Here is a 113,489-nt window from a genome sequence, read left to right on the forward strand (position 1 = left end):
GCAGGGGCGACTCCGGACAGAATGTTTCCGCAGGTGGGTTTGAAATCGACCAGTTTCTCCTCAACCGAAACCTGCGCGAAGAAATAGTCGATATCAGCCCAGTCATCCTCGCTGACTGACAGCATCGCGACCTTGGTCGTCACCGCTGTACCGCCTCCGATTCCGTCGATGTTAATCGCTTGCCCGGCCCCAAGGGCGGCGACCAACACGTCCGCCAACGTCTCTAAATCCTCAGGCAGATCAGAGCGACGAAAGTATGGCCCACGAGAAGTGCCGCCGCGCATGAAAATATACGGGATTGCTGTCTGGGTCATCTCGAACCCTCCTTTACAAACCGTGTCAGATTTTTTGTGAATTCAAGCCGGGCATTGGTGGACCACCTATTTCAGCGGCCATGGCAAGCTGACCATGTCCTGCAACAATCCCGGCGGGAAATCCCGGTTCAGAGCACCAGCCATGAAGCACATGAAACCGATGCCGCAGGCTGTCAGGAGCAGCGTCATCTGCCAGCTGGACCCGGCGCGGATGCGGAAGAATGCGATCAGGAACCCGATCAGGGCGAGGATGAACCCCACAACCCAGGTGGCCGCGATCAGACCTGCAAACCACGCGAGCGTTGACCAAAGTCCATGTGGCGCGCTCGCATCCTCGCCGGCAATTTCCTTGTCGGCAAAGATTGCATCCCCCTCGGGTCGCCGCATCATCTGGATCAACAGAATGACGCAGCAGAACAGCGACACGCTGCCGATCACCAGCGGGATGATCTTGTCGGTTATGTTGTAGTCAGGGATCATGTTGGCATTGACCAAAGCCACGATCAGATAGGCCATGATCACCAGCAGAAAGATCAGCGGCGCGCGCTTGCTGCCGGATTTGACCTCACCTTCGGCCATGATCATCTTCGCTTGACGAATGCCTAGAATGACCGAAACCACGGTGACCGCGATCAGTATGATAACGATCGGGCTGAAGACATACTCCATGCCTTCGCCAAAGCTTTTACGGAAGCGGAAAGACGCGATCTGAAACGCCTGGTTGGTGAACTTTTCAACCGGGTTCGACAAAACGAACCCGATCAGAAAGGCCGGGCGCGACCAGTCGAAACGGCGCAGGAAAATGCCGATCAGACCAATGACGAACAGGGCCAGCAGGTCTTCGAAGTTTTGACCGGACTGGAATGCCGCAAAGCTGATCAGCATGAACAGAAACGGCGCCAGATAGGTGAAGCGGATTGTCGTCAGTTTGGCGATCCCGCCCGAGGCGGCGATACATAGGATGGTGCCCACCACGTTGGCGAGAGCCAGCAACCAGACAATTGAATAGGTAATGTCGAGATTGTCTTTGAGCATGCTAGGACCGACCTCGATATCGCCGGATCCCAGCAGTGCAACGGCGCCGATAAAGATCGCCATCGAACCCGAGCCGGGGATACCAAACAGCAGCGTTGGGACAAGCCCCCCGCCCTCCTTGGCGTTGTTCGAGCTTTCCGGCCCGATGACGCCACGCACTTCGCCTTTGCCGAAGTTGCTTTTGTCTTTGGTCGATTGAACCGAATGGCCATAAGCGATCCAGTCGACGACCGAGCCACCAAGGCCAGGAATGACACCGACAACCACGCCAATGATCGAACAGCGGACCGACAACCAGATGTTCGCAGCCCAGTCTTTAACGCCATCCAGCCAACCAGCCCCTAGCGAAGCGCCCTTGGCAATGGATCGGTCTTGACGCAGCAGCGAGACGATTTCCGGCACCGCAAAGATACCCAAGCCAACGATGACCAATTTCAGACCGTCGGACAGGTAAGGAATGTCATAAGTGGCCATACGAAGTGAGCCGCCTGCATCCGCCTCGCCAATCGTGCCAACCATCAGGCCCAGCCCTGCAGCGGCGACACCCTTCAACGGGATACGTCCGGCGAGAATTGCGACCATCGACAAGCCAAGAATGGTGATCATCAGCATCTCGGGCAGACCGAATGCCAGAACGATGGGCCGCGCGACCAGGATAAACATGGTCAGAAATGTTGCGCCGACCAAACCGCCAAAAAGCGATGAAGCAAAGGCCGCTGACAATGCCCGCGCGGCTTCGCCCTTTTTTGCCATCGGGAAACCGTCCAACACCGTCGCCTGTGAGGCGGAACTGCCGGGGATGCCCATAAGAACCGATGCAAAGGTGTCAGAGGTCGGAACAACGGCAACCATCCCGATCATCAGCGCCAACCCAAGGATAGGGTCCATGCCGAACATGAAAGGCAGCAGCAAGGACAGACCAGCAATACCGCCAAGCCCCGGGAAAACTCCTACTGCCAGCCCCATAACGACGCCGAGAACAAGATACCCCAGAACAATAGGTTGCAGGATCAAACCCCACGCGTCGCTGAGCGCAGGAAGAGCCGTGGCGAAAACCTCCATAGCGGCCGCCTTTCATAAATTGTCTTGTGTTTGGAAAAGCGCGCGCCCGACATTGGGGCACGCGCAGTGGTGTTTGGGCTTAGTTCAGCTCGACACCATAGGCTTCTTTGAGCCAGTTCAGGACATAGGCCTTGGCGTTGTCGTCGACGTTTGTCGCAGTTTGCAGCGCCGACTTGGAGCCGTCACCAACAAACACCGGGTACTTGCCCACGCGCTTCGAGGAGATGTCGGCAAAGTCGCCGCGCTCGGTCACAGCCTGGAACGCTGCTGTGTATGCGTCGACCACTTCCTGAGGCGTGTCACCCGGCAGGAAGGCCAGCTTCTGAACCGGGAAACCGGCCACAAAGAACGCTTTCCACGCATCCCACGCCTCACCGCTGGTTTCACAGCCATCGGTGGCTTCGCAAACTTCTTTGAATGTCGGGATATCCGGGAAGGTCGGGTCACGGACGATGTTGCCGTCTGCATCCAGAGCACCCCAGGTCATCATCGGCACAGCCTGACCGGATTCAACCAACGGGGCCGAACCACCCAAGTAGCCGGACGAGGTCTGATAATCGATATTAGCTTCGCCACGTTCGAACATCAGACGACCATCGCCACGGCCTTTGATGCCAAAAACAGGCTCAACATTCATGCCGAGCATTTGCCATGCCAACAGCGGCACAAGATCGAGGCGTGTCGCGCCCTGCGAACCATAAATGAAGTTGGTGTCTTTCAGCGCATTCGCCGAGCCATCAAACTTCGCGCCATCTTCTGCGTTCAGGTAGGCAACACCACCGGTTCCGGATGCCATGACTGGAATCCAGTCATTGTATTCATAGCGCACCCGCGGATCACTTAGTAGATAGGGGAACTGGGTCGAGCCTGAAGTGCCAAACAGCAGCGTGCCATCGTCATGGCTTTGCTCCTGGAACCAGTTCGCGCCCTTGGTCGAACCAGCGCCTGGCATAAATTTCACGACCACGGTCGGTTGACCCGGCAGAGCTTCGGACAGAAGCGGTGCAAAGAAGTTGGCCCATTTGGCAGACCCGCCGGTTTCCGAGAACGGGATGACCCATTCAATGGTCTTGCCCGAGAAATCGACCTCGGCCGTGGCAGGTGCGGCGATACCGGCGGCGGCGATCAGCCCCACGACGGCGCGACGGGTGAAGTTGGAAATGGCCATTGGTTCCTCCCTATTGACCAGACAACCACGTCGGCGCCCTCTGCGCCACCGTGATCGCAAATAGAACTGTGGGGTTGATTCCCCCTCCCATCTGGCAATCATGGAGCGCCAACCTTGCGCGAAACTTGCAGGAGACCCGATGCGGATCGTCATCGTCGAAGACAACGAGACCCTCGCCAACGCTATTGCTTATCGTCTGCGTGACCGTGGGCATGCAGCAGAAGTGCTTGCTGATGGTGATGAGGCTGATTTGTATCTTGCGCAAGAGGGCGCCGACTTAGTTGTGCTGGATATCAATCTGCCGGGACAGTCAGGGCTGGAGATCCTGAAATCTCTTCGCAACCGTGGTGACGGGGTACCAGTGATCCTGCTTACCGCGCGCGCCGAAACAAGCGACCGGGTTTCGGGGTTGGACATGGGTGCCGATGATTACCTGGTTAAGCCATTCGAAATGGACGAGTTGGAAGCACGCATCCGAGCGCTTTCTCGACGCAAAGAGCTCGACTACGGAGCAAAAGAGAGCATCGGCGGCCTGGAATTCGACCGCGCTGCACGTCAGGTTAGTGTACAGGGCGAGGTAATGGATATTCCTCGGCGGGAAATTGCGGTGCTTGAATGCCTGTTGGAACGACGGGGCAGAATTGTTCCCAAAGGCCAACTTACAGACTATGTCTATGGCGTAGGGGCCGATGTCGAGGCCTCAGCCGTCGAGCCTCATGTATCGCGGCTGAGAAAGCGTCTCCAAAATCTGGGAATTAGAATAAAAACAGCCCGTGGTCTGGGATATCTGCTTGAGGTGCAGAAGTGATCAAGCACGGCTCCCTCAGGCTACGGCTTTTCATTCTTATCCTGACACCCTTGGTGCTACTTGCGATTCTGCTTGGGCTTTGGCGCTTTATGATCGCGCAGAAAACAGCCCAGGAGTTGTTTGACGACAGTTTGCTATCTGCTGGTCTCGCGATTTCGCGAGATGTCGCGATCTCAGGCGGTGACGCTCTGTCGCCCACCACACGCAGCTTGATCCGTGACGCGTCCGGCGGAGAGATTTTCTATCATGTAACGGGTCCCGGTGGCATCTACGTGACAGGCTATGCGTATCCTCCTGCGTCCTCGACCCCGTCTATCCAAGACGCGTACGAGCCGTTTTTTTTCGAGGCGCTCTACCGTGAGGAACCGGTACGCGTTCTCAAAATGACAGAACGAGTGACTTTAGAGCATCTTATCGGAGATGCGACGGTCACAGTTTGGCAACGAATGGCGGATCGCAACGCATTTGCCAATGAACTGTCAATCCGTGCGGGAATTCTGATGGGTATTCTGCTTGCGACCCTGGCCTTTGTGGTATGGTTCGGTGTCGCCCGCGGCCTGAGGCCCTTGCTGGACTTGCAGGACGCGATCGACCTGCGCTCACCGGATGACCTGAGCGAGATCAAGCGCCCTGTCCCGGCCGAAGTTCAAGGTGTTGTCAAAACACTGAACCGACTCTTTGGTCAGGTAGAGAACAGTATCAACGCCCATCAAGTGTTTATATCCGAAGCAGCACATCAGCTGCGGAATCCGGCGGCCGCCGTGCAGTCGATGGCCGAAGCGCTGCAGGATGCGAAAACAGATGATGATCGAGAAAAACGTATCTCAGAGCTTGTGGCGGCTGCAAAAAACTCAGCAACAGTGGCCGAGCAATTGTTGTCGCTTGAAAGGCTCAGGCAGCCGACGCACCAAGATCAAATGGCTGAAATTGATTTCCGCTCGGTTGTGGAAGAGGCCTGCACGGAGATGGGAGTTCACATTCTTGCAAAAGGTATCGAGTTTGATGTCACGATGCCTGAAACGGCGGTCATGGTATCCGGTGATAGGGTGTTTCTAGTTGAGGCTCTCAAGAACCTGTTGGACAACGCAGTCAAACACGGTGGTACTAAGTTGAGCCATATTTCAGTTGTGCTGGGCAGTGACGGCGAATACCTGAATTTAACTGTGGCCGATGACGGTGCTGGCCTTTCGCCTGAGCAAAGCGAAGCAGCTTTCAGCCGGTTTTCACAGTTGGAATATTCCGAAGGCAGCGGATTGGGATTGTCTATCGTCTCAGCAGTGGCACAGCGCCACGGCGGAACAGTCTCAATCAACCGCGTCGAAAGAGGAGCGAGCGTTACGCTTGAGCTTCCGATAGCCCATTAAATCGTCGCTATGACGAAACCGTGTCCTCGGCTGCGCCTGCGGACCACACCACTATTGTCGAATAGCATTGCCTCGTCCACACGGCACAAGACGTGGCATTTGTTGCTGCCTCCGATACATTTCAAGCGGCACAGAATCGCGTGTTCAATGAGCAGCGTTGCTATATCGCGATGACGTTTCGGCCGTAGATATCGATGGCGGAAGCGAAGTGGGCTGAGACTCTCTCAAGCTTGTTTGGAAAACTGCCGCGGAAGTGTTTGAAGCTGGGACAGTTGGAATGACTGATCGTGTCATTTTAACATCTGGCAACTTTGCCTACGACGTTGGGTTGGAGAAAAGAGCCTTTCTTCCTAGGGCGAAACAGGTTGGAGCTGCGCATAATGTTATAAACGGTTTTTTTTGCAGTGCCGAACGTTGTTGAAGGACTGTCCAGCACCACACTGATTAATCAGATGGCAAAATCGCAGTTATTGCGAGCTTGGGATCTTAGACCCAATATTCTTAAGGCGATTGGGAGCCGAGGCAATTCACCGCCTTTTGTCAAATGAGCGGTCAAGTTGCCCGACCAAACAGTTCAATATCCACGGGTAGGTCGTGGTGACGTAGTATCCATACTCACCATCCACAGTCATGCCATTGCACTCATCCAGATCGCCAGTACCGGTGAATTCGTAGTCGTCTATATATGTCCCATCTGGAGTACCCCCCGGCCCTGCAGGCGGAACGGGTCGTGGCGTGGTTTTGAGCTCATAGCCAGAGATCGCAGGTCTAATTTTGCCTTCGTTGTCTTTGAAAATCGTTCCGTAGATCGGAAAGCCGTCAGCTGCAAAACCTATCACCGGCGATGGCTTATCAAGGTCGTGGTCCAAAAACAGAGCATTTGGATTGGAATGGTAGTGATACCTTCCGTCGGGCTGGGCGTGGGCATTGTGAAGATCCACACCAAAATACTGATCGTAGGACGGAGGATCGAGCAGCCATGGATCCGTGTCTCGACACCCCGCCAAGACATTGCCGTTTTTATCCGCGCGCGGCCCGCTTGGGCGATAACACCCGGCCGAGAGCAAATCGACCGGCACACCATTCAGCAGAATGGCGTCATAGCTACGTTGTGACAGTGCTGTTTGGCTTCCGGTATTCTTCGGGTTTCTAGGAATTCGAAAAGTGCCGGGCAGTTCCCGCACATCGTTGGCGAAGTTGGCTGTCGGACCGTTAAAATCATGGTTAGGAATGCCGTTGGTCTTGAGGGTGCAATACTGGCTATCTGCAGAGATTTCGATTTCGGAGTTAAAACGTTGCTGGCGGGTGACGTCTTCCACTGAAGCGGAATACACGCCCGCATAGTCCGCACAGTCGGCAGACCGGTTGCTGAGCAAAAGATCGGTGATGTCCTGAGCTGCGTTCTGCGCAGGAGCCTGAACTGCCGTAAATCCTGTCAGAAGCGCGCTGAAGGTCAAAATCTTCACTCGCATGGCTCAGTCTCCTCGGTGTTTCGAAATTTTCAAACAAACAAGTCGCTCGATATGAGTTGATGCCTGTTACCCTATCCTCAGAATGCGACGCGGTCTCCTCCTTTCAAATCCAGAATTTCTCTCGCTTCGTCGGGAGTTGCGACCTTACTGCCCAAATCTTCTACAATACGTCGAATTTTGGCGACTTGCTGAGCGTTGCTTTCGGCCAGTTTTCCACGAGAGATGAACAGGCTGTCTTCAAGACCTACGCGAATGTTGCCACCCATCTGGCTTGCCGTCGTGGCAAGGGACATCTGTGCTCCACCTGCGCCCAAGACCGACCACCGATAGTCGTCACCGAACAGCCTGTCGGCAGTACGTTTCATGAAGATCAGATTGTCGACTTCGGGTCCGATGCCGCCGAGGATGCCAAAGATGAACTGAATGAAAATGGGTGCCTTGAACAACCCGATATCCATGCAGAATTTCAGGTTGTACAAATGCCCGACATCATAGCATTCATGCTCGAACTTGATGTCATGCGGCGCGAGTGTTTCCGCCGCCTCGCGAATGTCCCGGAACGTATTGCGAAAGATGTTCTGATCGGAGTTTGCGACATAGTCTTTCTCCCAATCAAACTTCCAATCGTCGTCGCCATACCGGTTGGCCAATGGGTGAAACGAGAAGTTCATCGAACCCATATTCATCGAGCACATTTCGGGGCTGAAAGTCTTGGCCGGGTTTATCCGGTCCTGAATAGACAGAGTCAGCGATCCTCCGGTCGATAGGTTCACAACGGAGTCTGTAGCCTGTTTTATGCGGGGTAGGAAAGGCGCAAAGTCATTCGGATCAACGGATGGCGATCCGTTCTCGGGATTGCGGGCATGCAGGTGCAGGATTGACGCCCCGGCCTCTGCTGCGTCGATCGCCTGCCGCGCGATGTCATCATAGCTGTACGGAAGTGCATCCGACATGGTGGGCGTGTGAATAGCCCCTGTTATGGCGCATGTGATGATGGTTTTTTTCTGACGGGCCATGAGTTCAGTTTTCCTTGGATTGTCCGATGTGCTGTACGCGATAGCCCAGCGGGAATAGTTGCAGGTCATAACGGCTACGGATCACGCCCCAGATGCCTTTCGGTGCCTTGAGCATGACGACAATCGCAACGACGCCGAGTACGATCAGGTAAGTTGTTCCGAGGTCGGCCAGCGTTTCGCGCAGCGCAAAAAAAACGAGTGTGCCGATGATCGGTCCTTCGATGGTACCGATGCCGCCGATTACGACGATGAAGATGACGAAGGCGGTCCAGTCATTGACGCTGAACGCCGCATCCGGCGATATGCGCAACTTTTGTAGGAAGATGAGAGCGCCGATCATTGCCGTGAACGCCGACGTGACGACGTATACAATGAACTTCGTGCGCCAGATATCGATGCCGAGGCTACCGGCGGCCAGTTCATTGTCACGAATTGCCGTCAGCGCCAACCCTTGGCGTGAGCGCAGGAAGAGATACGCGGCAGTCACCACCAGCACAGCGGCTCCGAGCGCCAGCCAATAACTGAGCGCCTCTCGCATCGCGCGCCCGGACGCCAGAGATTTGACGATGGCAACGGGCAGCGAAGATCCTGAGCCTCCGCCCAGCGCGGAGATTTGCGCGAAGCTCAGCCGAAAGACCTCTGCGATGACCCAGGTGCCAATGGCAAAATATGCGCCCCGAAGCCTGAAGATCAGAACAGCCACCGGGATCGAGATCAAAGCCCCCAGCACGCCTGCAGCTGCGATAGCAACCAATGGGTTCAGCCCACCCAGCATCGTAAGTGCAAAGAGCATGTAGCCGCCAAAGCCCACATAGGCCTGCTGACCAACAGAGACGAGGCCGGCATAACCCGCCATGAGGTTCCAAAGAGTTGCGAGGGACAGGTAAAGAAACAGCTCTCCCATCAGGCGCATGTCGGCGCGGCCTGCCCACCAAGGCGCAGCAATCAGAACAAGCAAACCGATTGCGGCAAGGATCGCGGCAACTCGTGCTGCTTTAGACGATCGAGAAACAGAGTAGTCCTGCAGGTTCATCCGGAAACCCTCGGGAAGAGGCCGTTCGGACGAACGGCAAGAATGACAAGGAAAGCGATATGTCCGGCAAGCACTTGCCAGCCCGGATCAATCTTGGCTCCGATGGTTTGCGCGACGCCAAGTATAACGCCGCCAATTAATGTACCCCAAAGGTTGCCAAGCCCACCGATGATAACGGCCTCAAAGCCAAAGATCAGGCGACCTCCACCGATTGAAGGATCAAAGCTTGTCCGAATGCCAAGCAGGATACCGGCGATTGCTGTCACTCCGAGGGCCAGCGCCATGGCCAGACCAAAGATGTGCCGACGATTGAGGCCCATCAGCTGGGCGATGTCTTGATTGTCGGAAACAGCCCGAAATGCTCGACCAAGTGCGGTGTGATAAAAGGTCCATTGCAGCCCCCAGATCACAGCGATGGCGATCCCGAAGGTCAGCAGCGGTAAGATCCCAAGGGTCACACCGCCTACTGCAACGCTGGCTGTTTCCAGCGCACCGGCATTCAGTGTTTGGGGGTCGGCCGTGTAGACCTCCAGCAATCCGTTCTGGATAATTACACTCAGCCCGAAGGTCACAAGCAGCGGCGGAAGAATATCGTCGCCCAGAGTTTGGTTCAGTAGGCCGCGTTGAAGGGCATACCCAATCAGCGCCATAGCGGGAACGACAATCACCAACGCGGCCATTGGGTGCATCCCGGTCGCGGTCGTCACGGTCAGTCCGAGATATGCGGCCAACACAATCAGATCGCCATGGGCAATATTGACGAGCCGCATGACCCCAAAGATTAACGACAGACCTGCGGCAAACAGCGCGTATAGCCCACCCAGCAAAGTTCCCTGCACGATAGCATTCAGCCATTCCATATTATTCGATCCCGAAATACGCGCGTGAAATGTCTTCACGCGAAACGGTGTCAGACGCGCTTTCCAGCGAAACGCGCCCCTCCTGCAGGCAGTAGACCCGGCTCGAGACCGACAGTGCCTTGGTTATGTCCTGCTCGACGATGATCGCACTCATGCCCTCACCGATGATGCCGGGCAGAGCCTCGTAGATGTCTTTAATGATGATCGGCGCGAGCCCGAGGCTGATTTCATCGAAGAGGATCAGATCGGGATTGGCCATCAATGCGCGCCCGATGGCGACCATCTGCTGTTGACCGCCCGACAGCGATGTAGAGGCCTGATCTTTTCGCTCTTCAAGGATCGGAAATAGATCATAGACAGCTTTCAGATCCCAAGGACCTGCGCGACCAACTTGGGCCCCGATCATCAGGTTTTCTTTGACCGACAAAGACGGGAACAATTGACGACCTTCCGGAACCATGGCGAGGCCAAGTTCTGCAACCTCGTCTGCGCGAAGCCGGCTGATATCCTGACCTCGGTAGTGAATCTGAGCCTCTCCGTTCGTCAGCAACCCGGTGATAGACCGCATCAGGGTCGTCTTGCCTGCACCGTTCGCACCGATGATGGCAAGAACTTCGCCTTCGCCAACCTCCAATTCGACATCGTAGAGCGCTTGGAAATCACCGTAGTAAGAATTTAAGCCGCGTGTTTGAAGAATGGGATCAGGCATCGGCTTCGATCCCCAGATAGATTTCTTTGACTTCCGCGCTTTCCATGATTGCCTGCGGCTCGCCCTCGGCGATCTTCTTTCCGAAGTCGATGACGATCAGACGATCCACGACAGCCAGCAAGGCGTGCACAACATGTTCGATCCAGATGATGGTGACACCAGACGCGTGAATGTCCTTGATGGTTTGAACCAGTGATTTGCACTCAGCTTCGGTCAAACCACCAGCAATCTCATCCAACAGCAGCAGTTTGGGCTTGGCGCAGAGCGCACGTGTCAGTTCCAGGCGTTTGCGTTCCAACAAAGTCAGGCTGCCCGCTAGAACGTTTGCCTTGGGCAACAGCTCCGTTTGGTCCAGAATCTCCAGACAAAAGCGCTCAGCCTGATGCCCATGCAAGCCGGCCGATTGCGTGGCGGCGATCATTGCGTTTTCGAAAACGGTCATTCCCGAAAACGGCTGCGGGACCTGAAAAGAACGCGCGATGCCTGCATGGCTACGCCTTGCGGCGCTCCACTTTGTAACGTTCTGCCCATTGAATTCTATCATCCCGGAATTCGATTTGAGCGTCCCAGTGATCAGATTGAACATCGAGGTTTTGCCGGCGCCGTTGGGGCCGATTACCCCGAGTGCTTCGCCTTGCTGGACCTCATAGCTCATAGCATCGGCTACAGTGACTGCGCCAAATGCCTTACTCAGGTCTTGGAGTCTCAAGATTGTCGTCATGCTTCTCTCGGATAGAGGGTTCGGCGCCAAGATCGGCGCCGAACGTCTAGTCAGCCCAGCAGCTTCATATCCGCCGTGACCGGAACTTCGGGCGCGGTGCTGTTTGCAACGATTTGCAACTCATACCCATCGCCGGACTTCTGCCACTGACCGCCGACCAGCGGCGTTTTGGTGACATTGTTCATCGGCCCATCACCCCAGTTCACCGGTCCGACGATTGTGTTTAGGTTCGTGGACGTGATTGCGGAAATGATCGAAGACGGGTCTTCCAGATCATCCGCCCGTTTGATGACATCCGCGACGACCTCGAACAGTGCGTGTTTGAAGCCGAGCGGTTGTGTCCAAGGACGGCCCGACTCTGCCGTATAACCTTCGGCAAGGTCTTTCGAAGAAATGCCGGTGAGTGAGGACGAGAAAGGATGATGCGGTGACCACCAGACCTCGGTCGACAACCCGTCACCACGGTCGCCCAGCGATTCAATGACCGATGGGAACAGCAATGCTTTACCAATGGTAACGACCTTCGGGTTGAACCCTTGCTGGGCAGCCTGGCTCCAGAACGTAGCAAAATCGGGTGGGATCATGTTGCCAGTGACGATTTCGCAACCAGCAGCCTTGAACGCAGCGATCTGGTTTGAGAAGTCGTCGGACAGAGGCTGATAGCGACCGGGATCGGTCAACGTGTAGCCAGCTGCGGCGAGCGGTTTAGGCAGGCCCAGTTCCGCATCGCCCCAAGCATTACCGTCGGCATCGTTGGGGAAAAGACCACCCACTGTCTTGGTCACGCCAGTTTTGTCCCACATATCAAGGAACGCCGCGATCACATCTTCTAGGCCCCAGAAGAAGTGATAGGTCGTTTCAAAGCCCTCACCCGGAACACCATTGCGGCCAAAGAAGTAAGGCTGCCACGGGCAGTCGGTCGTGATGCAGGGAACTTCGTTTATCTCTGCCTGATCGGCGACCGGGTTCACTGTGTCCGGAGTTGACGCTGCCACGATGATATCAACTTCATCACCCAAGATCAGATCTGCCGCGACCTCGGCTGCTCGGTTCGGGTTGGACTGGCTGTCTTTCGAGATGATCTCGACATTCCAGGTCTTGCCATTGTTATCCAACCCAGCCGAAAAGACCTGCTGGATGGCTTGAAGCACATACTCATCAGCCTCAGCGAAACCAGCCAATGGACCGGTACGCGGGCTGACGTTACCAATCCTTAAAGTCGGGTTTGCGGCATAAGCACGCGTTGCCCGGAGGATGGCCGGAGCCGCGATTGCTGCAGTGGCTCCGGCTAGGAAACTGCGCCTTGTGGCCGTCTTAAAAGTCCTTGTCATTGCGTCCTCCCTTCACCGGCCTCCCGCCAGTGTTTGATTGATCTTACAAAGTCTTCTCGAGATTTTTCAGATGTGTCGCGACGCGCTGGCGAATCTGATCCGCCTCGCCCTCGGCCCATTTCCTGAACCCTTCGCCGGATTTCATGCCCAGCTTACCCGCTTCGACAAGCGACTTTAGGTAAGATGAAGGGCCCTTTTGCGCCTCAAGATCGTGCAGCACGTTTTCGTGGATATCGAGCGTCAGATCGGTGCCAACCAGATCCGCGTTTTCCAACGGACCGAGAACCGCCAATCGCCGCCCAAAGCTGGACTTGATCACAGTATCAACCGCTTCCGCGTCACAGATCCCGTTTTCCACCAGGCTGACCGCTTCGCGCCACAACGCGTGTTGGAGTCGATTGCCGATAAAGCCGGGCACGTCTTTCTCGACCATCACCGGAGTTTTCCCGGCATCCTTCAACAAATCGAACATCGTCTGTGCAATCTCAGGGTCTGTCCATTCCGTCTTGATGACTTCAACCAACGGGATCATGTGTGGCGGGTTCCACCAGTGTGTTCCGAGGGCCCGGTTTTTCAGCCGCAGCCCAGACATGATCTGAGTGATTGGCATGACCGAAGTATTCGACGCGAGAATGCAGGTCTCTGGTGCGTGCGCTTCAATCTCAGCAAAAATCGCTTGCTTAAGCTCCAGCTTTTCCGGTGCCGCTTCGAATACAGCGTCAGCATTTTGAACGGCACCTTCAGTCGTCGCAAAGATCTCAATCATCTTGAGGGTCTTTGTGATTGTGACTTCGTCATCCCCCATCGCGGCCATGCTGGCGCGAATGCGCTCTGATACCGTATCTCGGGCTTCTAGCACCGGTTCTGTGATGGCGACATACTGGCCCGCTCTTGCCAAAGTCAGGGCAATGCCGTGCCCCATAAGCCCCGCGCCAATTACCGCTATCTGCTGCTTCTTGCGCACCATCCTTTAACCCGCCGTGTATCCGCCATCGGCATGAAGGATATGCCCGGTGTAAAAATCAGATGCCCGCGACGCGAGAAAAAGGAGCGGACCAGCTAGGTCTTCTGGCTCACCTAGTCGTCCTTTGGGAACCCGGGTCAGGAAGCCATCGCGCACCGCCTTCGCTTCGTCGGTTTCTTCGAACATCCAAGCCGTCAAAGGCGAACGGAATACCGTCGGCGCGATCGCATTAACGGTAATCCCTGTTGGACCCAGCTCACATCCCAAGGCTTTGGTTATCCCGTTCACGGCAGCCTTTGACGCGCAATACGCCGTGTAACCGGCTGGGTGGCCCAAGATACTACGAGCGGAACTGACGAAAATGATCTTGCCATATTCGCTTTGCTTCATGTGTGCGGCCGCCGCGCGCGCCAACAACCAGCTCTGGTTAACGTTGGCATCCATCACTGCGTCAAAGGTTTCCGGCGCCATTTCGTTGATCGGCGCAACTTTGTTCATACCGGACGCGACAACGAGAATGTCGAGTTTACCAAAGTTGTTGATGGCTTCGTCGACCAAGGCCGCACATGACGCTTCATCAGTCGGTCGTGTGTTTATTGCAACGACCGTTGCACCAAGTGCCTCGCACTCTTTGGCAATCTCATCGAGCGCATCTTGGTTGCCTGCAGCCAGTACCAGATTGCAACCAGCCCCGGCGAGGACACGCGCGGCCACCATCCCGAAGGCACCCGAGGCTCCGGTAATCAGCGCGACGTTTCCCTTAACGTCAAACATCTTGAGTGGATCAGACATTCTTTTAGTCCTCAGCTTTCTGGCGGATACGGAATGACCACCAGCATTTTGCAGGTGTGGTTGGTGCGGTTTTTAATTTTGCGTATTTCGCCCGGCGCGATCGTGCAGCTATCCATGGGCCCAAGAATGGCTTCTATGCCGTCAACGATGACGGTCAGTTCACCTTCCAGAACGACGTAGACTTTTTCAAAAGGGGTAGAGTCCGGCCCTGCGCCACCGCCCGGTAGGAACTGGCTGAAGCCGATCCACTGATTTGTCGGCCCGCCTTCCTCAAACCCCTGCAAGCGAAGCCCATAACATCCAAAATGGTTCGGGGCTTCGTAGGGTTGGGCGTCTTGAAAACGCTTCAGATGCATGTCCATCTCCGCTCAGGATTAATGGCGGCCGCCGGCGAACCAGCGACCGGTCCGTGAGTGTTCAGAAGTCTTCGCCAGCTTCAATGCGGTAGGATTGGTTCTTGTCGATCATCGCGACCAAGCGGATGATGCAACCGTCGCCACGGTCCCAATTCCACGGGAAGAACGCGAAGGTGCAACGCTTGCCGGTCACTGCATCCAGATCGCCGCCGACGTTTTCGATGCCGAGAATACCTTTAGAGAACAGCATGTTGTGCACCGGCTCCCACTCGGGGAAGTCAACCTCCCAGGGGGTGCCGCCTGACCATTCAAGGTACTCTTTCTCAAGGTACGGCAGAATCGGACCGTTACGCTGCGGGCCAATGGCAGTTGCCAGCGGGTGATCGTTCGCCTGAGTATCGTGGCCAACGACTTTCACACCTTTTTCGATCATCCACTCGGCAGCGGAAGGAACGAGACCCGGGCAATAAGCAAAGTAGTCACCGTCTTCGTATTGCTTATGCCAACCGGTGTTGATGATCAGAACGTCACCCTTGCGGATTGCATGACCACAGGCCTTCTCTAGATCATCTCCCGTGATTTGCTCCCACTTCTTCTTGGGAACCGAGACGACCAAACCCGAACCGAAGAAATGCGGCAGCGGCACCTCGTCGATGAATGGCGTTCCCTGAACAACATGCGCTGGAGCATCAATATGTGTTGTCACGTGCATCGTTGTGGTAATCGTCTGCGACAGCACACCGGACTTGGCCATATAGTGTTTCCGGTCAATCTGAACATCTTTGAAATAGGGCCAATTCGGACACTGAAACCCGTATCTGTGGCTCAGGTTGTAAAACTCGAGCCCCATGTCATTGTCGGTGTTTGCCTGAAACTCAATGCCGCGGATTTCAACCATTGGGCATATCTCCTCTGTTCGCCGGTGATGCGGCGTTTTCTGCATTTCCAATTGTCTGGGTGGCCTCCCCACTTGTCCCGAATGATGATGCATGCGCACCGCATCGCGGTCAACTATAAACTCACTATACGGTTGACTTGCATCGCATAGTGGTACACCTTGCGAAGGTGTTTGTTACCCGGAACGGCGTCGTCAAGAAACGATAGGGAAGTGCAAATGTCTGATAAAAATGACAAAGGTGGCATTCAAGTCATTTCGAGAGCAGCTTCAATTCTGCGTGTTTTGAAGGAAAGCCAATCTGGGATGAGCCTGGGGAAAATTGCCGAACGCGTTGGCCTGCCCCGCTCTACGGTACAAAGAATCACAAGCGCCCTCGCGGAAGAGAAGTTTGTTATTGCCGACGCGAATGGCGGTGGGTTACGGCTTGGCCCTGAATTGAGCGTCCTCGCAGGTGCGGCTCACTACAACATTGTCGAACACTGCCGGCTTCTGCTGACAGAGCTGACGCAAAAGACCGGAGAAACGACAGACCTCGCGGTTATGCGTGGCATCGGTATGGTTTTTCTGGATCAGGTTCCCGGTGTTTATCGTTTGACGACGGTCTCGCAAGTTGGAGAAGTTTTTCCATTGACCACCACGGCGAATGGTAAAGCGTGCCTCGCGCAGCTCGATAAAGAGGATGCGATCAAGCTGGTTCGAAATGAATGGGACCGGAATGGTGTACAGAGGAACTTGGATGAGTTCTTGTCCGAGCTGGACGTGATCCGGGAAAACGGCCTCGCTTATGATTTGGACGAACATTCTGCCGGAGTGTCGGCAATAGGGTTCTCTTTCGTCGATTGGGTCGGGGATCTGCACGCGATCTCGATACCGGTACCAACGACGCGGTTCTCAAGGCAAAGAGACACGATCGAACAAGCGCTGCTAGAGACAGCCGCCAATATACATCAAACATTTCAATAAGACTGGTGCTAAGGCGAGCTCGACAGTGTTCCAAGAAATGCAACTAAGTCTGCAATCTCCTGCTCAGACAAATTAAGTTCGGCAAGTACGGCTTCGCCATCGGCGTGCAACCTTTCCGTATCGATCTCGCTGTAGTGCCTGATGACGGCCTCCAAATCGACCAGACTGCCGTCATGCATGTAAGGCGCAGTTTCAGCCACTCCACGCAGGCTGGGCGTACGAAAAGTTCCAAAATCAGAATGGCTTCTGCGCACGCTGCGAACCGCCCACGCGCCTTGCTTATCTGGATCATCGTTCCATACGCCGTCTAAGGTATACGGGCTGGATAGTAAAAAGTTCAGCCCACGGAACCGCCCTTCGTCGACTTTGGTTTCGTTCAAAAAATAGGGCACGCCGGCGTCGTGGAACTCGTTGTTGGAAAATCTCGGACCGTTGTGGCAAAACACACAATTCCCGCGCCCTAGAAAGAGCTGCAAACCTCGCTGGGCGGCTTCGGGATAGTTCGACGCCGCCGCCAGATCACGTTGTTCCAGGGCATCACGAAAGTCGTCAAACTGTGTCCGGTCGGTAACTAACGTTTCCAGGTAGGCTGACAGAGTTTTAGCAGTATTGACCAGCACAAGTTCTGGTTCTTGGTTCTGTATACCACCGAAAATGGCCTCAAAATCATCAATATAGGCACTCACAGAAATAGCCGATTTTAAACTCTCTTTACTGTGCGCCATCTCTTGTTCTTGGATGATCGGATGCAAACTGGCTGCCCAAAGGTTGTCGCTCTTGCCGCCCCATCCGTACCAGCGGAGACCGGCAAGGTTCCGCAGAGATGGTGAATTCCTATCTAACAGGACACGACCAAGCGCCCGGGCCTCGGACGTGGTAAATGCCTGCCCAGGATCGTGACAGCTCGCGCAGGCAAATGCTCCGTCGACGGACAACACCGGATCATTGAACAATGCCTCTCCGAGCGCGATCGCTCTGACATCGTTTGAAACCCTGTTGCTTGGATCCGAGGAGGCGGATGGTGGCCATGGCCCGAAGGACAGCGTTTGTTGAATTTCGTCTTCAGACAACAGGACTTCTGCGTGCACTGAACCCGTCAGGACTATTAGCGCAGCTGTCAGCAACACCTTCATTTCAACTCAACTTTGGACGTGTACGATACCGGTCCCCCACCGAAGCCAACATCAACTTGCAGCTCCCATAAACCTGGCATGTGAAACAGCATGTCATCGACACGGAACAACCCGTCGCCTAACTCTGTGACTTTGGGGACGTAGTTCATCCCGTGTTGGTGAGCAGGCATGGTTGCATCGACACGAAGCGTGTCGATGGCAATTTCATCGCAGACTGAAATCAGAATGGAAAATGGCTGGGCCAAAGGGACTTCATCCACGACCATATGCACTTCGGGTGCGTCTAGAACTTCGGAACTCAAACGCTGCCCTGTCGCTTCACAAGCAACAGCCATGCCCGAAGATATTAGAAACAAGGCAACCCAGCGGATCATTCTGATGCCAGCATACGTTCCGCATTGGCATACGCAATGTTGTCCGCGATCTGGTCCGGAAGCAAATCCAGCCATTCACGGGAAAAATCGGCATGAGGACCTACGTAATACCAACGTTCCGGCGCGAACGTATCGGTGCCGACCATGAACCGATCAGGATGAGCTTCGAACGCAGCTTTCCAATTCGGGTCGATACTGCCTCGTGAGACCATGTCCGAACGAAATGCCAGATCGGCCCAAAGCTTGGGATAGGTATCTAGAGCATCGACAACACTAGCTGGGTCGTCAAAGCCAGAATGGGCCCACAAAACCCGCGCCTCTGGCCAGGTTTCGAAGATCAAGTCGACGGCCTCGCGATCACCGTGGTGGTGCAGGATTAGGTTCCTCTCCTTTGCAAGTGCGATCATGCGTTGGATAACCGGCGTTTTGATGTCGTCTCCATAGGCGTGGAATTCACCGATGGCTTGGTATTCGTTCTTGGACAGATTTGCTTCCAGATAGTCGATTACAGTTTCATCGTGCATCCAGGTGTTGATTTCACCGCGACGACGATAGGGACGCAGTGCTGGAACAACGATATCTGGTGCTGCGGCCAACAACAGTTGAGTACCATTGTCGTCTGAACTGGAAACCAAGGCTTTACGGACGCCCGCGTCCCGAAGGATTTTGGCCACCTGTTCAGGAGGAACTTGTTTGACGGCATCGTGGCTGTAATGAATATGCGCGTCGAAGATCGGTCGCTCGTCTGCGATGGCAGTACTGGAAAACAGCACGGCACCTAAAATGAAGATATGTTTCAGCACCTCAAGCCTCCTCAATATCGTTCAATCTCTGGCAAGCTTCACATCAAACTTTACGTGCAAGAAAGGCTCGGTGATCTTACCGGAAAGTTCCATGCCATCGGGAAACTCTGAAGCCGGCCGTTCAACATAAGTCATTACAAGATCATCTCGAACACCAAACACCGTATCTTGATCCAGATAAGGATCATCGTCGGGGAAAATCTCGGTCACCAGAGATCGGTACCCCGGAGCCTTGACGATGTAGTGCAGGTGTGACGGTCGCCAGGGATGGCGGCCGCAGGCGCGCAGGATGTCCCCGACAGGCCCATCTGACGGTACCGTGTATTCAACTGGCTTGACGGTCGTGAATGCATACTTACCGTCGTCACCGGCAGTCATCAGGCCGTGAAAAGAATAGGTATCCTGCTCTTCATCCTGACTTGCATACATTCCATTTGGCGCAGTTTGCCAGATGTCGAGCTCTGCTCCGGCAATGGGATTGCCTTCAACGTCTCGGATTACGCCTTCGGCGAGCAACACCGGCCCACCATAGTGGCGCTTCATATCCCCACCGACTGGCAGCGCGGGCGCGCCGGATACGTGAAAAGGTCCAAGTACAGATGAACTTGTTGCTTCCGGACTGGATTGTAGCATGTCCACCAATGAGGACAGGCCCAACACGTCCGAGGCCAACACGAACTCATGCCTATCCTCGGATTCCACGGCGGCACATCCCTCCAGAAACGCAATCCCAGCGCGCCACTCGTCATGCGTCAGATTGGTTTCCCGCGCGAAGTCGTGGAGGTGTTTAACCAACGAGCTCATGATTTCACGTATCCGCGGATCGGTGTCCTTGGACAAGTACCCCATGAACACGTCGGTGATATTGTCTTTAGTGACAGAGCGCATCTTGGCCTCCTTAAATCAGGGCAAGGCTGAGGATCGGGAACTCGATCAGAATGAACAGGACGATCAGCATCACAAATGCAAACGGAAGCGCGCCCATGAACACGTCCTTGAGTGATATCCGATCATCGTTGATCGTGGATTTGATAACAAAGCAGGATATGCCCAAAGGCGGGGTCAACAGTCCGATTTCGGCTCCGACCACGGTGATGATCCCGAACCAGATCAGCGACATATCAAGGGCCTCGGCCATGGGCAGAAACAGCGGGACGACGATCAGGATGATTGATGCCGTGTCGAGCAATGTTCCCAGGAAAAGCATCAGCAAGACATAGAGCAGCATGATCGACCAGAAAGACGCGGAATTCCCGGCAAGCAAATCCTGCAACTGGTTGGGCAGACCGGCCAAACCAAGCATGCGGCTATAGATCGACGCCGCAGTGATCAGGAACAGGATTGCCGCTGTGATATGTCCGGTTTCCAACAACGCGTCCCAGAACGCGCGAGGTGACATCGACTTGCGGGCAACAGCAATGACCAGCGCAACAAAGGCTCCTGCGGCCCCTGCCTCGACCGCCGTCAGCCAGCCTGTATAGATACCACCTAGCACAACCGTGATGATAAACAGTGTCGGCAGTGTCTTGGAGGCGATCTCGCGCCCTGACATCCACTCCGTGTCTTCGACAACACGGCCACCGACGAAAGCTGGGGTGAAGCGCCCCATGACCCAAATCGCCCCGACATAAGCGATTGCCAGCATAATCCCCGGGATGACCCCCGCCAGGAACATGTCCCCGACGGATTGTTCGGCGACGAAGGAATAGATTATCAGCATCGCCGATGGTGGAATGATCATGCCCAGCACCGAAGACCCGGCCACCACGCCAACAGCAAAACGCGGATTGTAAGCCTGCGCCATCATCTGCGGAACCGAGACTTTGGTAAACACGGATGCAGATGCAATCGACGAACCGGTCACGGCGGCAAAGACGGCGTTGGCTCCGACAGTTGCCATTCCGATACCGCCTTTGACCTTGCGGAACCGCATGGTCATGACTTCGTAGATATCCCTGCCTAACCCGGCCTTTGACACGATGAGACCCATGAAGGTAAAGAGCGGGATGGTCGCGAAACTATATTCCATCGCGCTGTCGCCGACCGCCACTTTCAGCAGGTTCAGCGCCAGCGTGAAATTGTCCCGCATCAGCCAGATCGACACGAACGAAACCACGCCGAGGGCAATAGGAATATAGACGCCAGCGTAGATCAGAAAGACGATGGCAATGACCGAGATCAGGCCAATTTCAATCGGCGTCATTCGGCGGCCTCGTCATGTTCAGGGGTGCGCACAAGATGCGGGCGGTCCTGCGCCGTGACGACCTTGAGCAGGAAGATCACGCAGGCAAGCGCAGTACCGCACGCGATGACCAGTTTGACTGGCCACCAAGGCAATGTGAAAAGACCTGGCACACCGAAGTAGTCCTGCGTCTCCCACATGTGCAGGAATTCCGGGAAGGTCACATAGGCAATTAGGCCCATGAAGATGGCCGAAATCGCGTTGATAATCCGCCTCAGATTCGCGGTCAGCCCCGGGCGTCGATGGTGCAGCAGGTTCAGAAACCCGTCCGAGCGCGTCAACCGATCCACTCTGACCACGTCTGCCAATTGCAGAAAGACGATCATCACGACCGAGAATTGCACCATCTCATATGTTCCGCGCAGCGGAGCCGAAAAAAGACCGCGCGCAATCACGTCAATGTTCAGAATGACCACCAATGCAAGGACGACAAGTGTTCCCAATGCGTTGGCGGCGATTGCGAGCGAATTGGCGACCCGCGACAAGCCAGCAACTGCGGTCTTCAGCATAAATGGCCCCTTTCGTGGATCGCCGGCCGGTTATTCAGCCGTCCAGTCACGCACACCGGTGAAACCGGCATCTTGAAGCTTACCGAGATAGGCAGCCAGCATTTCTGCTCCCTGCTCACCGTTGTCGTTCAGCGTCGCAGCCCATTCCTGTGCGACATTCGGCATGGCGTTTGCCCAGGCGGCACGGTCTTCGTCTGAAACTTCGACGATGGTTCCACCCGCTTCAACGTATGCGTCCCGCGAAGCAGCAGCCCGGTCCATTGCGATACCTGCGACGTGGTCCCGGTAATCAATGGCGACGGCCTTCAACACGTCTTTGACTTCGTCCGGCAGGCCTGCCCAGTAGTCGGCATTGACGGTGATGGTCTTGGAATTCACGGCCCCCAGATCAGCCTTGAGCATGTATGGGGCCACTTCCGCGATCTTGAACGTCTTTGCAGCTTCGGGCCAAAGCATACCGCAATCGACCAGACCGGTCTGAAGCATGTTGTAGAAATCGGTCAGACCTCCGCGCACGCCTGCCGCATCCTTTATACCCTCAAGGTAACGCAGGTTAAGACCTGCACCGGCGATCTTACGGCCTTCAAGATCGGTAACCGAAGAGACCGGCTCTGTGCAGAAAATCTGATACGTGTCGAGAACAACACCAGTCGCCAGATAGACTTGGTTCTGAGCCGCAAACTCATTCTGCATCGCAGGATACTCGCGTGCAATTTCATCTACTGCCTTGGCCACGGCACGGGAGTCCGAGGCCACGAAGGGTGTCGAGCCCGAAATGCCCTGACTGGGCAGTTTCGAAGAATGGAAGATGGTTGTGACGATACCTATGTCACCAAGGCCAAGCTGGATCCCTTCCAGAACGCCTTTCGGCTTTACGATCGAACCGCCGTAGTTCTCTTGCCAGTTCATCTTGTAGTTGCCGGACTCGGCCAGCCGCTTGTCCACTTCTGGAATGAAAAAGTTGCTGAATTCCTTCACCCACAACGCCCGGTCTGGGTAACCATCGATCACTACTGCGGAAATGGTCTCCTCCGCCGCCAGAGGCATCGCTATGACGCCTGCCAGAGCAGCTGCCACAAGGCCGCGTTTGGTCCAGTTTTTCATTTCTCTCCTCCCAGAAAGTCGGGTCTTTTTGTCTTTTATTGGTTTGTTTTGACCCAGTTGACGGTCAGGTCCGTGCCTGCCGCTTCGAACAGTTTTGCGATGGCGCAATACTTGGCTGTCTCCTCGCCCACGCGCGTCAGATCCTCCTGACTGGCGGGCGTCTCACAATTCACGGTGAGTTCGATTTCCGGAAACGGAACATCGATCTCCTCCTCCATCAGAACACCGCGCCGGTCCAACCTGCACTTCGCATCGATCGTCACTGTGCCAAGATCAATTCCCAAGCGATGCGCGTTCTTGTGCCCGATGACGTTTGTACAGGCGATCAGGGCTGCCATTGCGGTTTCGGTCGGGGACGGGCCAAGATTTGTTCCACCCCGTTCGACAGGCTCGTCGACAATCACATCCAGATCGCGAATTGGTATTTCAGTCCGCGCATGAGTCGGGCACTGAGCTGTCGTGCGGTAAGTCACGACGGGTTTCACTTTCATAGCCACAGCGTCACCTCCTCATGCATAAGAGCAAACCTTTTCGAATGGAAAGCGCGGCAGCTTCTGGAACAATCCGGTCTCGTCCGCATAGCCCAGATTGCAAAGAAAATTGGACTTGCGCGTCGTGCCCGCGAAGAATTCCTCATCGACGATCTTGTTCGAAAAACCTGACATGGCGCCGACGTCCAACCCGACCGCCCGGGCCGCAATCATGAAGTAAGCGCCCTGAAGCGTGCCATTGCGAAAGGCCGTGTCTGCCACGTAGTCGGGCTTGTTTTCGAACAATGGCCGACGGTCTTCGTGCGGGAAAAGGAATGGCAGTTCCTTCCAGAAGTCCATGTCATAGGCAATGATCGCCGTGACCGGAGCATCCATCATCTTTGGCACATTCTTCGGCTTTAAAGACTTTGCAAGCCGCTCTTTCGCTTCGGGACTTTTCACGAAAACGAAGCGCGCGGGCAACGTATTCATGCTGGTCGCGCCGTTGATCGTGATGTCGTAGATCTCTTCAAGTATGTCGTCAGAAACAGGCTTGTTGGTCCACGCATAGTGCGATCTGGATTCGCGCAGGATCAAGGCGATCGCGTCATCCGACAAGCGTGGAATGCGCTCACGCAGATCGCGATGATCTTGCTGCGCCTTGGCGCGAAGTGCCTCCAGCTCTGCTCCGGTTGGTGCGCTCATGCTGCGGCCACCTTGGACTTGGCGTCTTTTTCGTCAATGATTGGGCTGGCGCAAATTCCGATGCCTTCAATCTCGACCTCAACGGTTTCGCCGGGCTTCAACCATCGGGGATTGGGCTTTTTGGCGTGTCCGACACCGGGTGGCGTACCCAGCGCAATAAGATCCCCCGTCTCCAGAGTAGTATATTCCGAGATCGTCGCGATGACCTGACGAACGCCCCAGATCATATTGGCCGTGTTCGAGCTTTGCAGGATTTCGTCACCCACACGGCTTTCGATCTTCAGACCTGATGCTCCTACGGGCAGTTCGTCTGGCGTTACAGTGAATGGACCGATCGCACCTGTGTCATCAAAGTTTTTGCCGGGCGTCCATTGAACGGTTTTGCGCTGATAATCTCGCAGTGACCCGTCATTGAACACGGTGTAGCCAAAAACATAGTCCAACGCAGCCTCTTCCGAGATATGGCGGCCGCGTTTTCCAACGATCAGCATAAGTTCGGCTTCGTAGTCGAGCTTCTCGGAACAGGCAGGCCGCACCATAGGTTGCCCTGCCGCCATGATCGAGTTCTTCCCGCGCATGAACAGCGTCGGATATTCCGGGATGTCATACCCGCCTTCCTTGATGTGGTCCGTGTAGTTCAACCCCATGCAAATGATCGTTCCGGGAGCGGCAATGGGCAATGCCGGAGTGATGGAAGACACGGGCACAGTGTCTGCGGCGTCAATTTTGCTGGCAAGTGAGTCGGCCAGTTCGGGCTTGGCTATCAAACCCATCAAATCCGAACCGACAGCAGGGTCCAAAGCCGTTAGATTCACTGCGTTTTCGCCGTTTACAGCAAAAACCGCTGTGCCTTCCGAAGTCTCTCCCACCAGGTATTTCATTTTCACCATCCATCTCAGTTCACTTGATTTTTGCCGACTATTCTGCATTATGTCAAATAATATCGATATTTTTGGAGAGTGCCGATGGTCGCCTGGTCAGACTATAAATCAGAAGCAAAAAACCGTGGCGCACTTGCTTTGGAGCTTTACGTTGCACAGAGCACACCGGCCAAAGCCCCGGAAGATGTAAAAGCTTCGCTTGCAGATCACTTGGCATATCAGACGCAGCTTGAGCGTTCGGGGCAACTGGCTTTTGCCGGACCTATGTCGGATGAAACCGGGGAACATATGCAAGGCATGGGCTTGATCATCTATCGCGCAGACAATCTTGAAGCCGCCCGAAAGCTGGCCGAGGACGACCCCATGCACAAAAGCGGAGCGCGCAGCTTTGTACTTCGACGTTGGATGATCAACGAAGGCTCACTGAACGTTTCAATTGGCCTATCGACTGGAACGAGTGCCCTCAGTTAAGAGCACCCAAGAGTTTGCGCTGGTTAAAAGGAACAGCCGGATATGGATCCCATGCTTGATACAGAGGGCAAAGAAACATCAGCCACTCATGGTGCGTATCGTAGGCTGCGCGAGATGATCCTGACCGGCGAGCTACCTCCTGGACAAAAGCTCAAGATCGAGCAGCTTCGCGGGTTACTGGATACCGGCGCAAGCCCGGTTCGCGAAGCACTTAGCCTTTTGACTTCGGACATGTTGGTCGAGCGGATTGATCAGCGCGGATTTCGGGCAGCGCCAGTCAGCAAGAGTAACTTCGAAGAAATCCTGCTGTTGCGATGCAACCTTGAGGAAACTGCGCTTCGCGCCTCCATCGCCAAAGCGGATGCGGCCTGGGAAGATCGGCTTGTCCTGCGTCACCACCATATGAAAAAAGCTGGCCAGAACGAGGCGCACGATTTTGAAGATGCTCACAAGGCCTTTCATATGGCCTTGTTGTCCAATTCAAAACTGCCGCTACTGCTAAGGTATTGTTCGCAGCTTTACGACCTGAACATTCGCTACCGCTATCTGGCGGCCGGCGGTTCGAGCTACAAAAAGCGAGACATCGCCGCCGAACACCAGCAAATCCTGGACGCGGCATTAAATCACGACGCAGATAGCGCAACTCAGCACTTGATCGATCACTATCGTAGAACAGGTGAGTATCTGAGTAGTCAGATGAATTCTTAATGTGCGACGAAGTTGGTTTCTGAGCGATCTGTTGAACCAATTGTTTGACCGCCCTAGCCACAGGCCTGGACTAGACGACAAACGACCAATTGAAGAGCTTTGCGAAGGGCTATGTGCGGCCGAAGGTGAAGTATCGGGCTTCCTGCTCGCTTCCACGGTTCTTGGTGGTTACCAGACCTTGAGCGACCCGGTGAAACTAGATTTTTTAGCTATTTGATTACTCAACGCGCGTAGATGCCTTCATTGGCAGTTTGACGTCCATTGGGTGTATGTCGACGTTGCAACGAACGACAAAAAATCTCTGAAGGGGTGTAATGTGAAGCGCTCTTTGATTGAGTGCATCCCTAATCTGCAGATCAATTGAACCATCATTTCACCCCGTCAAATAACCGACAATACTCCTGCATGCAGAGAACGTCGATTTCGATCCCAATATGGACATTGACGAGCGGCTATGCGCACCTTGAAACATGTCGCTCACGGAAGACCTGGACCTAATATTAGAAACTGCCCTGCCAACCGATCCCAGCTTTCGGCAGATCGAAAGGGCCGTGATAGACAACTGTATTAGTGAAACCCGGCGATACGCTTCGGAGGGCTCTATCGAAGCCTTTCTGATGTCCGCGATGCGCCTATTGGCGCTTCCCCAAAATGGACACACACGGCTGATCCCGAATGATGCGATCTCGGTGCTACCGCTGCGGTTCGTGAGTGTGGGGCGTTCAGTTCAAGTTATTGGGGCGGCACCAGGGATAACTGCACCGCGAGGAGAACTAATCGCAGTCAATGGTGCGACTTTGAGCCAAATCCAAGCTACTGCGGAGAAACTTTTGGCGGGAACGTGCCAAAGGAAACGGGTTATCGGACCGATACTTCTGGCTTGGCCCTACGCTCTGACACGTTTGGGTTTTTCGTCAAACGGCGGCACGACCGAGTATCGTGTGCAGGGCGAAAATGGGCAGATTACCAACCTGAAAGTGGAAAATGGAAATACTGTCCCTGGATCGATGCTCTATCCAAGAAACGAGCACGGCAAGGCTGATCCGGCCTGGGAACCCGAAACCTTTGTAGAGATTAAGGACTGGCAAGATCTCGGGTTATCAATAGCATTGCCAAGTTTCTTTGATCCGAGCGAAACTGCGCTGCCTAAAGCCATCTCAGATGCAGCGGACCGCGTGCGCGTCTGCTCGGACAAAACCCTATTAATTGACGTTCGCGGAAACACCGGGGGCGATTTTCTTCTAACGATGCCCCTAGTCGACGCGATCTCGCAACGCGCAAGCCAGCAGGTTGTTGTGCTTGTCGATAAATTCACGTTTTCCGCAGCGATCGTGTTCGTAGCCATCCTTAAACATCGTTTGGGAAACAGGCTCAAACTCATTGGGGAGGAAATGGGCGACGGGTTGACGTTCTTTGCCGAGGGCGGGTTGCTCAATTTGCCGGTGAGTGGAGCGGTCGTTCGATACTCATCAGCCTTTCACGACTGGAAGAACGGAACGTCTGACGAAACCACACCAGCCGATATCGCGCAACAAATCGTACCCGCAGGAGAACTGAATTTGGACCGGAAATGGGTCGCAAGGCCTGCAGTTGAGGATGCACATGGCGCGTTCTACCAACGAATTCTCAAAGGCATGAATGGTTAGGTGTAGAGAAGATCTACAATAATGTCGGTGTATCGAATGCTGCGCGGGGTACGAACGACAATAGTGCGCATTCTATCGGCTTCCATCAGTTCAGTTTTGCGAGATGCTGTTGCAAATTCAGTGTTGGCTTGACTGAGGTCGAGCCTATTTCAGGAGCCGTCGCAAACCAGCGTTAGCTTGATATCTTTCCACAAAAGCTTGACGTGTCAGCGCAATAAATCTGAACCGCAGATTGCCAGATTGGTCTCACACACAGCGTATCAACCACGCTCAACTGAAGGGGACCAAGAAATGAAGAAGACACTGATTACATCCGTCGTCGCGCTCACCATTGCTCTGAGTGCTGGAATGTCCATGGCCGGTCCGCTGCGTGACCACAGCCAACGCAGTTTTACGGGGGAAGCTTTCAAAACCGCTGCAAAAAGAAACAGCAAATACAAGAAGGCAGATATGTACTATGAAGCCTTTACATCATCCACATTGTCTGGCGCGAACTGGAGCTCGGAACTGCCTTATGTTGTAGTCATTCCGGTTGAGGACAATGGCAACTACACTTGGATTTTTGGCAAGACGACGGGTTCCGACCTGTCTGATCAGCTGATCTGGATGAACTACCGGTAGCCGAATGTTGATCCTGGCAGATTTGCCCTAAAAAGCGACGTGTCGCTACATAACTCCGGGCCCCGGTCTTTCACTCCGGGGCTCGGCTGCGCTTGTCAACGTCAACCTATTCAGGTTCGAGGGGGGCGTAACCTCATCTACCCGACAGCGACCGTCCCACTGCGAAAAATGCGAGCGGGCGCTAGATTGATGCCTTTTCTCAAAGCCTTGACGTGCCAGCGCAATCAATCTGAGCCGCAGATTGCCAGATTGATTGCACACACAGCCTATCAAACAGGTTTAGCGTAAAGGCACTGAGAGATGAAAAACGTCATGATCACATCCGCTATGACACTCGCCATTGTCATGAGTGCCGGAATGTCCATGGCCGGTCCGTCTCGCGACAGCCTAAGCGGGTTTGCACAGGGTATTCGTCCATCAGAGAACAGCATCAAGCAGTTCCGCACCGCGACGCAAAGTAACGGTTCCAAAATCTTCACCGCCGGCCAGGCGCTGCCTGAGTTGTCGACAACCCCGGGACTAACGTTCTGGGTTGAGACCAATGGTGAACGTGACAACTATGATGTCGGTGCAGGAGAGATGACGACGAACAGCGGCAGCCTGCGTTATGGTGCGAATTTGCCTTTAGGTGAGGTCGCAGGCGGACAGGTGTTCGGCGGGTTGGAGTTCGGGATCAGCAGCCTGTCATCGGACGTTGGCACCAACTTTGCCAACGCCGATATCTCGGCCGACGCTTACGATGCAACGCTTAGCGCGCTTTGGGTAGCGGATAGTCAGTTCTATGTCGAAGGGCAGCTTCGCTATGGGTATTTCGACGGCGAGATACGTCCCAACGGCGGGGCAGCCGTGGATGCCGACGGCAGTGGGTATGAGATATCTGTTGAAGTGGGTAAGCCCTTCAAGCTGCAGAGCGAATGGACGCTCATCCCTCAAGTGCAGGTCATGTACAGCGATATCGACATGGACGATGTCCCTGATCGGGTCGAGAGTGGTCGGATCGGATCCCTGGTGGAAGGCGACACGTTAACAGCCCGGGTCGGACTGCGCGCTGAACGTGCCATAGCAAACAACTCAATGCTCTACGGTCAAATCGATTTCTACCATACGTTCAACAACACGACTTCGGTGGTATTTGGGCAAAATACAGTATTCACCGAGCGCGGTCAGGACACAGCGGTCCTGACCTTAGGCAGCAATGTCCCTCTGTCGGATCGCTCGCAGTTCTATGCTGATATCACCGGTGAAAGCGGATTGGGGAGCAGCTCGGATGACTACAGCTTCGGCTGGAACATCGGCTTTGAGGTCCAGTTCTAAAGCGAAATGGTGTTCAGGCGTCAGCTTGATGTCTTCTCTCAAAACCTTGACGTGTCAGCGCAATAAATCCGGGCCGCAGATTGCCAGACTGGTTTCACACACAGCGTATCAAGCACGCTCAATCAAAAGGGACCAAGAAAATGAGAAAGACTCTGATTACATCCGTCACCGCATTCGCCATTATTCTGAGTGCTGGAATGTGCATGGCTGGACCGTTGCGTGACCACAGCCAACGGAGCAATGCACATGATGTTCGCTCGGCAGTTTCACAAACCCGCACGCACGGTGACACAAAACCCAAATATCACCAGACCATCAAAAAACCTGCCCGTGGTTACGGTTCGACCTCAGAAAACTCGATTGATGAAGATTGCGTTGATGCATGCACTGATGCCTTGTCATAAGCACACAGAGGTCTTTCCAGCGGATGCTTGAAGTTGCGTTTCATTCACAAGCATCCGCGCAAAAATCGTATAACTTGGTGATGAAGTTACCACCTGAGATCATTTCGCGATCATCTTGGCAGGCATACAGGGACCATCCGGCTCCCACCTTTGTTGGATTTATAGATATTGAGATCACCCAAAGCCGTTCGAACACTGCCTGAAGAGTTGCCTGTCCAAACTCGAAGCCAACGCATCGAAACCGCAGCAAGTGCCAGGCTCACCACGGTTTCGATCGTGACACGATCCACTTAAACCTCGACTTCAACCTTGCCTATAGCGTTGGAACAGCAGGCCAGAATGTAACCCGCCTCGATGTCGTCTTCCGAGATTCCGCCATTGTGGACCATGTGAACATCGCCAGAGGTTTTCTTGACCTTGCAAGTACCGCACACTCCGAAAGTACATCCCGACGGAATGTTCAAACCAACCGAGCGCGCGGCGGCGAGAATTGTGTCGGTCTCGGCTACTTTGGCAGTCACACCCGAGGTCGCGAACAGGATCTCTGCACTGCTGTCATCGTCGAGTACAACGTCATCCAACTCAGGTAGATCTGCCTCAGTTTCCACTGGTGCGCCAAAGCTCTCCTGATGGTATTTGTCCATATCAAAGCCAAGACCAGCCAGAGCGTCCCGCACCGCCTGCATGAAGGGCTCAGGGCCACAACAATAGACCTCGCGCTCAAGGTAATCAGGCGCCATCAGACCCAGCATCAACTGGTTGAACTGACCCTGATATCCCGTCCACGGACGGTAGCGATCCGGCTCTTCAACAACGAATTTCAGATCCAAACCATCAGTACGGCTGGCCATCTGCTCTAACCGCTGCCGAAAGATGATCTCGGACGGTCGTTTGGCGCAATTGATGAAAACGACATCCAAATCACGACCTTCATCCCACATACAGGTGGTCATCGACATCATCGGGGTGATGCCGGAGCCAGCCGAGATAAACAGGTACTTTCCTGCCTGGCTTTGGGCGTTGGTAAACAGCCCCCCAGGCCCAATGGCTTTGAGACGCATACCGGGTTGAAGGTTGTCCAGCATCCAGCGCGTGCCGATACTGTCGGCTTGAGCTTTGGCAGTGATGGTTATCGACCGTGGCCGCGACGGCGATGATGAGATCGTATAGGTGCGATGCACGACCCCTCCGGGTTGACTCGGAGCTGGGATTTCGAGCGTCAAGAACTGACCTGGATGATAGGCGAACTGCGCCCCAGACGGGGCACGGAATGAAAAACTGGCGGTGTTCGGCATCTCGGGCACGACAGAGACGCATTCCAGCATTTCGCCATCCTGCCAGATGGCCGAAGAGAGCGTGTTCAGATCTTTCATCAGCCTTACTCCGCCGCCATCGTGTCCGGCGCCAAGCGAGCCGACAGCGTGTTGCAATACCAATCCACGAACTGCAGCACGCCGGATTCCTGAATGGGTGAATACGGACCAGGTACATAGGCCGGACTGTTGATACCCTGCTGGTTGTCCTCAACCACCTGCCGGTCTTCGTCATTCGTGGCGACCCAGACTTCGGTCAGACGTTTCACGTCGTAGTCAACGCCTTCAACCGCGTCCTTGTTGACCAACCATTTGGTAGTGACCTCAGTCTCTGTCGGGCTGATCGGAGTGACTCGGAAAACAAGCGAGTGATCGGCAAGGAAGTGGTTCCACGTGGTCGGATAGTGGAACTTCAAAAGCGATCCCGCATCGGCAAAGGGCGACCGACCCAACCAGCGGCGCACGGCAGACTTTCCGTCCATCGTATAGCTCTCAGCGCCTTCTTTCAGCGGCATACGCGCCAGACGGTATTGACCGTCGTCATTCAGGTAGAACTGCGAAGGCATGCCCGCAGCCTGACACCGGTCGAAATGGGTCTGCATGTAGGCTGGTGTCTCACCACCTTCGATCCCTGTAACGCCCGGATCGTCGGGAAAAGTCCGGCACAGAGCACGATGGTTTCCGCCGCAGTGATAGCACTCGCGGTTGTTTTCCCAAACCAGCTTCCAGTTGCCGTTCTCGATGATTGAGCTTTCAAAGGCGACCTTTGCATTCCCCAGATCGTGCGGCTCAAGATAGGGGCGCGCGATATTGGCGAACGTATCGAAATCCGGGGCGTCATCCGCCAAACAGATATATACTAACCCGGCGAGCTCACGGCAGTGAACTGTCTTCAATCCATGCTGTTTGGGATCGAAGTCCGGCCCCATGTCACGGGCCCATAGCAATGAGCCGTCAAGTTCGTAGGTCCACTGATGATACGGGCAAACCAGCTTCGGCGCATTGCCTTTTGCTGCCTTGCAGATGATCGAACCGCGATGACGGCACGTGTTGTGAAACGCTCGTATCTGGTTATCGGAGCCGCGCACAATAATCACTCGGTAGGCGCCTACATTGTACGTAACGTAGTCGCCCGATTTCACCAACTCACACGCGGGAATGGCAAACAGCCAGTCGCGATAATGGATGGTTTCAAGGTCGGTCTGAAAAATCTCGGGATCGGTATAAAACGCCTGTTCCAGAGCATAACCCGGGTTTCGACGCGCCAACAGGCCTTGGATATTGTTCATTTCTGGCTCTCCTGCCGCGCCCCGCGGCATTGCTTGGGCAGATGACAAGGAGGAACCGTCCGGAGGCGCGCGAGGATCGCGTCCGAAACCCGTGCCCCCACCGCCACCCGCGGTTTGACATATCTGAGAGGCTGGTTTCCGGACTTGAAAGGGACTTGCGCCCGGTTGCGACACCTTCCCGGGATCCTCGTCCCAGTGGTTGATTGTCGAACCTGACCTTCCTTACCGTTGCGGGGGCAGTGCCGGACTTACACCGGCTTCCCAATTCTCCGCTGCCTGAGAATCAAACAGCGGCACCTCACGAATACCAAGTTATTTCAGTCGCTTTTAACCGCTGAAATACTTGCGACATTCGCGGACGCAAAACAGACATCGGATTCCTCGCACGCAAATCAATACGTTCTATTGTTCTCCTCAATCCAATCTTCAAATGGTTTGGCCCAGTTAGGGCAGCTTCTCGTCGACGCTACGACAAAAGCCTCTAATGAGCCCAACAGCATCTTGGACTTTTTCGCAGCTTGTAGCCGGAAAAACGGTCATTCGAGCGGCGTGCAGATCTACTGGCAATTTCTTTTTATAAGTTGCCGGACTTTTTTGCCGATTAATAGGCAGATACAAAACTGTGCTCGACTGCGGTTTCCCGTCGGAACACTGATGGTAAATTACCGAGGATCAACAACCCAACAAGTTAGCAAGTTTTACTCGGTCAACTTTGGAATTGTGGCGTTTGTCCATTGGTATTTTTCTCACGTGGATCACTTTGGCAATACCCAGTTCCCGCGCCAGACTACTCCAGTTTGATAGCCGACCCGCGTCACCTTCAATGCATAAAGCGGGGCTTTCTTCGAAGTTCATAAGCGCACTGTTCGTCACGCCTGGCCATTGCCGGGCTGCTATTTCGATTGCGAAAGGAAAGGTGCGGCCAGTTGGGGTTCTTACATCGCTCCCCAGTCTACCCAGCAGCCACAAACGCCCCCGTTCATCCAAGTGACCCGCGTCGCCTGTTCGATGCCATATCGTGGTGCCGTCTTTGATTTTGTTTTCCTTGGAGTGCGAGGGATCAAGATAGCCATCATTTACATGATCGCCCGCGACCTGAACTTCATCGTTTCGAATTCGGAGTTTGATTTGCGAAACCGGAATCCCGACAAGAAGCCCCTTGCCTGCGGCCATTTCACGTTGGTCAACTTCGGAGATGTCACGCACATCAAGATGCGCAATCGGTTCAGCTTCGGTTGACCCGTAGACGCAGACCACGTCCAGACCAGTATTGGCGAGCAGCCTCTCAACCAGGTCAGGAAACACCGGGCCGCCGCCGGTGAAAACCGTGTGCAGTTGGCCGGTATCTTTACACTGCGCAAGTTTTTCGCACAAAGACGGTGGGATCAGAAGCCGTGTAACTTGCTGCTTCGATATCCAGCCCGCTAACTGCTCGCGAGATAGTCGATCCAGATTGCTCATTTTCCAATTCGGCAAAACAGTCGTACGCCCGGCCGCAAGGTTTATCAGGGTGAAAACCGGGAACGCAACCAGATCCCGTTCAACTGCATCACTGTCTAGAAGCGGCGCAATGGCATCATGTTGCGCCATCAGAAACGCGTGGCTGCGGGGTATGGCCTTGGCTTGACCTGTGGTGCCGGAAGTGAAGGAAATGAGCGCTGTGTCACTGTCATGAACAGCCGCGACTCCGGGGTCACTGCCGGCATTGCCTGGTAGTAAAAGACGCAGCTTAAACAGTTCCGGCACAACGAACTTCAGCAACGCAAAATAACCTGATGCGCAAAAGGCCTTGGATCGGGTCGTTCTCGCCGCGTGACGCAACCCCGCGAGCCCCATTGCCGGTTCAGGCAAAACCACCGTCGCGCCCAATGACCATAAGGCCGCAAGGCTAGCGTAAAGATCAGCGTTTACCGGCATCGCCAGCAGAACGTGATCGCCATGGCCAACCCCCTTGCGTTTCCACTTACTGACCAATTTCTGTGCTCGCATCTGCACTTCGCTAAAGGTGACCTCGCGACCGTTGCCCTCAACAATGGCCGTCCGGTCCGGGTGTCGATCAACCGCAATGGCAAAATGGTCCAGCAGGTTAGCCATCCAGACGCAGCCCAAACAGGTTGTACCGCCTGAATACCGTTGCCCCTTCGACAACGCTGCGATTGGCGGATTGGTTGTCATCATGGATCAACGCGTGGATGGCGGACTCATAGCCAAGCTTCAGGGCTGACATATGGAATTGACTGGCCAAATGGCGACCTGCGCCACGTTCAAGGCTTGCATAGGTCTTTAAGATTGCCGCTGTCGGGTTTGGGCCTTCTGCATAGTTCGGAATGCCAAACAGAAAGCCCGCCAATGAGCCGTCCGGACGCCGGGCAAAAAAGATAAGCTCGCGCTTCAGCGTCGGAACGACAGGCATGTACATAGAAAGAAAATCACACTCAGAGATAGGCTTATAGAAAGCGTTTCGGGAAAAAGCCTCGACAGATAGATGATACACTTGCCGGAATAATTCTTCGGGGTTGGTTCCGTCCCAGGGCTCGACATTAAATGCGTCGGTTGCAGCAGGAGAAGAGCTGGCCGTTTTTGCCAATGACACACGTGCCGAGAAATACTTGCTGATGGTGATAAATCCCGCCGCCTTAAACACGTCGGGCTCATGTGATTTGTTCGTCGGCTCCATCAAAAAGGGTGCTGAACCGTCACTGTACGATACAAACCGATAGCTGTGCCAAGTATCTCCGGACATCGGACCAATGATCCGATCAACCCCGGCATGCCGGACACGTTCAATTGCCATTTGCAGAGCTTCCAAGCCGGCCTCTGGGGTCTCACACGAGAAGTCGCCGATTGTTGCAGCTGGAACACCAGCCCAATCGGGGCCCTGCAGATAAACAGACAGTTTGGCGCCGTCAGTCTGAATGCTCTCTTTCGTCATGATACAACTCCGGTGACAAACCCGTCGCCAATAGACCCTGCTATGAACCAAATGTAGTAGGCAAGCGGGGGCAGAGCCGCCAAAAGCGTGAGCCTCGAAACACGGTTCTTTTGGAGTAATTGCGGAAAAAACAGGGGCACAATCGCCATAATTACGAGTGATACAAGCGAGAGTGCTGTCAGGGGTTCAGCCCAGTTCGATTGGTCAGAATTCAGGGAAACCGCCCAGATACGAATTAGAAACAGGACCGCGGCAACCAGCGGTATCGCAATAGGAATAGTGCGCAGCGCCACAGCAGTGAGCCCCATGGCCAACCCCATCGCACTGACCCCAAAAAAGGATATCGCATCCCATCCCGTTGCATTTCCCGCCGCAAGCCAACCGAACCCCAGAAGCCCCAAGGCGGCTACGATGTCCAGATCGGGATACTTACTGTCACAAGGAGAAGCAGTACGCGCCCAGCCGTGTGCGGCAAGAACCATGATAGGCAGTACTGTGTTCTGCAATTTTGCGGCTGCCAGCAGCAGAAAAACCGCAACAACATAGACACGGGTCGTATGTTTGGTGAAACCCAGCTTTGTTCCCACCACGCCGAAACTGACCAGAGCAGCAAAGAACAAAATGGTTAGCACGGCCAGCTCTGCCAGGGAGCTAAAATAATGGGCTTTCAGAAAAATCAACAAGCCGAGCGGCAAGAACAGATTGTCAAAGCCCCGCCAGCTTTGTGCCTCGACCAATGTGCCAAAGGCCGCAACCATAAGGGACAGCATCATGATGTTGGACGGCGGGAGTTTCGACAAAAACAAAAAGCAGATGATGGAAACCAACAGCGTTACGACAAAAAATACCACTGACCCTTCCAGGCTCTTGTCGCCATCTTCAACCACGTAGCGCTTGGTTCCATATGTCGTTCCGGCAAGCGCAGCCGCAGCATCCGCCAGTGTCAAAACGGCGATCGGAAGCACGTAATACAGAGTGTTTTCCCCGGCCAGCAAAAAACAAAGCCCAACGGAAATCGCCAACAGGAAATCACCATAAGAGGTGCGTTCAACGCTGTGCAAAGCTGCACCCAGACCGTTTGAGAACCGGGGCAAACGTAAGATCGCCATTACAATCATCGTTACCCCGATCAGCATGTAGACCGGCCAGCGATCCGGGAAAATCCACGGCAGAACCAGCGTGAACAGCCCGGTTCCGACATGCATTAGTTTACGTTGTACTTCTGCGTTCAAGCCAACCTTTTGCGCCAGCCGTCGGACAACTGCCATCAATCCCAACAGGGCCAGAACAGAAGCCAAGGCCAGCAGGATCTGGACCATGACACTCACGCGAGCACCTCTTCCACGACAAAGTCTGAATAGAAAAAGGCCATGTCCCGTGCTTTTAGACGGTCCTCAATCTCGCGTTGTGTTTCAACTTCGCCTCTAAATGAAGGGGGCAAACGGCGCGGTGCCATCATGTTCCAATAAACAAGACGAGCCTTTGGCGCGGCAGCTGACAGGATTGATCCATAGACCTGCGCAAACACTTCAGGCGACATGTATTCGAAAATGTCAGACAGGTTGAACCCGCTGGCCTTTTCACCGGTTGAAACAAAGGCCTCTAAAGATCCGGGTCTGATATCGAGACGATCGAGGCGAGCGCGGATGGTATCATAATGCTCAGGCCGCCAGGCCATCGGCAGCGCGTCGCCATGCGTACCTTTCAGGATCCAGTGCAAATATGGATTTTGCGACGGATCAGTATCAACGCCTGCGTGGCGAATGCGACGCGCCACATGCTGAGCAGGGCTGCCTTCAACGTGATCGAAGAACGCCTTGTCACGTCCCATGCGCCCCATCACAAAGCGAGAAAAGAATACACTCAGTAACAGCCGCCATCTGAAGGTATTAAAGCGCGTATCGAAGAAAACCTCGCGCGCGTCCTGCGATCGGGGTGCAAAGACTTCATCAATCGTACGTCTGGAATGTACAAACGGCAAAAGCCGTGTGCGGAAAATACGAAAGTACCGCTCGAACTTGCCGACCCCGCCTATCCCGTAACGCTCCACATCTGGGGCAAGACCGGCCCAGAAGGCGCTTGTTTCAGGATCAGTGGCCTTCAAAGCCTTCGTCAGCAGCTCTGCTCGCCTCTTGCTGGGCCGCGATCCTGTCAGTTCCAGAAATTCGGGGTGTGTCAAAGATCGGAAAGCACCGATCCTTAACTTTAGACAGGCAATCTGCGCCGGTGAAAGATCGACAACCACAACTTTCGCTGGGTCCAGCGTTAGCATAGCCAGCGCGTTATCCCCTGCCGAACAAATGGACACCAGCGTGCCCCCCGCGCAATCGCCCAGCGCGTCGGTCAGAACGTCCGCATCCTCCCACAACTGGGCATATCGGATATGGTCGAAATCTGCCTTGCTCTCGATTTCACTATACCCCATCGCACCGTTCCACTTTACCACTTGCCCCGTCGACCGACAGGGTTTCACCATCCTTGATCCATTGCGTGGCCCCTTTCAGGCCAACAACACAAGGGATGCCCAATTCGCGCGCCACAATTGCGGAATGCGACAAAAGCGACCCCCGTTCCACAACAATGGCCGAAGCGTTCGAAAACACCGCGATCCAGCCCGGATCGGTGTGACGCGCCACAAGGATGTCGCCGGGTTGCAGCGCCTCAGTCCGCGGATCACGGATCACACGGGCTTTTGCAGTTACTTGCCCGGCTGAACAACCCGTGCCAGTTTTAACGCGCTCCGGATCGCTGTCGACCTCTTCCATATCCGCCCAGATCGGAGAAATGGCGGGACCTCGGATTTCGATACGTTCCGGCGGGTCCGGACGCTGGGACGCTGCAGCATCTTCGCGTTGGCGTTGCGCAACTATGGTTTTCAGATCAGGCGAAAGACTGAACCCTTCTACGGCTCCCAAGACCTCATACGTCGTCAGATGAAACACGTCGCGGGGCTCGGCAAGCAACCCCCTTGCAGAAAACTCTCGACCGATGCCAAGAAAAACACGCCGGGCATAGCCGAAGATACGGGTACGTTCAAAGCGCAGGTTCTCTCGGTCACGAACGCGGGCCTTGGCCCAGCCTATGATCCATTTGGACAGGTAGCGTTTCAGCGGATTGGCAGGAAACAGGGTTTTCCAGTCCGGCTCAGTGCTGGTGTGTCGCTTACCCTCGGGACGGGCTGCACTGGCTGCGATGGCCATCAACAGGCTGGCGGGATCATCGCACAACGGTATGCTCTCGAGCTTCAACTCCTCAGTGCATCGATCCCCGAATTTGTCCAAGTAAGAGCGAACCTCGGCCTCGATCTGTGGAAAGGGGGCAAGGGTCTCAATCCGGCATTCCGCACTCAACTGATCAGTAATCCCGGCCTCGCGGACCAAGTGAGCCATGTGGGCAATTCGCTGCGCCGGTTCGGCTGAGATGATATCGCCTTGACCGATCATGACATCGTTATGCAGCAACAGCCCGTCTTCACCCAACCACTTGTGCAGCAGGTTGCGTGATGCGCCAAAAGCGATCATGCACAGGAAGTCATTTACAAGCGGTGCGTCCCAGCGATCCAGCAGGGTACTTTCGATATGGCGATACTCAGCAGCCAGTTCGGTCGCGTTCGCAGCTTCTATGTCGAGATCACGATCCAGAATATCATTTAGTCTGCCATAGAAGTTGCGCCGGGTACGCGGCAATCGCACGGCCTGCCAGACCAGGCTGCCCGCAACCGCAGCCAGTTTGGCGTATTCCAAAATCTTGCGCGCGCCTTCGGCAGGAGCAGGACCAATCCCGTCCGTGATTTCACGCGGCATGGGCTCGGACACACCCATCATCGTTTCCATGTAATCGCGGTTCAGCGAGAACCCCGGCAGCAGCGCCAGAGCCCGGTACCAATTGACCAGATTGTAATAAACACGCCCATCAATGCGCCCAAGGAAATTGTCGAAGATGGCCGAGTTCTGCGCGACGGTTCTATCTGAAACACCCAACAGCCGCACGAAGGCGCGATAGACCCGTGAGTAGACATGCACGGCAAAGGAATAGGTCAGTGGACTAACCATGCCCGGATAGCTTTCGACGATATTCGAATTGTCAAAAATGGTAAGCGCATCATCCGGCACCGCCGCTGGCCTCAGCTCGGTCGTAATTGGTCGTGCCTGGAGAATGTGCAGCCCATCCGCATCGAACGCCCATTCGATGTCTTGTGGGATACCAAAAGCCTCTTCCGCTTTGCGCGCCAGCATTGCCACCTGAAGCGCCTGGTCCGGTGTCAACACTTGAGCCGTGGCTTGGGCGCATTCAGGCTGCCTGTCTTGATCAATAGTCCAATCCTCACCATCAACCTCACCTGCCACCAGGGCATCGCCTAGACCTTTGACGGCGGACACGACTACCGTGTTTCGTTGTCCGGTCACCGGATCGGCCGAGAAAGCGACACCGGCGGTCGTCGCATCAATCATGCGCTGTACAATGATGGCGGGGGCTTCTGCCTCGCCCCCGGATTTGACCGAACGATAGGTAGCAATTAAATCCGTAAACCCTGATTGCCAAACCTGTTTCGCCGCCGGCAACACCTTGCTGCCGGTGACGTTCAAGACTGTATCGAACTGCCCCGCATGACTGTGCTCGGCACCATCTTCGGCTCGACCGGAACTGCGCACCGCATAAGGTCCGGGACCCAACGTATTCAATGCCGCGCTGATCGCATCACTCAGTCCGCGAGCTGCAACGGGCCCTGTCTTACCTGCGCGGAAAGCGGCATCGGTTATGACAAAAAACGCAGGTGGATTGAACCCGTGACGGGCGAGGTTTGATAGCGCAGTGGCTTTTCCTCCGACCACCGTCGGATCAGTTGCATCGGATTGATTGACGATAAAGGTCACCTGAAGCCTCCGATCAGAAACGGCAAAAAGCCCGCTGTGGCATAACAATAAAACACCCACAGTCCCGCGATTGTGTCCATCCTGTCCTGTGCCTTAGGCGTTGGTGCCGTCATATAACTGCGTGCAGCAAGACCACAGGGCACCAAAGCCGCGACCCCGACCACGACGGTTATCCATCCAACATCAGTCGCAAACCCTGTGCCCACCAGAAACCCAAAGGACAGCACAACACAGCCCAGCCAAACAATGGCAGCGCGCCGATACCCCCAAAGACCCGAATAGGTGTCTACGCCGTCAATTTCGTTTTCGGGCGACCATAGTTTGCGTCCGATCTCGAGAACGCAGCCATTCACAAAAGACAGCGTTAGAAACAACCAAAGTTTTGATGCAGCCCCTCCGGCCGGAAGCCATTCGATGCTGGTCAGCAGCAAATCGATCAGCGGCATAATCGCCATATGACTAATCAGATACAGAACCGGTCGCGCCTTAAGCCAAGTTGGCGCCCCGAATTCGACCGTCATTGCCGCCAGCCATACCCAAACCACAAGAAGGCACCATAGAACCGGAGGATACCACAACCATGCAGCGGCGGTAGCCAGCGGTAGGGTCAGCAAGCCAAGCACCAAGACCTCAGCCGGGGATACCAGCCCTCGTGGAATAGGGCGCTCGGGACGATAGCGGCGGTCGTCTTCGGCATCCTTGAATTCGTCGCAAACGCGCATCTGGAAAAACAACGCCATTGCAAGCGCGAAGCCGACCGCAAAGGCGGGCCATTCGGGCAATGGGCGATCAGCAATCCGGGCTGAGACGCAAATACTTGCTGCTGAAAACACCAACAAAAGCGGAACGGTCTTCTTCAGTGGAAAGCGTTCGGACTGATAGATCCACAATCGAGCCAGCAGAGTCATCTTTGGCGGGCCAGACTTTCATGGGCCCGCGTGAAATGCCCCGCAGCAATTGCAGCAACAATAGATATTTCTCCGCACAGGCAGATAGCGGCGGCCACTTCGGCCAGCGCCGTGCCGTGGCCAGCGCCCTTTAGTCCCAGAATGTTCAGCGCGGCACTCTGGCTGGGCAAGCCGGTACCGCCACCCACGGAACCAACAAGGATATTCGGGAGCGTCACCGAGCAGAAAAGATCCTCCCCTCGGGGCTCCATCCGCGTCACCCCCATCGCGCTTTCGGCGACGCAGGCCGCGTCCTGCCCGGTCGCGATGTAAAAGGCCGCCAGACCATTGGCATAATGGGCCTGAGCTCCAAGCTGACCCGATAGATGTGACCCGAGATTAGCGACCCGGCCATAGGCCATCATGGCATCCACGGTGGTACCAAGCGTCTTTTCCACCACATCCGCAGGCAGGGTCACCGACGCGCTTACCTTCCGGCCTCGACCCGTCACCAATCCAAGCGCCGAGGCTTTCTTGTCGCCCGAAAAATTCCCCTCAATATACCAGTTTTCAATTGGCACCGGGCAACTACCGTTAATGGCACGGCACAACGCATCCGTTGCGATGGTAACCATGTTCTGACCCGCCGCATCACCCGTGGTGTAGCGGCAAATCAGAAAGACAATATTCGTGTCTATGAAAGGCTCCAGCGAGACAAGTTTGCCGTGCCGGGTTGTGGCTTCAGCCGCCGCCTTGAGATCATCGATATTACTGACCACCCAATCCACGAACTGACCGGCCTGCAAAAGGCTTTCGAACACAAAGGCAGGTGTGCGCAATACACCTTCATACAAGACAGCCGTGCTGACCCCACCAGACCGCCCCGCAGCAAATGCCCCTCGCGCATACGAGGCAACAAGCGCGGCCTCAGTCGTCGCCAAAGGCACATAAAAATCCCCGTTGGCGTTCATACCATTCAAGCGCAATGGTCCAACAATGCCCACCGGCACTTTCACGGTTCCAATGAAGTTCTCAATATTGGCGCTGTAGGTTTCAGAAGCTTCGACTGTTGCAGAATCCGCGATCAATGCTTGATCTGCGTCGCTTGACCTGGGCTTTAGATGATCCCAGAACCGCGCAACCGTCTTACTGTCAGCCTTGCGAGAGGGGCGCAAAGGCGAAAACCCTTCGTCGCTTGGGGCCATCTGCTGTGGCGTGCGTTCAGCGTCATATCGCGCTTTTATACGCCGCAGCATTTCCCGCACATGAAATGGAATAATCAAAAGTCAGCTCCGACAAACGCTGTGTAAAACGACTGCAGACTTAATTCTGCGATGGCTGCAACCTAACAAGAAAGAAAGTAATATCCAGCAAATACATCCAGTTGGCGATTGTGAGCAATCCTGCCTCTTTAGAGTTCATCCGGCCCTAAAGTCATGAAACGGGGGACCAAATGAGAAATTCAAGCGAGACAAGCCGGAAGTTTATGTGACGCCTCGCAAGGCACTGTGGGGCGACACATAGTCTTGCCATTCGGCGACCGGTAAACCCTTGAATTTGTATCATTCGATTATTCATGGTCGCACTGGTGTTGCCGTTGCGACGCAAAGATCTGCCGTCACATCAGAGTGATCCAATATTCCTCGCCAAACGGGCCTTCCGCAGTCAGTCAACGTTATCAAGAGCGGTCAGACCGATTTCAAAAATGGTGCTGGTGAAGGTTGCACCCAATTTCAGGCAGAGGCGATGTATCTGGATAAGATCAAGATCTCTACTCTGCGGGCGCTTTCGCATTCGACCTCGAATGTAGAGTTCAAATGCCGATGGCAGGAACATTTCAAAATTTTGCACGCGCTTTGAGCCTCATCGAGGTGATCCATGATCCAGGAGGCAAGGTCGTATGTAGTATGAGAAGGCGGACAGGACGAGAGTGTCGTCAGTGCGCAACTAAACTGATTGCAACTCCAAATCATAAGGGTGAGCCTCAGAAACCCAGATACAAGACATTTCGGATGTCTCGTAAATCAAATTAGACTTGTCAGTTTGTAAGAAGCAAACGACGCCGCACTATAGGGGTTCAATGCCCCACAAAGTCGCGCTTGCGCTGCTAAAGAAAATGGTCACCATTTAGCTTAGTCTGTCCGGTTTGGGCCATGGCAATACTCAACTCTTGGCTAAGAACATCCCACATTTGTTCTAAACCTGCCTCTCCGGCAGCTGCGATAGCAAACTGCAGTATCCTTCCAACAAAGACGAAGTCGGCCCCAAGTGTCAGGGCCTTAAGAACGTCTTCTCCTGACCATATCCCGCTGTCGTAGAAGAGGGGAAAATCCGACCCAAGGTCTGATCGAATTTTTGAGAGCATCTCGATCGGCGCGGGGCTCGCCTCCAGCTGCCGTGCGCCATGGCTTGAGACTTGAATAGCATCAACGCCTGCAGACCGCAGTGCGCGGGCGTCCTCGATGTCCAGCACCCCTTTCACCACCAGTTTTCCAGGCCAGAGATCCCGCAGCCGGGCTAGCGTGTCCCATGTGGCCCGGGCTCGGCTCTCGGTGCGGTCGAAGTCATAACCCCCCATCTTGAAATTCGCCATTTCTGGCCTGCCTGCGAAAAGCGTCTTAAGCGACCAGCCGGGGTGCATGGCAAAGTCGAATAACTGTCTGGGGCCGATACGGAAGGGCATCGTGAAGCCGTGGCTCAGCTCACGCGGCCGGCGGCCGACTTCGGGGACATCCACTGTCAGCACAAGGGTTTGGTAACCGGCGGCCTTGGCGCGTTCGGCCAGCTTGAAAGTACCACTACCGTCGCCACTGAAGTAAAGCTGGAACCAAGCATATCCTTGCGCTGCCTCCAGGATGGTTTCGAGCGGGGTGGAGGCAACGGTTGAGACGCCGTGGGGTACACGGTAGCGCGCCGCCAGCCGTGCCAGCATCAAGTCGGCACCTGGAGCGGCCAGATTGCACATACCCATGGGGGCGATGCCAAAGGGGCGGTCTGCGTCGGCGCCGAAAACCTGTGATGCCAGGGACCGTCGGCTGACGTCGCGAAGGATGCGGGGCCGCAGGGTGACCGCGTCCAGCGCGGCACGATTGCGCGCTGCCCCGGTTTCACGCCCCGCGGCACCATCAATGTAGTCAAACACCATCCAAGGGAGCCGCCGCCGGGCAAGGCGGCGGGCATCCTCGGCGGAATGGATGGCGTTTTCGCCCATCAGTTGGCAACAGCCTTCATGAACCGATCGCGGATTACCACCGGGTCCATAGTGATCACAGGCATCTTGGCGTTGCCGCTGTCGCACTTGACCACCAGCACTGTGGCCTCGCCGCTGGACAGGGCTTCTTCCAACGCTGGTCCGGTGTCCTTATCCTGCACCTCCACCACTTTGGCGCAACCGGCTGCGCGGGCCATCGCGGCCAGATCGGTGCGCTGACTGGTGTAGGTTGGTTGATCACCGGTCGAGCCATAGGAGCCATTGTCGATGATCATCAGGATGTAGTTGCCGGGTGCGTTGTTGCCGATAGTGGGCAGGGTCCCGAGGTTGGTCAGGATAGAGCCGTCACCGTCAATCACGATCACTGGTTTAGGCTGCGCGAGCGCCAACCCAAGCCCGATGGAGGAGGCCAGCCCCATGGTTCCCAACATGTAGAAATTGCTTGGCTGGTCATCGATCGCATGCAGTTCCTGCGACGGGATGCCAATGTTACACACAACCAATTCGTTACGAAGAATTGGTGCGATCTCTTTCAGGATTTCGGAGCGGATCATTGGTCGCCATAGCCTCCCCAGAAATTGGCGTCAGTCAGGATGGCAACAGGTTTGTTGCACATGAAGGTGTATTTCAGAATGTTGTCCAACTCCTCGACGTCCTTCTGCCAATGAAAGTGGTAGGTCGGGATATTGAGTTGCGCCAAAAGCGCCTTGGTGTGAACCGCCATTTCGACCTGACAAGCCACTGGCTCGCGCAATTCGCCGCGGTAGGAGATCAGCATCGGCAGCGGCATCCGGTAGTACTGGATCAATGTGGCCAGTGTGTTGATCGTCACGCCGATGGCGGTGTTCTGCATGATGATCGCGGGCCGCTTGCCGCCCATCCAAGCCCCGGCGCACAATCCCATACCCTCATCTTCTTTGTTGGACGGGATGTGAAAGATATCGTCGCGCTGATCAATCTCTTCGATCACTCCCGCCAGCTGTTTGCAGGGCACCGTTGTGACGAAAGAGACGTCATTGGCCGCCAGATCGTCAGCGATCCTTTTGTCTATGTTCATAGTTGATTGCCTTTGTTGCGGATGTTTTTTGGTCAAAGTCATGTGGTGCGGCAAACATGTACAGCACAAGGTGCATGCCGGACCACTCGTGCGGCAGTCGAGCCCAGGAAAAAGTCGCTGAGACCTGGTTTGTGAGAACCGACGACGATGCAATCCACACCGTTTTTTGCGGCGTATTCAACGATGCCACGGTATGAACGCCCCTTGACGATCACTGTCGTGACATCGCTGTAGTCTGCAGTTTTTTTGGCAAGCTGCTGGCGGGCCATGTCCAAACCATCGCGCACAGCATCTTCGTCCAAAAAGGTGCTGACGGAACCGTGCGGCGCCTCATAGACATGCAAAGCGGTGATCCGCCCGCTCGGATTGCTCAGAGTGGCAGCGGCTTTCAGCGTGGTTCCGGAAACCCCGTGATCCAGAGCCATGGGAACCAGGATATTGTTATACATGGTTGCTCTCCATTTAATTGGCGCGCGGCTTCAGGCCCAAGGGTCAAGAATGATCTTCGGGGCCGCGACCACGCCTTGCCGCAAATCGCGGAAGGCCGCAGCCCCGTCTGACAGCGGCCGGTGTTCGGGCCAGTCCAGTGGACCCAAACGACCATCAAAGATGGCATGCGCGGTGTCGCGAAAATCCTGTGCGGTGTATGTGTAGGTGCCGATGAAAGTGATTTCCTGTAGCGTCATGCGGCGCACATCCAGACCACCTGAGTCTTCTCCCAAACCAACATGAACGATCACCCCGCCAGGCGCGACAGCAGTAGAGGCAGCCGCTCGCGTTGCTCTGTAGCCTACTGCGTCCACGACCAATGGAACCATGCCCTGAAATTCAGCGGCTGTCTGCTGCTTGCAGCGGTCTGCCAGAAAAGCCCTTCGTGCCGCATTGGGCTCTTGGATAGTCACATCCTCCATCCCCATCGCCCGCAACGCCAGCGCTGCGGCCAACCCGATCGCGCCCCCGCCAATCACCAGTGCGCGACGCTCCATCGCGGGATGCAGCGCCTCTAGTGCCAGCCGGGTTGCGTGCCAACTCACAGCCAGCGGTTCCGCCAGAGCGGCTTTTTCCAGCGGCACTTCATCGGGAACGGTAACAAGATTGCGCTCTGGCATCGCGACAAACTGGGCAAAAGCCCCTTCGCGCGGAGGCATTGAGATGATTTGGCGGGCGGCGCAGAGGTTTTCGCGCCCTGAAGTGCAGGCGGCGCAGACGCCACAGGTCACCAGCGGGTTGATCGTGACACGCCGGCCCGCCAGCGGTCCTTCTTCGATCACGCCAGCGGCTTCGTGGCCCAGAATCAAAGGAGCGGGCCTGCGGTTATCATGTCCCAAATAGGCATGCATGTCAGACCCACAGATGCCAGAGGCGGCAATGCGGACAAGATGCTCCCCGGTTTGGGGCGCGGCGATTGGCACATCTCGCACACAGAGCGTCTCTACATCTTCGTAAACCAAGGCCTTCATTTCGCTGTAAACCCCCCGTCAACCATCAGGACTTGGCCGGTCACATAGGCTGAAGCCTCGGAACACAGGAACAAGAGCGGCCCATCGATGTCTTCCAACCGACCATTACGGCCGATGCAGGTTTGTGCGGCGTTACGGGCAGCGCGTTGCTCATCGCTAAACACGGTTTCGGTCAGTTCGGTCGGAAAGAACCCTGGCCCGATCGCATTGGCGGTGATGCCAAAGCGTGACCAGGCCTCTGCCATTGCCCGAGTCAATTGGCCTATGCCACCTTTGCTGGCACCGTAGGCAATACCGCCGGGAAAGGCACGGGTGGTTTGGAGAGAGGCGAAGTTGACAATCCGACCCCAGCCGCGTTCCCGCATTGCAGGCGTCAATGCTTGACTAAGAAAGAACGGGGCCGAGAGATTCAAATCCAGAGTTTTGTTCCATTCAGCGATCGTTACATCATCAGCAGCCTGCCGTGTGTTGATGCCTGCTGCGTGGACCAAAATATCCGGCGGGCCAAAGGGCGTTGAAATCTGATCTCTCAGCGCCTCGAGCCTGCTGTTATCCGCAACATCAGCCGCCACATGCGCAGCGGATGATCCAATCTCGGCGCTTAGGCTGGCCAATGCCTCCTCTCTGCGCGCAATCGCTACCACTTTTGCCCCGGCGGCTGCGAGGGCAACCGCCGCTCGTCGGCCCAACCCAGAGCTGGCACCAGTGATACAGGCGGTGCGGCCTGTCAGGTCGAACAGGGCGCTCGGGTTAGCCATTTGCGGTCAGATCAAAGGTTTCGTCCGGGAAGTATTTGGCCAGCCGCACATCAGCAGCGCGGGCGTGACCTTCCATCCCTTCCAGCCGGGCGATCCGCGCAGTGGCCTCAGCCACTGGTTTCGAACCGTCTCGGGACGCGCGCTGCCAGGTGACTATCTTCATGTATTTGTGGACCGAAAGCCCGCCGGTGTAGCTGGCTGCGCGCGAGGTGGGAAGCACGTGATTTGTGCCTGCTGCCTTGTCTCCATAAGACACCGTGGTCTCCTCGCCCAGAAACAGCGAGCCATAGCAAGTGAGTCGATCCAGCCACCATTCCAGATCCTCGGCTTGCACGGTCAGATGCTCGGGCGCGTATTCATCGGAACAGGCCGCCATATCTTCTCGGTCCGCACAAAGGATCACCTCGGCATAGTCGCGCCATGCTGCGGCGGCATTCTCGCGGTTCACTTCTGGCAAGTCGTCAATGTATCCCGGAACCAGCCGCATAACTTCTTCCGCCAGGGCGCGATCATCAGTTACCAGCCAGACCGGAGAGTTGTAGCCATGCTCGGCCTGGCTCACCAGATCGGTAGCGACGATGTGAGCATCTGCGGTGCCGTCAGCCAGGATCAGGCTGTCGGTGGGGCCTGCGATCATATCGATGCCGACGCGGCCAAACAGGATGCGCTTCGCCTCGGCGACAAACTGGTTACCAGGACCCACCAGGATGTTTGCCTTGGGCAGGCCAAAGAGGCCAAAGGTCATCGCCGCAACCCCCTGCACACCGCCCATTGCCATGATCTTGTCGGCACCGCAGATGTGCGCGGCATAGATGATGGCAGGAGCCACACCCACGCCGGGACGCGGCGGTGAACAAGCGGTGATATGTTTGCAGCCTGCCACTTTGGCGGTGGTCACAGTCATGATGGCGCTTGCAATATGGCTGTAGCGCCCGCCCGGCACATAGCATCCGGCCGCATCCACCGGGATCGCCTTTTGCCCGGTGATGAAACCCGGTGAGATTTCCATCTCCACGTCATGCACCGTGCCTTTCTGCAACTGAGCAAAGCGACGTACATTGTCGTGGGAAAACCTAATATCGGCCTTCAGCTTTTCCGGCACCAATGCGCAGGCTGCCTCGATCTCTTCCGGGGTCAGCAGAACGTTGCCTTCGTATTGGTCGAATTTCGCGGCGTACTCCAAAGCCTTGGCATCGCCTCCGGACTCAATATCGTCGAGGATGCCCTGCACGATCTTATGAGTTTCAGACGCGTCCGACTTAGGGGTCAGGGTAGCCTTTTTAAGATATTCACGGGTCATTTCCAGGGGGTCCTACTTGTAGATATCAGGAAGCAGCGTGGTTGAGATCGGCGGGAAATAGGCGATTAACAGCACCACGATTAGCATGGTCAGAACAAAGGGCACAGCACGGGCAGCAATCTTGAGAATAGACTCGCCAGTTATGCCCGATACGACAAAAAGGTTGAGGCCCAGCGGCGGGGTGATGAACCCCACCCCAAGCGCGGTAATCATCATGATGCAGAACTGGATTTCATTCATGCCGATGTTATCCGCCAAAGGCTTCAGAATAGGCGCCAGGATCACGATGTTTGGCGTGGTTTCCATCACGCAGCCCGCTGCGATCAGGATGCAAATCATCAGCAGGATCAACAGGGCGGGATCATCTGTAAGACCGGTGACTGCGGTCACAAAGCCCTGAGGCACACCCATGATTGCCAGCGCCTCGGCCAACGGGGCGGAAAAGGCGATGATCGGCAGGATCACCCCGTTCACTTTGGCGGAGCTAACCAGCATGGCCGGAAAGTCCGCCAGTTTCAGAGTGCCAAGGATGAAACCCATCACGATTGTAACGACAACTGCAGTGGCACCAGCCTCGGTTGGTGTCAGGCGTCCGGAAAAGATCCCATAGAAGATGATCCCCGGAACGATGAAGGCGTACCAGCCGGATTTCAGCGCTTGGCCTAGGTTTCCCAACCATTCGCTCAGCCCCATGTTTCCACCGGTTTCGTAGGTATAGAGCCGGTTCATAATGATATTGGTGATCAGGATCGACACCAGGATCGCCAGACCCGGGATCAGTGCAGCCAGAAACAAGGTGGACGCTGAAATACCCAGAACCAATCCAATGATTATGTAGGCAATGGAGGGCGGGATAAGGATGCCGGTACATGCGCCCGCCGCCACCAAGGCACAAGCGTAAGGACGCGGATAGCCGCTTTCGACCAGGCGGTTAATGGTCATTCGTCCCACGGCTGCGGCACCGGCGGCGTCAGATCCCGAGATCGCCGCAAACATACCGCAAACCAGAACCGTGGCTGATCCGAAACCACCTCGGGTCCAGCAGGTCAACGCCTCGGCCACATCCAGAAATTTCTTACTGAGGCCGGTTCGGACCAGAACGTCTCCGGTCAGAATGAAAAGCGGCACCGCGGTCAGCGCAAAGGCATCAATGCCAGTGAACAGGCTTTCGCCGATAGCGCTCAGCGGCAAGTCTCCGGACATGACCAACATGGTGATGGCCGCGGCTCCAATCGCGGCCCAGACCGGCACCGCGAGCGCGATCAGAGCAACGAACATGATCACCGGAACGTAGAAATCCCAGCCGAGCTCGACCGTTTGATTAAGTGAATTCCACAGCATCGCTCAGGCCCCTCAATCAAACAGCTTGTCGCCTTCGAAGACGGGTGTGCCGTCACGAAGGCTGAGCAAATCGCGCCGGAAAGACTGGAGCAATCGCCAGATCATCAAGGTGAATCCCAACGGCACAGCCGCGAGGAACCAGACCATCGAAATCCGCAGGCCATGGCTGACGGATCCGAACTTGGCTGAGACATGCACCGTTTCGAAGGACCAATAAAGCGCCACCAGCGCGACTACGAACATCACCAGATCACCGAAGATGTAGATCAGCGCCTTGGTCCGCGGGCCAAGGTAATGCAAGATCACGTCGATACGGATATGAGCGCGCTCTTTGACTGCCGCCGCAGCGCCGATCCAAGCCAGATAAATGAAGGAATAGCGGACGATTTCCTCGCCCCAGATCGAGGAATAGGCAAACAGCTCGCGCCGTATCACTTCAATCGCCATCGTGACGACCAGCATTGTGTAGAACACCAGAAGCAGCCAACGTTCTGCGTTCTGGTCGATGGTTCGCAGGATGTTCATTACCATTCCCGGTGTTCAGGCACACCCTTGCGTCCAGCCTGGCGAGCTGCAGCGAAGGCGGCTGTTGAAGAATAGGGCGGGCGCTTGTGCGCCCGGACCCGGTAATGCTCAGGCGTCGTGCACGTAGTATTTTCCTTGCGTGCCTGCGGCCTCCTCGAGCTTGGCGAAGTTGTCCATTGAGCCTGCAAGTTCAGTCTTGAAGGAATCCCATTCGCTAAGCTGATAACCACCAGCCTCTTTCCACTCGCCCAGTTGGTCATCGCTAAGGGCATGGAATTCGACACCGGCCTTGGCCAATTCCGCCATTGCATAGGCACGGGCCGAAGGCACTTTGGCCAGGTTCTGATGCGCCGTCAGCTCGGACCCCCACATCACACCTTCCTGAACATCGGCAGGCAGCGAATTGAACCACTCGAGGTTACAGGAATAGACTTGGCTGTCCGGCACTGCCTGAGTGAATGTCACGTGGCTCAGGATGTCTTTGAAGCCAAAGACATAGAGTGCCCCGACAGATGGATCGAGCGCATCCGCGACGCCCTGTTTGATCGCCGAAGGCGTCTCACCCCAGGCCACAGGTGTCGGGTTGGCGCCAACCATGCGGTAATATTGCTGCAGCATTTTCGATCCCGGCACTCGGAACTTCACTCCGGCCATGTCACCGGGCGACATTACGGCATTGCCACCTTTGCGCACTGCGACAACGCGGGGATCGATGTTCACATAGAACAGAGCTTTGAACCCGTTGGCTTCAACGTTGGGGTGTACCTCGGACTTCCAGAAGTCTGAATTCACCAGGTTGGTGAACCGCTGGTTCGAGCCGCAGAGATAAGGCATGTTGATCAGGTCAACGGTGGAAGCAAAAGGCGCGAAATTCGACAGCGAATGCTGCGCTGCCTGAATAGTGCCGCCCTGAACCTTTTGCACCAATGCACCACCGGCGCCCAACTGGCCCCCCGGTGCCAGTTTGACATAGATTTTGCCGTTGGTGGCGTTCTGGATGTTTTCCTTCAGATCCAACTGCATAATCGGATAGCTGCGCGACGCCCCCAGTACATAGGCAGTGGCAACGGTCATGACATGATCTGCTGCACTCTCGCGCTCTTTCTCTTCCTTGGCGGTTTGAGCAGCGGCTTCTGAGGACCACAGCACACCGCCAGCACCGGCCACCACAGCCGCAGTGAATGAACCGGTTGAGGCCAGTTTCAGAAAATTCCGGCGCTCAGCAGATTTGAGGCCATCCTTGGCATTCGTCATTGTCTTCCTCCCTATTGATCCGTCAGCTGCCGTTTTTGTTCTTTTGGTCAGCTTCGCGTTTGAGAATGGCCGCTACGAACAGGATCGAGGCGGCAAACAGAACCAGCATTTCTCCGACGTCTCCTAAGAAGGCACCGCCGCCAAAGGCGCCCAACGCGACATTGGCAAAAAACACCGCAAAGACGGCAGCAGCAGCCCAAAGGAACATCATAGAACTCCGGAATCGTATCTCGAATCTATTTGTAAGCGCTTACATTGATAATGCAAGCGCTTACATTCGTGGATGGCAGACGCGGGTTTTTATGTTATGACAAGGTTCAAAGTCACAGCGGGCAACACATGGGAAAAAACCGTTCAGTTCCGACACTTAACGATGTCGCCAAGGCGGCGGGCGTATCAACCGCCACGGTTTCTCGATGCCTGAATTCACCGGATCAGGTCATTGAAGCTACCCGACAGCGTGTCATGCAGGCCGTCGAATCGCTGGGCTACACGCCAAACTTCGCGGCCCGGGTTATGGCGGCGAAGCGCAGCTACACTATCGGCGCCATTATTCCCACTATGGACAACGCTATCTTTGCCCGCGGGTTGCAGGAGTTTCAGGACCAACTTCGCGAGAACGGCTACACACTTCTGGTGTCCAGTTCAGCGTATGATCCCGAAGTGGAATGGGAACAGATCCGCGCACTGGTTGCGCGCGGCGCAGACGGTCTGCTGCTGATCGGGTACGCACGCGACGCGGAAATCTACACCTATCTGGAGCGCCACCAGGTTCCGTCTCTGGTCGCCTGGTCCTACGATCCAGAAGCGCATCGTCCCTCTGTTGGTTTCGACAACACGGATGCCATGGGAAAGCTGGCGCAAGCTGTCATTTCAGCGGGCCACCAGCGGATCGCGATGATTTCGGGCCAGACTTTGGGCAACGACCGGGCGCAAAGTCGTGTGGATGGCGTCAGACAGACCATGGCAGAAAGCGGTCTGGACGCAAATTCCCTGACACTGATTGAAACAGACTATGAGATTGAAAAGGGTGCCGAGGCTTTTCAGCAGCTCATGTCGCTTACTCCGAGGCCGACGGTTGTTATGTGCGGGAACGACGTATTGGCAGCGGGAGCCCTGCGTGAGGCGGGAAGGCTGGGGATAAAAGTACCTGAGCAAGTCTCTGTAACGGGCTTTGACGATATTGAGCTTGCTGAGATCGTCAGTCCGGCATTGACCACTGTTCATGTTCCCCACCGGGAAATGGGGCGTAAAGCTGCGCGCGAGTTGACTGCCATGGTCGAAGGTAATTCGGATGGCCGGTCAATCTGTATAAATACAAGGCTTGTGAACCGCTGTTCCTTGGCAAGACCACCACGGCAACCATAGCCAAGGGCAGTCAGGAAAGCTTCAGGCAGCAAGAAAACGTGCTTAAACCAGATGATCCTGAGAACAGCTCTAACCATTGCAAAATGGATACAACGTTCTGATTGGTCAGCAGCTGCAACTCGCGGAAGCTCTTTCATGAGGCACTGCCGTGAGTGAATGCTCCGTCAGGTTGCCAATGGCAGCTTTGATGAACGCTGCAATACGGAGGCTGGATGAAGAGAATAAGAAGAAAATACAGTTTCAGTGGAACGTGTCCACAGGATCAGACTATATCCCGAGCTAAGATTAAGCCAAATTTTGGGTTTCACCCTTCAATCCCGAAACCAATTTCAGTATCAGCACTAGACTGTTACGGCCTGCAGTAACTCATCGCGTGTCACGTCTTCCCTGGCGCCGTCGATTAACACTTCTCCTCGTCGCAAAGCGATAAATCTGTCGGCAAGATCATAGGCAAAGTCAAAGTATTGCTCCACTAAGATGATTGCCATTCCGCTCGTGGTTCTGAGGTGCCGGATGACTTCGCCTATCTGTTGGATGATGTTGGGCTGAATACCTTCGGTCGGCTCGTCCAACAGAAGAAGGCGTGGTCGCGTTATCAGTGCTCGCGCGATCGCCAGCTGTTGCTGCTGACCGCCAGAAAGGTCACCTCCGCGACGGTTTTGCATCTGCCTGAGGACAGGGAACATTTCAAAAATTTCACTTGGAATGAAATGCTCGTTGGCGGACAGACAGGCGTACCCCGTTTCAAGGTTTTCGCGAACTGTGAGCAAAGGAAATATTTCACGACCTTGTGGAACATAAGCCACGCCTTTCCACGCCATTTGATGAGCAGGCAGGACACCTAAAGTTTCCCCGTCCAGTTCCAGATTGCCAGCCGAACGCGGATGCGTACCTGATATCGCTTTCATCAGGCTGGTTTTCCCGACACCATTGGTCCCCATGACGCAAGTCACTTCACCTTGCCTGGCTTCCATGGAAATCCCGTTGAGGATTTGCGAATGCCCATAGTGTAAAGTCAGATCGGTCAGTTTCAGCATTGCTTAGCGCCCCAGATAAACGTCAATAACGTCCTGATTGGATGTCACGTGATCAAGACTGCCTTCAGCCAAGACAGACCCTTCGTGCAAAACTGTGACCTTGCAATTCAGACGTCGGACAAAATCCATATCGTGCTCCACGACGACAACGGCACGGGTTCTGGCGGCTTGTAAAAGCAAGTCGGTGGTGTGTTCGCGCTCCTGCGGTGTCATGCCGGCGGCGGGTTCGTCCACCAGCAAGAGTCGTGGCTCCTGGGCCAGCAGCATGCCAATTTCCAGCCATTGCTTTTGACCGTGGCTCAATTCGCCAGCTTTGCGGCTTAGGTCTTGATGCAGACCGATTTCGACGGCCAGATCTTCAACTTTCTGCAAATCGTCAGTGGTGGTTCGATAGAAAAGCACGTGAAGCCAGCCACGTTTGTTCTGAAGCGCCATCAGCAGATTTTCGTGTACGGTCTGGTCTTCGAAAACCGTTGGTTTCTGAAACTTCCGCCCGATCCCAGCCTGCGCAATTTTTGCTTCGGAAAGCCCCAACAAAGATACAGATTTCTCTCCCCAGATGACACGTCCTTCATCGGGCCGGGTCTTACCTGTGATGATGTCCATGAACGTGGTCTTGCCGGCCCCGTTCGGGCCGATCACTGCGCGAAGCTCGACCTCGCCGATCTGGAACGACAAGTTGTTGATAGCTCGGAAACCGTCGAAAGTGACCGAAACGCCGCTAACCTCAAGCAAAGTGCTCATTCCATGGCCTCCGTCTCTCGCAGCGCGCCGTCATCTGGTCCCAGATTTGCCCCATGCCTGTCCGGGTGGCGGCGGTCGGTCCACAAGTCGAACAATCCTCCGATGCCCTGCGGGGCGAACAGCGTAACCAACACGAAAGTTACGCCCAGTAGCACCTGCCACCAGTCGACCCATTTGATCGTGTAAAACCCAAGCGAAATATCCGGGGCCTGCCCGCCCGTGAACCACGTACTCAGAAGGCTGACAAAAGCTGCTCCAATTACAGCGCCGTACAAGCGGCCTCGTCCACCGATGGCGACCCAAACGGCCAGATAGATCGAGGCAATGGGAGCCATCTCTTCGGGGTTGATGATGCCGGCTTGCGGATAGTAAAGCGCGCCGGCAATGGCCGCGATGCAAGCAGTTAGGGTGAAGACGGCCAGCTTGTAGACCTCGACCGAGTAGCCAAGGAAGCGCACTCGTGCCTCGTTATCGCGAATGCCGCGGATGACCGAGCCGAACTTGCCTGACACGATCCATGCAGCCAGCATGTAGCCCAGACCCAGCGCCAGTGCTGAAGCCCAGAGGAACCAGATCGACACCACGTCCTGCGAGGCAGTGACACCTGGAAGATTCTGCAAGCCGGACAGCCCGTTATTGCCGCGCAAGCCGCTGTCGTTCTGGAACAGGTACAGGGCCAGCGCCAGAGTCATGGCCTGCGTCAGGATCGACAGATACACACCGGTGACACGGCTCCGGAAAGCCAACCATCCGAAGATCAGCGCCAGCAGACCCGGGATCAGCACAACCAGAACAAGCTGCAGGGTCAGGCTGTGGGAAAACGCCCAGATCAACGGAAATTCCGACGATCCGACAACGCCAAAGACTTGTGTAGCGATGGCGTCCACCACCTCGGCCGAAGTGGGTGGAATTTCGGCCTGTGCCAGCGAGTCTACCACGATCAGGCGTGTACGCTCGTACATCAGCCACATACCGATCATGTAGCCCCCCAACCCGAAGAAGGCGAAGTGGCCCAACGACAGGATGCCAGTGAAGCCCCAGACCAGATCCATCGCCACTGCGATCAGGCACAGGCACAGGGTTTTGCCCAGCGTTTTGACGAAGCTGGTCGAGATTGCACCGATCCCGAATCCCTCGGACAGGATGGTCACGCTCAGGGTGAAAAGGGACAGGATGGCAAGAAAGACCAGCACCGAGGGATTCTTGGCGACAAAACTGCGTTCCATGGCTCAATCCCCCGCCGCGCGGCCCTTGAGGGCGATGATGCCCCTTGGCCGGAACTGGATGAAAATAATGATGAAGATGATCATGTAAGTCTGCGCCGCGAGGGTGTTCGACGGGTTCATCCACTCGATGCCTTTCTGCAAAAAGCCGATCATTCCGGCACCCGCCAGCGCCCCCCAGATGTTGCCGACACCGCCGACAACCACGGTCATGAAGCTCTGCACGATGTAATCGCTGCCCAGATCCGAGGTGACCTTGGCGAAAAGGCCGATTGCAACCCCGGCAATCCCGGCGATGCCGGAGCCAAGCCCAAATGTAAGCATATTCACCCGCCCCGGATTGATGCCCATCGACCCCGCCATGCGCGGGTTCTGCGTCACGGCGCGCATCTCAAGCCCAAGCCGGGTCCGTTTCATGATGTAGAGGAACAGCCCCAGAAAGATCATCGCCAGCACAAAGATCGCGATGCGGATATAGCTGATCGAGACCACATCGTTCAGCACCCACGCCCCATCCAGCCAGCCCGGAGCGGTCAGCGGGCGAGCCTGCGTGCCAAAGATGTTCTTGGCAAGTTGTTGCAGAGCAATTGAGATACCGAAGGTCGCCAGCAGTGTCTCCAGCGGTCGTGCATAGAGCCAACGGATCACCAGCCGCTCCATCGCGACGCCCATGGCGAAGGTGACCGCAAAAGCCATCGGGATGGCGACGATGATCGACAGCGTATGATCGGGGATGAACTGTTGCACCACGTAACCGGTGTAGGCACCCATCATGATGAATTCGCCATGGGCCATGTTGATCACACCCATAACACCGAAGGTGATGGCCAGACCAATGGCGGCGAGGAAATAGATCGACGCCAGTGAGATCGCGTCCAGCGTCAGGTCGAGTGTTTGGTTCAGGCTGACCTTCAGTTCGATCTGTTCCAGGGTTTTCTCGGCTGCTTCGGTGACCTCAGCAGACGGCTCGCCGTAGGTCTCGAAGAATACATGCGCGTTTACTGCAGCGTCGATGTCTGCGTCCGTGAATAAGGCTGGCACAAGCCCGGCCTCTGCCAGGGCGACATACGCACGCTCACGCATTGCATCTGAACTCAGTTGCGCGACGGGAATGTCACCTACACGACCACCGACAATGTTAGTCGATAGTGCCGCTCTGATATCTGCCGCTGAAACACGCGGTGGGGCGAGGTTTCCCGCAACGAGCAAGTCATATGCTTCGTCAGACGTTAAGGCTTCCGAGCCCGCTTCAAGAACAACTGCGACATTCAGGTCCGTGGGCAGTTCTAGAGCGGCGTGCCGGGAGGTGACGACCAAAGGGTTCAAAGCGGCGCGGACATCTACGCCCAGATCACCGGACATTTCTTCGATCGCGGCCACGCGGGCTGTGGTATCTTCGTCAAATCCAATCGTGAGCAACCGTTCGAGCCGTCGCTTTTGCGCCTTCACTTCTTCGTCGGGTTCACCGCCTATCGAAGCCCGCAGCGGCTCTAAGAGTGCACTTTCAGGATCACGCTGAATGGATTGCAGGGCCGCCAGCCGATTCGCGCGACTGGGATCGGTCAGTTGGAACTGCACCAACGCTGTCCCAATCATCGCGCGGATACCGCTGTTGGGCTTCAACTGCTTAAGCTCGGACTTCTCGAAGGTGCCGACGACCTTGCCTGTATCGAAATCGGTCAATTCATACGACCGCCCCTCACCTTTCTGGCCAGCAAAGAACAGACCGTCAGACTTGCGCATCCACATGTTTTTGGCGGCCCAGGTCTCAAGCATTACTTGCGCCTGAGGCAAACCGCTTGACGCAATAGCATCAATCGCCGGTTTGATCGTCTTACGCGAGCTTTTGGCGATGATCTCTTGATGCTCTTGCAAGATCGGTTGCAGGCCGACCTCTTGAGCGTTGGCAGTCAGGCAGGCGCACAGGATTGCGAGGCCCGCAAGAAAAAGTCGTACCATGTGGTGAAACCCGAATGTCTTTTGTGGCAAGGCGGGCAAACAAACCCGCCTTGCGTGGTCTGTTAGTAGTTCGACAGGGTCTGAACGCAGGTCTTGGTCTCGGTGTTGTACATACCGCAACCCAGCTCTTTCCAATCAGAGACCAGCACAGCCGACTCCGGAAGGAAATCGGTCCACGCGTCACCCGGCACGACATCAGTCTCACTGATGATATCGAACTGACCGTCTTCCTGAATCTCACCGATCAGAACCGGTTTCGCCAGGTGGTGGTTTGGCAGCATCACAGCCGTACCACCAGTCAGGTTCGGGAACTCCTGCCCATACATCGCACCGCGGACGGCATCGACCTCGGTGGAACCGGCCTCGGTCGCCGCGTTCACCCACATATTGAAGCCGATGTAATGCGCCTCCATCGGGTCATTGGTCACGCGCTCGTCGCCCATGGTGGCTTTCCAGGTGTCCACGAATTCCGCGTTGGCTTCGGTATCCGCCGACTGGAAGTAGTTCCAAGCGGCAAGGTGACCGACGAGGTTGGTGGTATCCAAACCGGACAGTTCTTCCTCGCCGACCGAGAAGGCTACGACTGGAATATCGTCCGCCGAAACGCCTGCGGCGGCCAGTTCCTTGTAAAAACCGATATTGGCGTCGCCATTGATGGTCGAAATCACACCGACTTTCTTGCCGTCCGCGCCCAGCGCGACCACGTCAGCCACGATCTTGGACCAGTCGGAGTGGCCGAAAGGCGTGTAATTGACGAAAATATCGTCATCCGCGATGCCGTTCTGCTTCAGATAGCTTTCAAGAATATTGTTGGTGGTTCTGGGGTAGACATAATCCGTGCCGAGCAGAGCAAATTTCTCGACCCCAAGTTCCTCCAGAAAATAGTCTGTCGCAGGGATTGCCTGTTGGTTCGGAGCGGCGCCGGTGTAGAACACGTTCTTCGAGCTTTCCTCACCCTCATACTGAACCGGGTAGAACAGCAGGCCGTTCAGCTCTTCGATGACCGGCAGCACCGATTTCCGGCTAACCGAGGTCCAGTTGCCAAAGATCACGTCCACCTCATGCACGGTCAGCAACTCGCGCGCTTTTTCAGCAAATAGCGGCCAGTCGGATGCGGGGTCGACCACAACCGCCTCAAGCTGCTTACCCAGCAGGCCGCCCTTCGCGTTTTGCTGATCGATCAGCATCAGCATCGTGTCTTTCAGCGTGGTTTCCGAGATCGCCATCGTGCCGGACAGCGAATGCAGCACGCCAACCTTGATCGTGTCTTCGTCCGACAAGGCAGCGGTGGCCATGGCAGCAAAGACAAGTGATCCGGCGAGCGTGGATTTGAGCGATTTCATGTAATCCTCCTGGCGGGGCCGGGAGAGAGGGCTTGCGCAAAGGCACACTCTTCTTCTACCTGATCCCCGCAACTGTTGTTGCGTTCCGTGTGGCGGTTGTGTTCGAGGTCCAATTCGCGCAGCCGTCACACACCCCGGGTCGTTTCCGCGGTGGCACCCATACGGTTTCTGCATCGCAGCAAGCTTGGCAACTTACCATTAACCCAATTTGGGAAATCGGCGAGATCCGCCTATTTTTTCATCCAAGACCGGGGTCGCTGTCTAAAATTTAGACGCGCGATGTCGAAATAAGCAGATTTCGACACTGTAGATTAGTGTTCCGCCCCTTCAACAGAGAAACAGGTGCCACCAAACGAAGTTCTAAAGGTGCCCTATTACCCAAGTTGCAGCCATATTGCCCACGCACAGTGCTGTTCCACCGCGTGCTGCAGGCGCCGTCAGCTTGAGCACCAAGCAATTGGGCGACAGGACGGTGCTGAACAAGTTTCGCCAGTCCGGGTCTTTTAAGTGCCTGTTCCCCAGAACCAATACACCTGATCTTGACGCGGTTCTCCTGAACACGGCCGGCGGCGTAACCGGGGGCGATTCATTTCGATTTTCCGGCAAGGCGGCGAAAGGAACCGCGCTGACTTTGACAACACAAGCCTGCGAGCGCGCCTACAAGGCCAAGCCGCAAGAATGTGGCCAGATTACCAATCATCTGTCTGTTGAGACTGAAGCCCGGCTGAACTGGTTACCGCAAGAGACCATTCTGTTCAATGGCAGTGCGCTGAACCGACGCCTGAAAATCGAGATGGCGCAGGATGCCGAGATGCTGATGGTAGAGCCTCTCATCTTCGGGCGCATCGCTATGGGCGAGACGCTTACCGATATCCGCCTAAACGATCGGATCGAGATACAACGCCAAGGAAAGACGGTGTTCCTTGACGCTATCCGGTTTTCTGGTGATTGGCACAAGCATCTGTCCAAGCCGCATATTGCAAACGGTGCAGGAGCGATGGCGCTGATCGTCTTTGCTTCGGAGTCGGCTGAAGGTCATCTGGATTCCATTCGCAAAATGCTGCCCGAGGACGCAGGGGCAACACTAGTCCAAGACGGCCTTCTGGCTATCCGTATTCTGGCCGACAACAGCCTGGCTCTTCGCCGCACATTGATGCCGATTTTGCGCCTATTGAACAAAGACACATTACCCCGATGCTGGATGCTCTGACATGAATCTGACACCTCGTGAAAAAGACAAACTTCTGGTCGCCATGGCCGCCGAGGTCGCCCGAAAGCGACTGTCACGCGGCGTCAAACTGAACCACCCAGAGGCGATCGCCCTGATCACCGACGCCGTGGTCGAAGGTGCGCGCGATGGACGTTCAGTTGCTGACATGATGCAAACCGGGGCCGAGGTGATCACCCGAGAGCAATGCATGGAAGGTGTGCCCGAAATGATCCACGAGGTTCAGGTCGAAGCCACCTTTCCAGATGGCACCAAGCTGGTGACCGTCCACAATCCCATTCGCTGAAAAGGAAACCAATATGACCCGCATGCTTTTCCCCGCCCTGATCTTCGCTGGCCCGGCAGCCGCCCATAACGGAACGCATATCCACGCGCACGGCACCGATTACGCCGCGATGGGCGTTGGGCTGGCAGTTGTTGCGCTGGCCGCTGTCGCGCTGATCACAAAGCTGAACAGATGATCCCCGGAGAGCTATTCCCGGCTGATGGTGAAATTACCCTGAACCCCGACACTGATGCGATCACTTTGATGGTCGCCAATACCGGCGACCGCCCGGTTCAGGTCGGCTCACACTACCATTTCGCCGAAACCAACCCCGCGCTCGACTTCGACCGCGCTGCTGCGCATGGCCTGCGTCTGGACATTGCTCCAGGCACCGCTGTGCGGTTCGAACCGGGGCAGGCACGCGAAGTTTCGCTGATCCCGATCAGCGGTGCGCGCAGGGTCTACGGCTTCAATCAAAAGGTCATGGGGTCACTCTGATGCCAGCAAAAATCAAGCGCTCAGACTATGCCGCGATGTTCGGCCCTACTACCGGGGATAAGCTGCGGCTGGCCGACACCGATCTTGTGATCGAGGTCGAACGTGATCTGACCAGCTATGGCGAAGAGGTAAAGTTTGGTGGTGGAAAGGTAATTCGCGACGGGATGGGGCAGTCTCAGGCCACGCGCGTCGAAGGCGCTGTGGATACGGTCATCACCAACGCACTGATCGTTGATCACTCGGGCATCTACAAGGCTGACGTTGGCCTGAAAGACGGGCGGATCGCAAAGATCGGCAAGGCGGGAAACCCCGATACACAACCCGGTGTCGACATCATCATCGGACCCGGAACCGAGGCCATTGCTGGCGAGGGTCGTATCCTGACAGCAGGTGGGTTCGACAGTCATATCCATTTCATCTGCCCGCAACAGATCGAAGACGCGCTGCATTCCGGCCTGACCACCATGCTTGGCGGTGGCACCGGGCCTGCACATGGCACTCTGGCGACCACTTGCACCCCCGGTCCGTGGCATATCGGGCGGATGTTGCAGGCGGCGGATGCGTTTCCCATGAATCTGGCCTTTGCGGGTAAAGGCAACGCCTCGCTACCTGCCGCGCTAGAAGAACAGGTTAAGGCCGGGGCCTGTGCGCTGAAGCTGCACGAGGATTGGGGCACAACTCCTGCCGCCATCGACTGCTGCCTATCGGTGGCTGACGCGATGGATGTGCAGGTGATGATCCACACGGACACGCTGAACGAATCCGGCTTTGTCGAAAACACTGTGGCGGCCATGAAAGGCCGTACAATCCACGCCTTCCACACCGAGGGTGCAGGTGGTGGCCACGCCCCGGACATCATCAAGATCTGCGGCGAGAACCACGTGTTGCCGTCCTCGACGAACCCGACGCGGCCTTTCACAGTCAATACGGTAGAAGAGCATCTGGACATGCTGATGGTCTGCCACCACCTCGACAAATCCATCCCCGAAGACGTAGCGTTTGCCGAAAGCCGAATCCGGCGCGAGACCATCGCCGCCGAGGATATCCTGCACGACATGGGTGCGTTCTCGATCATTGCATCCGACAGTCAGGCCATGGGTCGGGTCGGAGAAGTTTTGATCCGCACCTGGCAAACCGCTGACAAAATGAAAAAACAACGCGGTCACCTGCCCGAAGAAACCGGTGAGAACGACAACTTCCGCGTCCGCCGCTACATCGCGAAATACACCATCAACCCAGCCATTGCCCACGGCCTCAGCCATGAAATCGGTAGCATCGAAGAAGGTAAGCGCGCCGACTTAGTCTTGTGGAACCCTGCCTTTTTCGGAGTGAAGCCCGAGATGGTGTTGCTGGGCGGCACGATTGCTTGTGCACAGATGGGCGATCCCAACGCGTCTATCCCCACACCGCAGCCTGTCTATAGCCGCCCCATGTTTGGCGCTTACGGACGGTCGGTGGAAAACTCGGCGATCACATTTGTCTCGCAGGCCGCCTGTGCGGATCGGATCGGTGATACACTGGGATTGGCAAAACAGACCGTCGCCGTCCAGAACACGCGAGAGATCGGCAAGCAGGATCTTCTGCTGAACAACGCGACGCCGCAAGTCGAGGTTGACCCGGAAACCTACGAGGTCCGGGCAGATGGCGAACTGCTAACCTGCCAACCCGCCGAAACGCTGCCAATGGCGCAACGATACTTTTTGTTCTGATCAAAAAATGTGCTGCGTTGCGACACGTGCAAGGCAGGAATGACCAAACACGCTCTTCTAAGTGAGGCCACTATGACAAACATTAAAACCAATGGGAGGACCAACATTTACGAGGGTCCAAATGGCACACTCAACAGCACAAACACACGCACGCTTTTCGTTGCCCGGTTTGATCGCATCCATCGGGTCATCAGTTTACTCGGCCCTGATCAGCGTGGCCGAAGCTCAATCACGCGTCCGGCAAGTCGAATTCCTGCAATCGCTCAGCGACGAAGAGTTGAAAAAGCGCGGCCTGACGCGCGAACGGATCGTGCATCGGGTATTTTCGGACTCAATCTGGCTCTGACCATTCCCGCTGCAGAGGAGGTGACGGTATGACCGCCCTGCTCTGTACTGCACGTCAGTATTCGGATCACACGCATAGCGATCCAGCAGACTGCCTGTCGTTAACCTATGATGACCGCTTTTTGCGGCGCAAGGTTTTGACCTGCGAAAGTGGCGAACAGATTCTCATCGATCTGGCACAAACGACTTCGTTGAACCACGGTGGAGCGTTGGTTCTGGACGACGGTCGCGAAGTGGAAATACGGGCTGCACCCGAAGCGTTGCTGGAGGTTAAAGCCCCGGACCTGACGCGCATCGCATGGCATATCGGCAACCGCCATACGCCTTGTCAGATCGAAAAGGATCGCCTGTTGATCCAGGTCGATCACGTTATCCGAGACATGCTGCTCAAAATTGGCGCCAAGGTGCGAGAGGTGCGCGAACCGTTCACCCCAGAAGGCGGAGCCTATGGCCACGGCAGGACCCATGGCCATACCCACTGACGCCGATATCCTGACGCTGACCCAATGGTTGTCCCCTGCATATCCTGTAGGGGGGTTCGCCTATTCTCACGGGTTGGAGGCTGCAATTGACGAGGGAGCTGTCACAAGTTCACAAGACACCGAAGCATGGATCTCGGCCGTGTTGGAACACGGAGCCGGGTGGAATGATGCTGTGTTCGTAGTCGCGGCATACAATGCGCAGGGTAAAGATGAACTGACCAACGTCGATGTTATCGCTCGGGCTTTTTGCGCGTCATCCGAACGGCTCATGGAAACCGAGTTGCTGGGTCAGGCCTTTGGAACCGTCACGGGAGATGTCTGGGAGCTGGATCTGCGCCAGTTCTCCTATCCTGTCAGCTTAGGCCAAGCAGCCAGGTTGCAGAGCCTTCCCATATTGTTGACGACTAAGATGTTTCTGCAGTCGTTCGCCAGTAATCTTGTTGCCTGCGCAACGCGCCTTGTACCTTTGGGCCAGACTGACGCGCAAAGGCTGATCCGTACCCTAACGCCATTGTGCGAGCGGATTGCCATGAATGCTCAAGAGGCTGATTTGGTTCAGCTGAGCTCAACCGCGTTTCTGTCGGACATCGCCTCAATGAAGCACGAAACACAATATTCGAGGATTTTCCGCACATGACGAGTATGAACGGCCCGCTTCGCGTGGGCATCGGAGGCCCTGTAGGAGCCGGAAAAACCACTTTGACCGCTGCTTTGTCCGAAGCGCTGCGCGATGTCTGCTCAGTGGGTGTTATTACCAATGACATCTATACACAGGAGGATGCCGAGGCGCTCATGCGCATGCAGGTCCTGCCGCAGGATAGGATCATCGGCGTCGAAACCGGTGGCTGCCCGCACACAGCAATTCGCGAAGACGCCTCAATCAATTTGGCGGCTGTCGCCGAAATGCAGAAACGTCATCCTGACCTCGACGTGGTGTTGATTGAAAGCGGTGGCGACAATCTATCGGCCACTTTCAGCCCGGAACTGGCGGATCTGACCATCTATGTGATTGATGTCGCCGCAGGCGAGGAAATCCCCAGGAAAGGCGGGCCGGCGATTACGAAATCAGACATCCTCATTATCAACAAGACCGATCTGGCGCCGCATGTTGGCGCTTCGTTGGAGGTTATGGAGCGCGATGCGAAAAAAATGCGCAAAGGACGACCCTTTTTATTCTCGTCACTTCGTTACAGAAGTGGGGTCGACGCAATTGTGGATCTGCTTGTGAGAGGGGGAGGTTTAAGTATTTCAGAAGAGAATTAGCCCCCGAGACGAAGAGGTCAAAGCCACCGTCGGCCAAGTTTCCTTTCTATGCATGCGCGGCGCGGCGCGAACCGCATATTCCTGACATTCAGGGCGAAGTGACAAGTGGCGGGTATTCGCACAGAGTGAAACAAAATTAACTGCCATTCGAGATCGGATACGGTGTCATTGTTTTCACGCTTCGTATTCCGCCGCTGACGCAGAGCGAAAACAGCCTAGAAAATGATCTGCTCCCAAGCGTTCTCCGTACCACCAGTCAAGGACTGTTGGAGAGATCATGCAGGTTGTCTGGTTCAAACGCGATCTGAGGGTGCAGGACAATTCTGCCTTAGCGCAGGCCTCTCGCGTTGGGCCAGTGTTACCGCTCTACGTTGTTGAAACCGAGCTATGGCAACAGGCTGATGCCTCAGCGCGTCAATGGAATTTTGTAGCGGAAACGCTTGCCGAATTGCGGAAAGATCTTGAGGCACTCGGGCAGCCGCTTGTTGTACGTGTGGGCCAAATTCGATCGGTTTTTTCTGCGCTAAAGGCACAGGGCCTGATCGAGGCGCTTTGGTCGCATGAGGAAACCGGCAATCACTGGACCTATCAGCGCGATCTTCAGATTGCTGCGTGGTGCCGGGATCATGGCATTCCGTGGGTCGAGGTGCAAAATCATGGCGTATTTCGTAAGCTTAAATCGCGCGATGGTTGGGCGGCGCGTTGGGACAGATTTATGGATTTGCCAACCGTGCGCCCCACCCCGCTGGCCCCAATCGAGGTTGAACTTGGCACCATTCCAACAGGGCGCGATTTTGGTTTGCTGGATGATAGGTGCAATGGGCGCCAAACTGGGGGAAGGCGTGCGGGTCTGGAGAGGCTAAACAGCTTTTTGGATCACCGCGGCGAACGGTATCAGCGCGACATGTCGAGCCCCGTCGAGGGGGCCGAAGCGTGTTCGCGGCTATCACCCTATCTTGCCTGGGGCGCGCTTTCGATGCGCGAGGTGGCTCAAACGTCACAACGGCAGAGACGCGCATTGCCACCCAGGGCAAAGGATTGGCACAAATCCTTACGGTCGTTTTCCGGCCGGTTGCATTGGCATTGCCACTTCATCCAAAAGCTTGAGGATGAGCCGCGTATCGAATTTGAGAACTTACACCGGCTCTATGACGGACTCCGGCCCAAAACGCCCGATGCCGATCTCTTGGCCGCCTGGTCGAACGGTGAGACGGGTTATCCATTCTTGGATGCCTGCATGCGGTCGCTGCGAACCACTGGCTGGCTGAATTTTCGGATGCGGGCGATGGTGATGGCCACGGCCAGCTATCACCTTTGGCTGGATTGGCGCGCACCCGGGCTGCATCTGGCGCAATTGTTCACCGACTATGAACCCGGAATCCATTGGAACCAAGTACAGATGCAATCGGGAACAACGGGGATCAATGCCGTTCGCATCTACAACCCGGTTAAACAAGGGTATGATCAGGACCCAACGGGGCGATTTATTCGAACATGGCTACCTGAACTGGCTCCGATTGCGGATCGGTATATCCATGAACCCTGGAAAGCAGAAAATGCCAGGCAGATCATCGGGATCGCATATCCAGAGCGGATATTTGATCACCTGGCAGCGGCCAAAGCCGCGCGTGAAAGGGTTTGGGGCATTCGCCAAGGCGATGACTTTCGCAAAGAGGCCCGGGCCATCGCCCGCAAACATGCCAGTCGAAAAACCCGGCGCAGCACCCAGACCCCCCTCCGCGCGCCTACCGATCCCGAGCAGCTGAACCTGCCCTTCGGAGACCCAACATGAAGATGCGAAAAAAGGCCCATTTACCCCAGAAAATCTGCCCGGTCTGCCAACGCCCGTTTGCGTGGCGCAAGAAATGGGAAAGAGTATGGGACGAAGTCAAATACTGCTCGAAAAAATGCAGGTCTGCCGCGTGACTGATACGTTTTCAGACCTTGAGGTCCTGCAAAAAACCATTGATTTTCAGCACACGCGCGCGGCTGGTCTAAAAAGGCTGGAGCAGTTCGTGGCACGTACCGGGCGGCATTATGCGCGCACGCGCAACTACGACTTCGGCAAACACAGGCGCAACAATGTCTCTGGTTTATCGCCTTGGCTACGGCATCGTTTGGTGACGGAACAAGAGGTGTTGGCGCGGGTGCTGGCTGCGCACAGCCCCGGCATGTCAGAGAAATTTGTCCAAGAAGTGTTTTGGCGTACCTATTTCAAAGGCTGGTTGGAACAAAGGCCAAGCGTCTGGGCGCACTACCAACACGACCTGATGCGCGCCCTTGAAAACCTTGACGGTGATGCCGCCTTGGCGGCCCGATTCAAGGACGCGGTGTGTGGCAATACCGGCTTTGCGTGTTTTGACCATTGGGCGCGCGAATTGGTCGAAACCGGGTATTTGCACAATCACGCACGCATGTGGTTCGCGTCGATCTGGATATTCACACTGCGGCTGCCCTGGCAACTGGGCGCAGACTTCTTTTTGCGGCATCTATTGGATGGCGATCCGGCCTCCAACACACTGAGCTGGCGTTGGGTTGGGGGATTACACACGAAAGGCAAGATCTACCTGGCGCGCGCAGAAAACATCGCCAAATACACCGAAGGTCGGTTTCAGCCCAAAGGTCTGGCCACTCATGCGCAGCCGCTTGTCGAAGAGGCAGAACACCCGAGAATTCCGATTGCATTTCCCCAACAACATACTGGCAGCCCCCATTTGCTGCTTTTGACAGAGGAGGATCTTTCGGGCGCTGGTATTATGCCGGTCTCGCCCGTTGCGGTGGTCGGCGTCTTGGCCACCCACGGTCGATCCCCAAATCCGATCGGGAAAGTTGCAGAAGACTTCGCCCGTGGCGTCATGAGGAGCGCACTGGGTGCACACGCCACTACACTAGAGGCGCGCGACAAATGGTGCGACACGCTGATTGAAGCCGCGCGGCAAGCTGGCGTCACTACCATCGCAACGGCTCACACGCCGATTGGGCCAGTCAGATCACGGCTGGATCGGGCAGAACCCCAACTCAAGGACGCGGGCATCACTCTCGCTCGTGTCCTGCGCCCCTATGACCGCGAAGCGTGGCCCCACGCAAAGGCAGGGTTCTTTGGCCTTAAGAAAAAGATACCCGAGATCCTGAGCAACTTATCACTCACCCATTAAACAAATCAGAGCTTACCTCTTGTCCTCAACCACCATCCTTCTCCCCAACCAGCTTTTCGCCGATCATCCAGGGGTCGCCGACCAACCGGACCGCGTTGTGCTTTTTGAGGATCCGCTCTTTTTTGGCGACGCCGTCTATCCGGCCAAGATGCACAAACAAAAGCTCTGGCTGCACCGGGCCTCAATGAGACGGTATCGTGATGATCTAGTAACCACGGGGATCAATGCTGAGATCTTTGCCTACGAGCGGCGGGCTGATGCCTGCCTGCGCTTGTTCCAGGGGCTTCGAGATGATGGTACCTGCAGTGTCACGATGACGGACCCGATTGATTTTATTTCCGAAAAACGCCTGCGCGCGGCGGCACAAGAGACCGGGATCGCGCTTAATATCCTCCCAACGCCCGGTTTTCTGAATACGCGAGCGGACAACCTGTCGTGGTTTGCGGGACGAAAACGGTGGTTCATGGCGGAGTTCTACAAAAGCCAACGTCGCCGTTTGAATGTTCTGATGGAAGGGGATCAACCGACAGGTGGGCGGTGGAGCTTTGACGAGGACAACCGCAAAAAGATCCCAAAGGCGCTTTTGAGCAGCCTGCCCTGGATCGATTGGCCCAGCCATGATGCGGTTGACCACATGGCAAAGACAAGCGTTCTGAACGAATTTCCCGATGCCTTAGGATCGTTGGACACGCTATATTACCCGACATCCCACCACGCTGCTTCCGCATGGCTGACGCAGTTTCTGGAGCGGCGCTTTGATCGCTTTGGCGATTACGAAGATGCGATTGTTCAAGGCGAAAACTGGCTCTGGCATGCTATTCTGACGCCCGCCTTGAATATCGGCCTTTTGACACCGCAACAGGTCGTTGATGCGACCTTGGCCCACGCTGAGCGCAAGTCCATTCCCCTGAACGCGGTCGAGGGGTTTATCCGCCAAATCATCGGATGGCGCGAATTCATGCGTGCAACTTACGAGGAACTTGGCGTCAAGATGCGGGGGGCCAATCATTGGGGGCATCATCGTCCCATGCCCCGCGCGTTTTATGATGGGACAACTGGGATTGATCCCCTCGATGATACGATCCGCCGGGTTCTCAAAACCGGATATTGCCACCATATCGAACGCCTCATGGTGCTGGGCGGTTTTATGTTCTTATGTGAGATTGACCCCGATGAGGTTTACCTTTGGTTCATGGAGATGTTCGTGGACAGCTATGATTGGGTGATGGTCCCCAATGTTTATGGGATGAGTCAGCACGCCGATGGCGGCCTCATCACCACGAAGCCGTATTTTTCCGGCTCAAACTACATTCGCAAAATGAGCCATTGGGGCAAGGGCCCATGGGCCGAGATTTGGGACGGCCTCTATTGGCGCTTTATCTTGAAACATTCGGAAAGGCTGGCCGGGAACCCGCGGTGGGCGATGATGTGCCGTACAGCGCAGCGTATGTCGCCCGATATCAAAGCCAAGCATTTAGCGACGGCAGATGCCTTTCTGAAACGGTTCAGTGATACGTGAATTCAGAGGCTGCAATTGACTGAAACCGATATCACTTTACAAATCCGGTTTGTCCGCATTGCGGTCGTCGCAGAACGGAACCTCGCATGTCACATTCCCGCAACCATCGAATGATTGATAGCACCATAACAAACCGTGAACTCCACTGAGCGGATTTATTTGAAGCGATCTCTGGTTGAGTGAGTTATTCACCTGCGGATCCGACGCACCATCACTTATTTCTATCTGGTAGCAAACATTGATCCTGTTGGCAGAGAAAATCCGCAACGAGCCCGGAGCGAAGGGTGCTGTGCTTGAATGGCTCCTTCCACCTGTATACATATAGAAGATTGCAGAAGTACCTATTGGATACTGCAGTTGGGAGAGATCGACATGACAACCCCAAACCCGACCCGGAGAGCTGTCGTTTCAACCGCGGGGGCCGTGCTTCTCATTGGGGCCTCCGGCTTTACCTTGCCAGCACGCGCGCAAACTGTTGCGGCCACTCCGACGATGCGGGGCGGAGCCAACAATTACCGCCCTGGCGCCCCGATCATGGAAAGGATCGGCGGTGGCGGCTTTTGGACCACTGGAACCGTGCGACGCGCGGGCGACGGTGCGCCCCTTGCCGGCCGGCGCATTCAGGTGTGGGCCCATACGACCGAAGGTCACGAGCGGGACGCGCGGTCTCATGGCGCGACGCTCACCGACGCCGACGGCGTGTTCCGCATCGAGATGCCACAGATTGTACCCGCCTTCGGTCAGCCGCATGCGCATCTGGCTTACGATGCAGAATACGATGATGGCGGCTTCGAGACGGTTTTTTTGCGGCCTGTGATGGAGCGGGCATCGGACACGAGCCTGCATGTTGAGTTCGTTCTGCGTCCTGTCTGATGAGTTTGTTGCGCGGCGTGGTCGCATGGGGGGCTCTAGCCTTGGTAATTGCCGTTCCCTTGATCGCCGCAGCGCAAAGCCCGCTTCTGCAATGGCGCGAGCCGCTCTATGTCATTGCCGGATTTTCCGGGATCGTCGGATTGGTGCTTTTGCTTGTTCAGCCTCTTCTAATCATCGGCGTGCTTCCGGGGATCCCGGCGCGGCGCATCCATATCTGGACCGGAACGGCACTGGTTTTCGCGGTGGTTGTCCACGTGGCGGGTCTTTGGGTCACGAGCCCGCCGGACGTGGTGGATGTCTTGCTGTTCCGCTCTCCGACTCCGTTTTCCGTCTGGGGTGCGGTGGCAATGTGGGCTCTCTTCGCAACCGCCATCCTTGCTGCCGTGAGAATGCAACTGGGGCTGCGCATCTGGCGCCTCGGCCATAGCGTGGCGGCGGTCGTGATCATCACGGGCACGGTCGTACACGCATGGCTAATCCAGGGTGCGATGGAGAATGTGACGAAGGGGGCACTCTGCGTGATCGTTTTGGGGGCAGGAGCATGGGCCTTGTGTCGCCGCCGCGTATGGCGAATGATCCGCTAACTGCGGTCATAGAGGCGTTGCACCGCGAACGACTGCTGAAAGTCCACCTTTTGCTAGCCCTATTGTTTAAAACCCCAATCCGATATCCGGTCCTGCAGCGTTTTTTTGGTGTCAAAACCCAATCCAGCCCAAGAGCGACGAACCAACTGTTTGAGGATGCCATGCAGTCCTGAAACTGCATGAAAAGCCACAGACACCCGCGTTCGCCACATTGCATATAAGCAAGAAGAGGCGCCTTCGGCGTCTGATCTGCAAATCAGCCCTGATTTTCCCAAAGGGAAGTCAGGATCAAACAAATCGGTCTGGGTGCTGGATGAAAGAAGTAAGGTGGAAATAGTAAGGTTCTGTCGCTAGTGGCAAAACTATGTGTCGTCTCACAAGGGCACTGTGGAATGTCACTGATAATTGACTCAATCGACGGCCAAAACTTCAATAAGTCGGTCAATGACGTCACTCATTTGCGACCCAAACGTCAAGCATTTGTGACCCAAAACGAATTGCGGCCATTCGACCATAATAAGGAGGGGTTTTGTCTATATGGACGGGTTAAGAACAAAACCTCCATTCGTGTCCTCAGCACCAAGGGCGGCTTGGCGTGACTTTTGACAGCAGTGGAAAACACCCAAGTTTGGTAGTTAAACAAATCTGTTCACATAATTCTCTAGTATTTCCTGGCGTCCAGATTGCGGCTCTGGGTTCATTCCTTCATTTAAAACGCGAGCGGAAATTTCATCCAGGCTACTGCCTAACATGGACTCCGCTTTGGGTGACTTCCAACCGGAGTAGCGTTGCGAAAGCGCGTTTTCCAAACCTCCATCTTCAATCATTGCAGCCGCTGCTTTCAAACCGCGTGCGCATATGTCCATTCCACCGATATGAGCTGCCACCAGATCGACAGCGTCAATCGATTGACGGCGAATTTTGGCGTCGAAATTTGTTCCGCCGGTGGCAAAACCACCAGCTTTCAGGATGTGATAGTAAGCTAGGGCAACTTCCGGTGTATTGTTCGGGAACTGATCTGTATCCCATCCGGATTGGTAGTCATTGCGGTTCATATCAATCGAACCCAGCATCCCTTCAGCAGCCGCAACCGCAATTTCATGCTCAAAGCTATGCCCGGCAAGGATCGCGTGGCCCTGCTCGAGATTCAGTTTCACTTCGTTCTCCAACCCATACTTCCTGAGAAAACCGATGCAAGTCGCTGCGTCATAGTCGTATTGGTGCTTGGAAGGCTCCTGAGGTTTCGGCTCCACAAGAATGGCGCCTTTGAACCCGATCTTGTGTTTGTACTCTACGACCATGTTCAGAAAACGGCCCATGTGATCCAATTCGGTTTTCAAGTCCGTGTTCAGAAGAGTTTCGTAGCCCTCACGACCACCCCACAGAACATAGTTTTTGCCGCCCAGTTTGTGAGTTGCATCCATACAGGATTTCACTGTCGCTGCAGCGAACGCAAAAACGTCGGGATCAGGATTGGTACTGGCGCCAGACATCCAGCGACGATGACTGAACATATTGGCCGTACCCCAAAGCAGTTTGGTGCCAGAAACCTGCATCTTTTCACCGATATAATCGGTGATTTCTTCTAATGTGCGCAGGTTATCGGCAAAATTTCCCTGTTCGGGCCGGATATCAGCGTCGTGCCAGCAAAAGAATGGCTGGCCCAGAATCTCGAACAATTCGAATGCAATATCCGCTTTCAGGCGGGCACGATCCATCTCATCCTGTGGATGCCACGGACGATCAAATGTCGGACCGCCAAACGGATCCCCACCCTCCCACGCGAAGGAATGCCACCATGCCACTGCAAATCGCAGATGGTCTTCCATACGCTTGCCCATAACGATCTCGTCCGGGTCGTAGTGACGAAAGGCCAACGGGTTCTTGCTGTCCACGCCTTCAAACTGGACCTTCTCGATCCCTTCAAAAAATCCACTTGGCATTTCTGCCCCCTACTCTGCTTTTTGTGCTGGCTGCTTGCCGAGAATGATCATCGACAAAAGATCGTCATCAGTTACGTCTGCGATATCGACCGTCCCAACCAGTTTTCCGTTCTTCATGACCGAGGCGCGGTCGCACAGTTCCATGACGGCATGCACGTCGTGATCGATCAGAAATATCCCGATGCCCTGCGCCTTTAGCTGGTGGATCAGATCCGCCACCATCTGCGTTTCATGCGGCCCAAGCGCTGCTGTCGGCTCGTCCATAATCAGAATACGAGCGTTGAAGTAGACGGCCCGAGCGATCGCCACTGATTGTCTTTGCCCACCCGACAAGGCGGAGACCGGGTCATTGAACTTCTGAAAGTTCGGGTTGAGCTGCGCCATGATCTTTCGGCACTCGGCCTCCATGGCTGCGTCGTTGACCAAACCAAAAGGCGTCGTCATCTCGCGCCCCAGGAACAGGTTCGATGTCGCGTCCAGATTGTCGGCCAAGGCGAGCGTCTGATAGATGGTCTCGATATTATTCGCCCGGGCATCACGGGGATTGCCAATCTCGACCGACTTGCCATCGATCAGGATCTCGCCGTGGTCCATCTGATAGGCGCCGGACAGAACCTTGATCAGAGTGGACTTCCCGGCCCCATTATGGCCAAGCAGGCCAACGACTTCACCCGGATAGAGATCGACCGACACATGGTCGACGGCCTTGATCCCGCCGAAGGAAATCGAAATATCGCGCATCTCGACCAATGGCGGCGCGCCCGAACCGCGTCCGGAGTTGGGAGGTTTTTTCTGCGTATCCTGAGCTTGCATCACTTTGCCCCCAGTCGCTTGCGGTAAACGATGTCGATATAGACGGCCAACACGAGGACGCTGCCGACGACGATGTTCTGAAACGGCGCGTCAACGCCAACCATTGCCATGCCCGATTGCAGCGCCTGCATTATCAATGCACCAAGGATCGCGCCGTAGATGGTGCCGATGCCGCCCGACAATGCGGTTCCTCCGATCACTGCAGCGGCGATGACCCGAAGTTCGTCGAGCGTACCAATGTCGTTCGAGTGGTTTGCCAAGCGGGCCGAGGCGACCACCGCGGACACGGCGCACAAGAAACCCATCAAAGCAAAGATTTTCACGGTCAGCAGCCGAGTGTTGATGCCCGAAAGCTCTGCCGCATCCGGGTTGCCGCCAGTGGCAAAGATGTAGCGGCCGAACCGGGTTTTCCGCGCCACGATCGTCAGGGTAACCGCGACTATGATTAGTATGAGGACAGAAATCGGTATGCCGTATCCTACAACCAGCCCCTCTGGCATTGTCTCGCCGCGCGCTTCGAACATACGTTGCAGCCGGCGCGTCGGAATGGCGTAGCTGTTTACAATGTAAACGTACCCAAGGATAGCAATTGCGATTATCCCGGCCAGAGTGGCCTCGGCCCAAACAGGTTTTACCGGGAAACCATGTGACGCTTTTGCGCGGCGACCACTCCACAAAGCCCAGATCGCGATTGCGGTAGCAAACAAGCCGAACAACCAGCTTGTCGTCGTTCCCAATGTTCCGTTGGTCCCGCCAAACATCAGAAATGTGCTGTCCAGAGGACCAATCGTCTGGCCGCTGGTCAAATACCACGCCACGTTTCGCCAAACCAGAAATCCACCAAGGGTGACGATGAAGGCTGGTATCGTCAGATAACCGACCATCCAGCCATGAAATGCACCAATCAGTGTGCCGACAAACAGCCCAACAACAATTGTGATCGCCCAGGTTGCCGGATTGTTCAAACCCATCCCAAGTATTTGCGGCAAAAGCTCGGTTTGCGTCATTGCCATCACGGCCGAGGTTGTTGCCAGCAGCGCTCCCACCGACAAGTCGATGTGTCGTGTGACGATGATGAACACCATTCCGCACGCCATAATAGCAACCGAAACTGTCTGAATGGACAGGTTGAATAGATTGCGCGGCGTCAGAAACCTTCCATCTGTGAAGATGTTGAACCCGATACACAGGATGACAAACGCGCCGATCATTCCCAAAAGTCGCATATCCAGTTCCAACTGCTGGAACAGGCTGGGTTTCGCTTTTTCAGGTATCGGCTGAGACGAAGTTTCGGTCATTTCCGATCTTTCATATTCAGCATTTGCCCCAGGCCCAGACTAAGAGGCCCAGGGCTGAGTGGTTTAGTTACAAGGGGCAGGTCCGTTTTCAACGCCTTGGCAAAGATCTTCCAGCGGGATCCATCCGGCATCAACAACCACGGACAAGTTGTCCTTAGTGATTGGAACAGGCGCTAGGAAAACCGAGTTCATCTCGGTCCCACCCGGTGATGTCCAGCTAACTGCGCCTTCGACATCAGCAGGGCTTGTCCCACCGCTCAATGCGACAGCGATTTCGCCAGCGGCCTTTCCAAGTTCGCGAGCATCCTTCCAAACTGAAACCGTCTGCGTTCCAAGTGCGACACGGTTCAATGCTGCGTGGTCGCCGTCCTGACCGGAAACCGGAATGCCTTCCATGCCCTGTGCGGTCAGCGCAGCAACAACACCGCCTGCAGTACCGTCATTCGACGCAACGACTGCATCCACGTTGTTCTCGTTCGCGGTCAAGATTTGTTCCATGTTCCGCTGCGCGTTCGCGGGCAACCAACCATCCGTGTAGGCCTCACCAACGATTACGATGTCACCGCTGTCGACGGCTGCTCCGATGATCTCTTGCTGACCCCCGCGCAGGAAATCTGCGTTCGGATCAGTAGGAGAGCCTTTGATCATCACGTAGTTGCCTTTAGGCATGGCCTCAAAGACAGCTCGAGCCTGCATTCTGCCGACTTCCACGTTGTCGAAGGTCAGATAAAATGCTCGATCGTCCTCGATCAGACGGTCATAGGCAATCACAGGAATACCTTCGTCTGCCGCGGCCTGAACCGCTGGACCAATGGCCTGTGCGTCCTGCGCTAGGATGATAAGCGCGTCCACGCCCTGGGCGATCAGGCTTTCAATGTCCGAAAGCTGCTTTGCGGAAGACGATTGCGCGTCCGCCGAAATGTACTCAGCACCCCCTGCTTCAAGTGCCGATTTGATGGCCGCTTCGTCTGTTTTCCAACGCTCTTCCTGAAAGTTCGACCAGCTTACGCCGACCACTGGCTCTGCGAATGCGGTCGAAGCCAACAAAGTGGCCACAGCCGAAAAGCTGAGAATTCTCTTCATGATTTCCTCCCATTTGCCGAGCCATCGCATTTCGATTCGCGGCTCTCACAAATTTGAATACCATATTTATTTCAGTCGGTAAAATATTTACTCTACAAGAGGCACTCAATTTCAAATAGATTGGGCCAACAGCAAGATTCGCGAGGACAAGATGCTGAAAAGCAAAGCCTCTCCGGTTTCTTTGGAACAAAGAAATACTACCCGCCTGCGGGTACTGGAGCACATCAGAGCAAAGGGATCCGTTTCGCGGATCGATATTGCATCCGCCTTGCAAACCAGTCCTGCGACTGTCACCGCCGCTACGGCTGATCTCATCTCGGCCGGGCTGGTTAAAGAGACTGAAAGCCAGGCACAGTCAAAATCGGGGAAGAGAGGCAGACCCAGAGTATTGCTGCAATTGGACGGCCAGATGCACCTTGTGGCCGGTCTAAAAGTGGCTCGGCAAGTGATCTCGGTTATCTTGGTCGACTTTGAAGGTACCGAAGTCGCATCCCACAAATATGCTTTGGATCACGCCAGAATGTCGCCGCAAGAATTTGTATCGGCGATCCGCGAAGCTCTTGAAGAAACCTGCAAACAGATCGATCGTTCTGTCGCTCATTTGGCAGGTGTTTCTATCGGGGTAGCTGGACTGGTCGATGCAAACAAGAATTTTGTCCACTGGTCATCCTCGATTACTGAGAGAAATATTGATTTCAGCCACTTGCTTTCAAATGAGCTGCCCTGCCCTGCATTCGTTGACAACGACGCCAATCTTGTCGCCAAGGCCGAACAGCTTTTTGGCTTGGGCAAGGGCCTAAAGAATTTCCTCGTCGTTACGATCGAACACGGTGTTGGCCTGGGTATCGTATTGGACGGCAAACTATACCGTGGAGAACGAGGTTGCGGCGCTGAGTTTGGGCACACCAAAGTGCAACTTGACGGAGCCCTTTGCCAATGCGGTCAACGCGGATGTCTAGAAGCCTATGTGGGCGACTATGCTTTGATCCGCGAGATGACAGTCACCGGTCATACCAACGACATGGAAACCGTTTCCGACATACATGACCGCGCCAACTCAGGTGACGACAGAGCTTCATCTGTGCTTGCCCGCGCAGGTCAGATGTTTGGCCTCGGGATTTCCAACCTGATCAACTTGTATGACCCAGAGTGCATTATCGTCTCGGGGGCACAAATGAGCTTTGAGCATTTGTGTTCCAACGAAGTTATGACCCGCATTCAAAACGGCGTTGTGAATGTCGATGCACCTTTGCCCCAGATCAAAGTTCATCACTGGGGTGACTTGATGTGGGCCAAGGGGGCGGCAGCCTATGGAATTGAACAAATCTCAATTCTCAAGGTCAAGGAGTTGACGGCGAATGCGTCTTGAGTTTGCGATATTTGCGACTTTGGCCACAGTTGCGAATGCGGACACTGTTATTCCCCAGTTTACAAATGTGGATGTACCAAAACATGTCTATGATGGCGGGTGGGAGCATTTTGTCGGCGGCGGTATGGCCGTTTTCGATTGCAATGGGGACTCGCTGCCAGAACTCTTTTTGGCTGGCGGTTCCAACCGGTCTCAACTGTTCATCAATACCTCGAAGGAACAGATAGCATTTCAGGCAAAGACGCCTGAAGATCTTTCACTGGCCGGTGTGACCGGCGCCTACCCTCTCGATGTTGATAGCGACGGCGTAGTGGATTTGGCGATTTTGCGTGTTGGCCCAGACCTGCTTCTTCGGGGCAATACCGACTGCCAATTCAGCCCTTTCACTGAACTCGGGTTTCAGTCCGAGGACCACTGGACCACAGGTTTCTCAGCAACATGGGAAAGCGGGCAAACTTTACCGACCCTGGCGTTTGGCACCTATGTTGATCGGTTTGATCCCGAAGGTCCCTTTGAATCCTGCGGCCCAACCCTTTTGTACCGTCCAGAAGGCGACTCGTATCGTGAGCCGCTGCATCTTGAGCCCGGCTACTGCTCACTTTCTATTTTGTTTTCGGACTGGGCCCGAACTGGCCGCGCTGATCTTCGCGTCAGCAACGACCGTCACTACTATGTTCGCGGCGGTCACGAGCAGTTATGGGCGATGGAGTCTGAGCCTCGGCAATACTTGGAAGACGAAGGTTGGCTTCCATTTTCGATCTGGGGAATGGGGATCGCCTCTCGCGACCTTACAGGAGATGGATTTCCCGAAGTTTATCTGACTTCGATGGGTGACCAGAAACTCCAGATTTTTGACCCAGTGACAAACGGCCCGACCTGGCGCGATGCAACTTACGAAAAGGGGACGACTGCTCATAGACCGCATATCGGTGGAGACGGAAGGCCATCCACCGGGTGGCACGCACAGTTTGGCGACGTCAACAACGACGGCCGGGACGACATATTCGTGGCCAAGGGAAACGTAGAACAGATGCCCGATGCGGCTCTGAACGACCCCAATAACCTACTACTGCAGAAGTCCGACGGTCAGTTTATTGAAGCTGCAGCAGATGCCGGCGTTGCTTCGATGGCTAAATCACGCGGCGCTGCCCTTGTCGACCTAAACAATGACGGTCAGTTGGATCTTGTTGTCGTCAACCGAGGTTCTGAGCTCGAAGTCAGCCAGAACACTTCTCAGGGTGGCAACTGGCTATTGATTGATGTCACTCAGGATCAATCCAATCACGCAGCAATTGGTGGATTTATTGAAGTCAAAACCTCGCTGGGTGTTCAGACCCGCGAGCTCACTATCGGCGGCGGTCACGCTGGTGGTATCGCGGGGTTTCAGCATTTTGGGCTTGGTAGGCAGGACCAGGTGCAGGTTCGTATGATCTGGCCGGATGAAGCGAAAAGCGAGTGGCGGGAATACTCCTCCAACCAAATCATCCGAATTCGACGCTGATTACTTGTCGACCGGCAGCCCGCTAGGAACTTGTTCAGGTACACCTAGTCGCTGTGCCGGATCCTCAAGACTTTTAAGAAAACTGAGAAGAGCGTCGATTTCCTGATCCGTCAGGCTTACTTTCGACAAGCTGTTGCTTTGGGCAATCGCACCCAAGTGCTGATTATCCGACATTGCCCTTTGGTCGTCAGAGCCGGGGAAGTCCGGCAAGGTGGCCATCTCGATCGAGTAGTTTCGCAAGGACGCCAACGGGTCCAGATGATGGCGTACTATATCCTCAAGTTCAGCATAGGCTCCGTTGTGTCCGTATGGCGCAGTCAGGGTCACGTTGCGCAGTGATGGCGTACGAAAAGCAAACGCGTCTTCGGAGTCGCCGGTCACGCGAAGGCGTCCATCGTCCCTGACATGGTTTTCAAATCGCGCCGCCTTTCCCGGGCCGATCTGCGGCAGTGCAATCGAATGAAACTTGTGATCGGTCTGGAACCAGCCCGAATGGCAGTTGCTGCAGCCAGCTTTTCCGTAGAACAGGCCCATGCCAATTTCGGCCTCTTCTGGCAATTCAGCCTCACCTCGCATCGCGCGATCGAAGAGGCTGTTATCCGCGCGCCACTCGAACGCGATAAAGTCCGCGATTACGTTGGCAATTGCCGTGAACGTAACTCCATCATCCGGCGCTAAGTCCTCAAACCTCTGCTCGTACTCTGGAATGGTCGCAACACGTTCTGCAATCAGATCCCACGCACCACCTTGCTGTGTAAGAAAGCCAAGGCGAACCGACTTGCTCACATCATTCTCAGAATAGTGACCCGCCATTTCGTCTGGTGACAAAACCGGGAACATCGCCTGTGCGGCCAGCGCTGAATTGAAACCAGACCGCATATGAGTACCCAACGGGGTTCTGATACCATCAGGTTGCGTTGGGTCTGCCTGTAGTCGCCCATCATGGAAAAACGTCGTGAACTCAGTGGCTCCGAGGTTCCAAAGCCCTGGTGAGTTTCGAGGAATACGTTGTTCCGGGGTATTCCCTGGGTCCAATGTCCGCTCTGGACCCAACCCAATTCCCCCTTCCCCTATACCAAGGGAAACCCCGTCGGACGTGCCAAGCCTGGGATGATGACAGGTCGCGCAGCTGATATTCTTGTTGCCAGACAAGATCGGGTCATAGAACAGCAAACGCCCCAGCTCAGCACTTGCAAAGTCGGGTTCGAGGAACGCCGGCAGAGGACCAAGCGATTGGGCACGCGCACCACCCACCGATGAAATTGTTGAGCCAATAATCAAGAATAGCGAAACTGCTCTCATGTCATTCCTCAGAAACTTCTAGAATAAGTTCCTGCCGATACGGATTCTCCGGAGTATAGATGATTGAGGGAAACGACGAGATATTCGGTGCATTGGGATAACCCGATGGCTCGATACACACACCACGCGAAGCGCGACGCGGTTTCGTCAGCTCATAGCCCGAATAAACCTGTGCTCCGGGCTGGTCAGAGTAGACTCTCAACGCAAGGCCAGAGGGTGAAGTGAGTTCCGCCACCGGAGCATTTGGGTCGCGATCATGATCAAAGCAAAAAAAGTGATCGATCCCTTCGGAAGCACTTCCAATCGTATTGGGCGTTGAAAAATCCAACCCGTTTCCGTTGATCGGAAGCACTCTGCCCGACGGAATACCCTGATCGTCGATTTCCAGATACCAATTTGAAGCGAGTTTTAGCTTATGCTCGTCTACCCCTTCTGCAGCACCCAAAGTGTAGTAGTTGTGCTGTGTAATGCTTATCGGCGTCGGCCGGTCAGGCTGTGCAATTATTGAATAAACCAAGCGTAAGCCCTGTAAGCAGATCCTGACTTCGAACCTGATATTCCCCGGAAAGCCTCCCTCTCCGTCGTGAGAAACGTAGCTCAGCAAAACCTCGTTCTGTGCAATCTGTTCGAGTTCCCAAAACTGTTTAGACAGCCCATCGTCGCCGCCATGCAAGGTGTTTTTGCCCTCGTTGGCGTTCAATTCAAAACTGGTGCCATCCAAGTCAAACGTCGCGCCGCTGATCCGGTTGGCAACGCGCCCAACAATTGCGCCCAGGTAACGCGTATCGGTGAGATACTCATTTGGGTCCTCGAACCCAAGGATGAGCGGGACGTCCTTGTACCACCACCCCTGCGTAATAGCCCCATAGTTCAGGACCGAAACACGCATATCCCCGTCCGTGATAATTGCAGCTTCAATCCCAGAGGCTTTACCCGTTTCTGGTTTCATCTTACTGCCAGCGGCGCAAGCGCCTGATAGAATTGCTTGTATCTCCGGTATTCGTTTTCGTAGGCGTCAATCAGATCGCCGCGTGGTTCAATGCGTTCCTGAATTTCCGGCGGCGTCATGACTTGCGCCGGTTCAGCGCCGTTGGTAGCACATATCGCGAGGCGCGCAGCGCCCATTGCGGCACCGAATTCGCTGCCTTTTGGCAAATCCAGCGGGACTTGTAAAACAGTGGCCAAAGTTTCCAGCCAGAACCGAGATCGCGCACCTCCTCCGACTGCCATAAGGCTATTTGGCTGGGTTCTGGTGCTCTTCAGTGCTTCCAGGCAATCTCTCATTCCGAAAGAAACACCCTCCATTATAGACTGGGTCAACTCAGTGGGCTCTGACGAGATGTCCACGCCCAAAAACGCGCCTCGAATATGGCTATTGTTATGCGGCGTCCGTTCTCCTGACAGATATGGTAGGAAGGTGATCGCTGTAGGTCCGTTCAGTCTTTCAGGCATAGCTGAAGCGAGTCTTTCCACGGGTTCGCCAAGGTTGCGAGCAAGCCAGTTCATGCTGTTCGTTGCTGAAAGCATGACACCCATTTGTATCCACCGATCAGGAACCGCATGACAAAAACAGTGCACGGCTGTTTCCGGATCAGGAGCATAGACTTCGCGCGCAACAAGCAACACGCCAGACGTTCCGAGTGAGACAAAACCGGTGCCGTCGTTGATGCTCCCGATCCCGCAGGCAGCGGCAGCATTGTCGCCAGCGCCACCAGCCACCACAACCGGACTCGAAAGCCCCCACTCCTGCCTCAAACGGGCCTTCAACTCTCCACCCGGTTCACTGCCTTCGACCAAGCGCGGCATCTGTTCGACAAGCATGTGACCTATGGCCAGTGCCTTTTCTGACCACTGCCGAGTGTCAACGTCCAGCCAGGATGTTCCTGCGCTGTCAGACATGTCTGAGACATATTCGCCAGTAAGCCAAAACCGCAAATAATCTTTCGGCAGCAGCACCTTGTCTACCTTTGAAAACACATCCGGCTCATGGCGGCGCAACCACTCGAGTTTCGGCGCTGTAAACCCGGGGAATACGATGTTTCCCGATATTGCGCGCATCTCTGGCGATTGATCCAGTATCCTCGCCTCATCAGCTGACCGTGTATCGTTCCAAAGAATACAGGGCCTTAATATTTCGCCATCAGAATCCAGTAGTGTAGCGCCGTGCATGTGTCCGCTTAGGCCTATACCTCGCAATTTTGAGAATGCTTGCTGATTGCCGACGCGAAGCTTTCCAACAACCTCTTCGCAAGCGTTGGTCCAATCCAAAGGATCCTGCTCAGACCAGCCAGGCTTGGGCGTCGAGGTGGAAATTCTGACTTCAGCATCACCGACGACGTGTCCTGTGTCATCTACCAGAATCCCGCGGAGACCTGACGTTCCCAAATCTAAGCCCAGATACATTGAGGACCACCTGCATAAATATTTTAATCATTAAAATTATTTGAAACAGGAATCTTGTCAAGGCTCCATCAAAGGAGTTCCCTCTAATCATATCTTGATCAGAAAGCGCGAACGTAACGTCCTTCGATACCCCCGTTAGCCAGAAGAAAGACAGAGCAAGAGTTGAGTTTAGTCGTCTGACCGAACATGGCTCAAACCTCTTAGAAAAGCCACTTTGGCGGCGGCAAGGTCTAGGCGAGTATTTCCCCAGTTTGACCGACCGTTAGCGTTCCACCATTAACCACTTCGACATAGACGCCCATATCCATATGGCCCATCAATTTCCGAATAAGGTAGGGTATTTTCAAGTCTCGCTCGGCCGTTTTCGGGTTCACTTCAGTTGCTGCACACCTTTTCGTACGTGAGAGTATCTTCAACTCGACATCGCCAAATCTTAAAACTGATCCAACTGCATCCAGCTCAGCAAACGAAGGTAATCCGTCTATCTCAATATTCGCTCGGAAGCGCGCCGGGTGGACTTCTGCGTTCAGTTGTTCGCCCAACTTTTTCACAGAGGCCAGATTCAAAACGGATATCGCGTTCATCATTTGCGGTGATACGACAGATACATCTGTAAACCTATGAGGAGCAGCAGAGACAAACTTTGGCAGCTCCGGATCTTTTAAATCGATCTCTGAAGAAAGGAACTCTGCCGCCTTCTCCCGATCTTCAGACTCTCGCATATCAAAGCGTCGTGTCTTTCCGTTCGCATTGATCTCAAGTGCCTGGGACTCAATTTCAAAATTGGTCTGAATGCCTGCCAGTGCAGCCTTGTTCAACAAAACGACGAAACGATCTTTCGGCAGTGGCATTGGGTTCTGCATGTCGAAGCCGGAGTTGTAGCGAGCAAATCCGAACAGGCGATCGCCTGGAATGCCCTCTCCTGCTCGCAGCGTCACAGTTCTCATAGGCTCGGGACTCAAGGCTTTTATAGGGTAGCGGTTCAATCGGACGATGGAGAGATTGTTCATACGTTTGCACCCGACCAAAAAGAACTATGCACGGCCCCGAGTTGTCCGCGCTGTTTGACGCTATCTCGAATTCTCAAAGGTATCGACCAAATAATTTTTGAGCGCTTCAGAAGCTGGTTCACTGAACCTGTCGGCCGCATGACGGCTGCGCCCATTTAAGTCGATATGACCATTCAATACCTCGCTGCCGAAAATACATACACATCAGATTCAAAGAACAATTTCTCTAAGAATCAATAACTAAGAGACAAAATTGGCGATCTCTTTCGGACCTTTGAGGTACGAACCTCAAAAATATCTGGACTTGAGGTGCGTACCTCAAATAGCCTTGGATGTATGCCGCGATTCGCACATCCTCGATTGACGGCGCAAAAAAGGGAGGAATGGATGACTTACACAAAACTGGCCTCGGCCAGCGCAATAGTCCTTGCCGCTACTACTCTTTCTACCAAGGCAAATGCTGAAGATCTGACGCTCTGTTGGGCTGCATGGGACCCGGCCAATGCGCTTGTCGAGCTATCGAAGGAATTCGAAGCAGAGTCTGGCCACTCGATGAACTTCGAATTTGTTCCCTGGCCAAATTTTGCGGACCGGATGCTGAATGAACTGAACTCTGGGGGTAAGCTCTGCGACCTGTTGATCGGTGACAGCCAATGGATCGGCGGTGGCGCCGAAAACGGCCACTATGTCCAGCTGAACGACTTCTTCGATGCTGAAGGCATCAGCATGGACGATTTCGCGCCGGCCACGGTCTACGCTTATTCGACTTGGCCCAAGGGCACACCAAATTACTACGCGCTGCCTGCGATGGGCGATGCGAATGGCTGGTTCTATCGCAAGGACTGGTTTGAAAACCCCGAAATTCAAGCTGCATACAAAGAGGCGACTGGTCAGGACCTACGTGAACCGCAGTCTCAGAAAGAGTTGTTGCAGATCGCGCAGTTCTTCCAAGGTCGTGAGATCGACGGCAAGACCGTCTATGGGGCAGCAATCTTTACCGAGCGCGGCTCGGAAGGAATCACCATGGGTGTGACCGGAGCACTGTATCCTTGGGGCTTCAAATACGAAAACACCCCGGGCTCATATGACATGGAAGGCGCCGTAAACTCACCGGAAGCGGTTGAGGCGCTGGAATTCTACAAGGAGTTCTACAAAACAGCGACGCCTCCGGGATATACCAACTCTTACATGGGTGAGAGCTTGGATGCATTTAAGTCCGGTCAGGTCGCTATGGCTATGAACTGGTTTGCGTTTTTCCCAGGTCTCTACGCCGACCCCAATACCGGCGGCGACAAGATCGACTTCTTCGTGAACCCACCACAAAATCAGCCAGGCTCGACACTCGGCGGACAAGGTATTTCTGTCGTCAGCTACTCTGACAAACAGGACGCCGCACTTGAGTACATCAAGTGGTTTGCACAGCCGGAAGTTCAGGCCAAATGGTGGGAACTTGGAGGCTATTCGGCACATAACTCGGTGCTGCAAGATCCCGGTTTCGTAGACAGCCAACCGTTTGCCGGTGACTTCCTGGAAGCAATGGCTGGAGTTCAGGATTTCTGGCAAGAGCCTGCCTATGCGGAACTGCTGCTGGCAATGCAGAAGCGCATCCACGACTACGTGGTTGCCGACCAAGGCACAGCTCAAGAAGCGCTTGATCTTCTGATCGAAGATTGGACGGAAGTCTTCGAAGACGAAGGCAAGCTGTAGTCCGGAGGCAGCTAGGAGCGGGTGCAATCCCGCTCCACCTTCACCCGTGAGTCCGAAACCAAAAGAACTGGCAAAGAGATGTCTGACAGGACCGTAGATCGCGTTGCGCAGGCAACGCCCGAGCGAGTTGCGCGAAAAATCCGAGGGTTATCCGACCGCGCGATCGCCTGGATATTCATCTCCCCAACGATTTTTCTATTGCTGGCGATCAACATCTTTCCGTTGATCTGGACCATCCAACTGAGCTTTACCAACTACAAGGCCAACCGGATCGGGCGTGAAGTCAAAGATGTCGGGCTCAGGAATTACGAGCGTATCCTGACAGACTCGGACACATGGCTGAACATGCAGGCGACGGCGCATTTCCTGTTCTGGACGATTTTTTTCCAGGTCCTGATCGGGTTCACGCTGGCGTGGCTGATCAACAAGAAATTCAAGGGCAATGACCTGTGGACGACCATCATCGTCTTGCCGATGATGCTATCTCCGGCGGTTGTCGGGAACTTCTGGAAGTTCCTGTATCAACCTCAAATCGGCCTGTTTAACTACATCGTGTCCTGGTTTACCGGCAAGGACCCATCGAGCTTTGAAATGCTGGGCTCAGTCACGTTGGCCCCGTGGGCGATCGTGATTGTCGACACCTGGATGTGGACCCCCTTCGTAATGCTGATCTGTCTGGCCGGTCTGCGCAGCATTCCCGACTACATCTACGAGGCGGCTGAGATCGACCGAGCGAGCAAGCTGAGGCAGTTCTTTACGATCACCATCCCGATGGTGTTGCCGTTCCTGATGCTTGCCGTGCTGTTTAGAGGGATCGAGAACTTTAAGATGTTCGACCTGGTGGTTCAGCTAACCGGTGGAGGGCCCGGTTCTGTTACGGAACTCACTTCAATCAATCTCAAGCGGGAGGCTTTTGAGAAGTGGCGTACGGGCTATGCCTCGGCCTATGCGATCATCCTTTTCGTCACCGTGTTCGGCCTTGCGTCGATCTACGTCAAAGCCCTGAACAAGGTAAAACAGAGATGAGTAGTTTTTCCGTCACTGAACCTTCGAACCGGTCCAAGTGGATCGCAGGCTTCCTCGTTATTACTTACGCGCTGATCACGATGATCCCGCTGGTTTGGATTTTGCTGACCGGCTTCAAATCGCCCGCCGATGCGATCAGCTACCCGCCCAAGGTTGTCTTTGACCCAACGCTTGAAGGCTATGTCAATCTCTTCACCACTCGCACACGGCAGACGCAGGAGTTTTTGGAAGCGAACCCACCGCAGAACTGGGCCGATGAGATCGTGCGCCAATACGACATGGTGATTGTCGGACCATCCAAATTCGGTGAGCGCTTTATGAATTCGGTTATCATCGGGTTCGGCTCGACGTTCTTGAGTATCTTCCTTGGCACGCTGGCCGCCTATGCGTTCAGCCGATTTAAGGTCCCGCTTAAGGACGACCTTCTATTTTTTATCCTCAGTACAAGGATGATGCCCCCGGTCGCCGTCGCCATCCCAATCTTCCTGATGTTCAGAAACCTTGGTCTCAGCGACACGCATCTGGGAATGATCCTGCTGTATACGGGCGTGAATATTTCCCTGGCGGTCTGGTTGCTAAAAGGTTTCATCGACGAAATCCCAAGAGAGTACGAAGAAGCCGCCCTCATTGATGGCTACACGAGGTTTCAGGCCTTCTACAAAGTGGTGCTGCCGCAAGCCGCCACGGGCATAGCCTCAACAGCTATCTTTTGCCTGATCTTCGCCTGGAATGAGTACGCGTTTGCCGTGCTGCTGACATCCGCGAACGCACAGACTGCACCACCGTTCATCCCGACCATTATTGGTATCGGCGGTCTGGACTGGCCTGCCGTGGCGGCCGGTGCAACGATCTTCCTAATTCCTGTCATGATTTTCACCATCCTGATGCGCAAACATTTGCTGCGTGGGATTACATTCGGAGCCGTGCGCAAATGAGCGACTTTCTAACCGGATTGATGCGGCTCCGCCGCGGCCCATGGGAGATGGTCGCAACCATCCTTATTGCACTGGGTGTCTTCATGCTGATGCAGCCCTTTGTCCTTTGGGCCTTCACCTATTCCTTCATCGTCACGCTGATCGGAACCGTCATGTTCATCATCGTCAGCCATTTCCCGGAGTAGAAATGGCCCAGATCGTAGTCAAAAACGTAAAGAAGATGTTCGGCGATTTCACGGCCGTCCGCGAAAGCTCGTTCACGATCGAGGATGGTGAGTTTTTCATGCTGCTGGGGCCATCTGGCTGCGGAAAGACGACGACGCTGCGGATGATCGCAGGATTGGAACTTCCAACGTCGGGTGAAATCTATCTGGACGGTGAAGAGATCAGCCAGCGACCACCATCCGAACGAGACATCGCCTTCGTGTTCCAAATGTTCGCGCTGTATCCGCATATGAACGTGCGCAAGAACATCAGCTACCCGCTGATATCGCAGGGTATGCCGCGCGCGGCCGTTAAAGCAAAGGTAGAAGAAGTCGCGGGAATTCTGGGGATCAACGACATACTCGATAGCCCTGTAGGCGGGCTTTCAGGCGGCGACAGGCAGCGCGTGGCGCTGGGTCGCGCGATTGTGCGCGAGCCCAAGGCGTTCATGATGGACGAACCCCTTGGTGCGTTGGATGCAGAGTTCCGGGAACACATGGCCGAAGAACTGCGCGCGCTGCATGATCGCATGGGCGCGACAACTGTGTACGTCACACATGATCAGTTGGAGGCCATGCAAATGGGCGACAAGATCGTCGTGATGAACAACGCCGTGATCGAGCAATTCGGCACACCTCAGGAAATCTACGACAAGCCGGCGACGATGTTCGTTGCGGATTTTATCGGGTCTCCTTCGATGAACTTCCTGCCGTTTCAGGGAAAGGTCGAACCCGGTTCGGAAATGGTCCGACTGAACGGCCATGACGAAGCGGTGCCCAAGCTGATGGAAGGGGCCGAAGGTGAATTGGTTTTTGGTGTCCGTCCGGAACATGTCTTTCTGTCGGATGCAAGCGCATACCGGGCCAAGGTTCTGGCAGCGGAATACCTGGGAACCACTCAGATCGTGACGTTGCAAAGCCCGAACGGAGAGCTGAAAGCCCGGATTGATGCCCGCGAAGTCGTCAGTCCCGGTGAGACAGTAGGATTGGAGTTCCGCTCTCCCGCAGTAACCCTATTTGAAAAATCTACCGGGCGCGCTTTGAGGTCCGCTCTGAACGACGAGGTACTAAGCAATGGCTGAAGTCGTTCTGGAGAACATCTCGAAGTCTTTCGGCAACATCACAGCGGTGGATGATATCTCAATGACGATCCCCAACGGTGCCTTTGTGGTGTTGTTGGGTCCGACTGGTGCGGGAAAAACAACCACACTGAGATTGATTTCAGGGCTTGAGAAACTGGATTCAGGAACAGTGCGCATTGCCGGGCGTGACGTTGGAATAGACACTCCCGCTCAGCGCGATGTAGCAATGGTCTTCCAGCAATACTCGCTGTACCCGCATATGACAGTGCGGGAAAACCTGTCTTTCCCTCTGCGGTCGCCGATCCTGAAAACACCAGAGGATGAGATCACAAAGAAGGTAAACGAAGTCGCTGAGATCCTCCAGATCCCACACAAACTGGACAACAAAGCCACGGAATTGTCTGGCGGTGAAATGCAGCGCGTTTCAATTGGACGGGCGCTTGTGCGCGACCCCCAGATATTTCTGATGGACGAACCGCTCAGCTCTTTGGACGCCAAGCTACGGGCGGATTTGCGGGTAGAACTGAAGAGAATTCAGGCAGATCTGGGATCGACTTTGCTGTACGTGACCCATGATCAGGTCGAAGCCATGACAATGGCGACGCATATCGGGGTTTTGGAAAACGGCCGGTTGGTGCAGTACGGAACACCCCGGGACATTTACGAAAACCCGGGCAGTGTTTACGTAGCCAGCCGGTTGGGTCTGCCTCGGATCAATATCTTGCCGTCCGAGTTGTTCGGAGGCGATCACAAAGGCCCACAGATTGGCCTGCGCCCGGAAAACATCATCGAAGGCGAAGGCAGTGAAGCACGTGTGATACGTGCTGAACATCTTGGGGATCAAACACGGTTGCACCTGGACTTAAACGGTCACCCGGTTGTGACCTTGATTGATGTCCATCAGGACTATCCATCTGGAAAAATTATAAAAATCCGCCCACACAACCCATTGTATTTTGACGCGTCCGGCGCGCGAGTGAATTAAGGAGCAAAAGCATGGCCCAGTTCCTCAACACAAAAGAAACTCTGGTGACAGAGGCGATAGACGGCCTTCTGGCCTCTTCCGGCAGTCAGCTCACCCGATTGGATGGATACCCGCACATCAAGGTTGTCTACCGGTCAGATTGGGACAAGTCGAAAGTCGCCTTGGTTTCCGGTGGTGGGTCTGGCCACGAACCCGCCCATGCAGGTTTCGTTGGCGCCGGTATGCTGACAGCAGCGGTCTGCGGAGAAGTGTTTGCTTCCCCATCGGTAGAGGCAGTATTGGCGGGCATTCTTGCGGTTACGGGTGAGGCTGGGTGCCTGCTGATCGTCAAGAATTACACAGGTGACCGGCTAAACTTTGGACTAGCAGCTGAACGCGCCCGTGCATTGGGTCGCAAGGTAGAGATGGTCGTCGTCGACGATGACATCGCCCTGCCCGACCTTCCGCAACCACGTGGCGTAGCCGGCACGTTGTTCGTACACAAAATCGCCGGGGCGCTTGCTGAAGGCGGTGCTGACTTGGACACCGTCACCGCCGCAGCAAGACGCACCATAGCCAAGGTCGTCAGCATCGGTATGAGCCTGGACACCTGCACCGTTCCGGGATCTCCAAAAGAGGACCGGATCGCCCCCGGGAAAGCAGAGCTCGGCTTGGGTATCCATGGCGAGCCCGGTGTACAGCAAGTCGAATTCTCAAATGCTCTATCGGCCATGTCCACAGTTGTGGAGAAGCTGAAACAACGGGTGGGGTCCGGGGATTGTGTGGCGTTGGTCAACAACCTGGGTTCTACAACGCCGTTGGAAATGGCTGTCCTCACGCATGCCTTGTCCGAAACTGGTATTGCCCATCACATCATAGGCCCGGCTCCAATGATGACATCGCTGGATATGCATGGGTTTTCTGTTTCTATTCTGCCTGTAGATCACGACGATTTATCGGCGCTTAAAGCGCCTGTTGATCTGGCGGCTTGGCCCGGTGTCAATTCTATCGATCCAATAAAAGTTGCACCTTTGCCTGACGGCCTGACTCCTATCGATCCAATTCCTTCAAACAATCCCGCCACAAGGGAAACGATCACCCGGTTGTCTGAACTGCTCATCAACGCTGAGAAGAACCTGAACGAGCTGGACGCGAAATCCGGAGATGGCGACACAGGAAGCACATTGGCGACGGCCGCAAGAGCATTGCAAGGTAGCCTCGACCGAATGCCGCTTGCTGACCTGACACAACTGTTTCCGGCGCTGGGCAACGAGTTAAGCCAGACCATGGGTGGTTCTTCCGGCGTGATACTCGCGATCTTCTTCAACGCAGCCGGAGATGCCTGTGCGAGCGGCGCGTCTGTCCCGAAATCCTTGATCGAAGGTCTGAATAGGGTCAGCCAGGTTGGGGGTGCCAAGGTCGGTGACAGGACAATGATTGACGCCCTGGCACCAGCACTTGCCGCACTACCATCTGGTCTGACGCATGCAGCCGAAGCTGCCCGCGAAGGCGCGAACAACACCGCGAATATTCGTCGTGCGAAGGCGGGCCGCGCGGCCTATGTTCCCGAAGAGAACCTAGTTGGACATAACGATCCCGGCGCTGAGGCCGTTGCCTTGTTGTTTGAAGGCTTAGCGCGGGAGATTGAGGGCTGAAGAACACGTGGAAGACCAAAAACAAAAACTAGAATTGGTGAAAAAGCCAACCGTCAACGACATCGCGCGCGTTGCGGGTGTCAGTCTGGCGACTGTTGACCGGGTCTTGAACAGGCGCCCCGGCGTGCGGGCAGTGACCGTGCAGAAAGTACAAAAGGCGATTGATGAGCTGGGCTATGTGCGCGACACGGCCGCGGCCAACCTGGCGCGAAACCGAGTTTACAACTTCCTCTTTGTTTTACCCGACACAGACAACGAGTTTGTTGAGGCAATCAGCAGTCAGATCGCAGAACAATCTCGTGACCAATTCATCGAGCGGACCCGCATTGCGATTAAGAAAGTCGCTCCATTCGAGCCGCAAGATATCGTCAACATTCTGGATGCCGTCGACAGTTTGGATATTGACGGAGTCGCCGTATTCGGGCCCGAAACGCCTTCTGTCCGCGACGCAGTGAAAAGGCTCAGGGACAAAGGTGTTCCGGTGGTTGCGTTGGTGTCTGACTTGCCGAGTTCTGAGCGAGACCACTTTGTAGGAATTGATAACGTTTCAGCAGGACGAACGGCCGCTCAGCTGATGGGACGATTTGTGCATCGCGACGGGAAGGTTTTGGTACTTACAGGATCCCGTTTGGCACGTGACCACCTTGAGCGTCGCCAAGGCTTTGATCTAGTTGTGGCTGAGGAGTTTCCACATCTCGAAGTCGTAGCGTCTGTCGAGGGCCGGGATGACCCGGACCTGATTTACAAGATGATGCCCGAGATATTTGAAACCTATCCGGATCTGGTTGGAATTTATTCCTCCGCGGCAGGCAATGCAGGACTGATTCAATTTCTTTCAGAGAACAAACTCAGCAAAGATCTGGTGATCATAGCTCATGAGCTTACTCCGCTCAGTCGTGAGGCGCTTAAGCTTGGCACATTTGACGCCTTAATCTCGCAAGATACCGGGCACATTGTTCGTTCTGCCGTCCGTCTACTACGCGCAACTTCGGACAAGGTTCCGTTTAACAAAGCACAGGAACGTATCCGTATCGACATCTATCTGAAGGAAAATTTACCGCCATAGAGGCTCAGGTTTTGGGGAGGATATTTTATGAAAACAATCAAAGGTCCAGCTTTGTTTCTTGCGCAATTCGCGGGGGACGAAGCGCCGTTCAATTCGTGGGACGCGATCACTAGATGGGCGGCTGACTGTGGATACAAGGGCGTTCAGGTTCCTAGTTGGGATGGCCGGTTGTTCGACCTGGAACAAGCCGCATCCAGCGCCAGTTATTGCGATGACTTCAAGGGCAAAGCCAAGGAAAATGGCGTCGAAGTCACTGAACTTTCAACCCACCTTCAGGGCCAACTCGTGGCCGTTCACCCGGCCTATGACAGCGCGTTTGATGGTTTTGCAGCCGAAAGCGTCAGAGGAAACCCGAAAGCCCGGCAAGAATGGGCGGTAGACCAAGTTAAAAAAGCGCTATCTGCTTCGAAGAACTTGGGTATTACAGCGCATGCGACTTTCTCAGGCGCATTGGCATGGCCCTATGTCTATCCTTGGCCGCAGCGACCTGTTGGTTTGATCGAAACGGCATTCGAGGAGCTTGCTCGTCGTTGGGTGCCAATACTGGATCACGCCGAGGAATGCGGCGTTGACGTCTGTTACGAAATTCACCCAGGTGAGGACCTCCACGATGGCGTGACGTACGAGATGTTTCTTGAACGGACAGGCAATCACCCACGCGCTTGCATGTTGTACGACCCGTCGCACTACGTGCTGCAATGCCTCGACTATCTGGACAATATCGACATCTACAAAGATCGGATCCGGATGTTCCATGTCAAAGATGCCGAGTTTAACCCGACCGGCCGGCAGGGTGTTTATTCCGGGTATCAAAGCTGGGTCGATCGTGCCGGGCGCTTCCGGTCGCTTGGTGATGGCCAGGTGGATTTCGGTGCAGTGTTCTCAAAAATGGCGGCGAATGATTTTGATGGCTGGGCTGTGGTCGAATGGGAATGCTGCCTCAAACACCCCGAGGATGGAGCGCGTGAAGGCGCTCAGTTTGTGTCAGATCACATTATCCGTGTGACTGAAAAAGCCTTTGATGATTTCGCTGACGGTGGCGCAGACGAAGCGGCCAATCGCAAAATGCTGGGGATTGAATGATGGTCACTGGACGCAATGAAGAAACTTCAGGCCGCATTCGACTTGGCATGGTTGGCGGCGGGAACGACGCCTTCATAGGTGGCGTTCATCGAATAGCGGCGCGACTGGACGACAAGTTTGAATTGGTTGCCGGTGCTTTGTCTTCGACGCCAGAGAAATCTCTTGAAAGTGGTCAGGCGTTGGGGCTCGAACGGGTCTATGAAGACTTCAAACAAATGGCGATAAGGGAAGCCCGACTGAAATCCGGGATCGAAGCAGTCTCAATTGTCACGCCAAATCACGTTCACTATGCAGCCGCGCGTGAGTTCCTGAAACGCGGTATTCATGTAATTTGTGACAAGCCACTCACCTCAACCCTCACCGATGCAAAAAAGCTGGTCAAAGCGGCGGAAAGCGCGAACGCCCTATTCATTTTGACCCACAATTACACGGGCTATCCGATGGTTCGGCAGGCGCGTGAAATGGTCGCTAACGGAGATATCGGCAAGATCCGCGTGGTTCAGGTTGAATACCCCCAGGACTGGCTGACCGAGCAGCAGGATTTCAAACAGGCTGAGTGGCGAACCGATCCCGAACGCTCGGGCGCGGGTGGATCAACCGGAGACATCGGGACTCATGCTTACAATCTCGCTTGTTTTGTAACCGGGCTGACAGCGGAAAGCCTGGCGGCGGACTTGCAGGCCTTTGTGCCGGGGCGCAAAGTCGATGACAACGCGCACGTGTTACTTCGCTTCGAAGGCGGAGCGCGTGGTATGCTTTGGTCTTCTCAGGTGGCTCCCGGCAATGAAAACGCACTTCGTTTGCGGGTCTATGGCGAAAAAGGTGGGTTGGAGTGGTATCAGGAAGATCCCAATTACCTTTGGTTCACACCATACAATGAACCCAAACGTCTGATCACCCGAAATGGAGCTGGAGCTGGCGATGCTGCCAATCGGTTGAGTAGAGTTCCTCCGGGACATCCCGAGGGATATCTTGAGGGGTTCGCGAATATCTATGGAGAGGCAGCTGAGGTAATCCATGCCTTCCGAAATGGGATTTCACCTGACGTGTCAGTTGTTTATCCAACGGTTCATGACGGACTCAATGGTGTTAAATTTGTGGCCGCATGCGTGCAAAGCTCTTCAAGGAATGCGGCGTGGGTCAGCTTAACTTAAAATCTGGTTGTGGGCATAAGTCAGAAATCTTGGAAGGCAGCACGGGTATCTACCAAAAACCGAAGCGCACCCAACCTGTAGATGAACACTCCGGAACGACAAACCGCGAACGTCTCTGAACGGGTGTTATGTGAAGCGATCTCTGGTTGAGCGCACCACCCATCACCGCTTGTCGCGAGCCAAAATCGCCGAGAAAGTAGCCAAGCAGAAATTTGCTGTGGTTGAACCTGTTTCGTGTAAGCCACTCCGAAAACACTCAAAATCCATTGAGACGGCAAGCGATGAACACAGGCTGACCGCAGTATTAGATTTCGTGAAGCTATGCGTCGTTGGGCTCAGGGCTGACTTCCCGAGATCCGTTGTGTCTCACCAAAAGGGTGGACAGGCGGGGCGAAAGAAATTCGGTGATCTCATCGACATCGGAGACCGAGTTACAAAGCCAGACGGGTTGCTGCACGTGCTGGAACTTGTTGAGGGGATATTGAATCGAGACGACATTTTCCCTTATCGCCAAGAGCTACTTCGTATGATGCTCGCAGCGCTTCGAACATCAAGAGCAACAGGCGCACTGCTTTCCGAAGCGGCGGGGGACATTGAAGCCAAATCCCGGCACCTAGGCCGTCATGTCGCCCGAAGGAGTGTCGGCAGTACACTTCTATTGAAAGGCTTGGAATTCGAGCATGTAATAATTGTTGAGTACGATGGAATGACCAAGGAAGATTGGTATGTGGCTCTCACGCGTGCGACGAAGTCGGTGACTGTATTGTCATCTCACCCCCAAGTTTCATGGGCAGAAAATGATGCGTAGGACTGCAAATCTCGTATCTTCCATGCTGTCGCGTGACAAGGTGCGTGACAGGTGCTACCGAGAGAGGCTGATAACTCTTTGAAATCATTAAAACATGAAGCAGCAAAAAAACATATCGACCGTACAATGTAGTTCTTTTATAAATAGCGCGGTGTGACACTATGTTCCTTCTATGACCAATGACATTTCAAAGTACCTTTTGAAACATGGCCCGAAGCTCACTTCGGATATACTTCGCCATCTTGAAGGAACAGGGCTTTCACCCGATACCGCTCGTCAAAGGCTTAAGCGCAGGCCTGCTTCGGTTAAGACACTTTCTGGACTTAGCTTTCCAAACAACGCTCGTTTCTACTTTCACGAGACGCATTTCGGCACCCATCGGTATTGGGACGGGCTTTATGATGCCCTGACTGGAGGCAGCCCAACCTACGGGCCAGCAATAGCCGGTATGATTGCGAAGGGCGGGATCATTCCAAAAGATTTCTTCCCAATCATCGCTGGTGCGCCGCTGAAACAGAAAAAGAAGACAGGCAGCGATGCAGTCCTAGCCCGCCTCAAAGGCATAGGGTTTCTAACTGAGTTCAATGTCGGCGAGACATCTGTTGTAGCCTTTCACCACCATTCGGGTTTTCCAGTGGACTTGGACAGTTTTGCCGCGCAGCTCACTGTTCAACGGGTCCTCTTGGACGCGGTTGCCGACTGGGCTCGCAAGCTCGGAATGGTCAGCTACAACAAAGTTGCCATACGAGAGCGCGGCCAAGCGCTACCACAATTTGGGACGCATGCTTTTGACCTAGTTGCACCCAGCTACCTGACACCCATGGTGCGCTACGCCGACGGTAAACCTAAACCGGGCTTTCTAGTGGCCGATGTCTACCTAGGTGAACTGAACTTAGCGACCGCTCAGGCTTTTTTACGCAAGTGTGAAAGCTCGCGTGCGATGAAGCGGCTGCCGCCCTTCCTCCCAGTAATAATTGCTGACGGCTTCCACCCTGATGCATTTCACGAACTTCGTGCTAACGGTATCATCGCAACAAAACCATCGGCTCTCTTTGGCCGAGAGGTCGCTCGGGGTTTAGCGGGCCTCCTGGAAACTCTTTGCCACGCCAGTGCAATTGCTGCCAAGAACCCGGAAGTAGTCGAAACCCTATTCAGCCAGCTGGGTCACATCGAAGGAGCGGCGGGTAATCTACGTGGTGCGCTGTTCGAACTGATCGTCGGGCATGTCGCAGCGCTTCAAGGAGGAGGTTCAATCGATATTGGGAAAAAGGTCTTCATCGACACTGCCGAGCGATACGAAGTAGATGTGTTCTGTGTTTCGGCAGAAACCGTGCGGCTAATCGAGTGCAAAGGCTACGCGCCAACTCATAAGGTAGACGCCGAAGAGCTAGAGGCGTGGATTCGAACCAAGGCGCGTCGCCTAAACAAACACTTTCGCGCGCAAGAGACTCTGCAGAACCGTGTTTTTAGCTTCGAGTTTTGGACCTCCGGCGGATTTATGGAGGACGCATTAAAATTAGCCGAAACTGTTTCCAATGAAACCAAGCGCTACAGCGTCAAGTTGATCGCGGGACCAGATGTCCGCTCGCTTATCACAAAGGTGAATGCCAAGGGTTTGGGCAAAGTATTTGACGAACACTATGCGAAACACCCGATCACCAAAGCAGAACGTAAGTTTGAAGCTTTGGAGGACTTCGGTTCGGTCCTCTAAGAAGGAATGTGACACCCTCTCGGATTTTGCGAGGCCGGCTTGAGTTGCTCATATTAGCGCTTATAGCGAATGTCCGAAATGACGAGCCACGCCGCAGCGTCTTGACCGATCAGTGAAAGGCAGGTTTGGTCCGCTTGACCTTCCTCAGTTATCGTCGGATAGTGTAGTTGGCCTGACGCGTAGGCCGGTGTGCCCGCCATGCGAAGCAAAGCAACGCGAAATTAATTTTTTGGATACCATGCCGTTGGCAGGGTCCGATAAGCAGCGGGCACCTTTTCGGATCCAGTTCGGATATGGATCATGAAACCGACACATTCACTAAAAAAACTGAAAGAACTGTCAAAGCGCTATGCACGAGCGCAACAGGTTCCTTTACACGAAGCACGTGACTTTGTTGCCAGGCATCTTGGGTTCCCACATTGGAACGACGTCACAAGGGAGCACAGAACAGGTTGGCTTCCAACGCAGGCGCAACTGTCGAGCGTAGAAAGCCTGCTCATAAACTCTCTTCCTGGAGATGAAGCTGGCCGACCCAAACATGGCTCTTATATTCAAACCTCGATTTTCGAAAACGATGTTCAACACGGAAAGATCGACGGGCACGAATACCAAATCTCAGTTTCACTGGGCGATGTTCATTTGTACGGGACAGGATGGCACCTTCACGTACCGGAGGCACCGAACAAGGCACCTCGCCTTGAGATCGCTGAGCAGATCGAACAAGAGGCACCCGTTCACGAACCGCAATTTCAGAAACAGGCACTTAGTATTGCACTCAAACGGGCGGAACAGGTTCGTGCCGGTATTGCATCTGACTGGCCGAGACGGTCTACAAAACCTGACAAAGAAGGTGTCGCCCGCCATCCGACAAGTGGCGCTGAGGCGAATAAATGGTATTGCCTGCATTGTAATTCATCGATGACGGGCAATCAGATTGCGAAGAGCCTTTGGCATTGCCCAACTTGTGGCGCCTCTCCGCTCGATATCCACGAGAATGCTTGGTGGCTTGAAGATGGTGATGCAAGACCCGAACCAATTGCGGACAAAGACATTCCCGGGAGGCCTGACTTGGTTGTCGACGTCAGAGACACACGGCTGAAGTTAGAGCTTGATCCCAAGAAAATTACGCTGTTGATCCGAAGCGCACTTGTTGAAGACGCTTCAAACGCAAGCGAGCGTTTGGGGGCTCTATTTGCAGATATCAACGTTCTTGAAGACAACGATGTCTGGATCACCTTTGATGAAGACCTTTGGCCGGAGTACAAGGAACCAGTGTCTGCTCTAAAAGTAGCGGCTCTTCTCGGAATCAATGTTGAGCAAGAGCTATGCCTGCGGGAGTTGCCTTTTGCTTGGCCGGGGTTGGGCGAGCACACCTCCAGTACCGTTGAGTACACGGAAATGATGCTCAAAGCTTACGCCAGCCAAAGGTCAGATAAATCCGTCGAATAGCCAAAGACCGCAAGATAGGAGGCTGTTGGAAGAGTTCCGCAGCCTTCACCTTTACCGATTTTCTGATTGTGGGTCAGTGTAGTGACGGAAAAGTCAAACATCTTGGACGTTAGACACATCGAACTTTTTTTGGGTCAGTGGGATTTGGACAAGCCAAACGCCCTTGGCCGTCAGGGTGAGGGCGCGGCCCTCCCCCTCGGGCAACCCTTTTAGACAGGGCCGTGTCCTCGGCTTTGCGTGCGGGCCGCACCACACCTGTCGAATAGCATTGCCTCGCCCCTCCCGCGTTCGCCACGTGGCAGATCCGCAGGAACAGGCGGCTTCGCCGTCTGATCTGCAAATCAGCCCTGATTTCCAGAAGGGAAGTCAGATCAAACGCAACAGTCTGCGGGCGTGTGACAAGGGGGTGTTGGGTCAGTTTGTGACGCAAAGGTCAAATTCGTCTGACGTCCAACATGAAACCAGTGGCGGACCGAGGAGGATTCGAACCCCCGACCCCTTGATTCGTAGTCAAGTACTCTATCCAGCTGAGCTATCGGTCCGCGTTGGTGAGGCGGTATTTAGACCCAGGTCCGAGGACGTGCAAGGCGATTCTTCAAAAAAAATTCAAAAAGTTCCATCTCCACGCGGAAGCCTTATTTCAAAGGTGGTTCCGTCAGACCCGGTGTTCTTCAACACCAGTTCCCCGCCATGACCGCGCACCAATTCCTGCGAAATTGCCAGACCAAGGCCAGATCCGCCTTTGCGAACACCACCCTGAAAAGGGGTAAAGAGATTCTCGCGCGCCTTTGGTGGCAAGCCGGGGCCTGTGTCCTGAATTTCGACGCACCAGTTCGCATCATTTTCACCGCCTGCAATTGTGATACGTCCAGGTTTTCCAGACGCCACCAAAGCCTGGCGCGCGTTGCGCACGAGATTGAGGATGACGCGAAAAATCTGTTCCGGATCAGCGCGGGCGACCAGATCCTCGGGCACTTCGTTGACGATTTCGACGCAGGCGTCAGCTACTGCCAACTGCTCGCTGGCCGCGACATCGCTCGCAATGTCGCGCAGGTTCACCATAGTCAGTGTTGGCGCTGGCTCCTCGGCGCGACCAAAGGCGAGCGTGCTTTCGCATAACGAGACCGCACGCGTGATCGAATTCACCAGTTTAGGTGCCATGCGCCGGACCAGAGGATCGTCGCTCGCCTCGATCCGGTCAGTGAACAGCTGTGCTGATGTCAGAATGTTGCGCAAGTCATGGCTGACCTTGGCAACGGCCCCTCCAAGCTGCGCAAGGCGTTCCCGCTGCTTGAGCGCCTGTGTCAAATCGGTCTGCAGCATCTGAAGCGCCTCTTCCGCTTCGCGCAACTCCGTTACCTTGGAGTTTGGCGAGATGATGCCGCGCGCGTCCTCGGGGGCACTGGCGTAACGCTGCATGTACCCCACAACGCCCTTGATGGGGCGCACAAGCACCACGCGCACGGCCAGAAACAGAAAAAAGGCGGTGATGATCGAAATGACAAACGACAGGCCAAGAATACGCAGACCATAGTCTGTCATCGCCATGCGCAGCGGTGCGCTGTCCATCGTGACTTCGATCAGCAGACCAGCACCTTTGACCGGCTCGCCGATCACGCGAATGACTTCATCATCCACAGTGAAGAACCGGATCATTGCATCCCGGATCAATATCCACGGACCTGCATCGCGCAGATCATAGGTCTTGGTGATTTGCTCGGGGATAGGTGATGACAGCATCAGCTGACGCACTTCGTCCCGGCGCAACACAACGTTGTAGACCCCTGCATTTGCCAGCAACTCGGCTTCAAGATCCTCGGCCAGCATATCATCGGCCAACAGGGCAAGCGACGCGATCTGGGCACGCTCCAGCCGGTTCAGCAGGAAATCCTCACGAAAGCGGGCGATCGAAGGAACAAAGATCAGCACTTCGGCCAACATAACGAAGACCGTCGTCAGGATCAGGAAACGGCCCGACAGCGAGTTCAAATGGCGCTCCTTTCCCGGTCAGGGGATCCAGCGCTGGACGAACCTGACCACTCGTTTAACTGTCTGATTCTCAAACAGCCTTGGCGAGAAATAGGCTCCCGCCACACGTTTGTTAAGCTCTCCGATCGTCGGATATGGCGATACCATCGCAGCGATCTGGCCCATCTTAAGGTTATTGGCCAATGCCAGCGACCACAAGTTGATCAGTTCCCCAGCCTGATGCCCCACGATTGTGACGCCGACGGGACGGCCTTTTACGACCATGGCCTTTATGAAACCTTTGGTTTTTCGTTCTGCCACAGCACGGTCATTGTGTTGATAGTCAAAGCGAGCAATTTCCAGCTTGTCGCCGTGCTGCTCACGCGCCTGCGCTTCGGTCAGACCAACCTGGGCCAACTCAGGGTCGGTATATGTGGCCCACGGGATATGCGAGGTTTTGGCCTTGGATGGCAAACCAAACAACGCAGAGCGGATGATGACCCCTGCCTGATAACCCGCAACATGGGTGAACTGCATTCCACCCGCCACATCGCCAATCGCATAGACCCTTCGATTCGATGTGCGCAATGAGGCATCCGTATTGATACCTGTCCGCGTTCGGTCAATCCCGGCCGCTTCGAGGTTCAGGCGTTCGATGTTTGCCTTTCGACCCGCTGCTATCAGCAAATGTGATCCCGCGTATATATCACCATTTTCAGTGACAACTTCGACCGCTCCGGCATTGCCACGAATTTGCGCGACCATTGCCTGTTCGTGAATTTCAACCCCTTCAGCACGCAGAGAATCGATCACGATTGCTGCCGCTTCCGGGTCATCCTTGCCCAGCGCAGTCATACCTTCGATCACGGTTACCTTACATCCGAGCCGGATATGCGCCTGCGCCATCTCCATCCCGATCGGGCCCGCACCTATGATCAGCAGATGCTCAGGCTTGTCCCGCAGATCAAAGATCGTCTCGTTTGTGAAATGCGGCACCTGATCCAGCCCCGGGATCGAAGGCACCAACGGTGAAGACCCGGTCGCGACAACAACGCGCCGCGCGGTGATCACGTTGTTTCCCGCCTGTACCTGCGTCGGCGATATGAAAGTGCCATATTCCCGGATCACTCGCACGCCGAACCCTTCAAACCGTTCCTGGCTGTCCATCGGTTCGATCTGCGCGATAACATCCCGCACATGTACCATTGCTGAGGCATAATTCACCTGAGGGACAGCATCAGAGACGCCGAAGGCCGAAGAATGCGCCTGCGCATATGCCGCCTTGCCGCTGGCAATCAAAGCCTTGGACGGGACGCAGCCGAAATTCAGGCAGTCGCCACCCATTTTGTGCCCTTCCAGAAGGATGACATCAGCCCCCATCTGACTCGCACCTGCGGCAACGGACAAACCACCGGACCCGGCCCCGATCACGAGGATGTCGGTTTTCAGCTCTTGCATCTGTCAGACGTCCTTTCGGCCACGCAGAGATTTGATGATGATGGGCAGCGCCGCGAGAACACATAGGCCAAGGATCGGCCCGATCACAAACGGTTCCCACAGCAGCGATACATCAGGAGTTTCGCCGCGATCAAATACACCACCCAAGCCAACGCCTATCCATGTGTAGACAATGCCTCCGGGGATTATGCCCAGCGCGGTGGTCAGCAGAAAGTTGCGGAACTTTACACCAACCAATGCCGGTACCAGATTAGCCACAAAGAAAGGCACCACCGGAACAAGACGCAACAGGAACAGCACTGAAATCTCGTTCTCGCGCAAACCATCCTTGAGCCTTTTGATCGTCCCTTCAGATGATTCCAGTCGCCGGGTCAGCGACTCCCCCAGGCCCCAGCGCGCTGCCAGAAAGATCGCCGAAGCTCCGATCGTCGCTGCAACAACGTTGAAAACCGTCCCGGCGAACAACCCGAACAGAAATCCTCCGGTCATCGAGGCGATGGCCGCGCCAGGCAGCGAAAAGGCAACAATCACGATGTAGATCGCAATGAATGCTGCCGCCATGGCCCAGTAGTTCGCATCGCGCCATGCCAGCAGCGCCTCACGATTGTCGCGCAAAGTCTCAAAAGTCAGGTAGTCGCCAAGCGTAAAGAATCCTGCTGCAGCAACGCCCAGGATCACAAGCAATGGTATATGTCGCGCCAGCCCGCCCCGCGGCGCCGGTGTTGTGTCACTCATCTGACTTTCCGGTTTCTTATGAATCATCCTGCCCACAACATGCGCTGCCGGGGCAGTCAGCAACAGGGACCTCACGTGGCCTTGATGTTTGTGGCTGTGAATGTGAGTGTTTTCCGTATCAAATCCGGATTTTGAAACCTTTTGTCAGCCTCGACTACAGAATTATTGCAAAAGCAGCGAAAACCCGACTCTTGGGGTTTGACTTACCCCCCGCTTAGCAGTAGAGGACGGGCTTCGAACACTACGGGCAGGCGAATCCGCGCCGCACCCGACCGATATAGATTGGAGACGGAGCGATGAAACGCACCTATCAGCCTTCGAACCTGGTTCGCAAACGCCGCCACGGTTTCCGCGCGCGCATGGCCACCAAGGCCGGCCGCAAGATCCTGAACGCACGCCGCGCACGCGGCCGCAAGTCGCTGAGCGCATAAACCGCCCACCGACAAGGTTCTGATGAACATGACGCCGCCGGAGGCCCCTGAGGATGGTAAGAACCAACCCCGGGAAACGCCCCCGGCGGCGTCCGTTTGCGCGCCTGAAACTATGACTGTTCTAAAAAACCGGTCGGACTTTCTGAAAGCGGCCCGCGCGCGCAGGCAAGGCACCGCCTCGATGATGGTACAGGGCCGCAAACGTGCGCCTGATGAGGCCACGGGCATTCGTGTTGGGTTCACCTGCTCCAAAAAGGTTGGCAATGCTGTGGCACGCAATCGCGCCAAGCGCCGGTTGCGTGAAATTGCACGCGCTGTGATACCCGACCAGGGCCGCGATGGGTGGGATTATGTTCTGATCGGTCGGGCCAACGAAACGGCCAATCGCCCCTTCGAGGCCATGATCGAGGATTTGCGTCAGGCGCTCACGCGTTTGCACGCCCGCAAGTAGCGTTACGTGCAGTCCCAAGTGCAATAAGCCTTGGCAAAATCACGCGCCAGCAAGTCCTTGCGCGCGATCATGAGGTTCAGCTCTCCGGCATCACCCATACAGACATGTTTGTCGAAACCCAGATGTAGAATGACACGATCGAGGTCATGCAGTTCCGGATCATGACGAACATCCTCCTGCGTGAAGTTGGGATGCCCGCCCACCCAATGCTCAGATGGCAGATCGGCAAGTTGTTCCATTCGTTCTTCCCAATTGCCCAACATCTCTGCGGCATCATCATCCGCCGGATTTCTGTCGACCAATTCCCACTCACGATCTGAATACGGCCAGATATATGAGTTCGCGGGTGCGCTGGTCACTTCACTTCTGAGGGCTACGCCGCGTTGTCGTGCCTGTTCGGTCCGAAACATTCCGCGTTTGGCCATAGCCAGCCGTTCAGGGACTTGCTGAACGACACCCTGTGAGGGTTTCGGAAACCACCTGACTCTAAAACCCTCATGCGGATCCAGCCATTTCAGTTGTCCGTCTTCCCCCACCTGCAGAAACACCTGCAATATCCCCTTATCGGGAAACTCGTTAAGGCCACCGAATTCTGTAAAATTGAGTTGCGCCGCAAGCAACATGGGATTCCCATCTTCATCTGATGGCCATTGCGTTTCTTCCGGAGACCAGAGCGGTCCGCCAATGCGTGACGCCGTCATGGATGGATCGCCATCGACCGGGTGCAACGCAGCCATTGGCAGGCGCGCTGCTTCCAGACTGTCCAGAAACGTGTTCAGCTCTTTTGTTGTAACCGGCGGTTTGGCATCTCGTTCAGCTTTGGCAGCCTTGCGATTTCGCCATTCGAGGTACAGATAGGCAGTGACCGCTATAGCCACGACAATCCAAAGATACATGACACTACCCCTCTTTCAATCAATGGTAGAAAGTCGGACTTCACACCACCCGTCTACAAATCTGGTCAATTTGACAGGTTTTCCCTAACTCTTGCTGCAATTAGGTTACAGGCATGACACCTCTTGCCTTCATCGCCGCTCTCCCGGTCCGCGCCTATCGCTTGCTGTTCAGCCCCTGGGTTGGCTTCAATTGCCGATACCAACCGACCTGCTCGGCCTATGCTCTGGAGGCTCTTGAAAAGCACGGGGCCATAAAGGGAAGCTTGCTGGCCGCACGGCGCATCAGCCGATGCCATCCTTGGGGCGGAGATGGATACGATCCGGTTCCCGATGCGACAGACACCCCGGATGAAAAGTCCTGAGGCCATGTGACGAGCCGTCAGGCTTGACCCGTTCTGCCGCGCGCTCGACACTTGGGACATCAGATCCCGAGGCCCCCATGATATCTGCAGCGCGACATACCCTGCCCACACACGAAGTTCACAACCAACCCCCTGTTCGGGGCGATTGTGATCTCTGGACTTCAGATCCGGTGCTGCAAAACGTGATCGCCCTCGCAGGCGGGCGTACAGAACCGCTGGCCTCGTATGGTAATATTCTGGGGCGCAGGGAAACGCGGGACGCAGGTATGGACGCGAACCGCCACCCGCCTGAGATCAGGCTGTTTGATCAGGGTGGCAGACGTCTGGACGAAGTCCGTTTCCACCCCGCCTATCACCAAATGATGCAGATCAGTCAATCCGCCGGGTATGCATCAATTGCATGGGACGGGCAGCCGGGTGGTCATGCAACCCATGCTGCCATGATGTACTTGGCAAGCCAGGTTGAGCCGGGGCATTGCTGCCCTATGACTATGACCTATGCGTCAATTCCCGCGCTTGCTGCGAACGAAGCGATCGCTTCGGTCTGGCGCCCCAAGCTCACAGCTCGCAGCTATGATCCATCCACCAAACCCATCGGTGAAAAAGGCAGTGCCACACTTGGCATGGCCATGACCGAGAAACAGGGCGGCTCGGATGTGCGTGCGAATACGACAATAGCCACACGCGACGGGGATCATTGGCGGCTGCGCGGGCACAAATGGTTCTGTTCCGCGCCGATGTCGGATGGGTTTCTGACACTGGCACAAGCCCCGGGCGGGTTGACCTGTTTCCTGCTTCCCCGCTGGCTCGAGGGGGAGCGCAACGCCATTCACCTCATGCGCCTAAAGGATAAGCTGGGGAACAAATCCAACGCCTCGTCCGAGGTCGAGTTCAATGATGCGCTGGCCTATCAGCTGGGTGATGAAGGCGCAGGTGTTCGCACGATCATCGAAATGGTCCATCACACCCGCCTAGACACTGCGATGGCCCCTGCCGGTCTGATGCGCGCCGCATTGGCCGAAGCACATCACTGGGTTGCACATCGCAGCACCTTTCAACGCCGCCTGATCGACCAGCCCCTTATGCGTTCCGTTCTGGCCGACCTCGTGCTGGACTGGGAAGGCGCGCTGACGCTGGGCATGCGGGTGGCGCAGGCCTTTGACGGTACAACCCCCGAAGACCGCGCATTCGCCCGCATTGCCGTTGCATTGGCAAAATTCCTTGCCAACAAGCGTTGCCCTGTCGTTACGGTCGAGGCGATGGAGGTGTTGGGGGGCATGGGATACGTCGAAGACACCCCCATGCCCCTGATCTACCGAGAGGCACCGTTGAACGGAATCTGGGAAGGTTCGGGCAACGTCATCTGCCTCGATATCCTGCGGAGCCTTGCTCGTGATCCTCTGGCAGCGGAGGTGCTGCAAGCTGAACTGAGTGCCGCCGTCGGAACGGATCGGGGATACGATGCAGCATTGAAAGAGCATCGGGATCGCTGGCCAACCCTGCCTGCCGAAGCCGAAGCCCGCTGGTTTGCTGAACGGACAGCGCTTTTGCTGACAGCATCACTGTTGCTACGTCATGCGCCGGGTGCGGTGGCGGACGGCTACATAGCAACACGCATTCTTGGAAACAGCGGGCACATTCCCGGATCGGTCTCAGGACTGGACACCGAAGCCCTTATCCAGCGTCTCTCAACTCAATAAGCTAAGGCGCATCTGACCACATACTTGCCCGGTCGCCACATCTGATATAGGGGCAGCCCATGTTTGATGAAGCAGACGATATCCACCCGCTATTCGCCGGCGCGCCCTCGACCACCGAGTTCAAGAAGCTGCGTAAACGCATAGTGCGCCAGACCCGTGAAGCGATCGAGCATTACGGGATGGTGAACGAGTCTGCCCATGCCAAGGACGCCAAACCGCCCAAATGGCTGGTTTGTTTGTCTGGCGGCAAGGACAGCTATACATTGCTTGCTGTCCTATATGAGCTGAAATGGCGAGGCCTGCTGCCTGTGGATTTGCTCGCCTGCAATCTGGATCAAGGGCAGCCCGGCTTTCCCGCAACAGTATTGCCTGAGTTCCTGGAGCGAATGGGCGTCCCTCACCGGATCGAATATCAGGACACATATTCAATTGTCATGGATAGGGTCCCTCAGGGGCGTACTTATTGCGCACTTTGCTCACGGCTGCGTCGCGGCAATCTCTATCGCATCGCGCGTGAAGAGGGGTGCTCTGCCGTCGTTCTGGGTCATCACCGCGACGATATTCTTGAGACGTTTTTCATGAACCTGTTCCATGGCGGGCGTCTCGCCACGATGCCACCCAAGCTTGTGAACGAAGAAGGCGACCTGTTCGTCTTCCGCCCGCTGGCCCATGTGGCTGAGGTCGATTGCGAGAAATTCGCCAATGCGATGAGTTATCCCATCATCCCCTGCGATCTGTGTGGCAGTCAGGACGGACTGCAGCGGCAACAGGTCAAACAGATTCTCGATCAGTGGGAAAAAAACTCACCCGGTCGACGTCAGGTCATGTTCCGGGCTCTGACAAATGCCCGCCCATCCCACCTTCTGGATCCAAAACTGTTCGATTTTAACAATCTTTCTTTGAATTCATCCGATGAAGTTGAGGATCGGGACGAAATTCCTCAGCTGCGTTAACGTCTGACTCAGACTGGTTTCCTACGGTTGGCTTGTGCGTTTCATGCCCAAGCGGAAGGCCGTAAGAACCGATGCGGACAAAATCCATTTTCGAAAAACTGTGCGATCAGTTTGTGGTCATCATCTCAGGTCCACAGATTCTGGCGTTTCTACCAGCATTATGTCTGGGCGCATTCTGGCTTGGTGGCGAACGTGCTTTGCTTGCGGTCGCACTTGGCCTGCCACTTCTGTTCGCCGTGATTGGCAATTTCATTATCTGGCCATTGCACCTCAAAGGCGGCGCTGGACGTTCCAGGGGTATGATGGGAAATGATCTGTTCCGCGAGACATTGGACGAATTCTCAAAAGCAGCAGGGGCAGCCGGCAGTAACTCGGCCTGTATAATCGTGGCGCTTGATGACTACACAGAAATTCATGACCTGCACGGGCAGGCGACCGCTGAGTACATTTTCAGCCAGTTCAGCGCACGACTTCTGTCGATGATCCGCAGCGAAGACATCGCAACGCAAATCGAGCAGAACAAGTTTCTTATCGGCCTGACCCCTTCCGAGCACCTTAATCTTGAGGCCTGCATACAGATGTCCGGCCGAATTCAGGGTGCTGTTGAAGAACCCATCACCCTGAATGAGGCGAGTATATATATCTCGTGTTCAATCGGTTTCTGCATGCTGTCGAACATACCTGAAACAAATGCGGAAGATTGGATCGAAGCAACACGTACAGCTCTGAGCGAGGCTCAAAAAAACGGACCCTCTACAATTCGGGCCTACACCGCCGAGACGCATCGCAGATCAGTTGTGCAGACAAATCTGCGCAAGGAAATTGATAATGCACTGGACAATGGTCAGATCTGCCCATGGTTTCAGCCGCAAATTTCGACTGATACCGGACAAATTACCGGCTTTGAGGCGTTGGCCCGATGGGAACATCCCGTAAAGGGCGTTTTGTCACCACATGTATTCCTACCTTTTGCGGAACAGGCAAAATTGATGGAACGATTTGGGCAGGTCATTCGCCATCACGCCTTCAGTGCCATGCAGGCGTGGGATCGCGCTGCGATCATCGTGCCGAGGATCGGAATAAACTTTTCATCTGATGAACTAAGGAATCCGGCCCTGCTGGATCGTTTGAAATGGGAGCTGGATCAATTCGACCTGACCCCGGATCGTCTGGCCATCGAAATATTGGAAACTGTTTTTTCCAGACGCCCGGACGACGTGATAACCCGGAATATCACAGGGCTTGCAAAACTGGGCTGTTGTATTGATTTGGATGATTTCGGCACCGGTCATGCGTCTATTGCGTCCATTAAGCGTTTTGAAGTCACTCGAATCAAGATTGACCGATCCTTTGTGACCAAATCTGATCAGGACCCCAGCCAACAACAGATGGTAAGCGCCATTTTGACCATGGCCGAAAGGTTGAATGTGGAAACGTTAGCTGAAGGCGTCGAGACGCCGGGTGAACACGCGTTGATGGCACAACTGGGCAGCAATCACGTTCAGGGTTTCGGAATTGCCAAGCCGATGCCATTCGAAAAGACGCTGGACTGGATCACCGCACATCGCAGCAAGATGAAGGGTACACCGAAGATCGGGCGCAAAACCGGCTGAAAATCACGAAATCCCGTGATCAACCGCAGTGTCATCGGCAAATCAGGGGCGATTCCGCTTGACCTTTGGGGCTGCACTCTGTTGAACCCTCCGGTGTCTTTCACTGCTCAAGGTGGCTGTCCCCGATGGACGATCAGAACAAGAATCTCATCCTTGCAACCGCGCTCAGCTTTCTCGTGATCCTTGTTTGGTTCGTGCTGTTCCCTCCGCCGGAACAGACACCGACCACGGACCAGACGACTATCAGCGCAACTGACGGTAACGAGGTTCAGACGCCTAGTGCATCCAGCACCAGCACCGTTGGTGAAGCGACAGCCGCAACATCCGAGGTGCAGCCCGAAGCCGAAGCCCCTCGCGTTACGATCGACACGCCCCGCCTGACCGGCAGCCTGTCACTATCCGGTGGCCGGATCGATGAGCTGTCCTTGAAAGACTACAAAGTTTCGCTTGCAGCGGATTCCCCTATTGTCGAGCTGCTTTCGCCTGTTGGCACGGAATCCGCCTACTACGCCCTCTACGGCTGGGCACCGGGCGCGGGTCTGGCCGGCGCGGATGTCCCCGGCCCCAACACGCTGTGGGCACTGGATCAGGGCGAAACGCTGGGTGTAGATAGCCCGGTTACACTGGCCTGGAACAACGGCAAGGGTCTGATCTTCCGCCGCACGATCTCAGTTGACGAAGACTATATGTTCACGGTGACGCAGTCGGTCGAAAACACCACCGGCGGCGAAGTCGGCATGGCGCCCTATGGAATCCTCGCCCGCCACGGCATCGGTGAAGATGGCGATCTTCCGGGTCTGAAAAACTTCTTCATCCTGCATGAGGGTGTGATTGGCATGGCCGATGGCACCTTGGCCGAAGTTGACTATGGCGATGTTCGTGATTTCGACATCGATCCGAACGAACGAGCGCAGGCCGAGGTATATCAGGTCAAAGAAGACGGTTGGATCGGCTTCACCGATCACTACTGGATGACCACACTGATCCCGGAACCCGGTTCGGCATTCAAAGCAGCTGCAAAATATGACGCACGTCGCAAGATCTATCAGACCGAAACGGTTCTGCCGACGCTGACTGTTGCACCCGGCGAGACGGCCGAGGTGACCACACGCCTGTTTGCCGGCGCCAAGGAATGGGAAGCCATCCGAGAGTATCAGTCCCAAGGCGTTCAGAAGTTCATCGACAGCATCGACTGGGGCTGGTTCTTCTTCCTGACCAAGCCGATTTTCTGGCTGCTGCACAACATCAATGCTCTGATCGGCAACATGGGCTGGTCCATCATCGGCCTGACGCTGATCATCAAGGCGATCCTGTTCCCGCTGGCCTTCAAATCCTATGTCTCGATGGCGAAGATGAAGGAACTTCAGCCGCAGATGGAGGCCCTGAAAGAGGCTGCTGGCGACGATCGCCAGAAGATGCAGCAGGGTATGATGGAACTGTACAAGAAGGAAAAGGTGAACCCGGCCGCTGGCTGTTTGCCGATCCTGATGCAGATTCCGATCTTCTTCTCGCTCTACAAGGTGATTTTCGTCACGATCGAACTGCGTCAGGCCCCCTGGTTCGGACCGTTCCGCGACCTCAGCGCACCTGACCCAACCTCGATCATGAACTTCTTCGGCTGGCTGCCATGGGCAGGACCTCAGCCGGATACGTTCCTGGCACTGATCTTCATCGGGATTCTGCCCCTGCTGTTGGGTATCTCGATGTGGCTGCAGCAGAAACTGAACCCGGCGCCAACCGACCCGACACAGGCGATGATCTTTGCCTGGATGCCATGGGTGTTCATGTTCATGCTGGGCAGCTTTGCAAGTGGTCTGGTGGTTTACTGGATTGCGAACAACACGATCACGTTCACCCAGCAGTACCTGATCATGCGCAGTCAGGGCTACAAGCCGGACGTATTCGGCAATATCAAGTCCGGCTTCAAACGGACGCCAAAGACGGATGACAAATGACCGGAGCTATCACCAGTATCTGGCGGCATCCGATCAAGAGCCACGGCCGTGAAAGTCTTGATGATGTAACCTTGATCCCCGGGCAGACCATGCCCGGGGATCGTGTTTGGGCTGTTGCGCACGAAGCCTCGAAAGCCGACGGCTCGGAATGGGTGCCTTGCGCCAACTTCAGTCGCGGGGCCAAGGCGCCGCAGCTCATGGCTATTTCGGCACGGCTGGAATGCGATAAGGTCACGCTCAGCCATCCTAAACAACCTGATCTCAGCTTCGATCCCGACACGCAGCAGGATATGTTCCTGAACTGGGTCAAACCGTTGATGCCAGCAGATCGGGCGGCATCAGCACGCATCATCCGTGCCCCCGGCCGCGGCATGACCGATAGCGACTTTCCTTCGATCAGCCTGTGCAACATGGCTTCGCATCGCGCCGTCGAACAAAAGCTGGGTCAAAACCTTTCGATAAACCGTTGGCGCGGAAACATCTGGTTCGACGGTCTCCCCCTGTGGGAGGAGTTTGATTGGCCGGGCCGCGATATCCGGATCGGTGAGACCCTGCTGCGGGTGCGAGAGCGCATCACGCGCTGCCTCGCGACCACTGCCAACCCCGAAACCGGCGAGCGCGACGCAGATACGCTTGGTGCGCTCAGCGCGTGGGATCATCAGGATTTTGGCGTCTATGCCGAAGTGATCGAAGGTGGCAAGATCGAGATTGGCAACAAGGTCGAAGTGATATGAGCGCGTTACCATTCCCATTGGCCGAAGATCCGGATGCGATTGCTCTGGAAAGCGGACGCAAAATGTTCGCCGGTGAGTCTGAATTCGTCAAAGGCGTTGTAGCCATGGACGGATTGCCCTCGCCCGACCGGTTGGAGGTCTGCTTTGCCGGCCGCTCGAACGTGGGCAAATCCAGTCTGATCAATGCACTGACCGGCACAAAAGGTCTGGCTCGCGCCTCGAACACACCGGGCCGCACGCAGGAAATCAACTTTTTCACGCAGGGCCCCGATCTCTATCTGGTCGATTTGCCCGGATATGGCTACGCCAACGCTCCGGTCAAAGTTGTCGAGAAATGGCAGAGGTTGCTGAAAAAGTACCTCAGCGGACGTCAAACCTTGCGCCGTGCCTTTGTTCTGATCGACTCGCGCCATGGGGTGAAGCCCGTTGATGATGAGATCATGAAGCTTCTGGATACCAGCGCCGTGACCTTTCAATGCGTCATGACCAAGGCGGACAAAGTCAAAGCCAAGGATCGCGAGAAGGTACTGGAACAGGTGCGCAAAGCCCTGTCCAAACACCCTGCCGCCTTCCCTGAGATTGTACTGACCTCGTCTGAAAAAGGGGACGGCATTCCGACCC

Annotated in this window: 111 protein-coding genes, 1 tRNA gene and 1 riboswitch (2 of these 113 cut by a window edge); of the genes, 50 read left to right on the forward strand and 62 right to left on the reverse strand. The window is 55.2% G+C overall.

The features are described from left to right. From ACR0IO_RS09230 to ACR0IO_RS09240, 3 genes are all read right to left on the reverse strand, one after another. A protein-coding gene (locus ACR0IO_RS09230) for a 4-oxalomesaconate tautomerase (protein WP_480741059.1) crosses the window boundary here: on the reverse strand, window positions 1-314 show its start. Its footprint begins 775 nt before the window's first position; the window shows 314 of its 1,089 coding nt (coding positions 1-314); it begins with the start codon at window positions 312-314; the stop codon falls past the left edge of the window. A gap of 66 nt (window positions 315-380) precedes the next feature. Continuing rightward, window positions 381-2,411: a tripartite tricarboxylate transporter permease gene (locus ACR0IO_RS09235; protein ID WP_480741060.1), complete on the reverse strand. Its 2,031-nt coding sequence runs from the start codon at window positions 2,409-2,411 to the stop codon at window positions 381-383. Window positions 2,412-2,490: 79 nt separating this feature from the next. Further along, window positions 2,491-3,579, reverse strand: coding sequence for a tricarboxylate transporter (locus tag ACR0IO_RS09240; RefSeq protein ID WP_480741061.1), 1,089 nt, complete (start codon window positions 3,577-3,579; stop codon window positions 2,491-2,493). Between the two features lie 139 nt (window positions 3,580-3,718). On the opposite strand from ACR0IO_RS09240, the gene ACR0IO_RS09245 reads away from it, so the two are divergent. Continuing rightward, entirely contained in the window at window positions 3,719-4,387 is a 669-nt protein-coding gene (locus ACR0IO_RS09245; RefSeq protein ID WP_480741063.1) for a response regulator transcription factor, read from the forward strand. Between the two features lie 53 nt (window positions 4,388-4,440). Continuing rightward, window positions 4,441-5,751: a sensor histidine kinase gene (locus ACR0IO_RS09250; protein WP_480741645.1), complete on the forward strand. Its 1,311-nt coding sequence runs from the start codon at window positions 4,441-4,443 to the stop codon at window positions 5,749-5,751. Window positions 5,752-6,278: 527 nt separating this feature from the next. On the opposite strand, the gene ACR0IO_RS09255 is transcribed toward ACR0IO_RS09250, so the two are convergent. The 11 genes from ACR0IO_RS09255 to ACR0IO_RS09305 all read right to left on the reverse strand — a co-directional run bounded on the left by ACR0IO_RS09255 (window position 6,279) and on the right by ACR0IO_RS09305 (window position 15,903). After that, window positions 6,279-7,223: a YHYH protein gene (locus ACR0IO_RS09255; RefSeq protein WP_480741065.1), complete on the reverse strand. Its 945-nt coding sequence runs from the start codon at window positions 7,221-7,223 to the stop codon at window positions 6,279-6,281. A 77-nt stretch (window positions 7,224-7,300) separates the two neighbouring features. Then, on the reverse strand, window positions 7,301-8,239 hold the full coding sequence (gene kce / locus ACR0IO_RS09260; RefSeq protein WP_480741067.1) for a 3,5-dioxohexanoate:acetyl-CoA acetone transferase: 939 nt from the start codon (window positions 8,237-8,239) through the stop codon (window positions 7,301-7,303). Between the two features lie 4 nt (window positions 8,240-8,243). Further along, window positions 8,244-9,272: a branched-chain amino acid ABC transporter permease gene (locus ACR0IO_RS09265; RefSeq protein ID WP_480741069.1), complete on the reverse strand. Its 1,029-nt coding sequence runs from the start codon at window positions 9,270-9,272 to the stop codon at window positions 8,244-8,246. Then, window positions 9,269-10,132: a branched-chain amino acid ABC transporter permease gene (locus ACR0IO_RS09270; protein WP_170332018.1), complete on the reverse strand. Its 864-nt coding sequence runs from the start codon at window positions 10,130-10,132 to the stop codon at window positions 9,269-9,271. The genes ACR0IO_RS09265 and ACR0IO_RS09270 overlap by 4 nt, the downstream gene beginning before the upstream one ends. A gap of 1 nt (window position 10,133) precedes the next feature. Beyond that, window positions 10,134-10,841 (reverse strand): ABC transporter ATP-binding protein, encoded by a 708-nt coding sequence (locus tag ACR0IO_RS09275; RefSeq protein ID WP_480741071.1) that lies wholly within the window; start codon window positions 10,839-10,841, stop codon window positions 10,134-10,136. Further along, window positions 10,834-11,496: an ABC transporter ATP-binding protein gene (locus tag ACR0IO_RS09280; RefSeq protein ID WP_480741073.1), complete on the reverse strand. Its 663-nt coding sequence runs from the start codon at window positions 11,494-11,496 to the stop codon at window positions 10,834-10,836. Before ACR0IO_RS09280 ends, ACR0IO_RS09275 begins: the two co-directional genes overlap by 8 nt. A 116-nt stretch (window positions 11,497-11,612) precedes the next feature. Beyond that, entirely contained in the window at window positions 11,613-12,893 is a 1,281-nt protein-coding gene (locus tag ACR0IO_RS09285) for an ABC transporter substrate-binding protein (RefSeq protein ID WP_480741074.1), read from the reverse strand. 43 nt (window positions 12,894-12,936) lie between these two features. Further along, window positions 12,937-13,860 (reverse strand): 3-hydroxyacyl-CoA dehydrogenase family protein, encoded by a 924-nt coding sequence (locus ACR0IO_RS09290; protein WP_480741076.1) that lies wholly within the window; start codon window positions 13,858-13,860, stop codon window positions 12,937-12,939. Window positions 13,861-13,863: 3 nt separating this feature from the next. Then, complete coding sequence (locus ACR0IO_RS09295; protein WP_480741078.1) at window positions 13,864-14,649, reverse strand: SDR family NAD(P)-dependent oxidoreductase; 786 nt, start codon at window positions 14,647-14,649, stop codon at window positions 13,864-13,866. An 11-nt stretch (window positions 14,650-14,660) separates the two neighbouring features. Continuing rightward, complete coding sequence (locus tag ACR0IO_RS09300) at window positions 14,661-15,005, reverse strand: cupin domain-containing protein (RefSeq protein ID WP_480741080.1); 345 nt, start codon at window positions 15,003-15,005, stop codon at window positions 14,661-14,663. 61 nt (window positions 15,006-15,066) lie between these two features. Continuing rightward, a complete protein-coding gene (locus ACR0IO_RS09305) occupies window positions 15,067-15,903 on the reverse strand; it encodes a cyclase family protein (RefSeq protein ID WP_480741084.1) in 837 nt (278 codons plus the stop codon). Between the two features lie 216 nt (window positions 15,904-16,119). Between ACR0IO_RS09305 and ACR0IO_RS09310 the strand changes: the two genes are divergently transcribed. Next, window positions 16,120-16,866: an IclR family transcriptional regulator gene (locus ACR0IO_RS09310; protein WP_480741086.1), complete on the forward strand. Its 747-nt coding sequence runs from the start codon at window positions 16,120-16,122 to the stop codon at window positions 16,864-16,866. 8 nt (window positions 16,867-16,874) lie between these two features. On the opposite strand, the gene ACR0IO_RS09315 is transcribed toward ACR0IO_RS09310, so the two are convergent. The 10 genes from ACR0IO_RS09315 to ACR0IO_RS09360 are packed head-to-tail and all read right to left on the reverse strand — an operon-like array spanning window position 16,875 to window position 25,087. Beyond that, window positions 16,875-17,936, reverse strand: a complete 1,062-nt coding sequence (locus ACR0IO_RS09315) for a cytochrome-c peroxidase (RefSeq protein WP_480741089.1) — start codon at window positions 17,934-17,936, stop codon at window positions 16,875-16,877. 59 nt (window positions 17,937-17,995) lie between these two features. After that, the gene (locus ACR0IO_RS09320) at window positions 17,996-18,373 is read right to left on the reverse strand and encodes a FixH family protein (protein WP_480741091.1); all 378 of its coding nucleotides are present in this window, start codon (window positions 18,371-18,373) and stop codon (window positions 17,996-17,998) included. Continuing rightward, the gene (locus ACR0IO_RS09325) at window positions 18,370-19,176 is read right to left on the reverse strand and encodes an amidohydrolase family protein (RefSeq protein WP_480741092.1); all 807 of its coding nucleotides are present in this window, start codon (window positions 19,174-19,176) and stop codon (window positions 18,370-18,372) included. Before ACR0IO_RS09325 ends, ACR0IO_RS09320 begins: the two co-directional genes overlap by 4 nt. A 21-nt stretch (window positions 19,177-19,197) precedes the next feature. Further along, window positions 19,198-20,064 carry a dioxygenase family protein gene (locus ACR0IO_RS09330; RefSeq protein WP_480741095.1) on the reverse strand — a complete coding sequence of 289 codons (867 nt, stop codon included), beginning with the start codon at window positions 20,062-20,064 and terminating at the stop codon, window positions 19,198-19,200. Between the two features lie 10 nt (window positions 20,065-20,074). Then, window positions 20,075-21,379 carry a TRAP transporter large permease gene (locus ACR0IO_RS09335; RefSeq protein ID WP_480741097.1) on the reverse strand — a complete coding sequence of 435 codons (1,305 nt, stop codon included), beginning with the start codon at window positions 21,377-21,379 and terminating at the stop codon, window positions 20,075-20,077. Beyond that, on the reverse strand, window positions 21,376-21,927 hold the full coding sequence (locus tag ACR0IO_RS09340) for a TRAP transporter small permease subunit (RefSeq protein WP_480741098.1): 552 nt from the start codon (window positions 21,925-21,927) through the stop codon (window positions 21,376-21,378). The genes ACR0IO_RS09335 and ACR0IO_RS09340 overlap by 4 nt, the downstream gene beginning before the upstream one ends. Before the next feature lie 30 nt (window positions 21,928-21,957). Next, window positions 21,958-23,031 (reverse strand): C4-dicarboxylate TRAP transporter substrate-binding protein, encoded by a 1,074-nt coding sequence (locus ACR0IO_RS09345; RefSeq protein WP_480741099.1) that lies wholly within the window; start codon window positions 23,029-23,031, stop codon window positions 21,958-21,960. 35 nt (window positions 23,032-23,066) lie between these two features. Next, entirely contained in the window at window positions 23,067-23,522 is a 456-nt protein-coding gene (locus ACR0IO_RS09350; protein WP_480741102.1) for an OsmC family protein, read from the reverse strand. 18 nt (window positions 23,523-23,540) lie between these two features. Further along, window positions 23,541-24,206, reverse strand: coding sequence for a malonic semialdehyde reductase (locus tag ACR0IO_RS09355; protein WP_480741104.1), 666 nt, complete (start codon window positions 24,204-24,206; stop codon window positions 23,541-23,543). Next, window positions 24,203-25,087: a fumarylacetoacetate hydrolase family protein gene (locus tag ACR0IO_RS09360; RefSeq protein WP_480741107.1), complete on the reverse strand. Its 885-nt coding sequence runs from the start codon at window positions 25,085-25,087 to the stop codon at window positions 24,203-24,205. Before ACR0IO_RS09360 ends, ACR0IO_RS09355 begins: the two co-directional genes overlap by 4 nt. Window positions 25,088-25,171: 84 nt before the next feature. Here ACR0IO_RS09360 and ACR0IO_RS09365 point away from each other — a divergent pair, with 84 nt between their 5' ends. The 6 genes from ACR0IO_RS09365 to ACR0IO_RS09390 all read left to right on the forward strand — a co-directional run bounded on the left by ACR0IO_RS09365 (window position 25,172) and on the right by ACR0IO_RS09390 (window position 30,251). Further along, the gene (locus ACR0IO_RS09365) at window positions 25,172-25,558 is read left to right on the forward strand and encodes a YciI family protein (RefSeq protein WP_480741109.1); all 387 of its coding nucleotides are present in this window, start codon (window positions 25,172-25,174) and stop codon (window positions 25,556-25,558) included. Window positions 25,559-25,609: 51 nt separating this feature from the next. Beyond that, a complete protein-coding gene (locus ACR0IO_RS09370) occupies window positions 25,610-26,266 on the forward strand; it encodes a GntR family transcriptional regulator (RefSeq protein WP_480741111.1) in 657 nt (218 codons plus the stop codon). A gap of 470 nt (window positions 26,267-26,736) precedes the next feature. After that, a complete protein-coding gene (locus ACR0IO_RS09375; protein ID WP_480741113.1) occupies window positions 26,737-27,912 on the forward strand; it encodes a S41 family peptidase in 1,176 nt (391 codons plus the stop codon). Between the two features lie 291 nt (window positions 27,913-28,203). Next, window positions 28,204-28,533 carry a hypothetical protein gene (locus ACR0IO_RS09380; protein WP_480741114.1) on the forward strand — a complete coding sequence of 110 codons (330 nt, stop codon included), beginning with the start codon at window positions 28,204-28,206 and terminating at the stop codon, window positions 28,531-28,533. Between the two features lie 312 nt (window positions 28,534-28,845). Further along, window positions 28,846-29,847 carry an autotransporter domain-containing protein gene (locus ACR0IO_RS09385; protein ID WP_480741115.1) on the forward strand — a complete coding sequence of 334 codons (1,002 nt, stop codon included), beginning with the start codon at window positions 28,846-28,848 and terminating at the stop codon, window positions 29,845-29,847. A 140-nt stretch (window positions 29,848-29,987) separates the two neighbouring features. Next, window positions 29,988-30,251 (forward strand): hypothetical protein, encoded by a 264-nt coding sequence (locus ACR0IO_RS09390; RefSeq protein WP_480741117.1) that lies wholly within the window; start codon window positions 29,988-29,990, stop codon window positions 30,249-30,251. Window positions 30,252-30,541: 290 nt separating this feature from the next. Here ACR0IO_RS09390 and ACR0IO_RS09395 read toward each other — a convergent pair whose 3' ends face one another. From ACR0IO_RS09395 to ACR0IO_RS09490, 20 genes are all read right to left on the reverse strand, one after another. Continuing rightward, window positions 30,542-31,624, reverse strand: coding sequence for an FAD-binding oxidoreductase (locus ACR0IO_RS09395; protein ID WP_480741118.1), 1,083 nt, complete (start codon window positions 31,622-31,624; stop codon window positions 30,542-30,544). Between the two features lie 5 nt (window positions 31,625-31,629). Next, window positions 31,630-32,853: an aromatic ring-hydroxylating oxygenase subunit alpha gene (locus ACR0IO_RS09400; protein WP_480741121.1), complete on the reverse strand. Its 1,224-nt coding sequence runs from the start codon at window positions 32,851-32,853 to the stop codon at window positions 31,630-31,632. Between the two features lie 112 nt (window positions 32,854-32,965). Further along, window positions 32,966-33,169: riboswitch (cobalamin riboswitch) on the reverse strand. A gap of 356 nt (window positions 33,170-33,525) precedes the next feature. After that, window positions 33,526-35,028 (reverse strand): AMP-binding protein, encoded by a 1,503-nt coding sequence (locus ACR0IO_RS09405; protein ID WP_480741122.1) that lies wholly within the window; start codon window positions 35,026-35,028, stop codon window positions 33,526-33,528. After that, window positions 34,940-35,785, reverse strand: a complete 846-nt coding sequence (locus ACR0IO_RS09410; protein WP_480741124.1) for a hypothetical protein — start codon at window positions 35,783-35,785, stop codon at window positions 34,940-34,942. Before ACR0IO_RS09410 ends, ACR0IO_RS09405 begins: the two co-directional genes overlap by 89 nt. Continuing rightward, window positions 35,782-37,113, reverse strand: coding sequence for a hypothetical protein (locus ACR0IO_RS09415; protein ID WP_480741126.1), 1,332 nt, complete (start codon window positions 37,111-37,113; stop codon window positions 35,782-35,784). The genes ACR0IO_RS09410 and ACR0IO_RS09415 overlap by 4 nt, the downstream gene beginning before the upstream one ends. Then, window positions 37,110-38,210 carry a BtaA family protein gene (locus tag ACR0IO_RS09420; protein WP_480741129.1) on the reverse strand — a complete coding sequence of 367 codons (1,101 nt, stop codon included), beginning with the start codon at window positions 38,208-38,210 and terminating at the stop codon, window positions 37,110-37,112. The genes ACR0IO_RS09415 and ACR0IO_RS09420 overlap by 4 nt, the downstream gene beginning before the upstream one ends. Then, on the reverse strand, window positions 38,200-40,659 hold the full coding sequence (locus ACR0IO_RS09425) for a PEP/pyruvate-binding domain-containing protein (RefSeq protein WP_480741133.1): 2,460 nt from the start codon (window positions 40,657-40,659) through the stop codon (window positions 38,200-38,202). The genes ACR0IO_RS09420 and ACR0IO_RS09425 overlap by 11 nt, the downstream gene beginning before the upstream one ends. Continuing rightward, a complete protein-coding gene (locus ACR0IO_RS09430) occupies window positions 40,656-41,567 on the reverse strand; it encodes a UbiA family prenyltransferase (protein ID WP_480741135.1) in 912 nt (303 codons plus the stop codon). Before ACR0IO_RS09430 ends, ACR0IO_RS09425 begins: the two co-directional genes overlap by 4 nt. Beyond that, the gene (locus tag ACR0IO_RS09435) at window positions 41,564-42,802 is read right to left on the reverse strand and encodes a hydroxymethylglutaryl-CoA reductase (RefSeq protein ID WP_480741137.1); all 1,239 of its coding nucleotides are present in this window, start codon (window positions 42,800-42,802) and stop codon (window positions 41,564-41,566) included. Before ACR0IO_RS09435 ends, ACR0IO_RS09430 begins: the two co-directional genes overlap by 4 nt. A gap of 851 nt (window positions 42,803-43,653) precedes the next feature. After that, window positions 43,654-44,757, reverse strand: a complete 1,104-nt coding sequence (locus ACR0IO_RS09440) for an alpha-hydroxy acid oxidase (RefSeq protein ID WP_480741648.1) — start codon at window positions 44,755-44,757, stop codon at window positions 43,654-43,656. Further along, a complete protein-coding gene (comE, locus tag ACR0IO_RS09445) occupies window positions 44,757-45,311 on the reverse strand; it encodes a sulfopyruvate decarboxylase subunit beta (protein ID WP_480741139.1) in 555 nt (184 codons plus the stop codon). Before comE ends, ACR0IO_RS09440 begins: the two co-directional genes overlap by 1 nt. Then, the gene (comD, locus tag ACR0IO_RS09450; protein ID WP_155150217.1) at window positions 45,308-45,814 is read right to left on the reverse strand and encodes a sulfopyruvate decarboxylase subunit alpha; all 507 of its coding nucleotides are present in this window, start codon (window positions 45,812-45,814) and stop codon (window positions 45,308-45,310) included. The genes comE and comD overlap by 4 nt, the downstream gene beginning before the upstream one ends. A 38-nt stretch (window positions 45,815-45,852) precedes the next feature. Then, window positions 45,853-46,263, reverse strand: coding sequence for a universal stress protein (locus ACR0IO_RS09455; RefSeq protein WP_480741141.1), 411 nt, complete (start codon window positions 46,261-46,263; stop codon window positions 45,853-45,855). 30 nt (window positions 46,264-46,293) lie between these two features. Further along, window positions 46,294-47,274, reverse strand: coding sequence for an alcohol dehydrogenase catalytic domain-containing protein (locus ACR0IO_RS09460; protein ID WP_480741142.1), 981 nt, complete (start codon window positions 47,272-47,274; stop codon window positions 46,294-46,296). Beyond that, window positions 47,271-48,032: an SDR family NAD(P)-dependent oxidoreductase gene (locus ACR0IO_RS09465; protein WP_480741144.1), complete on the reverse strand. Its 762-nt coding sequence runs from the start codon at window positions 48,030-48,032 to the stop codon at window positions 47,271-47,273. The genes ACR0IO_RS09460 and ACR0IO_RS09465 overlap by 4 nt, the downstream gene beginning before the upstream one ends. Beyond that, window positions 48,025-49,332, reverse strand: coding sequence for a histidinol dehydrogenase (hisD, locus tag ACR0IO_RS09470; protein WP_480741147.1), 1,308 nt, complete (start codon window positions 49,330-49,332; stop codon window positions 48,025-48,027). The genes ACR0IO_RS09465 and hisD overlap by 8 nt, the downstream gene beginning before the upstream one ends. A 12-nt stretch (window positions 49,333-49,344) precedes the next feature. Next, window positions 49,345-50,673, reverse strand: coding sequence for a TRAP transporter large permease (locus ACR0IO_RS09475; protein ID WP_480741149.1), 1,329 nt, complete (start codon window positions 50,671-50,673; stop codon window positions 49,345-49,347). Window positions 50,674-50,685: 12 nt separating this feature from the next. Then, window positions 50,686-51,198 carry a TRAP transporter small permease gene (locus tag ACR0IO_RS09480; RefSeq protein WP_480741150.1) on the reverse strand — a complete coding sequence of 171 codons (513 nt, stop codon included), beginning with the start codon at window positions 51,196-51,198 and terminating at the stop codon, window positions 50,686-50,688. A 108-nt stretch (window positions 51,199-51,306) separates the two neighbouring features. Continuing rightward, complete coding sequence (locus tag ACR0IO_RS09485) at window positions 51,307-52,452, reverse strand: TRAP transporter substrate-binding protein (protein ID WP_170332096.1); 1,146 nt, start codon at window positions 52,450-52,452, stop codon at window positions 51,307-51,309. A gap of 22 nt (window positions 52,453-52,474) precedes the next feature. Further along, on the reverse strand, window positions 52,475-52,660 hold the full coding sequence (locus ACR0IO_RS09490) for a hypothetical protein (protein WP_155150201.1): 186 nt from the start codon (window positions 52,658-52,660) through the stop codon (window positions 52,475-52,477). Between the two features lie 131 nt (window positions 52,661-52,791). On the opposite strand from ACR0IO_RS09490, the gene ACR0IO_RS09495 reads away from it, so the two are divergent. Then, complete coding sequence (locus tag ACR0IO_RS09495) at window positions 52,792-53,820, forward strand: LacI family DNA-binding transcriptional regulator (protein WP_480741152.1); 1,029 nt, start codon at window positions 52,792-52,794, stop codon at window positions 53,818-53,820. Between the two features lie 341 nt (window positions 53,821-54,161). On the opposite strand, the gene urtE is transcribed toward ACR0IO_RS09495, so the two are convergent. The 5 genes from urtE to urtA all read right to left on the reverse strand — a co-directional run bounded on the left by urtE (window position 54,162) and on the right by urtA (window position 60,126). Continuing rightward, a complete protein-coding gene (gene urtE, locus ACR0IO_RS09500; RefSeq protein ID WP_480741153.1) occupies window positions 54,162-54,857 on the reverse strand; it encodes an urea ABC transporter ATP-binding subunit UrtE in 696 nt (231 codons plus the stop codon). A 3-nt stretch (window positions 54,858-54,860) separates the two neighbouring features. Next, window positions 54,861-55,601 (reverse strand): urea ABC transporter ATP-binding protein UrtD, encoded by a 741-nt coding sequence (gene urtD, locus ACR0IO_RS09505; RefSeq protein WP_480741156.1) that lies wholly within the window; start codon window positions 55,599-55,601, stop codon window positions 54,861-54,863. Further along, on the reverse strand, window positions 55,598-56,827 hold the full coding sequence (urtC, locus tag ACR0IO_RS09510) for an urea ABC transporter permease subunit UrtC (protein ID WP_480741158.1): 1,230 nt from the start codon (window positions 56,825-56,827) through the stop codon (window positions 55,598-55,600). The genes urtD and urtC overlap by 4 nt, the downstream gene beginning before the upstream one ends. A 3-nt stretch (window positions 56,828-56,830) precedes the next feature. Continuing rightward, window positions 56,831-58,783, reverse strand: coding sequence for an urea ABC transporter permease subunit UrtB (urtB, locus tag ACR0IO_RS09515; RefSeq protein ID WP_480741160.1), 1,953 nt, complete (start codon window positions 58,781-58,783; stop codon window positions 56,831-56,833). A 62-nt stretch (window positions 58,784-58,845) separates the two neighbouring features. Continuing rightward, window positions 58,846-60,126 (reverse strand): urea ABC transporter substrate-binding protein, encoded by a 1,281-nt coding sequence (gene urtA / locus ACR0IO_RS09520; protein ID WP_480741162.1) that lies wholly within the window; start codon window positions 60,124-60,126, stop codon window positions 58,846-58,848. A gap of 32 nt (window positions 60,127-60,158) precedes the next feature. Here urtA and ACR0IO_RS09525 point away from each other — a divergent pair, with 32 nt between their 5' ends. From ACR0IO_RS09525 to ACR0IO_RS09600, 16 genes are all read left to right on the forward strand, one after another. Next, window positions 60,159-60,398: a hypothetical protein gene (locus ACR0IO_RS09525; protein ID WP_480741166.1), complete on the forward strand. Its 240-nt coding sequence runs from the start codon at window positions 60,159-60,161 to the stop codon at window positions 60,396-60,398. A 170-nt stretch (window positions 60,399-60,568) separates the two neighbouring features. Next, window positions 60,569-61,336, forward strand: a complete 768-nt coding sequence (locus tag ACR0IO_RS09530) for an urease accessory protein UreD (RefSeq protein WP_480741168.1) — start codon at window positions 60,569-60,571, stop codon at window positions 61,334-61,336. A gap of 1 nt (window position 61,337) precedes the next feature. Continuing rightward, the gene (locus ACR0IO_RS09535; RefSeq protein ID WP_480741171.1) at window positions 61,338-61,640 is read left to right on the forward strand and encodes an urease subunit gamma; all 303 of its coding nucleotides are present in this window, start codon (window positions 61,338-61,340) and stop codon (window positions 61,638-61,640) included. 13 nt (window positions 61,641-61,653) lie between these two features. Continuing rightward, window positions 61,654-61,815 (forward strand): peptidase M23, encoded by a 162-nt coding sequence (locus tag ACR0IO_RS09540; protein ID WP_170332115.1) that lies wholly within the window; start codon window positions 61,654-61,656, stop codon window positions 61,813-61,815. Further along, on the forward strand, window positions 61,812-62,117 hold the full coding sequence (locus tag ACR0IO_RS09545) for an urease subunit beta (RefSeq protein ID WP_170332117.1): 306 nt from the start codon (window positions 61,812-61,814) through the stop codon (window positions 62,115-62,117). The genes ACR0IO_RS09540 and ACR0IO_RS09545 overlap by 4 nt, the downstream gene beginning before the upstream one ends. Next, window positions 62,117-63,826 carry an urease subunit alpha gene (gene ureC / locus ACR0IO_RS09550; RefSeq protein ID WP_480741173.1) on the forward strand — a complete coding sequence of 570 codons (1,710 nt, stop codon included), beginning with the start codon at window positions 62,117-62,119 and terminating at the stop codon, window positions 63,824-63,826. Before ACR0IO_RS09545 ends, ureC begins: the two co-directional genes overlap by 1 nt. Before the next feature lie 121 nt (window positions 63,827-63,947). Next, window positions 63,948-64,172 (forward strand): DUF1127 domain-containing protein, encoded by a 225-nt coding sequence (locus ACR0IO_RS09555; RefSeq protein WP_155150179.1) that lies wholly within the window; start codon window positions 63,948-63,950, stop codon window positions 64,170-64,172. A gap of 28 nt (window positions 64,173-64,200) precedes the next feature. Then, window positions 64,201-64,653 carry an urease accessory protein UreE gene (ureE, locus tag ACR0IO_RS09560; RefSeq protein WP_480741175.1) on the forward strand — a complete coding sequence of 151 codons (453 nt, stop codon included), beginning with the start codon at window positions 64,201-64,203 and terminating at the stop codon, window positions 64,651-64,653. Beyond that, window positions 64,637-65,290, forward strand: a complete 654-nt coding sequence (locus ACR0IO_RS09565; protein WP_480741177.1) for an urease accessory protein UreF — start codon at window positions 64,637-64,639, stop codon at window positions 65,288-65,290. Before ureE ends, ACR0IO_RS09565 begins: the two co-directional genes overlap by 17 nt. After that, the gene (gene ureG / locus ACR0IO_RS09570) at window positions 65,287-65,916 is read left to right on the forward strand and encodes an urease accessory protein UreG (RefSeq protein ID WP_480741180.1); all 630 of its coding nucleotides are present in this window, start codon (window positions 65,287-65,289) and stop codon (window positions 65,914-65,916) included. The genes ACR0IO_RS09565 and ureG overlap by 4 nt, the downstream gene beginning before the upstream one ends. A 277-nt stretch (window positions 65,917-66,193) precedes the next feature. Further along, entirely contained in the window at window positions 66,194-67,708 is a 1,515-nt protein-coding gene (locus tag ACR0IO_RS09575; protein WP_480741182.1) for an FAD-binding domain-containing protein, read from the forward strand. Window positions 67,709-67,710: 2 nt separating this feature from the next. Beyond that, window positions 67,711-67,842 carry a DUF2256 domain-containing protein gene (locus tag ACR0IO_RS09580; RefSeq protein WP_480741649.1) on the forward strand — a complete coding sequence of 44 codons (132 nt, stop codon included), beginning with the start codon at window positions 67,711-67,713 and terminating at the stop codon, window positions 67,840-67,842. Next, the gene (locus ACR0IO_RS09585) at window positions 67,839-69,071 is read left to right on the forward strand and encodes an FAD-binding domain-containing protein (protein WP_480741184.1); all 1,233 of its coding nucleotides are present in this window, start codon (window positions 67,839-67,841) and stop codon (window positions 69,069-69,071) included. Before ACR0IO_RS09580 ends, ACR0IO_RS09585 begins: the two co-directional genes overlap by 4 nt. Before the next feature lie 19 nt (window positions 69,072-69,090). Continuing rightward, window positions 69,091-70,590 carry a cryptochrome/photolyase family protein gene (locus ACR0IO_RS09590; RefSeq protein WP_480741188.1) on the forward strand — a complete coding sequence of 500 codons (1,500 nt, stop codon included), beginning with the start codon at window positions 69,091-69,093 and terminating at the stop codon, window positions 70,588-70,590. Window positions 70,591-70,962: 372 nt separating this feature from the next. Continuing rightward, window positions 70,963-71,463: a twin-arginine translocation pathway signal gene (locus ACR0IO_RS09595; RefSeq protein ID WP_480741191.1), complete on the forward strand. Its 501-nt coding sequence runs from the start codon at window positions 70,963-70,965 to the stop codon at window positions 71,461-71,463. Then, complete coding sequence (locus ACR0IO_RS09600) at window positions 71,463-72,047, forward strand: ferric reductase-like transmembrane domain-containing protein (RefSeq protein WP_480741193.1); 585 nt, start codon at window positions 71,463-71,465, stop codon at window positions 72,045-72,047. Before ACR0IO_RS09595 ends, ACR0IO_RS09600 begins: the two co-directional genes overlap by 1 nt. A gap of 635 nt (window positions 72,048-72,682) precedes the next feature. On the opposite strand, the gene xylA is transcribed toward ACR0IO_RS09600, so the two are convergent. From xylA to xylF, 4 genes are all read right to left on the reverse strand, one after another. Next, window positions 72,683-73,990: a xylose isomerase gene (gene xylA, locus ACR0IO_RS09605; RefSeq protein ID WP_480741195.1), complete on the reverse strand. Its 1,308-nt coding sequence runs from the start codon at window positions 73,988-73,990 to the stop codon at window positions 72,683-72,685. 9 nt (window positions 73,991-73,999) lie between these two features. Further along, window positions 74,000-74,803: an ATP-binding cassette domain-containing protein gene (locus ACR0IO_RS09610; protein ID WP_480741197.1), complete on the reverse strand. Its 804-nt coding sequence runs from the start codon at window positions 74,801-74,803 to the stop codon at window positions 74,000-74,002. Then, window positions 74,803-76,101 (reverse strand): sugar ABC transporter permease, encoded by a 1,299-nt coding sequence (locus ACR0IO_RS09615; protein ID WP_170332141.1) that lies wholly within the window; start codon window positions 76,099-76,101, stop codon window positions 74,803-74,805. Before ACR0IO_RS09615 ends, ACR0IO_RS09610 begins: the two co-directional genes overlap by 1 nt. A gap of 63 nt (window positions 76,102-76,164) precedes the next feature. After that, window positions 76,165-77,184, reverse strand: a complete 1,020-nt coding sequence (gene xylF / locus ACR0IO_RS09620; RefSeq protein ID WP_155150139.1) for a D-xylose ABC transporter substrate-binding protein — start codon at window positions 77,182-77,184, stop codon at window positions 76,165-76,167. A 151-nt stretch (window positions 77,185-77,335) separates the two neighbouring features. On the opposite strand from xylF, the gene ACR0IO_RS09625 reads away from it, so the two are divergent. Both ACR0IO_RS09625 and ACR0IO_RS09630 read left to right on the forward strand, forming a co-directional pair. Beyond that, on the forward strand, window positions 77,336-78,553 hold the full coding sequence (locus ACR0IO_RS09625; RefSeq protein ID WP_480741200.1) for an ROK family protein: 1,218 nt from the start codon (window positions 77,336-77,338) through the stop codon (window positions 78,551-78,553). Continuing rightward, on the forward strand, window positions 78,543-80,054 hold the full coding sequence (locus ACR0IO_RS09630) for a CRTAC1 family protein (RefSeq protein ID WP_480741202.1): 1,512 nt from the start codon (window positions 78,543-78,545) through the stop codon (window positions 80,052-80,054). Before ACR0IO_RS09625 ends, ACR0IO_RS09630 begins: the two co-directional genes overlap by 11 nt. On the opposite strand, the gene ACR0IO_RS09635 is transcribed toward ACR0IO_RS09630, so the two are convergent. From ACR0IO_RS09635 to ACR0IO_RS09650, 4 genes are all read right to left on the reverse strand, one after another. Further along, complete coding sequence (locus ACR0IO_RS09635) at window positions 80,055-81,356, reverse strand: cytochrome-c peroxidase (RefSeq protein WP_480741204.1); 1,302 nt, start codon at window positions 81,354-81,356, stop codon at window positions 80,055-80,057. A gap of 1 nt (window position 81,357) precedes the next feature. Further along, entirely contained in the window at window positions 81,358-82,305 is a 948-nt protein-coding gene (locus ACR0IO_RS09640) for an aldose epimerase family protein (RefSeq protein ID WP_480741205.1), read from the reverse strand. Beyond that, window positions 82,302-83,759: a xylulokinase gene (xylB, locus tag ACR0IO_RS09645; RefSeq protein ID WP_480741206.1), complete on the reverse strand. Its 1,458-nt coding sequence runs from the start codon at window positions 83,757-83,759 to the stop codon at window positions 82,302-82,304. The genes ACR0IO_RS09640 and xylB overlap by 4 nt, the downstream gene beginning before the upstream one ends. 230 nt (window positions 83,760-83,989) lie before the next feature. Continuing rightward, window positions 83,990-84,769, reverse strand: coding sequence for an MOSC domain-containing protein (locus tag ACR0IO_RS09650; RefSeq protein WP_480741208.1), 780 nt, complete (start codon window positions 84,767-84,769; stop codon window positions 83,990-83,992). A 387-nt stretch (window positions 84,770-85,156) separates the two neighbouring features. On the opposite strand from ACR0IO_RS09650, the gene ACR0IO_RS09655 reads away from it, so the two are divergent. From ACR0IO_RS09655 to ACR0IO_RS09715, 13 genes are all read left to right on the forward strand, one after another. Beyond that, window positions 85,157-86,476, forward strand: a complete 1,320-nt coding sequence (locus ACR0IO_RS09655) for an ABC transporter substrate-binding protein (protein WP_480741210.1) — start codon at window positions 85,157-85,159, stop codon at window positions 86,474-86,476. Window positions 86,477-86,554: 78 nt separating this feature from the next. Continuing rightward, the gene (locus tag ACR0IO_RS09660; RefSeq protein WP_170332156.1) at window positions 86,555-87,502 is read left to right on the forward strand and encodes a carbohydrate ABC transporter permease; all 948 of its coding nucleotides are present in this window, start codon (window positions 86,555-86,557) and stop codon (window positions 87,500-87,502) included. Beyond that, the gene (locus ACR0IO_RS09665) at window positions 87,499-88,437 is read left to right on the forward strand and encodes a carbohydrate ABC transporter permease (RefSeq protein WP_010442361.1); all 939 of its coding nucleotides are present in this window, start codon (window positions 87,499-87,501) and stop codon (window positions 88,435-88,437) included. Before ACR0IO_RS09660 ends, ACR0IO_RS09665 begins: the two co-directional genes overlap by 4 nt. After that, window positions 88,434-88,622: a hypothetical protein gene (locus tag ACR0IO_RS09670; protein WP_010442360.1), complete on the forward strand. Its 189-nt coding sequence runs from the start codon at window positions 88,434-88,436 to the stop codon at window positions 88,620-88,622. Before ACR0IO_RS09665 ends, ACR0IO_RS09670 begins: the two co-directional genes overlap by 4 nt. Before the next feature lie 2 nt (window positions 88,623-88,624). After that, window positions 88,625-89,722, forward strand: coding sequence for an ABC transporter ATP-binding protein (locus ACR0IO_RS09675; RefSeq protein ID WP_170332158.1), 1,098 nt, complete (start codon window positions 88,625-88,627; stop codon window positions 89,720-89,722). After that, window positions 89,715-90,707, forward strand: a complete 993-nt coding sequence (locus ACR0IO_RS09680; RefSeq protein ID WP_170332160.1) for an ABC transporter ATP-binding protein — start codon at window positions 89,715-89,717, stop codon at window positions 90,705-90,707. Before ACR0IO_RS09675 ends, ACR0IO_RS09680 begins: the two co-directional genes overlap by 8 nt. An 11-nt stretch (window positions 90,708-90,718) precedes the next feature. Further along, the gene (locus tag ACR0IO_RS09685; RefSeq protein WP_480741214.1) at window positions 90,719-92,341 is read left to right on the forward strand and encodes a dihydroxyacetone kinase subunit DhaK; all 1,623 of its coding nucleotides are present in this window, start codon (window positions 90,719-90,721) and stop codon (window positions 92,339-92,341) included. Window positions 92,342-92,378: 37 nt separating this feature from the next. Next, window positions 92,379-93,407, forward strand: coding sequence for a LacI family DNA-binding transcriptional regulator (locus ACR0IO_RS09690; RefSeq protein ID WP_480741216.1), 1,029 nt, complete (start codon window positions 92,379-92,381; stop codon window positions 93,405-93,407). A 27-nt stretch (window positions 93,408-93,434) separates the two neighbouring features. Continuing rightward, entirely contained in the window at window positions 93,435-94,490 is a 1,056-nt protein-coding gene (locus ACR0IO_RS09695; protein ID WP_480741219.1) for a sugar phosphate isomerase/epimerase family protein, read from the forward strand. Beyond that, the gene (locus ACR0IO_RS09700; protein WP_480741223.1) at window positions 94,490-95,644 is read left to right on the forward strand and encodes a Gfo/Idh/MocA family protein; all 1,155 of its coding nucleotides are present in this window, start codon (window positions 94,490-94,492) and stop codon (window positions 95,642-95,644) included. Before ACR0IO_RS09695 ends, ACR0IO_RS09700 begins: the two co-directional genes overlap by 1 nt. A 130-nt stretch (window positions 95,645-95,774) precedes the next feature. Then, entirely contained in the window at window positions 95,775-96,452 is a 678-nt protein-coding gene (locus tag ACR0IO_RS09705; RefSeq protein ID WP_480741226.1) for a hypothetical protein, read from the forward strand. Window positions 96,453-96,624: 172 nt separating this feature from the next. Next, window positions 96,625-98,163, forward strand: coding sequence for a hypothetical protein (locus ACR0IO_RS09710; RefSeq protein WP_480741229.1), 1,539 nt, complete (start codon window positions 96,625-96,627; stop codon window positions 98,161-98,163). Window positions 98,164-98,463: 300 nt separating this feature from the next. After that, window positions 98,464-99,612, forward strand: a complete 1,149-nt coding sequence (locus ACR0IO_RS09715) for a hypothetical protein (protein WP_480741231.1) — start codon at window positions 98,464-98,466, stop codon at window positions 99,610-99,612. Between the two features lie 465 nt (window positions 99,613-100,077). Here ACR0IO_RS09715 and ACR0IO_RS09720 read toward each other — a convergent pair. The 4 genes from ACR0IO_RS09720 to ACR0IO_RS09735 form a co-directional block, all read right to left on the reverse strand. Further along, window positions 100,078-100,154: transfer RNA gene (locus tag ACR0IO_RS09720), tRNA-Arg, on the reverse strand. Window positions 100,155-100,218: 64 nt separating this feature from the next. Beyond that, window positions 100,219-101,601: an ATP-binding protein gene (locus ACR0IO_RS09725; protein ID WP_480741232.1), complete on the reverse strand. Its 1,383-nt coding sequence runs from the start codon at window positions 101,599-101,601 to the stop codon at window positions 100,219-100,221. 18 nt (window positions 101,602-101,619) lie between these two features. Then, the gene (locus tag ACR0IO_RS09730; RefSeq protein WP_480741234.1) at window positions 101,620-103,038 is read right to left on the reverse strand and encodes a dihydrolipoyl dehydrogenase family protein; all 1,419 of its coding nucleotides are present in this window, start codon (window positions 103,036-103,038) and stop codon (window positions 101,620-101,622) included. Window positions 103,039-103,041: 3 nt separating this feature from the next. Next, complete coding sequence (locus ACR0IO_RS09735) at window positions 103,042-103,773, reverse strand: TVP38/TMEM64 family protein (RefSeq protein ID WP_170332171.1); 732 nt, start codon at window positions 103,771-103,773, stop codon at window positions 103,042-103,044. Between the two features lie 296 nt (window positions 103,774-104,069). Between ACR0IO_RS09735 and rpmH the strand changes: the two genes are divergently transcribed. Both rpmH and rnpA read left to right on the forward strand, forming a co-directional pair. Continuing rightward, window positions 104,070-104,204, forward strand: a complete 135-nt coding sequence (gene rpmH / locus ACR0IO_RS09740) for a 50S ribosomal protein L34 (protein ID WP_005980833.1) — start codon at window positions 104,070-104,072, stop codon at window positions 104,202-104,204. A 28-nt stretch (window positions 104,205-104,232) separates the two neighbouring features. Further along, window positions 104,233-104,655: a ribonuclease P protein component gene (gene rnpA / locus ACR0IO_RS09745; protein ID WP_480741650.1), complete on the forward strand. Its 423-nt coding sequence runs from the start codon at window positions 104,233-104,235 to the stop codon at window positions 104,653-104,655. A gap of 2 nt (window positions 104,656-104,657) precedes the next feature. On the opposite strand, the gene ACR0IO_RS09750 is transcribed toward rnpA, so the two are convergent. Then, a complete protein-coding gene (locus ACR0IO_RS09750) occupies window positions 104,658-105,551 on the reverse strand; it encodes a YwqG family protein (RefSeq protein WP_480741237.1) in 894 nt (297 codons plus the stop codon). A gap of 113 nt (window positions 105,552-105,664) precedes the next feature. Between ACR0IO_RS09750 and yidD the strand changes: the two genes are divergently transcribed. The 7 genes from yidD to yihA form a co-directional block, all read left to right on the forward strand. Then, window positions 105,665-105,913 carry a membrane protein insertion efficiency factor YidD gene (gene yidD / locus ACR0IO_RS09755; RefSeq protein ID WP_480741239.1) on the forward strand — a complete coding sequence of 83 codons (249 nt, stop codon included), beginning with the start codon at window positions 105,665-105,667 and terminating at the stop codon, window positions 105,911-105,913. Between the two features lie 77 nt (window positions 105,914-105,990). Beyond that, on the forward strand, window positions 105,991-107,613 hold the full coding sequence (locus tag ACR0IO_RS09760) for an acyl-CoA dehydrogenase family protein (RefSeq protein ID WP_480741652.1): 1,623 nt from the start codon (window positions 105,991-105,993) through the stop codon (window positions 107,611-107,613). 59 nt (window positions 107,614-107,672) lie between these two features. Beyond that, entirely contained in the window at window positions 107,673-108,566 is an 894-nt protein-coding gene (gene ttcA, locus ACR0IO_RS09765; RefSeq protein WP_480741242.1) for a tRNA 2-thiocytidine(32) synthetase TtcA, read from the forward strand. 71 nt (window positions 108,567-108,637) lie between these two features. Continuing rightward, the gene (locus tag ACR0IO_RS09770) at window positions 108,638-110,179 is read left to right on the forward strand and encodes a putative bifunctional diguanylate cyclase/phosphodiesterase (protein ID WP_480741245.1); all 1,542 of its coding nucleotides are present in this window, start codon (window positions 108,638-108,640) and stop codon (window positions 110,177-110,179) included. A 125-nt stretch (window positions 110,180-110,304) separates the two neighbouring features. Continuing rightward, complete coding sequence (gene yidC, locus ACR0IO_RS09775; protein ID WP_480741247.1) at window positions 110,305-112,134, forward strand: membrane protein insertase YidC; 1,830 nt, start codon at window positions 110,305-110,307, stop codon at window positions 112,132-112,134. Then, window positions 112,131-112,868 carry an MOSC domain-containing protein gene (locus ACR0IO_RS09780; RefSeq protein WP_480741249.1) on the forward strand — a complete coding sequence of 246 codons (738 nt, stop codon included), beginning with the start codon at window positions 112,131-112,133 and terminating at the stop codon, window positions 112,866-112,868. Before yidC ends, ACR0IO_RS09780 begins: the two co-directional genes overlap by 4 nt. Beyond that, window positions 112,865-113,489, forward strand: partial view of a ribosome biogenesis GTP-binding protein YihA/YsxC gene (gene yihA / locus ACR0IO_RS09785; RefSeq protein WP_480741251.1) — the 5' portion only. It continues 29 nt past the right edge of the window; the window shows 625 of its 654 coding nt (coding positions 1-625); its start codon is at window positions 112,865-112,867; the stop codon falls past the right edge of the window. Before ACR0IO_RS09780 ends, yihA begins: the two co-directional genes overlap by 4 nt.

It is taken from the genome of Ruegeria sp. CE12, assembly GCF_056537525.1.

What these genes read in the sequence shown, in the direction of transcription:
- ACR0IO_RS09595 (WP_480741191.1), top strand. Translation starts at nt 70,963, where the DNA reads ATGACAACCCCAAACCCGACCCGGAGAGCTGTCGTTTCAACCGCGGGG.
- ACR0IO_RS09600 (WP_480741193.1), top strand. Translation starts at nt 71,463, where the DNA reads ATGAGTTTGTTGCGCGGCGTGGTCGCATGGGGGGCTCTAGCCTTGGTA.
- ACR0IO_RS09390 (WP_480741117.1), top strand. Translation starts at nt 29,988, where the DNA reads ATGAGAAAGACTCTGATTACATCCGTCACCGCATTCGCCATTATTCTG.
- ureG (WP_480741180.1), top strand. Translation starts at nt 65,287, where the DNA reads ATGACGAGTATGAACGGCCCGCTTCGCGTGGGCATCGGAGGCCCTGTA.
- ACR0IO_RS09770 (WP_480741245.1), top strand. Translation starts at nt 108,638, where the DNA reads ATGCGGACAAAATCCATTTTCGAAAAACTGTGCGATCAGTTTGTGGTC.
- ACR0IO_RS09305 (WP_480741084.1), bottom strand. Translation starts at nt 15,903, where the DNA reads ATGGTTGAAATCCGCGGCATTGAGTTTCAGGCAAACACCGACAATGAC.
- ACR0IO_RS09355 (WP_480741104.1), bottom strand. Translation starts at nt 24,206, where the DNA reads ATGAGCGCACCAACCGGAGCAGAGCTGGAGGCACTTCGCGCCAAGGCG.
- hisD (WP_480741147.1), bottom strand. Translation starts at nt 49,332, where the DNA reads ATGACCCGTGAATATCTTAAAAAGGCTACCCTGACCCCTAAGTCGGAC.
- ACR0IO_RS09545 (WP_170332117.1), top strand. Translation starts at nt 61,812, where the DNA reads ATGATCCCCGGAGAGCTATTCCCGGCTGATGGTGAAATTACCCTGAAC.
- ACR0IO_RS09465 (WP_480741144.1), bottom strand. Translation starts at nt 48,032, where the DNA reads ATGGCTAACCCGAGCGCCCTGTTCGACCTGACAGGCCGCACCGCCTGT.
- ACR0IO_RS09650 (WP_480741208.1), bottom strand. Translation starts at nt 84,769, where the DNA reads ATGAACAATCTCTCCATCGTCCGATTGAACCGCTACCCTATAAAAGCC.
- ACR0IO_RS09335 (WP_480741097.1), bottom strand. Translation starts at nt 21,379, where the DNA reads ATGACGCCGATTGAAATTGGCCTGATCTCGGTCATTGCCATCGTCTTT.
- ACR0IO_RS09370 (WP_480741111.1), top strand. Translation starts at nt 25,610, where the DNA reads ATGCTTGATACAGAGGGCAAAGAAACATCAGCCACTCATGGTGCGTAT.
- ttcA (WP_480741242.1), top strand. Translation starts at nt 107,673, where the DNA reads ATGTTTGATGAAGCAGACGATATCCACCCGCTATTCGCCGGCGCGCCC.
- ACR0IO_RS09665 (WP_010442361.1), top strand. Translation starts at nt 87,499, where the DNA reads ATGAGTAGTTTTTCCGTCACTGAACCTTCGAACCGGTCCAAGTGGATC.
- ACR0IO_RS09340 (WP_480741098.1), bottom strand. Translation starts at nt 21,927, where the DNA reads ATGCTGAAGACCGCAGTTGCTGGCTTGTCGCGGGTCGCCAATTCGCTC.
- ACR0IO_RS09310 (WP_480741086.1), top strand. Translation starts at nt 16,120, where the DNA reads ATGTCTGATAAAAATGACAAAGGTGGCATTCAAGTCATTTCGAGAGCA.
- ACR0IO_RS09360 (WP_480741107.1), bottom strand. Translation starts at nt 25,087, where the DNA reads ATGAAATACCTGGTGGGAGAGACTTCGGAAGGCACAGCGGTTTTTGCT.
- ACR0IO_RS09375 (WP_480741113.1), top strand. Translation starts at nt 26,737, where the DNA reads ATGTCGCTCACGGAAGACCTGGACCTAATATTAGAAACTGCCCTGCCA.
- ACR0IO_RS09575 (WP_480741182.1), top strand. Translation starts at nt 66,194, where the DNA reads ATGCAGGTTGTCTGGTTCAAACGCGATCTGAGGGTGCAGGACAATTCT.
- ACR0IO_RS09710 (WP_480741229.1), top strand. Translation starts at nt 96,625, where the DNA reads ATGACCAATGACATTTCAAAGTACCTTTTGAAACATGGCCCGAAGCTC.
- ACR0IO_RS09735 (WP_170332171.1), bottom strand. Translation starts at nt 103,773, where the DNA reads ATGAGTGACACAACACCGGCGCCGCGGGGCGGGCTGGCGCGACATATA.
- ACR0IO_RS09240 (WP_480741061.1), bottom strand. Translation starts at nt 3,579, where the DNA reads ATGGCCATTTCCAACTTCACCCGTCGCGCCGTCGTGGGGCTGATCGCC.
- ACR0IO_RS09420 (WP_480741129.1), bottom strand. Translation starts at nt 38,210, where the DNA reads ATGGGGTATAGTGAAATCGAGAGCAAGGCAGATTTCGACCATATCCGA.
- ACR0IO_RS09615 (WP_170332141.1), bottom strand. Translation starts at nt 76,101, where the DNA reads ATGACCGAAACTTCGTCTCAGCCGATACCTGAAAAAGCGAAACCCAGC.
- xylB (WP_480741206.1), bottom strand. Translation starts at nt 83,759, where the DNA reads ATGTATCTGGGCTTAGATTTGGGAACGTCAGGTCTCCGCGGGATTCTG.
- xylA (WP_480741195.1), bottom strand. Translation starts at nt 73,990, where the DNA reads ATGCCAAGTGGATTTTTTGAAGGGATCGAGAAGGTCCAGTTTGAAGGC.
- ACR0IO_RS09400 (WP_480741121.1), bottom strand. Translation starts at nt 32,853, where the DNA reads ATGAACAATATCCAAGGCCTGTTGGCGCGTCGAAACCCGGGTTATGCT.
- ACR0IO_RS09380 (WP_480741114.1), top strand. Translation starts at nt 28,204, where the DNA reads ATGAAGAAGACACTGATTACATCCGTCGTCGCGCTCACCATTGCTCTG.
- ACR0IO_RS09280 (WP_480741073.1), bottom strand. Translation starts at nt 11,496, where the DNA reads ATGAGCTATGAGGTCCAGCAAGGCGAAGCACTCGGGGTAATCGGCCCC.
- yidD (WP_480741239.1), top strand. Translation starts at nt 105,665, where the DNA reads ATGACACCTCTTGCCTTCATCGCCGCTCTCCCGGTCCGCGCCTATCGC.
- ACR0IO_RS09495 (WP_480741152.1), top strand. Translation starts at nt 52,792, where the DNA reads ATGGGAAAAAACCGTTCAGTTCCGACACTTAACGATGTCGCCAAGGCG.
- ACR0IO_RS09625 (WP_480741200.1), top strand. Translation starts at nt 77,336, where the DNA reads ATGCTGAAAAGCAAAGCCTCTCCGGTTTCTTTGGAACAAAGAAATACT.
- ACR0IO_RS09345 (WP_480741099.1), bottom strand. Translation starts at nt 23,031, where the DNA reads ATGAAAAACTGGACCAAACGCGGCCTTGTGGCAGCTGCTCTGGCAGGC.
- ACR0IO_RS09700 (WP_480741223.1), top strand. Translation starts at nt 94,490, where the DNA reads ATGGTCACTGGACGCAATGAAGAAACTTCAGGCCGCATTCGACTTGGC.
- kce (WP_480741067.1), bottom strand. Translation starts at nt 8,239, where the DNA reads ATGGCCCGTCAGAAAAAAACCATCATCACATGCGCCATAACAGGGGCT.
- ACR0IO_RS09480 (WP_480741150.1), bottom strand. Translation starts at nt 51,198, where the DNA reads ATGAACATCCTGCGAACCATCGACCAGAACGCAGAACGTTGGCTGCTT.
- ACR0IO_RS09435 (WP_480741137.1), bottom strand. Translation starts at nt 42,802, where the DNA reads ATGCTGCGGCGTATAAAAGCGCGATATGACGCTGAACGCACGCCACAG.
- ACR0IO_RS09670 (WP_010442360.1), top strand. Translation starts at nt 88,434, where the DNA reads ATGAGCGACTTTCTAACCGGATTGATGCGGCTCCGCCGCGGCCCATGG.
- ACR0IO_RS09635 (WP_480741204.1), bottom strand. Translation starts at nt 81,356, where the DNA reads ATGAGAGCAGTTTCGCTATTCTTGATTATTGGCTCAACAATTTCATCG.
- ACR0IO_RS09245 (WP_480741063.1), top strand. Translation starts at nt 3,719, where the DNA reads ATGCGGATCGTCATCGTCGAAGACAACGAGACCCTCGCCAACGCTATT.
- ACR0IO_RS09555 (WP_155150179.1), top strand. Translation starts at nt 63,948, where the DNA reads ATGGCACACTCAACAGCACAAACACACGCACGCTTTTCGTTGCCCGGT.
- ACR0IO_RS09265 (WP_480741069.1), bottom strand. Translation starts at nt 9,272, where the DNA reads ATGAACCTGCAGGACTACTCTGTTTCTCGATCGTCTAAAGCAGCACGA.
- ACR0IO_RS09660 (WP_170332156.1), top strand. Translation starts at nt 86,555, where the DNA reads ATGTCTGACAGGACCGTAGATCGCGTTGCGCAGGCAACGCCCGAGCGA.
- ACR0IO_RS09460 (WP_480741142.1), bottom strand. Translation starts at nt 47,274, where the DNA reads ATGAAGGCCTTGGTTTACGAAGATGTAGAGACGCTCTGTGTGCGAGAT.
- ACR0IO_RS09410 (WP_480741124.1), bottom strand. Translation starts at nt 35,785, where the DNA reads ATGACGAAAGAGAGCATTCAGACTGACGGCGCCAAACTGTCTGTTTAT.
- ACR0IO_RS09640 (WP_480741205.1), bottom strand. Translation starts at nt 82,305, where the DNA reads ATGAAACCAGAAACGGGTAAAGCCTCTGGGATTGAAGCTGCAATTATC.
- ACR0IO_RS09295 (WP_480741078.1), bottom strand. Translation starts at nt 14,649, where the DNA reads ATGTCTGATCCACTCAAGATGTTTGACGTTAAGGGAAACGTCGCGCTG.
- ACR0IO_RS09750 (WP_480741237.1), bottom strand. Translation starts at nt 105,551, where the DNA reads ATGTATCTTTGGATTGTCGTGGCTATAGCGGTCACTGCCTATCTGTAC.
- ACR0IO_RS09235 (WP_480741060.1), bottom strand. Translation starts at nt 2,411, where the DNA reads ATGGAGGTTTTCGCCACGGCTCTTCCTGCGCTCAGCGACGCGTGGGGT.
- yidC (WP_480741247.1), top strand. Translation starts at nt 110,305, where the DNA reads ATGGACGATCAGAACAAGAATCTCATCCTTGCAACCGCGCTCAGCTTT.
- comE (WP_480741139.1), bottom strand. Translation starts at nt 45,311, where the DNA reads ATGATCCGCTCCGAAATCCTGAAAGAGATCGCACCAATTCTTCGTAAC.
- ACR0IO_RS09565 (WP_480741177.1), top strand. Translation starts at nt 64,637, where the DNA reads ATGGCCATACCCACTGACGCCGATATCCTGACGCTGACCCAATGGTTG.
- ACR0IO_RS09485 (WP_170332096.1), bottom strand. Translation starts at nt 52,452, where the DNA reads ATGACGAATGCCAAGGATGGCCTCAAATCTGCTGAGCGCCGGAATTTT.
- ACR0IO_RS09255 (WP_480741065.1), bottom strand. Translation starts at nt 7,223, where the DNA reads ATGCGAGTGAAGATTTTGACCTTCAGCGCGCTTCTGACAGGATTTACG.
- ACR0IO_RS09440 (WP_480741648.1), bottom strand. Translation starts at nt 44,757, where the DNA reads ATGGGCGAAAACGCCATCCATTCCGCCGAGGATGCCCGCCGCCTTGCC.
- ACR0IO_RS09385 (WP_480741115.1), top strand. Translation starts at nt 28,846, where the DNA reads ATGATCACATCCGCTATGACACTCGCCATTGTCATGAGTGCCGGAATG.
- ACR0IO_RS09540 (WP_170332115.1), top strand. Translation starts at nt 61,654, where the DNA reads ATGACCCGCATGCTTTTCCCCGCCCTGATCTTCGCTGGCCCGGCAGCC.
- ACR0IO_RS09675 (WP_170332158.1), top strand. Translation starts at nt 88,625, where the DNA reads ATGGCCCAGATCGTAGTCAAAAACGTAAAGAAGATGTTCGGCGATTTC.
- ACR0IO_RS09330 (WP_480741095.1), bottom strand. Translation starts at nt 20,064, where the DNA reads ATGCGCTCTGTCACTAAAGACAATATCACCGACGTGTTCATGGGGTAC.
- ACR0IO_RS09490 (WP_155150201.1), bottom strand. Translation starts at nt 52,660, where the DNA reads ATGTTCCTTTGGGCTGCTGCTGCCGTCTTTGCGGTGTTTTTTGCCAAT.
- ACR0IO_RS09695 (WP_480741219.1), top strand. Translation starts at nt 93,435, where the DNA reads ATGAAAACAATCAAAGGTCCAGCTTTGTTTCTTGCGCAATTCGCGGGG.
- ureE (WP_480741175.1), top strand. Translation starts at nt 64,201, where the DNA reads ATGACCGCCCTGCTCTGTACTGCACGTCAGTATTCGGATCACACGCAT.
- ACR0IO_RS09580 (WP_480741649.1), top strand. Translation starts at nt 67,711, where the DNA reads ATGCGAAAAAAGGCCCATTTACCCCAGAAAATCTGCCCGGTCTGCCAA.
- ACR0IO_RS09290 (WP_480741076.1), bottom strand. Translation starts at nt 13,860, where the DNA reads ATGGTGCGCAAGAAGCAGCAGATAGCGGTAATTGGCGCGGGGCTTATG.
- rpmH (WP_005980833.1), top strand. Translation starts at nt 104,070, where the DNA reads ATGAAACGCACCTATCAGCCTTCGAACCTGGTTCGCAAACGCCGCCAC.
- xylF (WP_155150139.1), bottom strand. Translation starts at nt 77,184, where the DNA reads ATGAAGAGAATTCTCAGCTTTTCGGCTGTGGCCACTTTGTTGGCTTCG.
- ureC (WP_480741173.1), top strand. Translation starts at nt 62,117, where the DNA reads ATGCCAGCAAAAATCAAGCGCTCAGACTATGCCGCGATGTTCGGCCCT.
- ACR0IO_RS09320 (WP_480741091.1), bottom strand. Translation starts at nt 18,373, where the DNA reads ATGATCCGCTGGGTTGCCTTGTTTCTAATATCTTCGGGCATGGCTGTT.
- ACR0IO_RS09455 (WP_480741141.1), bottom strand. Translation starts at nt 46,263, where the DNA reads ATGTATAACAATATCCTGGTTCCCATGGCTCTGGATCACGGGGTTTCC.
- ACR0IO_RS09350 (WP_480741102.1), bottom strand. Translation starts at nt 23,522, where the DNA reads ATGAAAGTGAAACCCGTCGTGACTTACCGCACGACAGCTCAGTGCCCG.
- ACR0IO_RS09430 (WP_480741135.1), bottom strand. Translation starts at nt 41,567, where the DNA reads ATGACTCTGCTGGCTCGATTGTGGATCTATCAGTCCGAACGCTTTCCA.
- ACR0IO_RS09730 (WP_480741234.1), bottom strand. Translation starts at nt 103,038, where the DNA reads ATGCAAGAGCTGAAAACCGACATCCTCGTGATCGGGGCCGGGTCCGGT.
- urtC (WP_480741158.1), bottom strand. Translation starts at nt 56,827, where the DNA reads ATGGAACGCAGTTTTGTCGCCAAGAATCCCTCGGTGCTGGTCTTTCTT.
- ACR0IO_RS09715 (WP_480741231.1), top strand. Translation starts at nt 98,464, where the DNA reads ATGAAACCGACACATTCACTAAAAAAACTGAAAGAACTGTCAAAGCGC.
- ACR0IO_RS09780 (WP_480741249.1), top strand. Translation starts at nt 112,131, where the DNA reads ATGACCGGAGCTATCACCAGTATCTGGCGGCATCCGATCAAGAGCCAC.
- ACR0IO_RS09760 (WP_480741652.1), top strand. Translation starts at nt 105,991, where the DNA reads ATGATATCTGCAGCGCGACATACCCTGCCCACACACGAAGTTCACAAC.
- ACR0IO_RS09535 (WP_480741171.1), top strand. Translation starts at nt 61,338, where the DNA reads ATGAATCTGACACCTCGTGAAAAAGACAAACTTCTGGTCGCCATGGCC.
- ACR0IO_RS09630 (WP_480741202.1), top strand. Translation starts at nt 78,543, where the DNA reads ATGCGTCTTGAGTTTGCGATATTTGCGACTTTGGCCACAGTTGCGAAT.
- ACR0IO_RS09285 (WP_480741074.1), bottom strand. Translation starts at nt 12,893, where the DNA reads ATGACAAGGACTTTTAAGACGGCCACAAGGCGCAGTTTCCTAGCCGGA.
- rnpA (WP_480741650.1), top strand. Translation starts at nt 104,233, where the DNA reads ATGACGCCGCCGGAGGCCCCTGAGGATGGTAAGAACCAACCCCGGGAA.
- ACR0IO_RS09365 (WP_480741109.1), top strand. Translation starts at nt 25,172, where the DNA reads ATGGTCGCCTGGTCAGACTATAAATCAGAAGCAAAAAACCGTGGCGCA.
- ACR0IO_RS09275 (WP_480741071.1), bottom strand. Translation starts at nt 10,841, where the DNA reads ATGCCTGATCCCATTCTTCAAACACGCGGCTTAAATTCTTACTACGGT.
- urtD (WP_480741156.1), bottom strand. Translation starts at nt 55,601, where the DNA reads ATGAGCACTTTGCTTGAGGTTAGCGGCGTTTCGGTCACTTTCGACGGT.
- ACR0IO_RS09685 (WP_480741214.1), top strand. Translation starts at nt 90,719, where the DNA reads ATGGCCCAGTTCCTCAACACAAAAGAAACTCTGGTGACAGAGGCGATA.
- ACR0IO_RS09680 (WP_170332160.1), top strand. Translation starts at nt 89,715, where the DNA reads ATGGCTGAAGTCGTTCTGGAGAACATCTCGAAGTCTTTCGGCAACATC.
- ACR0IO_RS09300 (WP_480741080.1), bottom strand. Translation starts at nt 15,005, where the DNA reads ATGCATCTGAAGCGTTTTCAAGACGCCCAACCCTACGAAGCCCCGAAC.
- comD (WP_155150217.1), bottom strand. Translation starts at nt 45,814, where the DNA reads ATGAACATAGACAAAAGGATCGCTGACGATCTGGCGGCCAATGACGTC.
- ACR0IO_RS09610 (WP_480741197.1), bottom strand. Translation starts at nt 74,803, where the DNA reads ATGCAAGCTCAGGATACGCAGAAAAAACCTCCCAACTCCGGACGCGGT.
- ACR0IO_RS09655 (WP_480741210.1), top strand. Translation starts at nt 85,157, where the DNA reads ATGACTTACACAAAACTGGCCTCGGCCAGCGCAATAGTCCTTGCCGCT.
- ACR0IO_RS09405 (WP_480741122.1), bottom strand. Translation starts at nt 35,028, where the DNA reads ATGACAACCAATCCGCCAATCGCAGCGTTGTCGAAGGGGCAACGGTAT.
- ACR0IO_RS09475 (WP_480741149.1), bottom strand. Translation starts at nt 50,673, where the DNA reads ATGCTGTGGAATTCACTTAATCAAACGGTCGAGCTCGGCTGGGATTTC.
- urtE (WP_480741153.1), bottom strand. Translation starts at nt 54,857, where the DNA reads ATGCTGAAACTGACCGATCTGACTTTACACTATGGGCATTCGCAAATC.
- ACR0IO_RS09395 (WP_480741118.1), bottom strand. Translation starts at nt 31,624, where the DNA reads ATGAAAGATCTGAACACGCTCTCTTCGGCCATCTGGCAGGATGGCGAA.
- urtA (WP_480741162.1), bottom strand. Translation starts at nt 60,126, where the DNA reads ATGAAATCGCTCAAATCCACGCTCGCCGGATCACTTGTCTTTGCTGCC.
- ACR0IO_RS09270 (WP_170332018.1), bottom strand. Translation starts at nt 10,132, where the DNA reads ATGGAATGGCTGAATGCTATCGTGCAGGGAACTTTGCTGGGTGGGCTA.
- urtB (WP_480741160.1), bottom strand. Translation starts at nt 58,783, where the DNA reads ATGGTACGACTTTTTCTTGCGGGCCTCGCAATCCTGTGCGCCTGCCTG.